General features: G+C 59.0%; 111 protein-coding genes and 1 tRNA gene (2 of these 112 only partly in view). 67 read left to right on the top strand and 45 right to left on the bottom strand.

Annotation, left to right across the window (positions count from 1 at the left end):
- Together BUB72_RS10000 and BUB72_RS09995 are read left to right on the top strand one after the other, a co-directional pair.
- On the top strand, nt 1–653 hold the 3' portion of the coding sequence (locus BUB72_RS10000) for a hypothetical protein (RefSeq protein WP_073143463.1). Its footprint begins 130 nt before the window's first position; 653 of the gene's 783 nt are visible here — the last part of the coding sequence; its start codon lies beyond the left edge, outside the window; the stop codon is at nt 651–653.
- 4 nt (nt 654–657) lie between these two features.
- Nucleotides 658–1,086 (top strand): cupin domain-containing protein, encoded by a 429-nt coding sequence (locus BUB72_RS09995; RefSeq protein ID WP_073143461.1) that lies wholly within the window; start codon nt 658–660, stop codon nt 1,084–1,086.
- On the opposite strand, the gene BUB72_RS09990 is transcribed toward BUB72_RS09995, so the two are convergent.
- Nucleotides 1,073–2,149 (bottom strand): anhydro-N-acetylmuramic acid kinase, encoded by a 1,077-nt coding sequence (locus BUB72_RS09990; RefSeq protein ID WP_425435162.1) that lies wholly within the window; start codon nt 2,147–2,149, stop codon nt 1,073–1,075. The two genes, BUB72_RS09995 and BUB72_RS09990, sit on opposite strands and share 14 nt — an antisense overlap.
- Before the next feature lie 103 nt (nt 2,150–2,252).
- Between BUB72_RS09990 and tyrS the strand changes: the two genes are divergently transcribed.
- On the top strand, nt 2,253–3,503 hold the full coding sequence (gene tyrS / locus BUB72_RS09985) for a tyrosine--tRNA ligase (RefSeq protein WP_073143458.1): 1,251 nt from the start codon (nt 2,253–2,255) through the stop codon (nt 3,501–3,503).
- Nucleotides 3,504–3,576: 73 nt separating this feature from the next.
- Here the strand turns inward: tyrS and BUB72_RS09980 are convergent, their stop codons facing one another.
- Entirely contained in the window at nt 3,577–5,871 is a 2,295-nt protein-coding gene (locus tag BUB72_RS09980) for an NADP-dependent malic enzyme (RefSeq protein ID WP_073143456.1), read from the bottom strand.
- Nucleotides 5,872–6,007: 136 nt separating this feature from the next.
- Here BUB72_RS09980 and BUB72_RS09975 point away from each other — a divergent pair, with 136 nt between their 5' ends.
- Complete coding sequence (locus BUB72_RS09975; RefSeq protein WP_073143454.1) at nt 6,008–7,084, top strand: cupin domain-containing protein; 1,077 nt, start codon at nt 6,008–6,010, stop codon at nt 7,082–7,084.
- Here the strand turns inward: BUB72_RS09975 and BUB72_RS18820 are convergent, their stop codons facing one another.
- Both BUB72_RS18820 and BUB72_RS09970 read right to left on the bottom strand, forming a co-directional pair.
- A complete protein-coding gene (locus BUB72_RS18820; protein WP_175549146.1) occupies nt 7,085–7,255 on the bottom strand; it encodes a hypothetical protein in 171 nt (56 codons plus the stop codon).
- A gap of 65 nt (nt 7,256–7,320) precedes the next feature.
- On the bottom strand, nt 7,321–8,088 hold the full coding sequence (locus BUB72_RS09970; RefSeq protein ID WP_073143451.1) for an NAD kinase: 768 nt from the start codon (nt 8,086–8,088) through the stop codon (nt 7,321–7,323).
- A gap of 184 nt (nt 8,089–8,272) precedes the next feature.
- On the opposite strand from BUB72_RS09970, the gene glyA reads away from it, so the two are divergent.
- The 5 genes from glyA to BUB72_RS09945 all read left to right on the top strand — a co-directional run bounded on the left by glyA (nt 8,273) and on the right by BUB72_RS09945 (nt 13,695).
- Nucleotides 8,273–9,568 carry a serine hydroxymethyltransferase gene (gene glyA, locus BUB72_RS09965; protein WP_073143448.1) on the top strand — a complete coding sequence of 432 codons (1,296 nt, stop codon included), beginning with the start codon at nt 8,273–8,275 and terminating at the stop codon, nt 9,566–9,568.
- A gap of 101 nt (nt 9,569–9,669) precedes the next feature.
- Nucleotides 9,670–10,578: an NAD(P)-dependent oxidoreductase gene (locus BUB72_RS09960; RefSeq protein WP_281250203.1), complete on the top strand. Its 909-nt coding sequence runs from the start codon at nt 9,670–9,672 to the stop codon at nt 10,576–10,578.
- Nucleotides 10,571–12,079 (top strand): aldehyde dehydrogenase family protein, encoded by a 1,509-nt coding sequence (locus BUB72_RS09955; protein ID WP_073143444.1) that lies wholly within the window; start codon nt 10,571–10,573, stop codon nt 12,077–12,079. The genes BUB72_RS09960 and BUB72_RS09955 overlap by 8 nt, the downstream gene beginning before the upstream one ends.
- A gap of 9 nt (nt 12,080–12,088) precedes the next feature.
- Nucleotides 12,089–12,817: a serine O-acetyltransferase gene (locus tag BUB72_RS09950; RefSeq protein WP_073143441.1), complete on the top strand. Its 729-nt coding sequence runs from the start codon at nt 12,089–12,091 to the stop codon at nt 12,815–12,817.
- A complete protein-coding gene (locus tag BUB72_RS09945) occupies nt 12,814–13,695 on the top strand; it encodes a VOC family protein (RefSeq protein WP_073143439.1) in 882 nt (293 codons plus the stop codon). The genes BUB72_RS09950 and BUB72_RS09945 overlap by 4 nt, the downstream gene beginning before the upstream one ends.
- A gap of 19 nt (nt 13,696–13,714) precedes the next feature.
- Here the strand turns inward: BUB72_RS09945 and BUB72_RS09940 are convergent, their stop codons facing one another.
- Nucleotides 13,715–14,362: a TetR/AcrR family transcriptional regulator gene (locus BUB72_RS09940; RefSeq protein ID WP_073143437.1), complete on the bottom strand. Its 648-nt coding sequence runs from the start codon at nt 14,360–14,362 to the stop codon at nt 13,715–13,717.
- 109 nt (nt 14,363–14,471) lie between these two features.
- Between BUB72_RS09940 and BUB72_RS09935 the strand changes: the two genes are divergently transcribed.
- From BUB72_RS09935 to BUB72_RS09915, 5 genes are all read left to right on the top strand, one after another.
- A complete protein-coding gene (locus BUB72_RS09935) occupies nt 14,472–14,771 on the top strand; it encodes a hypothetical protein (protein ID WP_073143435.1) in 300 nt (99 codons plus the stop codon).
- 73 nt (nt 14,772–14,844) lie between these two features.
- Nucleotides 14,845–16,128: a homoserine dehydrogenase gene (locus BUB72_RS09930; protein WP_073143433.1), complete on the top strand. Its 1,284-nt coding sequence runs from the start codon at nt 14,845–14,847 to the stop codon at nt 16,126–16,128.
- A gap of 75 nt (nt 16,129–16,203) precedes the next feature.
- Nucleotides 16,204–17,172, top strand: coding sequence for a class II fructose-bisphosphatase (gene glpX / locus BUB72_RS09925; RefSeq protein WP_073143431.1), 969 nt, complete (start codon nt 16,204–16,206; stop codon nt 17,170–17,172).
- Entirely contained in the window at nt 17,172–18,926 is a 1,755-nt protein-coding gene (gene recJ / locus BUB72_RS09920; protein WP_073143429.1) for a single-stranded-DNA-specific exonuclease RecJ, read from the top strand. Before glpX ends, recJ begins: the two co-directional genes overlap by 1 nt.
- Before the next feature lie 102 nt (nt 18,927–19,028).
- A tRNA-Glu gene (locus BUB72_RS09915) sits at nt 19,029–19,103 on the top strand.
- 56 nt (nt 19,104–19,159) lie between these two features.
- Here BUB72_RS09915 and BUB72_RS09910 read toward each other — a convergent pair.
- From BUB72_RS09910 to BUB72_RS09895, 4 genes are all read right to left on the bottom strand, one after another.
- Nucleotides 19,160–20,278, bottom strand: a complete 1,119-nt coding sequence (locus BUB72_RS09910) for a GGDEF domain-containing protein (protein WP_083588628.1) — start codon at nt 20,276–20,278, stop codon at nt 19,160–19,162.
- A complete protein-coding gene (locus tag BUB72_RS09905) occupies nt 20,275–20,877 on the bottom strand; it encodes a heme NO-binding domain-containing protein (protein WP_073143426.1) in 603 nt (200 codons plus the stop codon). Before BUB72_RS09905 ends, BUB72_RS09910 begins: the two co-directional genes overlap by 4 nt.
- Before the next feature lie 195 nt (nt 20,878–21,072).
- On the bottom strand, nt 21,073–22,629 hold the full coding sequence (locus tag BUB72_RS09900) for a trimethylamine methyltransferase family protein (protein ID WP_073143424.1): 1,557 nt from the start codon (nt 22,627–22,629) through the stop codon (nt 21,073–21,075).
- 100 nt (nt 22,630–22,729) lie between these two features.
- A complete protein-coding gene (locus BUB72_RS09895) occupies nt 22,730–23,428 on the bottom strand; it encodes an HAD family hydrolase (protein ID WP_073143422.1) in 699 nt (232 codons plus the stop codon).
- 115 nt (nt 23,429–23,543) lie between these two features.
- On the opposite strand from BUB72_RS09895, the gene BUB72_RS09890 reads away from it, so the two are divergent.
- Both BUB72_RS09890 and BUB72_RS09885 read left to right on the top strand, forming a co-directional pair.
- The gene (locus BUB72_RS09890) at nt 23,544–26,726 is read left to right on the top strand and encodes a 4Fe-4S dicluster domain-containing protein (RefSeq protein WP_073143419.1); all 3,183 of its coding nucleotides are present in this window, start codon (nt 23,544–23,546) and stop codon (nt 26,724–26,726) included.
- Entirely contained in the window at nt 26,723–27,262 is a 540-nt protein-coding gene (locus BUB72_RS09885) for an SRPBCC family protein (RefSeq protein ID WP_139250653.1), read from the top strand. The genes BUB72_RS09890 and BUB72_RS09885 overlap by 4 nt, the downstream gene beginning before the upstream one ends.
- On the opposite strand, the gene BUB72_RS09880 is transcribed toward BUB72_RS09885, so the two are convergent.
- Genes BUB72_RS09880 through BUB72_RS09870 form a run of 3 tightly spaced genes read right to left on the bottom strand, consistent with a single transcriptional unit; the run spans nt 27,249 to nt 29,265 of the window.
- Nucleotides 27,249–28,037 carry a metal ABC transporter permease gene (locus BUB72_RS09880; protein ID WP_073143737.1) on the bottom strand — a complete coding sequence of 263 codons (789 nt, stop codon included), beginning with the start codon at nt 28,035–28,037 and terminating at the stop codon, nt 27,249–27,251. The two genes, BUB72_RS09885 and BUB72_RS09880, sit on opposite strands and share 14 nt — an antisense overlap.
- Entirely contained in the window at nt 28,037–28,789 is a 753-nt protein-coding gene (locus tag BUB72_RS09875) for an ATP-binding cassette domain-containing protein (protein WP_073143414.1), read from the bottom strand. The genes BUB72_RS09880 and BUB72_RS09875 overlap by 1 nt, the downstream gene beginning before the upstream one ends.
- Nucleotides 28,786–29,265, bottom strand: a complete 480-nt coding sequence (locus BUB72_RS09870) for a Fur family transcriptional regulator (RefSeq protein WP_073143411.1) — start codon at nt 29,263–29,265, stop codon at nt 28,786–28,788. Before BUB72_RS09870 ends, BUB72_RS09875 begins: the two co-directional genes overlap by 4 nt.
- Nucleotides 29,266–29,349: 84 nt before the next feature.
- Here BUB72_RS09870 and BUB72_RS09865 point away from each other — a divergent pair, with 84 nt between their 5' ends.
- From BUB72_RS09865 to BUB72_RS09845, 5 genes are all read left to right on the top strand, one after another.
- A complete protein-coding gene (locus BUB72_RS09865) occupies nt 29,350–30,270 on the top strand; it encodes a zinc ABC transporter substrate-binding protein (RefSeq protein WP_073143408.1) in 921 nt (306 codons plus the stop codon).
- A 9-nt stretch (nt 30,271–30,279) separates the two neighbouring features.
- Entirely contained in the window at nt 30,280–31,197 is a 918-nt protein-coding gene (locus BUB72_RS09860) for a LysR family transcriptional regulator (RefSeq protein ID WP_073143405.1), read from the top strand.
- Nucleotides 31,198–31,289: 92 nt separating this feature from the next.
- Nucleotides 31,290–33,374 (top strand): hydantoinase/oxoprolinase family protein, encoded by a 2,085-nt coding sequence (locus BUB72_RS09855; protein ID WP_073143403.1) that lies wholly within the window; start codon nt 31,290–31,292, stop codon nt 33,372–33,374.
- A 5-nt stretch (nt 33,375–33,379) separates the two neighbouring features.
- The gene (locus BUB72_RS09850; protein WP_073143401.1) at nt 33,380–35,089 is read left to right on the top strand and encodes a hydantoinase B/oxoprolinase family protein; all 1,710 of its coding nucleotides are present in this window, start codon (nt 33,380–33,382) and stop codon (nt 35,087–35,089) included.
- Between the two features lie 122 nt (nt 35,090–35,211).
- Nucleotides 35,212–36,048, top strand: a complete 837-nt coding sequence (locus BUB72_RS09845; RefSeq protein ID WP_073143398.1) for a 3-oxoadipate:acetyl-CoA acetyltransferase — start codon at nt 35,212–35,214, stop codon at nt 36,046–36,048.
- A 26-nt stretch (nt 36,049–36,074) separates the two neighbouring features.
- On the opposite strand, the gene BUB72_RS09840 is transcribed toward BUB72_RS09845, so the two are convergent.
- A complete protein-coding gene (locus BUB72_RS09840) occupies nt 36,075–36,842 on the bottom strand; it encodes an SDR family NAD(P)-dependent oxidoreductase (RefSeq protein ID WP_073143395.1) in 768 nt (255 codons plus the stop codon).
- Nucleotides 36,843–37,006: 164 nt separating this feature from the next.
- Here BUB72_RS09840 and BUB72_RS09835 point away from each other — a divergent pair, with 164 nt between their 5' ends.
- Nucleotides 37,007–38,170, top strand: coding sequence for an acyl-CoA dehydrogenase family protein (locus tag BUB72_RS09835; protein WP_073143393.1), 1,164 nt, complete (start codon nt 37,007–37,009; stop codon nt 38,168–38,170).
- Nucleotides 38,170–39,276, top strand: a complete 1,107-nt coding sequence (locus BUB72_RS09830; protein WP_073143391.1) for a CaiB/BaiF CoA transferase family protein — start codon at nt 38,170–38,172, stop codon at nt 39,274–39,276. The genes BUB72_RS09835 and BUB72_RS09830 overlap by 1 nt, the downstream gene beginning before the upstream one ends.
- Nucleotides 39,277–39,302: 26 nt before the next feature.
- On the opposite strand, the gene BUB72_RS09825 is transcribed toward BUB72_RS09830, so the two are convergent.
- Nucleotides 39,303–41,576 carry an adenosylcobalamin-dependent ribonucleoside-diphosphate reductase gene (locus BUB72_RS09825; protein ID WP_073143389.1) on the bottom strand — a complete coding sequence of 758 codons (2,274 nt, stop codon included), beginning with the start codon at nt 41,574–41,576 and terminating at the stop codon, nt 39,303–39,305.
- A gap of 63 nt (nt 41,577–41,639) precedes the next feature.
- On the opposite strand from BUB72_RS09825, the gene BUB72_RS09820 reads away from it, so the two are divergent.
- Entirely contained in the window at nt 41,640–42,062 is a 423-nt protein-coding gene (locus BUB72_RS09820; protein ID WP_073143386.1) for a DUF1489 family protein, read from the top strand.
- On the opposite strand, the gene hisG is transcribed toward BUB72_RS09820, so the two are convergent.
- From hisG to hisS, 3 genes are read right to left on the bottom strand one after another with little or no spacing between them, the layout of a single operon-like run.
- Complete coding sequence (gene hisG, locus BUB72_RS09815; protein ID WP_073143383.1) at nt 42,030–42,737, bottom strand: ATP phosphoribosyltransferase; 708 nt, start codon at nt 42,735–42,737, stop codon at nt 42,030–42,032. The genes BUB72_RS09820 and hisG overlap by 33 nt on opposite strands.
- Entirely contained in the window at nt 42,734–43,765 is a 1,032-nt protein-coding gene (locus tag BUB72_RS09810) for an ATP phosphoribosyltransferase regulatory subunit (protein WP_073143381.1), read from the bottom strand. Before BUB72_RS09810 ends, hisG begins: the two co-directional genes overlap by 4 nt.
- A gap of 2 nt (nt 43,766–43,767) precedes the next feature.
- Nucleotides 43,768–45,318: a histidine--tRNA ligase gene (gene hisS, locus BUB72_RS09805; RefSeq protein ID WP_073143379.1), complete on the bottom strand. Its 1,551-nt coding sequence runs from the start codon at nt 45,316–45,318 to the stop codon at nt 43,768–43,770.
- A 102-nt stretch (nt 45,319–45,420) separates the two neighbouring features.
- Between hisS and BUB72_RS09800 the strand changes: the two genes are divergently transcribed.
- Nucleotides 45,421–45,624 carry a SlyX family protein gene (locus BUB72_RS09800; protein ID WP_073143376.1) on the top strand — a complete coding sequence of 68 codons (204 nt, stop codon included), beginning with the start codon at nt 45,421–45,423 and terminating at the stop codon, nt 45,622–45,624.
- 1 nt (nt 45,625) lies between these two features.
- Here BUB72_RS09800 and dnaE read toward each other — a convergent pair whose 3' ends face one another.
- Nucleotides 45,626–49,123 (bottom strand): DNA polymerase III subunit alpha, encoded by a 3,498-nt coding sequence (gene dnaE, locus BUB72_RS09795; RefSeq protein WP_073143374.1) that lies wholly within the window; start codon nt 49,121–49,123, stop codon nt 45,626–45,628.
- A 131-nt stretch (nt 49,124–49,254) separates the two neighbouring features.
- On the opposite strand from dnaE, the gene BUB72_RS09790 reads away from it, so the two are divergent.
- The 15 genes from BUB72_RS09790 (at nt 49,255) to BUB72_RS09720 (ending at nt 63,494) form a co-directional block, all read left to right on the top strand.
- Entirely contained in the window at nt 49,255–49,572 is a 318-nt protein-coding gene (locus BUB72_RS09790) for a hypothetical protein (RefSeq protein ID WP_083588627.1), read from the top strand.
- Nucleotides 49,573–49,641: 69 nt separating this feature from the next.
- A complete protein-coding gene (locus tag BUB72_RS09785) occupies nt 49,642–49,944 on the top strand; it encodes an ArsR/SmtB family transcription factor (protein ID WP_073143372.1) in 303 nt (100 codons plus the stop codon).
- A gap of 125 nt (nt 49,945–50,069) precedes the next feature.
- Nucleotides 50,070–51,425 carry a xanthine dehydrogenase small subunit gene (locus tag BUB72_RS09780; protein WP_073143369.1) on the top strand — a complete coding sequence of 452 codons (1,356 nt, stop codon included), beginning with the start codon at nt 50,070–50,072 and terminating at the stop codon, nt 51,423–51,425.
- Nucleotides 51,422–53,701, top strand: coding sequence for a xanthine dehydrogenase molybdopterin binding subunit (gene xdhB / locus BUB72_RS09775; RefSeq protein WP_073143367.1), 2,280 nt, complete (start codon nt 51,422–51,424; stop codon nt 53,699–53,701). Before BUB72_RS09780 ends, xdhB begins: the two co-directional genes overlap by 4 nt.
- On the top strand, nt 53,698–54,633 hold the full coding sequence (gene xdhC / locus BUB72_RS09770) for a xanthine dehydrogenase accessory protein XdhC (RefSeq protein WP_073143365.1): 936 nt from the start codon (nt 53,698–53,700) through the stop codon (nt 54,631–54,633). Before xdhB ends, xdhC begins: the two co-directional genes overlap by 4 nt.
- Nucleotides 54,630–56,189: an ABC transporter ATP-binding protein gene (locus BUB72_RS09765; protein WP_073143363.1), complete on the top strand. Its 1,560-nt coding sequence runs from the start codon at nt 54,630–54,632 to the stop codon at nt 56,187–56,189. Before xdhC ends, BUB72_RS09765 begins: the two co-directional genes overlap by 4 nt.
- Entirely contained in the window at nt 56,186–57,271 is a 1,086-nt protein-coding gene (locus BUB72_RS09760; protein ID WP_073143361.1) for an ABC transporter permease, read from the top strand. The genes BUB72_RS09765 and BUB72_RS09760 overlap by 4 nt, the downstream gene beginning before the upstream one ends.
- On the top strand, nt 57,268–57,561 hold the full coding sequence (locus BUB72_RS09755; protein WP_073143358.1) for a hypothetical protein: 294 nt from the start codon (nt 57,268–57,270) through the stop codon (nt 57,559–57,561). The genes BUB72_RS09760 and BUB72_RS09755 overlap by 4 nt, the downstream gene beginning before the upstream one ends.
- Entirely contained in the window at nt 57,552–58,496 is a 945-nt protein-coding gene (locus BUB72_RS09750) for an ABC transporter permease (protein WP_073143356.1), read from the top strand. Before BUB72_RS09755 ends, BUB72_RS09750 begins: the two co-directional genes overlap by 10 nt.
- 37 nt (nt 58,497–58,533) lie before the next feature.
- Complete coding sequence (locus BUB72_RS09745; RefSeq protein WP_073143354.1) at nt 58,534–59,613, top strand: BMP family ABC transporter substrate-binding protein; 1,080 nt, start codon at nt 58,534–58,536, stop codon at nt 59,611–59,613.
- A gap of 120 nt (nt 59,614–59,733) precedes the next feature.
- Nucleotides 59,734–60,372 carry a CDGSH iron-sulfur domain-containing protein gene (locus tag BUB72_RS09740; protein ID WP_073143352.1) on the top strand — a complete coding sequence of 213 codons (639 nt, stop codon included), beginning with the start codon at nt 59,734–59,736 and terminating at the stop codon, nt 60,370–60,372.
- Between the two features lie 101 nt (nt 60,373–60,473).
- Nucleotides 60,474–61,022, top strand: coding sequence for a hemerythrin domain-containing protein (locus BUB72_RS09735; RefSeq protein WP_245814785.1), 549 nt, complete (start codon nt 60,474–60,476; stop codon nt 61,020–61,022).
- A 110-nt stretch (nt 61,023–61,132) separates the two neighbouring features.
- The gene (locus BUB72_RS09730) at nt 61,133–62,068 is read left to right on the top strand and encodes an aldo/keto reductase (protein WP_073143348.1); all 936 of its coding nucleotides are present in this window, start codon (nt 61,133–61,135) and stop codon (nt 62,066–62,068) included.
- Nucleotides 62,065–63,141, top strand: coding sequence for an NAD(P)/FAD-dependent oxidoreductase (locus BUB72_RS09725; protein ID WP_073143346.1), 1,077 nt, complete (start codon nt 62,065–62,067; stop codon nt 63,139–63,141). Before BUB72_RS09730 ends, BUB72_RS09725 begins: the two co-directional genes overlap by 4 nt.
- Before the next feature lie 35 nt (nt 63,142–63,176).
- Nucleotides 63,177–63,494 (top strand): hypothetical protein, encoded by a 318-nt coding sequence (locus BUB72_RS09720; RefSeq protein ID WP_073143344.1) that lies wholly within the window; start codon nt 63,177–63,179, stop codon nt 63,492–63,494.
- Between the two features lie 77 nt (nt 63,495–63,571).
- Here the strand turns inward: BUB72_RS09720 and BUB72_RS09715 are convergent, their stop codons facing one another.
- Nucleotides 63,572–66,058, bottom strand: a complete 2,487-nt coding sequence (locus tag BUB72_RS09715) for a GcvT family protein (protein WP_073143342.1) — start codon at nt 66,056–66,058, stop codon at nt 63,572–63,574.
- A gap of 176 nt (nt 66,059–66,234) precedes the next feature.
- On the opposite strand from BUB72_RS09715, the gene BUB72_RS09710 reads away from it, so the two are divergent.
- Nucleotides 66,235–67,026, top strand: a complete 792-nt coding sequence (locus BUB72_RS09710) for a lytic murein transglycosylase (protein ID WP_073143339.1) — start codon at nt 66,235–66,237, stop codon at nt 67,024–67,026.
- 60 nt (nt 67,027–67,086) lie between these two features.
- Here BUB72_RS09710 and BUB72_RS09705 read toward each other — a convergent pair whose 3' ends face one another.
- The 3 genes from BUB72_RS09705 to BUB72_RS09695 form a co-directional block, all read right to left on the bottom strand.
- Nucleotides 67,087–67,596, bottom strand: coding sequence for a pyridoxamine 5'-phosphate oxidase family protein (locus BUB72_RS09705; RefSeq protein ID WP_073143337.1), 510 nt, complete (start codon nt 67,594–67,596; stop codon nt 67,087–67,089).
- Between the two features lie 3 nt (nt 67,597–67,599).
- Nucleotides 67,600–67,794, bottom strand: coding sequence for a CsbD family protein (locus BUB72_RS09700; protein WP_073143335.1), 195 nt, complete (start codon nt 67,792–67,794; stop codon nt 67,600–67,602).
- A 105-nt stretch (nt 67,795–67,899) separates the two neighbouring features.
- Nucleotides 67,900–68,886 carry a 2-hydroxyacid dehydrogenase gene (locus BUB72_RS09695; RefSeq protein ID WP_073143333.1) on the bottom strand — a complete coding sequence of 329 codons (987 nt, stop codon included), beginning with the start codon at nt 68,884–68,886 and terminating at the stop codon, nt 67,900–67,902.
- Between the two features lie 115 nt (nt 68,887–69,001).
- On the opposite strand from BUB72_RS09695, the gene BUB72_RS09690 reads away from it, so the two are divergent.
- Nucleotides 69,002–69,502 carry an SH3 domain-containing protein gene (locus BUB72_RS09690; RefSeq protein WP_073143330.1) on the top strand — a complete coding sequence of 167 codons (501 nt, stop codon included), beginning with the start codon at nt 69,002–69,004 and terminating at the stop codon, nt 69,500–69,502.
- A 21-nt stretch (nt 69,503–69,523) separates the two neighbouring features.
- On the opposite strand, the gene BUB72_RS09685 is transcribed toward BUB72_RS09690, so the two are convergent.
- Genes BUB72_RS09685 through BUB72_RS09670 form a run of 4 tightly spaced genes read right to left on the bottom strand, consistent with a single transcriptional unit; the run spans nt 69,524 to nt 74,019 of the window.
- Nucleotides 69,524–70,351, bottom strand: a complete 828-nt coding sequence (locus tag BUB72_RS09685) for an inositol monophosphatase family protein (protein WP_073143327.1) — start codon at nt 70,349–70,351, stop codon at nt 69,524–69,526.
- On the bottom strand, nt 70,348–72,375 hold the full coding sequence (locus tag BUB72_RS09680; protein ID WP_073143325.1) for a M3 family metallopeptidase: 2,028 nt from the start codon (nt 72,373–72,375) through the stop codon (nt 70,348–70,350). Before BUB72_RS09680 ends, BUB72_RS09685 begins: the two co-directional genes overlap by 4 nt.
- Before the next feature lie 50 nt (nt 72,376–72,425).
- Complete coding sequence (locus BUB72_RS09675; protein ID WP_245814784.1) at nt 72,426–73,181, bottom strand: amino acid ABC transporter permease; 756 nt, start codon at nt 73,179–73,181, stop codon at nt 72,426–72,428.
- Between the two features lie 49 nt (nt 73,182–73,230).
- Nucleotides 73,231–74,019 carry a transporter substrate-binding domain-containing protein gene (locus BUB72_RS09670; RefSeq protein ID WP_073143321.1) on the bottom strand — a complete coding sequence of 263 codons (789 nt, stop codon included), beginning with the start codon at nt 74,017–74,019 and terminating at the stop codon, nt 73,231–73,233.
- A gap of 124 nt (nt 74,020–74,143) precedes the next feature.
- Between BUB72_RS09670 and BUB72_RS09665 the strand changes: the two genes are divergently transcribed.
- Both BUB72_RS09665 and BUB72_RS09660 read left to right on the top strand, forming a co-directional pair.
- On the top strand, nt 74,144–75,304 hold the full coding sequence (locus BUB72_RS09665; protein ID WP_073143319.1) for an iron-containing alcohol dehydrogenase: 1,161 nt from the start codon (nt 74,144–74,146) through the stop codon (nt 75,302–75,304).
- A gap of 148 nt (nt 75,305–75,452) precedes the next feature.
- Nucleotides 75,453–75,995 carry a protein-methionine-sulfoxide reductase heme-binding subunit MsrQ gene (locus BUB72_RS09660; RefSeq protein ID WP_245814783.1) on the top strand — a complete coding sequence of 181 codons (543 nt, stop codon included), beginning with the start codon at nt 75,453–75,455 and terminating at the stop codon, nt 75,993–75,995.
- On the opposite strand, the gene BUB72_RS09655 is transcribed toward BUB72_RS09660, so the two are convergent.
- The gene (locus BUB72_RS09655; protein WP_073143314.1) at nt 75,992–76,255 is read right to left on the bottom strand and encodes an accessory factor UbiK family protein; all 264 of its coding nucleotides are present in this window, start codon (nt 76,253–76,255) and stop codon (nt 75,992–75,994) included. The genes BUB72_RS09660 and BUB72_RS09655 overlap by 4 nt on opposite strands.
- Before the next feature lie 92 nt (nt 76,256–76,347).
- On the opposite strand from BUB72_RS09655, the gene lgt reads away from it, so the two are divergent.
- From lgt to BUB72_RS09635, 4 genes are all read left to right on the top strand, one after another.
- A complete protein-coding gene (lgt, locus tag BUB72_RS09650; RefSeq protein ID WP_073143735.1) occupies nt 76,348–77,232 on the top strand; it encodes a prolipoprotein diacylglyceryl transferase in 885 nt (294 codons plus the stop codon).
- The gene (locus BUB72_RS09645) at nt 77,229–78,293 is read left to right on the top strand and encodes a class I SAM-dependent methyltransferase (RefSeq protein ID WP_073143311.1); all 1,065 of its coding nucleotides are present in this window, start codon (nt 77,229–77,231) and stop codon (nt 78,291–78,293) included. The genes lgt and BUB72_RS09645 overlap by 4 nt, the downstream gene beginning before the upstream one ends.
- Nucleotides 78,290–79,042, top strand: a complete 753-nt coding sequence (gene pgeF, locus BUB72_RS09640) for a peptidoglycan editing factor PgeF (protein ID WP_073143308.1) — start codon at nt 78,290–78,292, stop codon at nt 79,040–79,042. Before BUB72_RS09645 ends, pgeF begins: the two co-directional genes overlap by 4 nt.
- 327 nt (nt 79,043–79,369) lie before the next feature.
- On the top strand, nt 79,370–79,570 hold the full coding sequence (locus BUB72_RS09635) for a hypothetical protein (RefSeq protein WP_073143306.1): 201 nt from the start codon (nt 79,370–79,372) through the stop codon (nt 79,568–79,570).
- Nucleotides 79,571–79,648: 78 nt separating this feature from the next.
- Here BUB72_RS09635 and BUB72_RS09630 read toward each other — a convergent pair whose 3' ends face one another.
- The gene (locus BUB72_RS09630) at nt 79,649–81,325 is read right to left on the bottom strand and encodes a tetratricopeptide repeat-containing sulfotransferase family protein (RefSeq protein ID WP_073143304.1); all 1,677 of its coding nucleotides are present in this window, start codon (nt 81,323–81,325) and stop codon (nt 79,649–79,651) included.
- Nucleotides 81,326–81,378: 53 nt separating this feature from the next.
- The gene (locus BUB72_RS09625; RefSeq protein ID WP_139250651.1) at nt 81,379–82,233 is read right to left on the bottom strand and encodes a sulfotransferase; all 855 of its coding nucleotides are present in this window, start codon (nt 82,231–82,233) and stop codon (nt 81,379–81,381) included.
- Between the two features lie 224 nt (nt 82,234–82,457).
- Here BUB72_RS09625 and BUB72_RS09620 point away from each other — a divergent pair, with 224 nt between their 5' ends.
- Entirely contained in the window at nt 82,458–83,246 is a 789-nt protein-coding gene (locus BUB72_RS09620) for a Hint domain-containing protein (RefSeq protein WP_175549145.1), read from the top strand.
- Here BUB72_RS09620 and BUB72_RS09615 read toward each other — a convergent pair.
- Nucleotides 83,243–83,743, bottom strand: coding sequence for an Lrp/AsnC family transcriptional regulator (locus BUB72_RS09615; protein ID WP_073143300.1), 501 nt, complete (start codon nt 83,741–83,743; stop codon nt 83,243–83,245). The two genes, BUB72_RS09620 and BUB72_RS09615, sit on opposite strands and share 4 nt — an antisense overlap.
- Nucleotides 83,744–83,914: 171 nt before the next feature.
- On the opposite strand from BUB72_RS09615, the gene trxB reads away from it, so the two are divergent.
- Nucleotides 83,915–84,910 carry a thioredoxin-disulfide reductase gene (trxB, locus tag BUB72_RS09610; protein WP_073143297.1) on the top strand — a complete coding sequence of 332 codons (996 nt, stop codon included), beginning with the start codon at nt 83,915–83,917 and terminating at the stop codon, nt 84,908–84,910.
- Nucleotides 84,911–85,038: 128 nt separating this feature from the next.
- The gene (locus BUB72_RS09605; protein ID WP_073143295.1) at nt 85,039–86,751 is read left to right on the top strand and encodes a bifunctional sulfate adenylyltransferase/adenylylsulfate kinase; all 1,713 of its coding nucleotides are present in this window, start codon (nt 85,039–85,041) and stop codon (nt 86,749–86,751) included.
- 74 nt (nt 86,752–86,825) lie between these two features.
- On the opposite strand, the gene BUB72_RS09600 is transcribed toward BUB72_RS09605, so the two are convergent.
- A complete protein-coding gene (locus BUB72_RS09600; RefSeq protein ID WP_073143293.1) occupies nt 86,826–87,056 on the bottom strand; it encodes a DUF1150 family protein in 231 nt (76 codons plus the stop codon).
- A 5-nt stretch (nt 87,057–87,061) separates the two neighbouring features.
- Complete coding sequence (locus BUB72_RS09595; RefSeq protein WP_073143290.1) at nt 87,062–87,472, bottom strand: Hsp20 family protein; 411 nt, start codon at nt 87,470–87,472, stop codon at nt 87,062–87,064.
- Nucleotides 87,473–87,662: 190 nt separating this feature from the next.
- Between BUB72_RS09595 and BUB72_RS09590 the strand changes: the two genes are divergently transcribed.
- Genes BUB72_RS09590 through BUB72_RS09580 form a run of 3 tightly spaced genes read left to right on the top strand, consistent with a single transcriptional unit; the run spans nt 87,663 to nt 89,481 of the window.
- The gene (locus BUB72_RS09590) at nt 87,663–87,863 is read left to right on the top strand and encodes a YdcH family protein (protein ID WP_073143288.1); all 201 of its coding nucleotides are present in this window, start codon (nt 87,663–87,665) and stop codon (nt 87,861–87,863) included.
- 57 nt (nt 87,864–87,920) lie between these two features.
- Nucleotides 87,921–88,415: a 5-(carboxyamino)imidazole ribonucleotide mutase gene (gene purE, locus BUB72_RS09585; protein WP_073143286.1), complete on the top strand. Its 495-nt coding sequence runs from the start codon at nt 87,921–87,923 to the stop codon at nt 88,413–88,415.
- Nucleotides 88,408–89,481, top strand: coding sequence for a 5-(carboxyamino)imidazole ribonucleotide synthase (locus BUB72_RS09580; protein ID WP_073143284.1), 1,074 nt, complete (start codon nt 88,408–88,410; stop codon nt 89,479–89,481). The genes purE and BUB72_RS09580 overlap by 8 nt, the downstream gene beginning before the upstream one ends.
- On the opposite strand, the gene BUB72_RS09575 is transcribed toward BUB72_RS09580, so the two are convergent.
- On the bottom strand, nt 89,478–90,326 hold the full coding sequence (locus tag BUB72_RS09575) for an alpha/beta fold hydrolase (RefSeq protein WP_073143281.1): 849 nt from the start codon (nt 90,324–90,326) through the stop codon (nt 89,478–89,480). The genes BUB72_RS09580 and BUB72_RS09575 overlap by 4 nt on opposite strands.
- A 208-nt stretch (nt 90,327–90,534) precedes the next feature.
- On the opposite strand from BUB72_RS09575, the gene topA reads away from it, so the two are divergent.
- Genes topA through BUB72_RS09560 form a run of 4 tightly spaced genes read left to right on the top strand, consistent with a single transcriptional unit; the run spans nt 90,535 to nt 94,585 of the window.
- Nucleotides 90,535–93,135 carry a type I DNA topoisomerase gene (gene topA / locus BUB72_RS09570; RefSeq protein ID WP_073143279.1) on the top strand — a complete coding sequence of 867 codons (2,601 nt, stop codon included), beginning with the start codon at nt 90,535–90,537 and terminating at the stop codon, nt 93,133–93,135.
- Nucleotides 93,132–93,296 carry a hypothetical protein gene (locus BUB72_RS18815; RefSeq protein ID WP_175549144.1) on the top strand — a complete coding sequence of 55 codons (165 nt, stop codon included), beginning with the start codon at nt 93,132–93,134 and terminating at the stop codon, nt 93,294–93,296. The genes topA and BUB72_RS18815 overlap by 4 nt, the downstream gene beginning before the upstream one ends.
- A 27-nt stretch (nt 93,297–93,323) precedes the next feature.
- On the top strand, nt 93,324–93,902 hold the full coding sequence (locus BUB72_RS09565) for a nitroreductase family protein (RefSeq protein WP_073143278.1): 579 nt from the start codon (nt 93,324–93,326) through the stop codon (nt 93,900–93,902).
- Nucleotides 93,899–94,585 carry an EI24 domain-containing protein gene (locus BUB72_RS09560; RefSeq protein WP_073143275.1) on the top strand — a complete coding sequence of 229 codons (687 nt, stop codon included), beginning with the start codon at nt 93,899–93,901 and terminating at the stop codon, nt 94,583–94,585. The genes BUB72_RS09565 and BUB72_RS09560 overlap by 4 nt, the downstream gene beginning before the upstream one ends.
- A 7-nt stretch (nt 94,586–94,592) precedes the next feature.
- Here BUB72_RS09560 and BUB72_RS09555 read toward each other — a convergent pair whose 3' ends face one another.
- Together BUB72_RS09555 and mce are read right to left on the bottom strand one after the other, a co-directional pair.
- A complete protein-coding gene (locus BUB72_RS09555) occupies nt 94,593–94,868 on the bottom strand; it encodes a DUF1467 family protein (protein WP_073143273.1) in 276 nt (91 codons plus the stop codon).
- A complete protein-coding gene (mce, locus tag BUB72_RS09550; protein ID WP_073143270.1) occupies nt 94,868–95,272 on the bottom strand; it encodes a methylmalonyl-CoA epimerase in 405 nt (134 codons plus the stop codon). The genes BUB72_RS09555 and mce overlap by 1 nt, the downstream gene beginning before the upstream one ends.
- Nucleotides 95,273–95,441: 169 nt before the next feature.
- Here mce and BUB72_RS09545 point away from each other — a divergent pair, with 169 nt between their 5' ends.
- A complete protein-coding gene (locus BUB72_RS09545; RefSeq protein WP_073143268.1) occupies nt 95,442–96,164 on the top strand; it encodes a response regulator in 723 nt (240 codons plus the stop codon).
- Here the strand turns inward: BUB72_RS09545 and BUB72_RS09540 are convergent.
- Nucleotides 96,161–96,874, bottom strand: coding sequence for a GNAT family N-acetyltransferase (locus BUB72_RS09540; protein ID WP_073143266.1), 714 nt, complete (start codon nt 96,872–96,874; stop codon nt 96,161–96,163). The two genes, BUB72_RS09545 and BUB72_RS09540, sit on opposite strands and share 4 nt — an antisense overlap.
- A 211-nt stretch (nt 96,875–97,085) precedes the next feature.
- Here BUB72_RS09540 and BUB72_RS09535 point away from each other — a divergent pair, with 211 nt between their 5' ends.
- Complete coding sequence (locus BUB72_RS09535; protein WP_073143263.1) at nt 97,086–97,274, top strand: hypothetical protein; 189 nt, start codon at nt 97,086–97,088, stop codon at nt 97,272–97,274.
- Nucleotides 97,275–97,280: 6 nt separating this feature from the next.
- Here BUB72_RS09535 and BUB72_RS09530 read toward each other — a convergent pair whose 3' ends face one another.
- Both BUB72_RS09530 and BUB72_RS09525 read right to left on the bottom strand, forming a co-directional pair.
- The gene (locus tag BUB72_RS09530) at nt 97,281–98,510 is read right to left on the bottom strand and encodes a DUF1501 domain-containing protein (RefSeq protein ID WP_073143260.1); all 1,230 of its coding nucleotides are present in this window, start codon (nt 98,508–98,510) and stop codon (nt 97,281–97,283) included.
- A gap of 2 nt (nt 98,511–98,512) precedes the next feature.
- The gene (locus tag BUB72_RS09525) at nt 98,513–99,889 is read right to left on the bottom strand and encodes a DUF1800 domain-containing protein (RefSeq protein WP_073143258.1); all 1,377 of its coding nucleotides are present in this window, start codon (nt 99,887–99,889) and stop codon (nt 98,513–98,515) included.
- A 165-nt stretch (nt 99,890–100,054) separates the two neighbouring features.
- Here BUB72_RS09525 and BUB72_RS09520 point away from each other — a divergent pair, with 165 nt between their 5' ends.
- Entirely contained in the window at nt 100,055–100,531 is a 477-nt protein-coding gene (locus BUB72_RS09520; RefSeq protein WP_073143255.1) for a hemerythrin domain-containing protein, read from the top strand.
- Between the two features lie 37 nt (nt 100,532–100,568).
- Here the strand turns inward: BUB72_RS09520 and aspS are convergent, their stop codons facing one another.
- Nucleotides 100,569–102,584, bottom strand: coding sequence for an aspartate--tRNA ligase (gene aspS, locus BUB72_RS09515; protein ID WP_073143253.1), 2,016 nt, complete (start codon nt 102,582–102,584; stop codon nt 100,569–100,571).
- Between the two features lie 189 nt (nt 102,585–102,773).
- Between aspS and BUB72_RS09510 the strand changes: the two genes are divergently transcribed.
- The 4 genes from BUB72_RS09510 to BUB72_RS09495 all read left to right on the top strand — a co-directional run bounded on the left by BUB72_RS09510 (nt 102,774) and on the right by BUB72_RS09495 (nt 109,162).
- Nucleotides 102,774–104,027, top strand: coding sequence for an SAM-dependent methyltransferase (locus BUB72_RS09510; RefSeq protein ID WP_073143251.1), 1,254 nt, complete (start codon nt 102,774–102,776; stop codon nt 104,025–104,027).
- Nucleotides 104,028–104,257: 230 nt separating this feature from the next.
- Nucleotides 104,258–107,569: a carbamoyl-phosphate synthase large subunit gene (carB, locus tag BUB72_RS09505; RefSeq protein ID WP_073143249.1), complete on the top strand. Its 3,312-nt coding sequence runs from the start codon at nt 104,258–104,260 to the stop codon at nt 107,567–107,569.
- 5 nt (nt 107,570–107,574) lie between these two features.
- Nucleotides 107,575–108,768, top strand: coding sequence for a DUF4062 domain-containing protein (locus tag BUB72_RS09500; protein ID WP_073143247.1), 1,194 nt, complete (start codon nt 107,575–107,577; stop codon nt 108,766–108,768).
- Between the two features lie 112 nt (nt 108,769–108,880).
- Complete coding sequence (locus BUB72_RS09495) at nt 108,881–109,162, top strand: hypothetical protein (protein ID WP_073143245.1); 282 nt, start codon at nt 108,881–108,883, stop codon at nt 109,160–109,162.
- 67 nt (nt 109,163–109,229) lie between these two features.
- Here the strand turns inward: BUB72_RS09495 and BUB72_RS09490 are convergent, their stop codons facing one another.
- On the bottom strand, nt 109,230–109,682 hold the full coding sequence (locus BUB72_RS09490) for a hypothetical protein (RefSeq protein ID WP_073143242.1): 453 nt from the start codon (nt 109,680–109,682) through the stop codon (nt 109,230–109,232).
- Between the two features lie 261 nt (nt 109,683–109,943).
- Here BUB72_RS09490 and BUB72_RS09485 point away from each other — a divergent pair, with 261 nt between their 5' ends.
- Both BUB72_RS09485 and BUB72_RS09480 read left to right on the top strand, forming a co-directional pair.
- Nucleotides 109,944–110,528: a thymidine kinase gene (locus BUB72_RS09485; protein WP_073143240.1), complete on the top strand. Its 585-nt coding sequence runs from the start codon at nt 109,944–109,946 to the stop codon at nt 110,526–110,528.
- Entirely contained in the window at nt 110,525–110,881 is a 357-nt protein-coding gene (locus BUB72_RS09480; protein WP_073143238.1) for a hypothetical protein, read from the top strand. Before BUB72_RS09485 ends, BUB72_RS09480 begins: the two co-directional genes overlap by 4 nt.
- On the opposite strand, the gene BUB72_RS09475 is transcribed toward BUB72_RS09480, so the two are convergent.
- From BUB72_RS09475 to BUB72_RS09455, 5 genes are all read right to left on the bottom strand, one after another.
- Nucleotides 110,878–111,822, bottom strand: a complete 945-nt coding sequence (locus BUB72_RS09475) for a 2-hydroxyacid dehydrogenase (RefSeq protein WP_073143236.1) — start codon at nt 111,820–111,822, stop codon at nt 110,878–110,880. The genes BUB72_RS09480 and BUB72_RS09475 overlap by 4 nt on opposite strands.
- Entirely contained in the window at nt 111,823–112,161 is a 339-nt protein-coding gene (locus BUB72_RS09470; protein WP_073143234.1) for a tRNA-binding protein, read from the bottom strand.
- Between the two features lie 3 nt (nt 112,162–112,164).
- Nucleotides 112,165–112,977 carry a pyrroline-5-carboxylate reductase gene (gene proC / locus BUB72_RS09465; RefSeq protein WP_073143232.1) on the bottom strand — a complete coding sequence of 271 codons (813 nt, stop codon included), beginning with the start codon at nt 112,975–112,977 and terminating at the stop codon, nt 112,165–112,167.
- Nucleotides 112,978–113,007: 30 nt separating this feature from the next.
- Complete coding sequence (locus BUB72_RS09460; protein ID WP_073143229.1) at nt 113,008–113,511, bottom strand: type III secretion system chaperone family protein; 504 nt, start codon at nt 113,509–113,511, stop codon at nt 113,008–113,010.
- A 181-nt stretch (nt 113,512–113,692) separates the two neighbouring features.
- Nucleotides 113,693–113,977, bottom strand: partial view of a HesA/MoeB/ThiF family protein gene (locus tag BUB72_RS09455; protein WP_073143733.1) — the 3' end only. Its footprint extends 756 nt past the window's final position; 285 of the gene's 1,041 nt are visible here — the last part of the coding sequence; its start codon lies beyond the right edge, outside the window; its stop codon occupies nt 113,693–113,695.

Below are 113,977 nucleotides of genomic sequence, written 5' to 3'. Positions count from 1 at the left end.
ATGCACCCCTGCCCGAAGATAACATCAACTTTCTATGGTATTTTGCGAGCTTCATAATTTCGATTTTGGGCTGGATCTGGCTTGCCGTGGGCTGGCATAGATATGTGCTGGAGGGCGAAGAACCTTCGGGATGGTTGCCACGTTTGGATGGCGGCCGAATCGCGCGATACCTCGGCAAAGCCATTCTTACAGGGCTGCCGGTGGTTCCGATTTTGATCGTTGCTTTGATTGTGGCTGTTGGGTCAGGGGGCGATGAATTTCTTGGTGCAAACCCTGAAAATGCCTTCACGCGGAGCCGCCTTCTGTTCGGCTTCATCGTTGGCGCGCTGGTCAGCTATGTGACATTTCGATTCGGCCCTATCCTACCTGCGGCGGCAATGGATCAACCCATGAAGTTGGGCGATGCGTGGCGATTGACCGCCCCTCTTGCCGGAGTGCTGGTGAACCTCGCAATCATCACATCGCTGCTTTATCTTCCTTTCAGCAGCATTGCCGACGCGTTTGCGCAAAATAACCTGCACTATCTTGTGTTCACCGCTGCATCGGACGTGGTCTCGTTACTGACGCTCAGTATATTCACTGTGCTGTATGGCCACTTGGTACAAGGGCGGGAGGTTTCAAATCTGAGATCGCCCATTCGCCACAAAAGGTAATCAGATGAGTGACGCTGACACCCTGATCAAACACCTAAACCTTCAGCCTCACCCCGAAGGCGGCTGGTATCGCCAGACATGGGTCGCAGATGGTGACGGGCGGCCTTCCGGCACGTGCATATATTTCCTTCTCAAACAAGGTGAGCGGAGCCATTGGCATCGCGTGGATGCGGGCGAGATATGGCACTTCTACGCGGGCACGCCGCTGATTTTGTCGATATCTCCAAGTGACACGGGACCGGCCACCGAGCACATTTTAGGGCCCGATTTCGGAGCAGGACAGCGGCCACAAATCGTTGTTGAGGCTCGCGAATGGCAAGCGGCCTCTGCACCTAATGGGTGGGCCTTGGTCGGCTGCACCGTGTCGCCAGGGTTTACGTTTGACGGGTTCGAGCTGGCCGCGCCAGGCTTTGACATCCCTAGGGGTGACTGACCGTTCCACCACCAACATCTGCACCCACACCCGTGGTGCTGGGGCAACTGGTAGGCATCCCGCGCGCCACCCGTACGGCGAGGTACGCAAAAGCCTGTGCCTCCAGCATATCGCCATCGAGACCGTGATCGTCGATGTCGTCAATTTGCAGCCCTGTCAGGGCTTGAAGGCGCGCCATAATATGAGCGTTCCGCCGTCCGCCACCACAGACCAGAATTCGGTTGGGTTTCTTCGGCATATGCTCCATCGAACGAGCGACAGCGGCGGCGCAGCATTCGCTCAGCGTCGCGGCGGCATCGGCGTCAGCAAGGTCCACGACGTGATGCGACAATTGCGCGAAGTCGTCGCGGTCCAGCGACTTGGGTGGCATTTTATGGAAGTAGGCCCGATTCAGGAATTTCTCGACGACCTGCGCGTTGGCTGTGCCTTGTGCTGCAAGGCCCCCGTCGCGGTCATAAGACTTGCTCAAACGGGTTTGCATCAGGTCATTGATCGGGGCGTTGGCAGGACCCGTGTCGAAAGCCAGAAGCGCGCCCTCTGCCTGCGGTTTGTCATGGCTTGGGTCGACATAAGTCACATTGCCCACGCCACCAAGGTTCAGGAATACGGTGGGCGTATCTAGCGATAGATACTTCGCACAGGCAAAGTGGAAGAATGGCGCGAGCGGTGCGCCCTGCCCGCCCAGCTGAACATCCGCGCTGCGAAAGTCCCAAACCACAGGGCATCGCAGAATTTCAGCCAACAGCGCCCCGTCACCCGTTTGATGCGTGCGCTGGTTGTCGGGGTCATGGGCAAGGGTCTGGCCGTGGAAGCCAATCAGCACCGGCGTTTGGTCAGGCTCGGTTGTCATCATGCGTGACAGAAGGGCTGCGTGCACCGTTTCAACCGTCTCGGCCGCTTGGGCCACGCCTTCACCATCGTGCCATTGGCCAAGCGCTTGGGCGATGCTTGCACGCTCGTCATCGGAATAGGGGCGGTACGCGCTGGCACCGAACGCCGTAATGGTCTCGCCGTCGGTGCGGAGCAGCGCTGCGTCCACCCCGTCAAGGGATGTGCCGGACATCGCGCCAAGCGCCCAAATTGGACCGGTGATCTTCAATGGCTTTCCCTTCGCCGCCCTCACGCCTATAAGGCGCGAAACACTGTTTTGCAGGGACGATACCCCAATGACCTACCATGCCAAATCCGAATTTCTGACCGTGATGATAGAGCGTGGCTTTCTGGCCGACTGTACCGACTATCAAGGGCTGGACGAGGCTTTGATCAAAGGCGTGGTCCCTGCCTATATCGGCTACGACGCTACGGCGAAATCTTTGCATGTCGGCCACTTGATGAACATCATGGTGCTGCGCTGGTTCCAGAAGACCGGCGGCAAGCCAATCACGCTAATGGGCGGCGGCACCACGAAGGTTGGTGATCCCAGCTTCCGCGCGGACGAGCGCCCGTTGCTCGACGATGCCGCAATTGACGCCAATATCGACGGCATGCAGCAGGTCTTCTCCAAATACCTCTCCTACGGTGACGGCGACACCGATGCGGTTATGCTCAATAACGCCGAATGGTTGGACGGGTTGAACTACCTCGAATTTCTGCGCGACATCGGGCGGCATTTCTCGGTGAACCGGATGCTCAGCTTCGAGAGCGTCAAGTCACGGCTGGACCGCGAGCAAAGCCTGTCCTTCCTCGAATTCAACTACATGATCCTGCAAGCCTATGATTTTCTAGAGCTGAACCGCCGCTACGGCTGCCTGTTGCAAATGGGCGGATCGGACCAGTGGGGCAATATCGTCAACGGTATCGACCTGACACGGCGGGTGCTGGATCACGAGATTTACGGCCTGACGACGCCGCTCCTGACCACATCCGACGGCCGCAAAATGGGCAAGTCGCAAGGCGGGGCAATCTGGCTGAACGGCGACATGCTCAGCCCTTACGAGTTCTGGCAATTCTGGCGCAACACGACGGACGCCGACACCGGCAAGTTCCTGAAACTGTTCACTGAACTTCCAGTGTCAGAGTGCGATCGCTTGGGGGCGCTTGAAGGCTCCGACATCAACGCGGCCAAGGTCATTCTGGCGAACGCGGTCACAACATTGCTGCATGGCGAAGACGCCGCGCGGACGGCGGAAGCCACCGCGCATGATGTGTTTGAAAAAGGTGGCACTGGTGACGATTTGCCGACGCTGGCTTTAACGGCGGAAGAGTTGGGCGACGGGATTTCGATTGTTCAGCTAATCGTGCGCTCCGGTCTTGCTGGGTCGGGCAAAGAGGCAAAGCGCCTGATTTCGGAGAACGGCGCGAAGATGAATGACGAAGCGCTGAGTGACGCCGGACTGTTCATCACGGCCGACCAGTTGGCGCAGCCGATCAAGCTGTCGGCAGGCAGAAAACGCCACGCTTTGGTGACTTTAAGCTAGCATCGCAACGTGCCGGTCGGGGGCGCAACCCCCGACCCAAACAATGTCGGGCCGAAGGCTCCGTTAGGTCAACTCACCCGTAATGGGCAACGGGCGTGCCGGCGATGGCCGACATGTTCAGCAATCCCCGCGCGGTGATCGACGGGGTGACGATATGTGCCTTGTTTCCCATTCCCATCAGGATCGGGCCGACCTCAAGCCCGCCTGCCTTCATTTTCAAGATGTTACGAACCCCCGATGCCGCATCTGTATTGGCAAAGACCAACACGTTAGCCGCACCTTCAAAACGGCTCTCAGGCATGATGCGCGCGCGCAATTCCTGATCCAGCGCCGCATCGGCGTGCATCTCGCCCTCATAGGCGAAGTCACGCGGCGTGGAGTCGAGAATATCGAGCGCCCCACGCATTCGCTGGCCCGTAATGCTGTCCAGATTGCCAAATTGGGAATTGGAACAGAGCGCAATCTTTGGCGTCACACCGAAGCGGCGCACATGGCGGGCGGCGGCAATCACGGTTTCGGCAATCTGCTCTGCTGTAGGCTCGGCATGCACGTGGGTGTCGGCCACGAAAAGCGGGCCGTCCTCAAGGATCATCAACGACAACGCGCCGATCGGATGTAAATCATCCCCTCCCAAGACCTGCGTAACGTAGTTGAGATGCCACAAGAACTGCCCGAACGTGCCGCAAATCAGGCTGTCTGCCTCGCCCCGATGCACCATCACCGCGCCGATGGCGGTGGTGTTGGTGCGCATGATAGCCCGCGCCAGATCAGGAGTGACGCCACGACGCGCCATGATCGCATGATATGTCTGCCAATAGTCGCGGTAGCGCGGGTCGTCATTGGGGTTCACCAACTCGAAATCGCGACCCGGCTTGATTGATAGTCCTGCACGTTCCGCACGGCGCTCGATCACTTCAGGGCGGCCGATGAGGATCGGCTTGTCCGTCGTATCCTCCAGCATCGCATTGGCGGCGCGCAACACGCGTTCGCTCTCGCCTTCGGTAAAGACGATCTTCCGCGTCACGGTGCGGGCGGCCTCGAACACAGGGCGCATGATCATGGCGGATTTGAAGACCGAACCATCGAGCTCCGCCTTGTAGCTTTCAAGATCTTCCAACGGGCGCTTCGCCACACCGCTTTCCATCGCGGCCTTGGCCACGGCGGAAGCCACCACGCCGATCAAACGCGGGTCAAATGGCTTGGGGATCAGGTAATCTGCGCCGAAGGTCAGTTGCTCGCCCTGATAGGCGGCGGCGGCCTCGGCAGAGGTGGTGGCGCGTGCAAGAGCCGCGATGCCTTCGACGCAGCCGATTTTCATCTCGTCATTGATCGTGGTCGCACCCACATCCAGCGCCCCGCGAAAGATGAACGGGAAGCAAAGCACATTATTTACTTGGTTCGGATAGTCGCTGCGCCCCGTGGCAATGATGGCATCGGGTGCGACCTTGCGGGCGTCGTCGGGCATGATTTCCGGCGTCGGGTTGGCCAGCGCGAAGATGATCGGGCGTGACGCCATTTTCGCGACCATTTCGGGCTTCAACACCCCCGGCCCCGACAGACCAAGGAATAAGTCCGCGCCGTCAATCACGTCATCGAGGCTGCGCATATCTGATTTTTGCGCGAAGTTGGCTTTCTGCGGTGTCATCTCCTCTGTGCGGCCCTCGTAGACCAATCCGGCAATATCGCAGAGCCAAACATTCTCGCGCTTAACACCCAGCTTTAGCAGCATGTTAAGGCAGGCGATGCCCGCCGCGCCACCGCCGGTGGAGACGATCTTGATGTCCTCGAATTTCTTGCCTGCAACCCGCAAGGCGTTGGTTGCTGCCGCACCTACAACGATGGCGGTACCGTGCTGGTCGTCATGGAAGACGGGAATATCCATGCGCTCGCGGCAAATATCCTCGACGATAAAGCAGTCGGGGGCCTTGATGTCCTCAAGGTTAATCGCGCCGAAAGTCGGGCCAAGCGCACACACGATTTCGGCCAGCTTCTCGGGATCTTTCTCGTCCAGCTCGATATCGAAACAGTCGATATTGGCGAATTTCTTGAACAACACCGCCTTGCCTTCCATCACGGGCTTGGAGGCGAGCGCGCCGATATTGCCAAGACCAAGGACCGCAGTGCCGTTGGTGACCACGCCGACAAGATTGCCGCGGGAGGTATAGTCGCGGGCCGTGTCAGGTTCGGCCTTGATCTCAAGGCAGGCCTCGGCGACGCCGGGAGAATAAGCACGCGACAGGTCACGCCCGTTGGCCAACGGCTTGGTCGCGCGGATCTCCAATTTCCCGGGTTTTGGGTAGCGGTGATAGTCCAAGGCAGCCTGACGAAGCGCCTGTTGGCGGTCTTCTTCGGTACGCTCGTCTGACATGGCATTCCTCCCAGAATAAATTAGTTTAATATTAAACTACTTTTCATTTTGCCTGATTTTTGGCGCAAAACGTAGCGTAAGGCAAGTGTTGCATATTGCGTTCGCTGCGCCCACTCTGCGCTAAAACGGGGGGATCATGCCAGACATCATTGCGGAAATTCGTCTACCTACGCAGGAACTGCGTGATGACATCCCATTTTTCACCAAGGTGCTGGGTATGCGGATGGATATGATCTATCCCGCTGATGACCCGACCGTTGCGGTGTTTTCCGGCTATGGCCTGCGACTGCGTGTTGAAAAGGGTGCGCAGGAGCCTGCGGGCACGCTGCGCATCCTGACCGATGATCCTGACGGATTTGCGGACGGGCAGCGCGATCTGGTTGCGCCAAACGGCACACGGATCGAGATCGCAGAGCGTAATCCGCCCCTTATCCTGCCCGAAACGCAGCACGCATTTGTCGTGCGGCGGCTTGCCGATCAGGCACCATGGGTCATCGGGCGGGCGGGAATGCAGTATCGGGATTTGATCCCCGACCGCCTTGGCGGCTCGATCATCGCGTCGCATATCCGCATCCCGGACGGCGGGCCGGTGCCGGACATGGTACATTATCATACGGTCGGGTTTCAGTTGATATTCTGTTATCGCGGATGGGTGGATTTGGTCTACGAGGATCAGGGCGAGCCCTTCCGTCTTCACGCAGGCAACTGCGTCATCCAGCCGCCGGAAATCCGGCATCGTGTTTTATATGCATCTGATAACATTGAAGTCATCGAGATCGGCGTCCCTGCTGAGCATGTCACAACGATTGACCATGAGATGAAACCACCCAACGGTCCTGCCAATCCCGATCGCGATTTTCAGGGTCAAAAATTCGTGCACCACAAAGCCGAAGACGCAACATGGCAATCGTTCCGAATTCCCGGCTTCAACTGCCGCGATACAGCAATTGCTCAGAACACCCGCAACGTCGCGGGTGTTCAGGTTGTAAGAAAAGACGGCGTGGCGGATTGGTCCAGCCACAACGCAGATATCCTCTTCACCTTTGTGATGGACGGAACGATGGTCCTTTATGGTGAGGGCAAGGAGCCATTCGCACTGGAGGCGGGCGATGCCTTTGTTATTCCACCGGATATGAAGACCAAATACGCCGACGCGTCCGACAACCTCGAACTGTTGGAAGTGTCATTGCCGGGCGTTTTCAAAACGCATTAATCAAACTTGGTTTGGCACTTCGCGCGCGCGGAGTTCTTTCAACCGCTTTTCGGCCTCTTCCATCGTCAGATCGTCGCTAAAGGGCATTTCGTGCAGAATCGCCAATTCACGCAATTCGTAGCGCTGTGCATCGTTCATAAGGGCGGGGTCGGATGTTTTGTTCTGGGTCACGGGGAAACCTCCTGAAGGTGTTGCGTTCAGGGGTTAACGACTTTCGAAGCATGAAGTTCCCGAAATCAGGCAAATTGTTCCCGTATCAAGCGCTCTTCCAGCCCGTGGCCGGGATCGAAGAGGATGCGGTGGGTCACATTCGGCTCGGACGTGATTTCAACCGACACGACATTTCCAGCAGACCGCCCGTCGGCGTCAGCCATGACAGGGCGCTTCTTTGGCTGGAGCACATCAAAGCGCACCTTTGCCGACTTTGGCAACAACGCACCGCGCCAGCGACGAGGGCGGAATGCGGACATGGCCGTTAAGGCCAAAACCTCTGACCCGATGGGTAGAATAGGCCCGTGAGCCGAATAGTTATACGCAGTCGAACCTGCGGGGGTAGAGACCAGCGCCCCGTCGCAAACCAGCTCTTCCAGCCGCTCGCGCCCGTCAACGAAAATTCTCAGCTTGGCCGCTTGCGAGCCTGCGCGCAGTAGCGACACCTCGTTGATGGCCAATGCCTCATGGACAGTCCCGTCTTCGCGAATGGCCTTCATTCGCAGCGGATTTATGTCTTCCTCGACAGCCTCGGCCAGCCGTTCCCGCAGCTTGGGCTCATGGTATTCGTTCATCAAAAACCCGACGGTGCCACAGTTCATCCCATAGACCGGCGTATCGAGATGCTGGGTCGCATGCAGCGTTTGCAGCATGAAACCGTCACCGCCCAAGGCCACGATCACGCCAGCCTCTTCCAAAGGCGTATCGCCATAGGTGTCGACCATGGCAGCGCGGGCTTCACAGGCCACATCCGTGTCCGAAGCCAGAAAAGATATTTTGTTAACGTCGAGCATCTAAGGGCAAGTTTCCAAGTCTTTCCAAGACCTTCGCGTGGGAAAGCAGGAAACACAAGTACATCATCGGCAACAGCAGGACGCAAGAGAGTGCAAGCGTGTCGCTTTGACCGCTTCCGATCCTGATAAAATCCCCCTAAAAGGCGCACAAATCTTGCGCTGCCTCTTAGGGAAGGAACCCCCAATGAACGCTACTCACCGTGATGACGGCTTTTTCACCGAAAGTCTTGAAACCCGCGACGCCGAACTGTTCGGCGCCATCACCAAAGAGCTGGGCCGCCAGCGCGACGAGATCGAGCTGATCGCCTCCGAAAACATCGTAAGCCGCGCCGTCATGGAAGCCCAAGGCTCCGTACTGACCAACAAATACGCCGAAGGCTATCCGGGCCGCCGCTACTACGGCGGGTGCCAGTATGTTGATATTGCAGAGAACTTGGCGATTGATCGTGCGAAAGCACTGTTTGGGTGTGAGTTCGCCAATGTTCAGCCGAACTCAGGCTCGCAGGCCAACCAAGGCGTGTTTCAAGCTCTGATCAAACCGGGCGACACCATTCTGGGCATGTCGCTGGATGCAGGCGGTCACCTGACCCACGGCGCGAAGCCGAACCAATCGGGCAAGTGGTTCAACCCTATCCAGTACGGCGTTCGCGCTGACACGCTGGAACTGGACTACGACCAAGTCGAAGCGCTGGCGCTGGAGCACAAACCTCAGCTTATCATCGCCGGTGGCTCCGCTATTCCGCGCCAGATCAACTTCGCCAAAATGCGCGAGATTGCAGACAAGGTTGGCGCATTCCTTCTGGTAGATATGGCACATTTCGCGGGCCTCGTGGCTGGTGGTCAGCACCCTTCCCCGTTCCCGCATGCGCATGTGGCGACGACGACGACACACAAAACCCTGCGCGGACCACGTGGCGGTATGATCCTGACCAATGACGAGGCGATTGCGAAGAAAGTGAACTCCGCGATCTTCCCCGGCATCCAGGGCGGTCCGCTGATGCATGTGATCGCTGGCAAGGCCGTGGCCTTCGGCGAGGCGCTACGCCCCGAGTTCAAAGAGTACCAAAAGCAGGTCGTGCTTAACGCACAAGCCATGGCAGACCAGTTGATCAAAGGCGGCTTGGACATCGTCACAGGCGGGACGGATACTCATGTGATGCTGGTCGACCTGCGCCCGAAAAACGTGAAGGGCAACGCGACCGAGAAAGCCTTGGGCCGCGCCTACATCACCTGCAACAAGAACGGCATCCCGTTCGATGACGAGAAGCCGACGATCACCTCCGGCATCCGCCTCGGCTCCCCTGCGGGAACCACGCGCGGCTTCATGGAGGCCGAGTTCCGCCAGATCGCCAATCTGATTGTGGAAGTCGTCGACGGTCTCGCCGCGAATGGAGAAGAAGGCAATGCCGCCGTGGAAAATGCAGTGAAAGCGAAGGTGCTGGATTTATGCGGCAAGTTCCCGATCTATCCCGAGCTTTAAGAAACACGACGTAAGTTAAAAAGGGCCTCCGGATCGGAGGCCCTTTTTTCGGGGTGAGGCACCTCGAAACACCGTCATTTCACGCTCGCGCCGAATAGTGCATGGTTCCCGAGACTCATTTGAAGGGAAGGGTAACAACCATGCATATCGGCCTGATTGGATGCGGAAATATGGGCGGCGGCATGGGCGCGCAATTGCTTGCCAACGGGCGCAGCCTGACCTGCTATGACCCGAACCCCGACACCCTCGCCAAGATGGCGGAGCTTGGTGCAGAGCCTGCTGCCTCCCCCACCGCACTCGCCCGCGTTGCGGACATCATCATCCTGTCCCTGCCCAAAGCGTCTGTGGTTGACGCCGTCATGCGCGAAATGCTGCCCGACATTCAGGACGGGGCAATCGTTCTGGACACCTCCACGTCAGAGCCGGTCACCTCGCAGGCGATGGCCAAATTGGGCGACGCGCAGGGGTTCTCCTTCGTTGACGGCCCCGTCAGTGGCGGGCCTGCCGCGGCCAATAGCGGGACGATGACCATGCTTTTGGGCGGCTCTCTCGATGCAATCGCGCGACTGCGGCCCACTCTGGAAATTCTGACCGCCAAAACCGTGACCGTTGGCGGCTCGGGTGCCGGCCATGCCGCGAAGATCGCAAACAACATGCTCTGCGCCGCCAACCTTGTGTTGGTCGGTGAAGCCGTGCGCTTGGGCAAGGCCGCGGGCGTTGATCCGGAATACCTGCTGGAAGGGATCAACGCGGGATCAGGGCGCAGCGGTGTGAGCGAGGTGAACTTCCCGAAATGGGTCCTGAACGACGCGTTCGATTCAGGCTTCACCATGGGATTGATGCGCAAGGATGTGGGCCTTGCGCTTGATCTGGCGAAGGCGAGCGATGTCGATATCTCCGGCTTTTCCGGCATCGCTGACATTTGGCTGAATGCGTCGCGCGATGTGCCCGACAGCGCGGATTTCAACGAGATTGTTAAGTTCGACGGGAAGGAGACCCAAGATGTCTGAGCGTACACAAAAATTACTGGGAGCAATGGCGGCGCTTGGCCTCGGCGACAGACCGCAAAGCATCATCGGCGGAAAGCTCATTGATGGTGCAGGGGCGGATGTGACCTTGGTGGACCCGTTCACGGAGCAGGTTTTGCTAACCTACAAGGACGCAGATACTGCGCTGGCGATTAAGGCCTGCGACGCCGCGCAAAAGGCGCAACCGGCTTGGGCCAAGGGTATATCGGCCGCGGCGCGCGGTCAGGTGATGCAAGATATCGCTCGCGCCGTTCTTGCCAATGCTGAACCGCTGGCCATCATAGAAGCAATCGTTGCAGGCAAACCCATCCGCGACTGCCGCATAGAGGTCGCCAAAGTGGCGGAGATGTTCGCCTATTACGCGGGCTGGGCGGACAAACTGCATGGCGAGGTCATTCCCGTGCCGTCGGGCCACCTAAACTACACGCTGCGCGAACCGCTTGGGGTGGTGTTCCAGATTACGCCTTGGAACGCGCCGATCTTCACCGCAGGCTGGCAAATTGCTCCTGCCATCGCCACCGGCAATGGGGTGGTCATAAAACCCAGCGAACTGACTCCGATCACCACAGTGGCCCTAGTGAAGCTGGCCGAGGATGCGGGGCTTCCACATGGGCTTGTGAACGTGTTGTGCGGGCTTGGCCCGACGACCGGGCAAGCAGCGATTGAACATATGGCGGTGCGCAAGGTGGTCTTTGTCGGTTCCCCCGAAACGGGCCGTCGCGTTGCCATGGCCGCCGCTGCCGCCCTGAAACCAGCGGTGCTGGAACTAGGCGGCAAGTCCGCCAATATCGTGTTTGACGATGCCAATCTGGAACATGCCTGTCTTGGCGCACAGGCGGCTATCTTCTCAGGCGCGGGGCAAAGCTGCGTGGCGGGCTCACGGCTGCTGGTCCAGAGATCAATCCACGATGATCTGGTCGAAATGCTCTCGACTGGCATGAAAAACATCAAGCTAGGCGACCCGTTGGACGAAAGCACCGAGATTGGGCCGATCAGCAATGCCCGCCAATTCAAGCATGTCACCGGCATGATTGATCAGGCCGCCAGCGCGGGCGCGTCGGTATTGTCTCGCTCGGACACACTTGCGAAAGGGTATTTTGTGCCTCCAACGGTCCTGCGCGGATTGTCGAACAGCTCAAAAACCGCGCAGCAAGAGATTTTCGGACCTGTCGTCACCGCCATCCCGTTCGAGGATGAAGCGGACGCCATCGCGCTGGCCAACGACACCTCGTTCGGGCTGGCAGGGGCCGTTTGGACTTCCGACGTGGGCCGCGCCCACCGCATGGCAGAGGCCGTTCGCGCAGGCACATTCTGGATCAACAGCTACAAGGCGATCCACGTCTCGTCCCCTTTTGGCGGCTCTTTGAACTCCGGCTTCGGGCGGTCTAGCGGCACGGATGCGTTGATGGAATACACCTCCGCCAAAAGCATCTGGCTTGACAGCGCCCCGAAACCAAGGATCGCCTTTGGCTATGTGTCTTGAGGATACCCGATGAAACTGGTTGATGACGTCCGCGCCGTTCTGGAAGCCTCCCCCGAGGTGGCGGAAATCCTTGCGCTTGGCCCGTTCGAAGGGTTTCACGACTTGGCAGGCAACTTGTTGTCCAGCCTGTGCAAAGCCCCTGCGATTAGGCGAGCCGTGACGGAAGCCTACCGCGACAAGGCGCTTGCAAAGATTACGGCCTTTGACATCACCGAGACGGCCCGCCGCAATTTTGAGCCCGGCGGAGCAGCGTCCGCCTTGCTGTTCTCGCGCGGGGTGCAGGCGATCATGGGGCACCGCGTGGCACACAAGTATTGGGTCGAGGGCGACACGACCATGGCACTGGCCCTGAAAGCCGCATTCGGGCGTGCGTTTTCTACCGATATCCACCCCGCAGCGCAGATCGGCGCGGGCCTATGGCTCGACCACGGATTGGGGTTTGTGGTGGGGGAAACGTCGATCATCGAGGACGATGTCTCGATCTGGCATAACGTCACCCTTGGCAGCACATTAACCAACAGCGGCCCGCGCAGGCATCCGCATATCGGGACCGGCGCTGTCATCGGGGCGGGTGCGATATTGCTGGGCAATATCAAGATCGGGGCCCATGCAAATGTCGCCGCAGGTGCGGTTGTCGTCCAAGATGTCGCGCAAAACGCGCTCGTTGTGGGGGCCAAAGCGACCGTGCGGGGCGACGCCAAAGTAAGCTTCGTCGAACGCGAGGGGATACGAAAATGAACGAATCCTTCGGCATCGACCACCCGCTTCTGGCAACCAAGGACATCAACGCCCTGCGCGACCGGCTTATCTCACTTGGCTTCAACATGACCCCCATCGGCAAGCATCCATGGGGGACAAGCACAAGTCTGGCCATGTTCAACGGGTGTCTGGTCGAAATCATGGGCATCTATGACGACACCCTTCTAGATGAAGTGCCCGCCGGGGACTTCCGTTTCGGGCGGCATGTTTACGAACACTTACAACAACGCGAAGGTGTGGCGTTGTCGGCTTTGCACAGTACCAACTCGGTTGAAGATGCGCAGACTGCAGAACGCGTAGGCTTCACCGTCGCAGGGCATTTGGAATTCGGGCGCGATGTCACTCTTCCCGACGGAACCGCAGGGCGGACGAAAACCACCCTTGCCTTGCTACCAGATGCGCAGTTCCCAAGGCTTTCGTTCTTTTTGTGCCAGCAACACCGCCCCGATTTGATCTATGTGCCAGAATGGCTCGAACATCCAAATAGCGTGAGCGGTATTTGTGGCGTGAACATTCTGGCGGACACCTCGTTTCACGCAGAGCTGAAGGCCCGTTTCGGTGGATTGTATACAGGGCTCACGGAACTCAATGGCGGGTTCGAGTTTCAGACCGCCAACGGCACCCTGCGGGTGATGAGTGCAGATGCGTTTGAGCGGGAGATTGGGCCGTTGCCGAACGATCTGGCGCAGGAGACACTGCCTTGCATCGCCGGAATGGATTTGACGCTGCGCGATCCGGATAAGCTGCTGAAGTTCCTCAACGCATCAAACCTCGGCTATCGCACGATCCCCAACGGCTTTGCGTTAACTGACCCTGCCTTGACGGCAAATACGCTCCTGCGATTTCTGTCAAAATAAGCGCTGACAACGCCTTTAACTATTCCGCTGCCGCGGCGGCTTGCTCGGCCTCAAGCTTGCGCTGCCGTTCTTTCCAGCGCGGCATACGCACCGCCTTGCCGGCCATGTCGGAATAGATCGCCTCGACCCGCGCTAAAGACAGGCGACCATCGGGCTTGTACCAGCTGGTCACCCCGTTCAGCATGGCAATCAGCGCCAGCGTGGTCAGCTTGGTGTCGTCCACATCAAACACACCCTCGTCCTGTCCCTGCTTGAGGATGGATTCGAGCGCGTCCTCATATTGACGGCGCATATTCTCTAGCGTTTTGAAGTTGTCGGGCTCCAGATTGCGCAGCTCCATGTAGGAGATGAACACCTGTTCGGGGCGCTCCAGATGGAAGCGGATGTGGAACCGCGAAAAGGCTTCAAGGTGCTGAACCGGACCTTCCGGCTTTTCCTCGGCGCTCCACGCATCCAGAACTTCTTGCATGTGGTCGCGCAACAGATCGAATAGCAACGATTGCTTATCGGGAGTGTAAAGGTAAAGCGCACCAGCCTGAACCCCGACCTCCGCCGCGATTTGTCTCATGGAGACGGCGGCGAAGCCATGCGCGGCAAACAGCTTTAGCGCCGCCGCGCGAACGCGGGGGCCGGTGATGTCGGAGTGTGAACCGATTTTACGTGCCATAGCGCCATGCTATCTGAACACGTGTTCAGATCAACCCTATATGTGGCGCTGGACGGCCCTGCCCCTGCCCCCTATTGTGCGCCGTAGAAATCACACCGGATCGGGCCTCATGCGCTGCACCCCTCTTTTCATAGCTTTTGTGCTGCTATCTGCCTGCACGGCGAACCTGCCGGCGATTGATGACACCATCAGTCAAGAGGCGCGCAACGCTGATTACCCGGCCTTGCAGCCCCTTCCCGAACTGATTTCCCGCGCCTCCGCAGGAAGCACCATCGAAGTGCAGACCGAAGCCCTTGCCGCCCGTGTCGCCCGTCTGAAAGCCCGCGCTCGCGCATTGAAGGGCCGTAGCATCATCGACGGCGCAACACGGCTGAGGCTGCTGAACGCGGTTAAGGATCGCCCCGCATAAGTGTCCTCGCATTGCACCCTCACACGATACGCGCTAACGAGCGCGCAACACCTTATTTTGACGGAGCATCCCTATGTCTGACCCCCTTCGCATTGGCATCGCAGGACTGGGCACCGTGGGCGTGGGCGTCGTGCGCATCATCCGCCAGAAGGCGGCCCAGCTAGAGGCGCGAACAGGCCGCAAGATCGTGATCTCCGCCGTATCCGCCCGCTCGCAGAAAGACCGCGACGTGCCGCTGGACGACTACGCGTGGGAAGATGATCCGGTGAAGCTGGCAACGCGCGACGACGTGGACGTGTTCGTGGAACTCATGGGCGGCGCGGACGGCCCCGCCAAGGACGCGACCGAGGCGGCCTTGAAGGCGGGCAAGGACGTGGTGACGGCCAACAAGGCGATGCTGGCGGAACACGGGCAGGAACTTGCGCTGCTGGCCGAAGGCGAGGGCCGCGTCTTGCGGTTCGAGGCAGCGGTCGCAGGCGGCATCCCCGTGATCAAGGCATTGACCGAGGGGCTGGCCGGTAACGACATCACCCGCGTGATGGGTGTGATGAACGGCTCGTGCAACTACATCCTGACGCGCATGGAAAACGCCAACCTCACCTATGAGGAGGCTTTCGCCGAGGCTGACGGCTTGGGCTATCTGGAGGCCGACCCCGAGCTGGACGTCGGCGGCATCGACGCGGCGCACAAGCTGGCGTTGCTGGCGGCCATTTCCTTTGGCACGCAGGTCAAGTTTGACGGGGTGCAGCTTGAAGGCATCGGCCGCGTCACCATCGAAGACATCCACCAAGCCGCCGACATGGGCTATAAAATCAAACTGTTGGGCATCGCTCAGATGACAGGTCGCGGGCTGGTGCAATCCATGACGCCTTGCTTGGTCCCTGCCACGTCGCCCTTGGGCCAGTTGGAAGGCGGCACCAATATGGTTGTGCTGGAAGGCGACCATGTGGGCCAGATCGTGCTGCGCGGCGCAGGGGCTGGCGAAGGTCCGACCGCAAGCGCCGTGCTGTCCGACATTATCGACATTGCCCGCGGGCTTCGGTTGCCGACCTTCGGCCAGCCTGCCGACACGCTGAAAACCACGCCATCCGCCAATTCCGGCACCCCTGCGCCGTATTATCTGCGCATGACTTTGCACGACAAGCCGGGCGCTTTGGCCAAGGTCGCAACCTGCTTGGGCGATGCGGGCGTGTCGATCCACAGGATGCGCCAGTATGACCATCTCGACGACAAGGCCCCCGTGCTGATCGTGACCCACACCACCTCGCGCGACGCGCTGGACGCGGCGCTGGCGAAGCTGCCGAAAACCGGCGTGCTGGCCTCGGACCCTGTCGCCCTGCGTATCGAAGAGGTCTAAGGCACCGCCTGCCGTCCTTGATCCCCGAACCCGCCCCCGCTAAACGGGATGTAACTGCCATTTAAGGATTTTCCCATGACCGTCTCCACCGACCAGTTCCAAGACCGCATGCTCTCGCTCGGCCTTGCCCGTGTTTCCGAGGCTGCGGCGCTCGCATCTGCCAAACTGATCGGGCGCGGTGACGAAAAGGCGGCAGACCAAGCCGCCGTTAACGCCATGCGCGAGCAGCTCAACCTGCTCGACATCGCAGGCGTCGTGGTCATCGGTGAGGGCGAGCGTGACGAGGCCCCGATGCTGTTCATCGGCGAAGAAGTCGGCACCGGCAACGGCCCAGGCGTGGACATCGCGCTGGACCCGCTGGAAGGCACGACGCTCACCGCCAAGGATATGCCCAACGCGTTGACCGTGATTGCGATGGGCCCGCGCGGCTCGATGCTTCATGCACCTGACGTCTACATGGATAAACTGGCGATTGGTCCGGGATATCCAACCGACACGGTAACGCTGGACATGTCGGTCAAAGATCGCGTTGCGGCTTTGGCAAAGGCCAAAGGCTGCTCGGCTGAAGACATTACCGTTTGCGTTCTAGAGCGTCCGCGCCACGAGAAAACAATCGAAGACATCCGCTCCACCGGTGCCGCAATCCGCTTGATCACCGATGGCGACGTGGCTGGCGTCATGCATTGCGCCGAGGCCGCGATCACCGGTATCGACATGTATATGGGCGAAGGTGGTGCACCCGAAGGCGTTCTGGCGGCGGCGGCGCTGAAATGCATGGGCGGGCAGATGTATGGCCGCTTGCTGTTCCGCAATGATGACGAGCGTGGCCGCGCCGCCAAGGCGGGTATCACCGATCTGGACAAGATTTATAACCGTGACGAGATGGTCACCAAAGACGTGATTTTTGCCGCGACCGGCGTGACCGACGGCTCGATCCTTCAGGGCATCCGCCGCGAAGTTGGCTACCTGACCGCCGAGACGATCCTTATGCGGTCCAAGACCGGCTCAGTGCGGCGCATGACATATCGCAACCCGGTCAGCTAATGACGCAAGCTTTCCTTGGTGTAGAAACTTCCCTGACAAACCGCCGATGGGTTGGTTTGTCGGTGGAGCAAGACCGCCAAGCGGAAGCCATGGTCCAACAAACCGAACTGCCCCGCCCCCTTTGCGCGACACTTGCGCGTCTGGGCGTGCCCGTCGACGCGGCGGAGCGGTACCTCACTCCTGCCCTGCGCGACCTGTTGCCCGACCCGTCGGTGTTGAAAGATATGGACGTCGCGGCAAACCGTTTGGCCGACGCCGTGCGCAACCGCGAGAAGATCGCAGTTTTCGCGGATTATGATGTGGATGGCGGTGCGTCTGCCGCGCTGCTGATCTGCTGGCTGCGCGACATGGGGCTGACGGCGACGCTGTATATCCCCGACCGCATCGACGAGGGCTACGGCCCCAACGCACCCGCCATGGCAGGCTTGGCGGCAGATCACGACCTGATCCTCTGCGTCGATTGCGGCACGCTGTCCCACGACGCTTTGGCGGCTGCAACTGCGGCGGACGTGATCGTGCTGGACCACCACTTGGGCGGCGAAACGCTGCCCCCCGCAGTGGCCGTCGTGAACCCCAACCGGCAGGATGAGGACGGCTCGCTCGCACATCTCTGCGCCGCTGGCGTGGTTTTCCTGCTGCTGGTCGCAACCAACAGGGTCATGCGGTCCGAGCGGTCCGTGCCCGACCTGATGGCGATGCTGGATTTGGTCGCCTTGGCGACCGTCGCCGACGTCGCCCCACTGGTGGGCGTCAACCGCGCCTTGGTCCGCCAAGGCTTGAAGGTGATGGCCGCGCGGCAGCGCATCGGGTTGCGCGTGTTGTCGGACGTCGCACGCATGGAAACCGCCCCGACCTCCTATCATCTGGGGTTCCTGCTGGGGCCGCGCATCAATGCAGGTGGCCGTATCGGCGCGCCCGATTTGGGGGCGCGGCTTCTCTCGACCAATCAGGAACACGAAGCGCAGGCTTTGGCGGAGCGGCTGGATACGCTCAACACCGAACGCCGCGAAATCGAGGCGGCTGTGCGCGAAGCCGCACTGGCACAAGCCGAGGAGCGCGGACTCGACGCCCCACTGGTCTGGGCGGCGGGCGAAGGCTGGCACCCCGGCGTGGTCGGCATCGTCGCGGCGCGGCTGAAGGAAGCCAGTAACCGCCCCGCTGTTGTGATCGGGCTGGATGGCGACGAGGGTAAAGGCTCCGCCCGCTCGGTTTCCGGCATCGACCTCGGGGCGCAGATACAAAAGCTGGCGGCCGAGGGGCTGCTGATCAAAGGCGGCGGACACAAGATGGCGGCGGGTTTGACCGTAGCCCGTGACATGCTCGAACCCGCCATGGCGCGGTTGACCGAGATGATGGAAAAACAGGGCGCGGGGTTGCTAGGACCGTCGGATTTGCGGCTGGACGGACTCATGATGCCCGCAGCGGCTTCCGTCGAGCTGATCGAGTTGATCGAGCAAGCAGGCCCCTTTGGCGCAGGGGCTGCGGGGCCACGGTTTGTCTTCCCCGACCAGCGGATTTTGTTCACCAAACCGGTTGGCGAGGGGCACTTGAAAATCAGCTTTGGCGAAGGCGGGGCCGAGAAGCTGGATGCCATCGCTTTCGGCGCGTTCAACTCGGCGTTGGGGCCAACGCTGGAAGCGCATGCGGGGCGGCGATTCCATTTGGCCGGGCGGGTCGAAATCAACAGCTGGCAGGGACGACGGTCGGCTCAACTTCGTTTGGAAGATGCAGCGCTGGTCGCAGCGCCAGCCTGACAGCCTTACGCTTCGGGCTGCTAGAATTTTTCCGCTCCAACGGGGCATTTTCCTCTTGCCAGCGCGCCGCGCCTTGCCTAAATAGCCCCTCACGATCCCGGTGCTCCCTTCGTCTATCGGTTAGGACGTCAGGTTTTCAACCTGAAAAGAGGGGTTCGATTCCCCTAGGGAGTACCACTTTCGTTTCCCCAATATTGAAGCCCGCCCGTCGGTTAAGCCCACACCTGCAGGCTCTAGTTGCGCGCGTCACGTTGTTCGGGATCGAAAACCGTATGACGCGCCCGTCCTCTGTCTTTTGACTTATACAAAGCCTGATCCGCGTCATGCAGCATACGATCCGCTGCCGGAATTTGGTAAAAGCTCGACAATGTCGTCCCGATGCTCGCCGAGATTCGGCACTGGTGGCCGTTATAGGCGATCGGTTCTTCCAGACGCGTGATGATGCGCAATGCGATCCCTTCAAGTACTGCCAGATTCACGCAACCTCGAAAGACGAGCACGAATTCGTCCCCGCCGACCCGCGCAACCAGATCACTGGCGCGGGTTTCGTCTTGCAACACCGTCGAGACACGTTTCAGCACATAGTCCCCTGCGCCATGACCGAAGGTGTCGTTGACCTGTTTGAAGTAGTCCAAATCCAGATGCATTAAACCAAACGGCTCTCCGGACCGCTCCAGCTGATGCAGCAACGTATCCATGCTGCGACGGTTTTGCAGACCCGTCAGCGTGTCGGTGTAGGCCTGCGTTTCTGCCTCGACCCGCGCCCCTTCCAGACGCGCATTCAACCGCTTGGATTCCTCCAGTGCAACAGACTTGGCCTCTATCAGATACAACATATCAACGGTCGGATCAGCCGGCGCAAAATCCGCACTGCTCAAGCTGTAGCGTTGCACGGCCTCCACCACATTGACCCCGAGCGACAAGTTGATCAGCGCCCCGCTGAACGCGGGTTGCGTATCGGCCACGGTGTGCGGATTCGGAAGCAGAACGGGTCGTGCCGCCCCTGATTGGCGCCTGTCGGGAAGCAAAGGATGCTGCGCCGCGAGCGGGACGAACAGCCCCTTCAGGCCAAGCCGGTGTCCGGTACGGAATTTCGTGCGGATCAAACAACTGCCATGGTTCAGCAGATCGCCGAACTGATGAATATGCATCGGGCGCTTAACCTCGAATACCTCCAGAAAACGCTGTCCTACAAGGATTTCATCTGGCCGTAATTTGGAAAGCGTTGGTCCGACAGACAGGATATGGCCTGTGGGTGACACATGAAGATGCATCGGCATCAAAGCCCCAAGCGCGCCTGGATCAAACGGCACAGCAGTCGTTGGAGCAGACGGAGCCGCGTCATCCTTCATCTGCTGCGCTCCTCCGCCACCAAGCCAAAGCCGCGGCCAGTCGCAAAATCGGTCTCGAACAACTCGATCGTTGCGCGCTCGACATCGTCACTTCCCAGCGTGGACATTCCTAGGTCCAGCATCACAAGGGTTCCAAAATCGTCAGCCATCGCGCGCAGCATGCCAAGCAGAACTGCCCCGAACCTGTGACGTTCAGATTTGACCAAAACGCTAAACGAAGACCCCGAATGCGCCTCCACTTCAAGCTCGGGAAGGTCCAGTTCCGGCAAAGCCAGCTTCACACGGTCATGGAGTTCATCAAGGGACAGCACAAACTCCTCGAAGGTGGTGCCCCCGAAGCGCAGCAATCTGCGCACGGCCTCCATCCGCTGATGTGTGACCAGATACGCGCCAACATCTTCGGACACCTGCGCAGGTGTTTTGTCCAAATGATTGGAAAGCGCCAGTAGAACATCATCCAAGTGATGATCCGGATAGAACAGCATCGCCTCGTATTCGTGAACCTGAACGCCCGCTTCCGCGACCACCTTGTTCCACACCACGTCCCCATAGGTGTCTTGTGAAAAACACTGCAACGCGCGATGAACCAAGCCGTACATAAGATGCCTTTTGCCAAACCTAGAGACAGGTCTGCCGCAAAACGATTAAGGAAACGCCAAGGAAACCTTACGAAATCGCTAAATTCAGCGGGTTTGGATGTCCGTTTATAGACAACTTATAGCAAAAAATTTGCTTCTACCGGCTTTTCGACCTGCAAATCCAAGCGCACCAACTGGCACACCTTACGCCGAAATCTAGAAATCCGTCGGCACCCCGCCCTCGGCCTTCCGCCGCGCCACGAAATCCGCCAGCTCGTCCCGAATGGCGATGTCCAGAGGCGGGGCCTCGAACTCCTCGATGATGCCCTTATACATCTCGTGTGCCCGCTCGGCGGTCCAGACGCCGCCATTCAACTCCCAAGCCTCGTAGTTTGACCAGTCGGAAATCAGCGGCGAATAGAACGCGTCCTCGTAGCGGTCCTGCGTGTGCTGGCAGCCAAAGTAATGCCCGTTCGGGCCGACCTCGCGGATGGCATCCACCGCGATATCCTCCGGCGTGGTCGCGTAGGTGGCAGGCTCCATATAGCGCTGGACTTGCTGGATCACGTCGCAATCCATGATGAACTTCTCAGGCGACGCTATCAGCCCGCCCTCCAGCCAGCCAGCGGCGTGGTAGACCACGTTCGTGCCAGACTGCACCGCGGCCCACAGCGAATTCGACGTCTCCCACATCGCCTGCCCGTCCGGCACGTTCGCGGCACAGACACCGGACGAGCGGATCGGCAGCCCGTAGAACCGCCCCATCTGCCCCGTCATCTGCGTCGCGCGCATGTATTCCGGCGTGCCGAACGCAGGCGCGCCGGTTTTCATGTCCACGTTCGACGTAAACGTCCCGATGGCACAAGGCGCGCCGGGGTTGATGACTTGCAGCAAAACAATCGCCGCCAGCCCCTCGGCCAGCGAAAGCGTGACCGCCCCCGACATGGTGACCGGTGCCATGGCCCCCGCCAAGGTAAACGGCGTGACGATCACCGGCTGGTTGCGCCGCGCATGGATCATCGCACCTTCCAGCATCGGGAAGTCGTGTTTCAACGGCGAGACCGAGTTGATGTTGGTATACATATGCGGTTTGGCGTCGAACTCCTCACGCGTCATGCCGCCAGCGATGCGGACCATCTCCATCACGTCCTCCACCCGCTCCTTGCCCAGTGAGTAGGCATGCACGACCTTGTCCGTCAGCGTCAGCTTTTCATACAGGCAGTCGAGGTGCCGCTCGCGCGGGTGGATGTCGATGGGCTCCACCGGATAGCCGCCGGCAAAATGGATGCAGTTGAAAAACTGGGTGAGCTTGATGAACTCCTTGTATCCCTCGAAATCGCCGGTGCGTTTGCCGCGCTTCAGATCCCACATATTCGGCGGCGAGGAGACGTTTCCAAACAGGATATGCTTGCCCCCCATCGGGATCGCGCGGTCAGGGTTGCGCGGGGTGATGGTGAACTCCGCTGGCGCATGGCCCAGCATCTCCATCACGAAATCCTCGTCCATCCGCACGTTGGTGCCGTCGACTTTGCAGCCCGCGCCTTTCAGGATTTTGCACGCGTCAGGGTTCAGAAACTCGATGCCGATCTCCGACAGGATGCGCATCGCGCCCTTGTGAATGGCCTGTACGCCGTCCTCGTCCAATGGCTCGGTGGGTTTGTCTACATTGACCGGAATGCGCCATGGCATCTGCTCCGGCAGCTTGGAGGTCGTGCGTCTGGCGTTCCCCGCACGGCCACCGCCGCGCTTACGTCTGGTGGGTTCATCTGCCATGTCGCTGTGACCTCCGGTGTTAACTGCCTCCCCAGCTTGCACCGCGCCCCAAGGGCAGGTTTGGCGGTTACCGACGGGTTACGTCGCTTTTGGCGCAAGGCTAGCGCGCGGCCAACCAGTGCGGAATGTCCGCGATGCTGTCCAAAACCACATCCGCGTGCGGCTCCAGTTCAGCGCGTCTTGCGGGGCCGGTCAAAACGCCCACGCAAATCATCCCCGCGTTCCGGCCCGCATGAAGGTCATGGGTGCTGTCGCCAACCATCGCCACCTCCGACGGGGCGATTCCGCAATGGTCCGAGAACGCCAAAAGCATCTCCGGCGCGGGCTTGCCGCCAAAGCCGGAATCAAAGCCCAGGATGCGCGCGAACCGCGTCTCGACCCCCAACTTGCGCATATGTGCCTGCGCGGAGCTTTCCGCGTCGTTTGTCGCGATCCCCAACGGCAGCCCCATGGCATCGAACCGGTCGAACAGCTCTGGCAGCGCACACGGGGTCACCAATTCGGCCTGCGCCGCTTTTTCGTTGCCGTATTCCAGCAGCGCCTGCCGCTCCCAATGAGGAACGAAAGGCAGTAACAGATCAATCACCATATCTGCGGTATCGGCAATCACCGGACTGTCGGGGTGGAAGGTTCTGGTGGCTGCATCGAACCTCGCCGCATCCGCCATACGCGCGCTCAGTCCCGCGTCGCCTTGCGCCAAATCTTCAAAGAACCCGGCGGCCCATTGGCCCCAAGTCGCGTCGAAATCCAGCAAGGTGCCATCCTTGTCAAACAGCAAGCCTTTGATCTGCCCTGTCATATCCCCGCCCGTTCCTCTCTTGACCCGCTATGAATGCTCCGTGACACTGCCGATAATGAGCAATGAGAACAAGCGCTATGCGCCGCGCGCTGGCAGAACCTTGAAGCAGCCCTGAATGACAAAACTCTTCTCCTACCGCAACCGCCCCGTCCATCTGGGACCTTACCCCTTGGAAAAGCTGGAGCGGGTAGACAGCGCTGCGTTGAACGGCGTGCCCGCGATGGCGCAAGTCAGCTTCCGTCGGCCTGAAGACCCTTTGAGCATCGTCAACGCGATGCAGGAATATCAGGCCATGCTCGACGCCACCCGCGAAGGGTTGGTGAAAAAGGAAATCGCCGAAATCCCGTCAGACCTGTCAGAGCGAGCCAACCACCTCAAGGCCTTCGGCTACTACTGCGATGCCTCGATGGTCGGTACCTGCGCGATACCGTCCGAGGCGTGGTTAGACACACCGCTGGTCAACCCCGATGTGGATCGTCTCGCAGAGAAGCTGCGGACGTTGCAACCCAAGACGCTAGCCGCGGGCATCGACGTGATCATGGCGGGTCTGCGCGAAAGCATGCGCGCCCCGCCGCAGGCTTGCGAACACCATACCTACGCGCTGGTGTTCCTCTACGACATGCCCCGCGACCCCGACGCGGAGGAGGTCGGGTGCGACTGGATCACCGACGCCCAAGACCACCGCACCTGCCTGCGCGGGATGGAGACGGCGGTGACGCTGGCTTCCTACATCCGCACTCTGGGCTTCGATGCGCGGGCGCATTCCATGGCCGCGAGCGACGTACATCTGGGCAAGCTGGCCGTGGCGTCGGGCCTGAACCATGCGGACGGGACAAACCCGTTCATCGGCGACCGCTACGGATTGGCCGTGGTCACCACGACTTTGGCGATGACGGCGGACCGTCCTTTGGCCCCAAATGCCAAGCCGGGCCTGTCTTGGGCCATCGGCCTTTCCGGCCATACGAAAAGCCGACGCTTTGCCGACGCGTTTCAGACACGCAAATTTCGCGACGGCCCGCACCCGTTCGAGACCCTCAAACGGGTCGAAAACCCGACCACCTATATCGACAAACCCAACGTCGCCCGCGTCCCCAAACGCGCCAACCTGTTTGCGCGGGGACTATTTGGCGACATGGGAAAGACGGTACAGGAGGCCACAAAAAACGGCAACTACGTCCGCAAATCGGCGGCGGCATTTGCCTTCCGCCCGTCCCTAGGGGCATTCGTTTTGCTGCAAGACGGAGAGGCCGCCGAGGTCCACGAGTCCACCCACGACCCCGACCGCAACGCTGCCAACATCAAGGCCGCGCTCTATTGGCTTGGTGTCGATGCGGCAGGCCTAAGCGCTTGTCCTGATTGGGTTTATTACAGCCATGACGCGGCAGGACAGCCGATCACGCCCTACCATTCCAACGCGATTTCCATGATCATCGACCAAGGCCATGAGACCATGGAAGGTGCCTCCGGCGACGACTGGATCGCCTGCGCGCAGAGTATGCGCGCCTACCTGCGCTTCTCGCTTCTGGGTGGCGTACTGGCAGAACACCTGCGCCGCCTCGGCTACACCGCCCGCGTCCATTCGGTGATGGATGACGAGGTGCTGCACCCGCCCCTGCTGCTTTTGTCCGGCTTGGGCGAGGTCTCCCGCATCGGCGAGGTCATCCTCAACCCCTTCCTAGGCCCCCGCCTGAAGTCCGGCGTGGTGACCACCAACATGCCGCTAACCCACGATAAACCAATAGATTTCGGCCTTCAAAAGTTCTGCGAAGCCTGCAATAAATGCGCCCGCGAATGCCCCTCAGGTGCGATAACCGCAGGCCCGAAACTGATGTTCAACGGCTACGAAATCTGGAAGTCCGACAGCCAGAAATGCACCACCTACCGCGTCGCCCAAAAGAATGGCGCGATGTGCGGGCGCTGCATGAAAACCTGCCCGTGGAACCTTGAAGGCCTGTTCGCCGAAGCCCCTTTCCGCAAGCTGGCCATGACCCTGCCGCAGGCTGCCAAAGCCTTGGCAAAGCTGGATGATTTGGCAGGGCAAGGCGAAATCAACCCCGTCAAGAAATGGTGGTGGGATCTGGAAATGGTCGACGACGGGGCCTACCGCCCCTCCGCCCATCCGGTGAACGCCCGCGGGCTGCAAAAGGGGTTGGACCTGCACTACGAAGACCAGACGCTGGCCGTCTATCCCGCCCCCTTGGCCCCGCCGCCCTATGCCTACCCCTACCCGATGGACCGCGAGGCGGGCATCGCCGCCTACAAGGCGATGATCCCTGCGGCGGAACATAAATCCCGCCGTGCCAAGGGGTTAGCACCTGAGCACATCTACACCGCCGACCAGCAAGACAGCCCCGTCATGGGCGCGGTGATCTTAAAGGTCGAGCATATGACCGACACAGTGACGAAGTACGAGTTCGCCATGCCCGACGGCTCCGACATGCCCCTCGTGGAGGCAGGCGCGCATATCGACGTGGTGGTTGCTCCTGAATTCCTGCGCCAATATTCCCTGTCCGGTGACCCCGCCGACCGCTCCCGCTATCAAATAGCGGTACTGCGCGAGGATCACGGGCGCGGTGGTTCCAAACTAATGCACCGGATATTCGAGGAAGGGCGGCGGGTGCATATTTCCAAGCCGATCAACCACTTCCCGCTGCATGAGGATGCGTCATTCACCTACCTCATGGGCGGCGGCATCGGGGTGACCCCGATGATCTCCATGGCCCATAGGCTACACGCCATCGGCGCCGAGTTCGCGTTGCACTACTCCTGCTCGACGCGGGCAGGGGCAGGATTTCTTGAGGATTTATCGAAGATGCCGTGGGCGAAGAATGTCCACTATCACTTCTCCGACGAAGGCTCCCGCTGCGACCTTGCGACTACGCTGCAACACCGTGACCGCGCGCATGTCTACACCTGCGGTCCGGAGGCCTACATGGCTTCGGTCATGGACGCGGCTGAGGCGAACGACTTCCCCGAGGATACGCGGCATCTGGAATTTTTCTCGGTTCCCGAGCAGCCGGATTACGTGAACCACGATTTCGTTTTGAGATTAGCCAAGTCCGGACGCGACATCTCTGTCAGCAAAGACGAGGCCGCGACCGACGCCCTTCTGCGTGAGGGGGTGCATGTGGATGTCAAATGCTCTGACGGGCTGTGCGGCGTGTGCAAATGTGGTCTCATTACCGGAGAGGTCGAACATCGCGATTTTGTGCTTTCCAACTCGGATCGCACGACATCCTTGATCTTATGCCAATCCCGCGCGGCTCAGAAGGATGGGTTGGTGGAGATTGACCTGTGACACGTATGACAGGCGAGGTGTTTATCGCGCTGCCTCAAGAACAAGTCTACCGCCGCTATACGGATGCACGACTGAGTGCCGCCAATGCGTCCACCCGAACCGAAGTGACAATCACCAATATCGTGGATGGCGGCCCCGGGACGCAGGCGGTTTGGATGTTTATCTACCCTGAACTGAAGACCGAAATGATCGAAACCGTGATCGAAGTCGATGCGCCGCACCGCATGGCGAGCCATCTACAAATTACCCGCGTGCTTCCTTTGGCACCGCATGAGATGACGCCGGGTGTCATGCCTGCCTTGGCCTATGACATGCGCGACGATTACAGCCCGATCTTCGGCAAACTCCCCGCCGAGGGTGTTTTGGAAGCCACCTTCACCCCTGAAGGGGATGGCACGATGTTGCGCGTCACAACCGAGATGCGCCTTGGCGGATGGTCGCGCATTTCGGGATGGTTCATGAGCCGCTCGAAACGGCCTCCGTTGCAGGCGGAGCTTGAAGGTTTTCGCGACTGGATGGAAGCTAATCCCGAATAAGGCTGAGCAGGCTCGTCAGTGCAAACACCCCCGCCGCGACACAAACGATGGTCGGACCGGCAGGTGTGTCGAAAGCATAGGCCAGTTGCAGCCCCCCAAGTGCGGACACCGCACCGATGCCTGCGGCGATTGCGGCCATGCGTTCCGGTGTCTCGGACAACGGTCGCGCTGCGGCGGCCGGGATAATCAACAACGCGGCAATCAGCAGTACGCCCACGACCTTGATGGCGACAGCCACCACCACAGCCAGTGCAATCGTCAAAATCAGCTGCTCCCGTTTCGGATCAATGCCGCTGGCATGTGCCAGGTCAGGGCTGACCGTGGCGGTAAGAAGTTGCTGCCAACGCCATCCGACCAGCGCCAGAACCAGAAGCGCGCCCCCCCAGATCACGGCCAGATCGACACGACCAACTGCAAGGATATCCCCGAAAAGATAGGCCATGAGGTCGATGCGCACACCTTCGAGGAAGGACACCGCCACCAATCCGAACGCTATGGCCGAATGCGCCAAGACACCCAACAACGTGTCCATCGCATAGCCGCGTCCTGACAGGGTGGATACCGTAGTCGCCATCACCAAGGCTACGACCAGCACGCCTGCAAAAATCGACATGTTAAAGCTGAGCGCCAGCGCCACGCCTAGGATCGAGGCATGCGCCGTGGCGTCTCCAAAATACGCCATGCGCCGCCAGACGACGAAGCAACCCAAGGGGGCGGCAGCCACGGCAACGCCAAGCCCTGCAAGGGCGGCGCGAACGAGAAAGCTATCAAGCATCATTCTGCGACCTCGTGTGGATGGTCGTGGTCGCACCCGTCGCCATGGGCGTGATCATGATCGTGGCGATACAATGCCAACGCCCCGCCTGTGCCACTCCCGAACAAGGCGCGGTATTCGGGGGCAGAGGCAACCACATCGGGCTTGCCCTCGCAACAGACATGCCCGTTCAGGCAGATCACGCGGTCGGAGGCGCTCATCACAACGTGCAGCTCATGGCTGATCATCAGGACGGCGCAGTTCAACTCGTCCCGCACCTTTTCGATATGGCGGTAAAACGCGGCGGAGCCGGGTTGGTCCAGACCTTGAGTGGCTTCGTCCAGCAGCAACAATTGCGGCTTATGAAGCAAGGCGCGTGCAAGTAGCACCCTTTGAAACTGTCCGCCGGACAGGCGCGACATTTGTCGCGGACCAAGGTCGGAGACACCGGCTTGCTGCAATGCTTGCGCCGCTTCCGTATCGGAGATTTTCAATGGCAAGCTTAGGAACCGCCTCACCGTCATGGGGAGGGTCGGGTCGATATGCAGTTTTTGCGGCACGTAGCCAATGCGCAAACCCGATGCGTGATTGATTTGCCCCGACGCGGGCTTCAACGCCCCAATCAACGCACGCAGCAGCGACGACTTGCCGGAACCGTTTGGCCCCACAATGGTGACAATCTCGCCGGGTGCGATGCTCAGATTGACGTCATCGAGCACCTTTTGAGCCCCATAGCTCAGGTTCACGTTTTGGAATTCGACCAGAGCGCTCATTCAGATTTACCCTGACAATTCGGGCACACGCCTTCTGCCTCCAAAACCGTGCGTTCAATTGTGAACCCTGTCTCTTCCGCGGCCTTGCCAAGCCGACCACCTGCCGGTGCTGTAACAGTTTCTGCGACCGCATCGCAGCTCCGGCAAATCAGGAAAGCGGCAGCATGGGCGTCACCTGGATGGGAGCACGCAATGAACGCATTCAGGCGCTCGATCTTGTGGGCAAACCCGTATTTCACCAGAAAATCCAGTGCGCGGTAAGCCACGGGTGGCTGGGACCCCATACCCTCTTCGCGCAAGATATCCAGAATTTCATAGGCCCCGATCGCGCGGTGCCCTTCCAGCAGGATTTCCAACACCCGCTTGCGAACAGGGGTAAATTGCAGCCCCTCGTCAGCGCAGGTCTGCGCCACCGCTGCGACACCGCCTGAAATGCAACTGGAATGATCATGATGCTTGAAACCGAGCGATTCCATGGGGGCTCCTGAAACATGGGGTTGATGTGTTATAAAGTAACGTCTATCAAAGCGCGATATGTTATACAATCACATAGGTGACCTATGCTGCGCCCCGCTCTTGCTTCCCTTCTTCTTTCGCTCCCGCAGGTTGCTCTTGCCGAGACTCCTCGCGTCGTCACTGACATTGCCCCCATCCATTCCCTCGTCGCACAGGTCATGGGGGATTTGGGCACGCCGGAATTGCTTGTCACGGCCAATGCCTCTCCGCACAGTTTTTCGCTTCGGCCATCTCAAGCTGGTGCATTGGAGCAGGCGCAAGCCGTGTTCTGGGTCGGGGACGGGTTGACGCCTTGGCTCGAACCGCTTCTGGATCGCCTTGCACCGAATGCCAAAAATATCGAATTTCTGCACCGGTCCGAGACCGAAACTCTGGCGTTTCGAACCGACGCCGCCTTCGAGGCCGACGGGCATGACCACGGCGATCATGATGGCCATGACGATCATGACGATCATTCCGATGTTGACCCGCACGCGTGGTTAAACCCGGATAACGCGGCGGCTTGGCTTGCAATCATCGCGTCTGAACTTTCCGTCCTTGATCCAGAGAATGCAGATACATATGCAGCGAATGCGCAACGCGCCGAGGCCGACCTTCACGCGTCAACGGTCGAAATCGAGCGCATTTTGGCTCCGGCCAAAGGGAAAACATTCATCGTCTTCCACGACGCTTTTCATTACTTCGAAGCACGTTTTGATGTCGAAGCCAGCGCGGCGATTTCGCTTGGAGATGCAACTGCGCCCGGTCCGGCGCGGGTTGAACGCATCCAAGAATTGGTGCGTGAAAAGGGTGTATCCTGCGCGTTCTCGGAACCGCAGTTTTCGGAAGGGCTGGTGGCAACCGTGCTAGACGGAACCGATGCCCGCGTCGCTGTTTTGGACCCGCTGGGGTCGACGCTTCCAATCGGGCCGTCGCTTTACACCGAAATGCTGCTCGGCATGGCGAAGGCAATCGCAGGGTGCTAAACGCTGACTATGCTCGGCAACACATTCACCCTTAAACAACTCGAAGCCCTTGTCTGGGTGGCCGATTTGGGCAGTTTTCGCAAAGCTGCCCAGCATTTGAACACCACCCAGCCAAACATCTCGTCGCGCATTGCGAGCCTTGAGGCGACGCTTGGTACAATTCTGATGCAGCGCGATGCTGGGTCGGTGCGACTTACAGATAAAGGCCGCGAAATCCTGCAAGCCGCCCGTGCGGTCCTACGTCAGGCGGAAGAGCTGATCGAAGTTGCAGCCCGCCCCGACCTTGTGCAGAACCGCCTGCGGCTTGGCGTCACCGAGTTGATCGCGGCGACTTGGCTGCATGAATATCTGCGGCGCCTCAAAGCGGCCTATCCCGAGGTTTCCTTTGAGTTAACCGTAGACTTGTCCCGCACACTGGACCGCGCGTTGGCTCTTAACGAGCTAGACCTGACACTGCAAACCGCCCCCTTCGCAACCACTGTGACTGGCCAGATTGAACTTGGTGAATATCCCTATGTTTGGGTGGCCTCCCCTGCAATTTCAGCGGAGCTTCCGACCAAACTGACCGTGAAGGATTTGATCCCTCATACCTTGTTAACGCATGCCCGCCACACACAAGCCTTCACCGAATTGTCGGACCATGCAGACGCCAATGCCTTGCCAAAGGCAGGCTTTGTTCCTTCAAGTTCGATGTCCTCCTGTTTGCAAATGACGCTAGACGGAATGGGGGTGTCTTTGTTGCCGGAAGCAATGGTGGCCAAGGATATTGCCGCCGGGAAGCTGGTACATCTCTGCGTGGATTGGGCCCCCAACCCTCTACGCTTCTGCGCGCGTTACCATGCCGAGAAAGTGGCGAGGTTCGTATTACATGCCGCCCGCATTGCCGAAGAAACCGCAACAGACTTCAAGGAAAGCAACAAACACTAGATAACTAAAATCTATCACTAGAATTTATATAAATAATTGGATTATATCCTTCAACTTCACCTACTCTTCTTAAAACTCCTTGGGTGATCTGTATGAAAACTTCCTCGATTCGACTGGGTGTAGACATTGGCGGCACGTTTACCGACGTGGTGCTGGAGGTGGACGGCGCGTCGTTCTCCACCAAGGTTCTGACGACCTACATCGCGCCGGAGAACGCCATCATCGACGGGATGCAGCAGGTTTGCGCCAAGGCCGATGTGACGCCTGCCGATATCGGGCAGATCATCCATGGCACGACCCTTGCCACCAACGCTCTGATCGAGCGGCGCGGGGCGAAAACCGCGCTGATCACCACCGAAGGCTTCCGCGACGTGATCGAGATGCGCACGGAATCGCGGTTCGAGCAATACGACCTGAACCTCAACATCCCCGAGCCCTTGCTGCCCCGCCAATGCCGCTACACCGTGCCGGGGCGGATTGATGCGACTGGGTCCGAGTTGTTGCCCCTGACCGAGGCGAATATCGAGCCGGTGGTCGAGGCCATCGCAGAGGCCGGATATGACAGTGTCGCCATCGGATTGATCCACTCTTACCTCAACGACACGCACGAAAAACTGGTGCGCGACGTGCTGGCAAAGCGCTTACCGGACGTGATGATCTCGCTGTCGTCGGAAGTCAGCCCCCAGATGCGCGAATATGAACGGTTCAATACTGTCGTGGCCAACGCCTATATCAAGCCGCTGATGAAGTCCTATCTGGGGCGTCTTGAGGGGCGTTTGCGAGACGAAGGCGTCGACTGCAACATCTTCCTGATGCATTCGGGAGGCGGGATTATCTCGCTGGAGAATGCCGCTGAGTTCCCCGTGCGTCTGGTCGAATCCGGCCCTGCCGGTGGTGCGGTGTTCGCCGCCAACATCGCCGCGCGCTATGGGTTGGACAAGGTGCTGTCCTTCGACATGGGCGGCACGACGGCCAAGATATGCCTGATCAAGGATCAGACGCCGAAGACGTCGCGGGTGTTCGAGGTGGCCCGGACGTATCGCTTCAAGAAAGGCTCCGGCATGCCCATCTCGATCCCCGTGATCGACATGGTGGAAATTGGCGCGGGCGGCGGGTCGCTCGCCCATGTTGATGCGATGCGCCAAATCCGCGTCGGGCCGGAAAGTGCGGGCTCCGAGCCGGGACCGGCCTGCTACGGGCGCGGCGGCGACAAGCCTGCGGTGACGGATGCGGACCTGATGCTGGGCAAGCTGGACCCCGACAACTTCGCGGGCGGCTCGATCAAGCTGGAAACCGCCGCGTCGGAAACCGCGTTGCGCGCTGTTCTGGGTGACGTGCTGGACATGGACGCCGCGACCTCGGCCTTCGGCTTGGCCGAAGTGGTGGACGAAAACATGGCGAACGCGGCACGTGTCCATGCCGTCGAAAATGGCGAAGACCTGAGCGAATACACCATGATCGCATTCGGCGGCGCGGCCCCGCTGCACGCGGGTCGTTTGTGCGAAAAGTTGGGAGTGGACCGCCTGCTGGTACCGCCCGGAGCGGGCGTCGGCTCCGCCATCGGCTTCCTGCGTGCGCCGTTCAGCTTCGAGGCCAACCGCTCGGTCTATATGAAGCTGTCGGACTTCGACGCGGACAAGATCAAGGCGCTGTTGAGTGACCTGAAGGGCGAGGCCACCGGCTTCGTGCGCAACTGCGATGCGGAGAGCGACATTCTGTCGGAATTCAAGGTCTACATGCGCTACACGGGGCAAGGCTGGGAAATCCCCATCACCCTGACGGAAGCGCAGGCGATGAACCCCGACGCGGCGACGTTTGAGGCGCGGTTTGTCGAGGACTACACCAAGCTGTTCGGCCGCGCAGTTACAGGCATGGATATCGAAATCACCGTCTGGTCGGTCAATGCCACGACACCGCCCGAAAAAGTGGCGAAGATCGCGCCCGCCAAGCCCAGTGGTGCCGCCCCGATCCACGGCTCCCGTTCGCTATTCGATCCGGCCACTGCGGACTTCGCGCAAGCCTCCGTTGTGTTACGTGACGATATGAATGAGGGCGCAGAGGTTACAGGCCCCGCCGCCATCACCGAGGACGAGACGACGATCATCGTGCCGTCCTCGCGGAAAGCCATCCGTCAGCCCGACGGCTGCATCGACATCACCACCAAGAAGGGGGCCTGAGTCACATGGCACAGTCACAGTCCAACGTCGCCTATCAGGTCATGTGGAACCGCCTGATTTCAGTCGTCGAAGAGCAGGCGCAGGCTTTGGTGCGCACCGCGTTCTCGACCTCCGTTCGCGAAGCGGGCGACTTGTCTGCGGGGGTCTACGACACCCATGGCCGGATGCTGGCGCAGGCGGTCACCGGAACGCCTGGCCACGTGAACGCCATGGCCGACGCGGTCGCGCATTTCATCCGACGCATCGGGCGGCAGAACATCTTTGAAGGCGACGTCTACCTGACCAACGACCCTTGGGAAGGCACTGGCCACCTGCACGACATCACCATGGTGACACCGTCGTTCCATAACGGCGTGCTAGTTGGCTTCTTCGCCTGCACCGCGCATATCGTGGATATCGGCGGGCGCGGCTTCGGGGCGGATGCGGCGAGCATTTACGAGGAAGGGCTATATATCCCGATCATGAAATTCGCGGAGCGCGGCGAGGTGGACGAAACCCTCGTGCGCATCGTGCGCGGCAACGTACGCGAGCCCGACCAGCTCATCGGCGACATGTATGCGCTGGCGACCTGTAACGAGATCGGCCACCGCCGCCTGATCGAGATGATGAAGGAGTTCGGGCTGGACGATCTGGACGGCATCGCTGCGTTCATCCTTGACAATTCCCGCCGCGCCACGCTGGAGCGTATCGCCGCCCTGCCCCGCACCAGTGCGGAAGGCGAGATGACGGTGGACGGCTTTGCCACGCCGATCACCTTGAAGGTCAAACTGACCATTGAGGAAGACCGGATCGTGTCGGACTTCACTGGCACCTCGGGCGTCGACAAGAAAGGCATCAACTGCCCACTGGTCTACGCCAAGGCCTATGCCTGCTATGCGTTGAAATGCGCGATTGCGCCGGAGATCCCAAATAACGCGGCCTCATTGGCTCCGTTCGAGATTGAAGCACCGGCAAATACCATCGTGAACGCTGTGCACCCTGCCCCCGTGGCCTTGCGTCATATTGTGGGCCATTTCGTGCCCGACACCGTCTATGACGCCTTGGATAAAATTCTGCCGGGCGTCGTGCCTGCCGAAGGCGCAGGCTGTCTGTGCAACTTCCAAGTGTCCTTACGCCCGCGTACCGACGCGCCTGCCCCAGCAAGTGCCGTGCGCTCCGAGGTGCTGACCTTTAATTCCGGCGGCGCTGGCGCGCGTCCCGAGCATGACGGCCTGAACGCTACGGCCTTCCCGTCCGGCGTTATGACCATGCCGATTGAAGCCACGGAACACGCGGGGCCGGTGATCATCTGGCGCAAAGAATTGCGCCCCGATTCAGGCGGTGCCGGAAAGCAACGCGGCGGGTTGGGGCAATACATGGAGGTCGGCGCACGCGAGGGGCACGAGTTCGACTTTCAGGCCATGTTTGACCGTGTCGATCATCCCGCCCGCGGGCGTCGCGGCGGCAAGGCGGGGGCCTGCACCACCATCGCGCAAGACGACGGGTCCAAGATGTATGGCAAGGGCAAGCAGTTCGTCCCGCACGGCCGGAAGGTCATGCTCGCCCTGCCCGGCGGCGCGGGCTATGGCGATCCTGCGGAACGGTCGCTTGACCTGATCAAGAGCGATCTTTTGCGAGGCTACATCACCGCCGAGACGGCCAAACGCGATTATGCGTTAAGCAATGCGGACATCGCGGATGTGCAAGAAAAGATGCGCAAGGGCGACACGGTTTAGGCGTACCTTTAGAGGCTTTCACGGGACGTGAATTGCATCACGAGATGCCCTCCCCTATCGTTTCAGCAATCGTCCGAGGCGAGTGCATAGCCCAGCTGATCGGAGTCTAGAGGAACACCACAATGTCTAAACCCTGCATCATCTGCGTGGCCATTACGGGATCCGTCCCAACTCAAGCCGACAACCCTGCTGTGCCCGTCACAATCACCGAACAGATCGAAAGCACGCATGCGTCTTTCGAGGCAGGTGCCTCCATTGCGCATTGCCATGTTCGCGACGATCAAGGCAAACCTACCTCGGACGCGGAGCGGTTCGCGCGGCTGAAAGAAGGTATAGAAAAACACTGCCCAGGGATGATTATCCAACTCTCAACCGGCGGGCGCTCTGGCTCGGGGCGTGACCGCGGCGGGATGCTGCCCCTGGCTCCGGATATGGCATCACTATCTGTGGGGTCTAACAACTTCCCGACCCGCGTTTACGAAAACAGCCCCGATCTGGTGGACTGGCTGGCAGCCGAAATGCTGAAATATGATGTGAAACCAGAGATTGAGGCCTTCGACCTCAGCCATATCGTTCAGGCCACGCGCATGGCTGCCGACGGGCGGCTAAAAGGGCCACTATATGTGCAATTCGTGATGGGCGTGAAGAATGCCATGCCGGCGGACAAGCGTATTTTCGATTTCTACATTGAAACGCTAAACCGCCTCGCCCCTGACGCAGAGTGGTGCGCGGCAGGCGTTGGACCGGCACAAATTCAGGTCAATGAATGGTCAATCGCGCAAGGTGGGCATACGCGAACAGGCTTAGAGGACAACATCCGTTGGGACCGCGAGACCCTCGCCCCGTCAAACGCAGCCTTGGTAAAACGCGCGGTCGGGCTGTGCGAAAAATACGATCGCCCTGTCGCGACTTGGCAGCAAGCCCGTGAAATTCTAGGGCTTCGACCGGTCGGGCCTTAGACCGCTTGACGGTCGAAGATGCGCAGTTACCTAGGCCCCATACGAATTGCGCCGTCCAGCCGGATGACTTCGCCGTTCATCATCACATTTTCGCAGATGGAGCAGACGAGCGCCGCAAACTCTTCCGGATCACCCAGCCGTTGAGGAAAGGGTGTTTGCCCGCCTAAGGAGTCTTGCACGTCTTGCGGTAGCCCTTTCATCATCGGCGTCATGAACAGGCCCGGCGCGATGGCCATGACGCGAATACCGGAGCGGCTTAGATCGCGCGCCATCGGCAGGGTCATCCCGACGATACCCGCTTTTGACGCCGCATAGGCAATCTGCCCGACCTGCCCGTCAAAGGCCGCGATTGAGGCTGTGTTGATGATCACCCCCCGCTCGCCATCGTCATTCAAAGCATCTGCTTCGGACATTCCAGCGGCAGCCAAAGACGACGCCAGAAAAACGCCATACAGGTTCACATCCAACGCCGTGCGAAACAGTTGCGCGTCATGTGGCTGGCCCTTCGAGGCAGTTTTCGCCCCCGGTGCGATGCCCGCACAAGAAACCAAAACACGTTCCTGCCCATGGGCATTGCGCGCGACTTCAAACGCTGAGACCATGCTTTCATTGTCGGTGACGTCGGCGTTACAAAACAGGCCGCGAATATCGGAAGCGACGGCCTGCCCGGCCTCCGCATTGCGGTCAAAGATTGCGACCTTCAAACCCTTGGCCGCCAATGCGCGTGCCGTCGCTTCGCCCAAACCTGATCCACCACCGGTCACAACCGCTGACATGCCTGTTTTCAATTCCATGATAAATCTCCTTGTCGGTTGGATTTTATATGCCGACAGCCAATAGCGCAAAGCCATAACGCGGCGATGGTTTTATATGTTTGCAGTATCAGAATGGTGAGGGCCATAGTGATCCCCATACGCAAGCATTGCGAATTTCAGCCCCCATGTCGACGAGAGTGATCATGCTTCAACACACCACTGACGAATTTGAAGATATACGCGATGCGATACGCGCGCTTTGCGCCGAGTTTCCCGACGAATACCACCGCAAGATCGACGAACAGCGCTGCTACCCCGAAGCATTCGTCGATGCGCTGACTAAGGCTGGATGGATGGCGGCTTTGATTCCCGAACAATACGGAGGCTCGGGGCTTGGGTTGACGGAAGCCTCCGTCATCATGGAAGAAATCAACCGCGCAGGCGGCAATTCCGGCGCGTGCCATGGCCAAATGTATAATATGAACACCTTGGTGCGACATGGCTCTGAAGAGCAGCGCCAGAAATACCTGCCCCGCATCGCCTCCGGCGAATTGCGGTTGCAATCCATGGGTGTGACAGAGCCCACGACTGGAACAGATACGACGCAGCTCAAGACAACTGCTGTCAAGAAGGGCGACCGCTATGTGATCAACGGGCAGAAGGTCTGGATCAGCCGCGTGCAGCACTCGGACCTGATGATCCTGCTGGCCCGAACGACACCGTTGTCAGAGGTGAAGAAGAAATCTGAAGGCCTGTCGATCTTCCTCGTCGACATCAAAGACGCGATGCAAAACGGCATGACCGTGCGGCCCATTCTGAACATGGTAAACCACGAAACAAACGAGCTGTTCTTTGACAATCTGGAAATCCCCGAGGAGAACCTGATCGGCGAGAAAGGCAAGGGCTTCAAATATATCCTGACCGGCCTGAACGCCGAACGCACATTGATCGCAGCAGAATGCATCGGGGACGGCTACTGGTTCACCGACCGCGTGACCAAGTATGTCAGCGAACGCACCGTTTTCGGGCGCCCCATTGGCCAGAACCAAGGCGTACAATTTCCAATCGCGGAGGCGTTCATCGAAATCGAGGCGGCCAACCTGATGCGCTACGACGCCTGCCGACGTTATGATGCAGGCGAGGACTGCGGCGCGCAGGCAAACATGGCAAAATACCTCGCCGCCAAAGCATCATGGGAAGCCGCCAATGCCTGCCTTCAATTCCACGGCGGTTTCGGTTTTGCCTGCGAATATGACATCGAACGTAAATTCCGTGAAACCCGCCTGTATCAGGTCGCACCCATCTCGACCAACCTGATCTTGTCCTATGTCGCCGAGCATGTGCTTGGCCTGCCGAGGTCTTTCTGATGACGCAGGAACTACCGCTGACAGGTCTCAAAGTCATCGCGATCGAGCAAGCGGTGGCGGCCCCGTTCGCCTCTGCCCGCCTTGCAGATGCGGGGGCGGAAGTCATCAAGATTGAACGCCCCGGTGGCGATTTTGCGCGGGGATACGATACCGCCGCGGCGGGCCAGTCGAGCTATTTCGTCTGGCTCAACCGTGGCAAGACCTCGCTGGTTTGCGACTTGGCGACAGACGCAGGCAAGGCCACCTTGGAGGAACTTCTTGGTACAGCAGACATCTTGATCCAGAACCTGAAGCACAAGGCCCTGAACCGGCTGGGCTTCGGTGCGGAAAGACTGACACAGGCCTACCCCCGCCTGATTTCCTGCGCGATCAATGGCTATGGCGAAAGCGGGCCGATGGCAGAGCGCAAGGCCTACGATCTGCTCATACAGGCTGAATCGGGGCTGTGCTCCATCACTGGCGGCCCGTCAGAGCCGTCCCGCGTGGGTCTTTCCGTCGTCGATATCGCCACAGGTGCCACCGCCCATGCTGCCATCCTTGAGGCGCTGATCCAGCGAGGCATCACCGGCAAGGGCACCAGCATTTCCGTGTCGATGTTTGACGTGATCGCCGAATGGCTGACCGTCCCGTTGCTCAATCATGAAGGCGGCAACAGCCCGACGCGGCAAGGCATGATGCATCCGTCAATTGCCCCCTACGGCGTGTTTGAGACCAAAGACGGAAAGCTCGTTCTGATCTCCGTGCAAAGTGACAGGGAATGGCGACGCCTGTGTCGCGAATTCTTAGGCGACGAGCGTTTGGGCATTGATCCGCCATTTGCGACCAATGTGGCAAGGGTGCAAAACCGTACGAAAACCGATGCGCTTATAGCGGCCAAATTCTCCGAGATGACCGTTGATGAGGTGACGCAGGCCTTGCTGCGCTCGGATGTCGCCTTGGCCAACGTGAACGATATGGCGGGCCTGTCCTCGCATCCGCATTTGCGGCGGATCACTGTGCAAACACCCAACGGGCCTGTCTCGATCCCTGCTCCCGCACCAGTCATCCACGGCGCGCCCCGCACCTACGGCGGCGTTCCCGAACTTGGAGATACGTCCGCCACCTGAGCGTGGCGGGTTCGACCGTCAGCCCGTTAGCCGCATTTGGAGTGGCCGCATGATCCGCAAGTCATACACCCTTCGACCATGCGCAAATCATACTGGCCGCAGCTTGGACACGCTGGGCCACGATTGCCGCTGAGATTCACAACTTGCGCATGGGGGTCGGTTTTTAGCCCCATTCCTTCGCCCGCGATGAAGCCGGTGGCGATCATGTGTTTCTCGATCACGCCCCCAATCGCCGCCAGAATGGAGGGGATGTATTTGCCATTCATCCACGCACCACCGCGCGGGTCGAACACCGCCTTCAACTCCTCAACCACAAAGGACACGTCGCCCCCGCGCCGGAACACGGCCGAGATCATGCGGGTCAGTGCCACAGTCCACGCGAAATGCTCCATGTTCTTGGAGTTGATGAACACCTCGAAGGGGCGGCGATGGCCGTTCAAAACGATGTCGTTGATGGTGATGTAAATCGCGTGCTCGCTGTCGGGCCACTTCACCTTGTAGGTTTGGCCTTCCAATTCTGCGGGGCGGTCCAGAGGCTCGGACATGTAGATTACGTCGCCGTCCGTGGCCGTTTCAGGGTTCTCGGATGGGGTGGTATCAGCGCTCTCCGACACACTCAAAACCGATCCGGTCACTGCGTTGGGCCGATAGGTCGTGCAGCCTTTACAGCCAGTGTCCCACGCTTCCATGTAAACATCTTTGAAATCGTTAAAGCTGATATCTTCCGGGCAGTTGATGGTTTTAGAGATCGACGAATCCACCCATTTCTGCGCCGCCGCCTGCATCCGCACATGGTCCAGTGGTGCCAGCGTCTGAGCGTTCACGAAATACTCCGGCAATTCAACGTCACCGAACTTGTCGCGCCACATCTGCACGGCGTAGTCGACCACTTCTTCCTCGGTGCGAGAGCCGTCTTTCTGCAAGACCTTGCGGGTGTAGGCATAGGCAAACACCGGCTCGATCCCCGACGACACGTTGCCCGCATAAAGAGAGATGGTTCCCGTCGGCGCGATTGACGTCAGCAAAGCATTACGAATGCCGTGTTCGCGGATGGCTTCACGCACATCCTTGTCCATCGCTTGCATCGTGCCTGACGCCAAATAAGCCTCCGCATCGAACAGCGGAAACGCGCCTTTTTCCTTCGCCAAATCCACCGACGCCAGATACGCGGCGCGGGCGACCGCGTGCAGCCAGCGCTCGGTCAGACGCGCCGCTTCCTCGGAGCCATAGCGCGATCCCACCATCAACAGGGCATCGGCCAAGCCGGTGACCCCCAAACCGATGCGACGCTTCGCATGGGCTTCACGCGCCTGTTCCTCCAAAGGAAATTTGGACGCGTCCACCACGTTGTCCATCATCCGCACTGCAACAGACACCAGTTCGGTCAGCTTTGCCTCATCCAGATCTGCCCCGTCCTCAAACGGTCGATCCACCAGACGCGCCATGTTGATCGAGCCCAGAAGACACGCGCCATAGGGTGGCAAGGGTTGCTCGCCGCAAGGATTGGTCGCCGCAATCTGCTCCACGTAGGACAGGTTGTTCGCGGCGTTGATCCGGTCGATGAAGATCACGCCCGGCTCCGCGTAGTCATACGTGCCGCGCATGATCTTGTTCCACAGATCCAACGCCTGCACCGTTTTGTAGACCTTGCCGTCAAACACCAAATCCCACGGACCATCCGCTTTTACCGCTTCCATGAACGGGTCGGTGATCAGCACGGACAGGTTGAACATACGCAGTCGCGCGGCGTCCTGTTTGGCGGCGATGAACGCCTCCACATCAGGGTGGTCGCAACGCATGGTGGCCATCATCGCCCCGCGGCGCGAGCCTGCGGACATGATCGTGCGGCACATCGCGTCCCACACATCCATAAATGACAACGGGCCGGAGGCATCCGCAGCCACGCCTTTCACATCCGCACCCTTGGGCCGGATAGTGGAGAAGTCGTAGCCGATCCCGCCACCCTGCTGCATCGTCAGCGCAGCCTCTTTCAGCATCTGGAAGATTCCGCCCATGTCGTCGGGAATCGTCCCCATCACGAAGCAGTTGAACAGCGTCACCGACCGCTTGGTGCCGGCCCCCGCGATGATGCGACCGGCGGGCAGGTATTTGAAATCAGCAAGCGCGTCGTAAAATGTCTCTTCCCACTGCGCAGGGTTATCCTCGACCTTCGCCAGATCACGGGCGATCCGCCGCCACGTATCCTCGACGGTTTCATCCACCGGAGTACCGTCCGCATCCTTGAAACGGTACTTCATGTCCCAGATTTGCTCGGCAATGGGGGCGGCGAAAGCGGTCATATCGGCATCCTAGGGATTGGAATCGCATTGAAGTCGGGAGCGGGAAGCATACAATATATAGATATGATCAATCTCATCAAGCTAAGCGTTGGCACAGAATCGGTAGAAAGCCTCAAAGCGTGGCACAATTCGCCGCGGCCCAAAGGCCCTGACGGCCTGCCGCGCCACATCACTCGCATGTGGCCCAAGCGGGAGGCCGAGCTTCTGGACGGTGGCTCCATTTATTGGGTCATCAAAGGCGTCGTGCAAGCCCGCCAGAAATTGCTGCGTTTGGATGAGGTTATCGGTCAGGACGGCATCCGTCGCTGTGCGCTCGTGTTCGAGCCGGACCTGATCCGCACCGCCCCCGTCCTGAAAAAACCGTTCCAAGGCTGGCGCTACCTCAAGCCCGAGGACGCGCCGCCAGATATTTCCGCCCGCCGCGCCAAAGAAGACGCGCTGCCGCCGGAACTGTCAGCAGCACTCGCCGATATCGGGATTCTCTAGCCCAAGTACCTGCGCCAGACTGGCCAGATCGCAATCAGACCAATCAGCGACCTTGCTTGCGAACAACGTCGCCTGAGAAGCCAGTATAGGCCCGTCAGACAGCATCCGCAGATGATTGGCCTCCAAGGTCGCTCCGGTCGAGGTGATGTCCGCAATCGCTTCTGCAGTCAGGTTGGCCACGGTCCCTTCCGTCGCTCCTTGGCTGTCGACCAGTTGATAGTCAGCCACGCCCTGCTTTTGCAGATATTCCCGCACCAAGCGGTGATACTTGGTCGCGATGCGAAGACGGAAACCGTGATCTTTGCGAAAGGCCGCTGCGACAGCATCAAGGTCCCCGACCGTTTCCACATCCGACCAGAAATTGGGGACGGCAATAATCAAATCCGCATGACCAAATCCCATTTCCGCCAAGGAAGTGATTTTCTCGGACCACAGCGGAATTTTCTCACGCACCATATCCGTGCCCGTCACCCCTAGGTGAATGCGGCCAGCCGCCATCTCGCGCGGGATTTCCCCCGCCGACAACAGCACCAAGGATACGCCGTCCACGCCCGACACCTCGGCCGCATATTCGCGGTCTGATCCGGTGCGCGCCAACGTAACACCGCGCGCAGAAAACCATGCGAACGTGTCCTCCATCAGACGCCCTTTGGAGGGAATGCCAAGCTTGATCATGCCAGCGCCTCCAGCAGTTCAGGGCGAATGACACCGCCCACAGCGGGGATTTCGCGCCCCTGCCCCAGTACACGTGTCAAAGCGTCATAGCGCCCACCTGTTGCCACCGGTACCTGAGCATCCGCGTGAAATCCAAAGACGAAACCGTCGTAGTATTCCATGGTCGTGCGCCCGTAGGCACCCGAGAAATTCAACTGATCCACGTCCACGCCGCGGGACGCCAAAGCTGATAACCGGGCTTCAAGTTGATCAAGCGCGCCGGAAATGGCGGGCAGGCCGTCAGCTATTTTGCGCAAGCTTGCCAAGGCGTTCGGTGCAACGTCCGATACTTCCAAAATTGCCTGCAACGCACGCAGCTCGGTTGCATCCAGCGGTGCCGTTTGCGCATCTTCGCGCAGCGCAGCCAAGCGCGCTTCCACTTCCCCAGAGCTGCGCAACCCGATTTCAGGCAAATCGCTCACCAGCTGCGGGACCACGCGGGACGCTGGCACGCTGAAACGCTCCAATAACGCGCGAAAGCGCATGGGCCTCCATAAGTGCCGCAGCAACGCACTGCGCCGCCGCTCGGTCGTCGACAGCCCCGCAACCGCTGCAGTGAGAATGCCGATATCGCCTGTGAAAGCGTCCAGAGTCACACCCTCCAAGGCTTGGGCAAACAACGCGAAAACTTCCGCATCAGCGCCAGACGGGTCCGTGCGGTCAAACACTTCGTAACCCACTTGCGTGTATTCAGATGCACGACCTGTTCCGGCTTCCTGTTTACGAAACACCAAACCTTGATAGGTATATCGCGCGGGTTCCGCACCCTCTTCCATGTGACGCTGCACAACCGGTACCGTAAAGTCGGGGCGCAGCATTTGCTCGCCCAGAACAGGATCCGAGGTCACATAAGCCCGTGCGCGGATGTCCTCGCCATAGAGGTCCAACAAGGTATCCGCAGGTTGCAGTACCGACGTTTCCACCGGAACAGCCCCTGCATCACGAAAAAGACGCGACAGCCGCTCTGTTTGTTGGCGAACCCGGTCCATGTTCAGCCCAGCATTTTCTTGATCACAGCGACCAGCTCGCTGCGCTTCACTTCACTTTGTGCAGGCTGGCCTTTCCATTCCTCAAGCGACGCGGTCTTGGCGATCTCTGCGCCCAGCACAAGGTCCTTGACCTGCACCACGCCCCGCTCCGCCTCGTCCGAGCCTTCGATGATCGCCAATGGCGCGTTGCGCTTGTCCGCGTATTTCAACTGGTTGCCAAAGTTTTTGGGGTTGCCCAAATAGACCTCCGCACGGATACCCGCCGCGCGCAGCTCACCGACGATGCTTTGGTAATGTGCCATGCGGTCGCGATCCATGACCGTGACAATGACGGGGCCGACGGTTTCCTTGGTCATGCGGCCTTTGGCTTGCAACGCCGCCAGCAACCGGTCGACACCGATGGAGACCCCCGTTGCGGGCACCTCTTGGCCCGTGAAGCGCTTGACCAGGTCGTCATAGCGCCCACCGCCAGCGACCGAGCCGAATTGGCGCGGGCGGCCTTTCTCGTCGTTGATTTCGAAGGTGAGTTCGGCCTCGTAGACGGGGCCGGTGTAGTAACCGAGGCCACGGACGACTGATGGGTCGATGACGATACGGTCAGCTTCGTAGCCTTGGTAGGCGAGTAACTCTGAGATCATCTCAAGTTCAGCAACACCCTCACGTCCGATGGCAGATGATCCCACTGCAACCTTTAAATTCTCGAGAGTTTCAGCTGAATTGCTAGATTTGGCAGTAAGAAAGGAAATAACTCTTTCCGCCGCTTCATCGGGCAGGCCGACACCATCAATAAATGCTCCTGAATCATCTTTTCTTCCAGCGGTGAGTAGTTGCTTAACGCCTTCTCGACCAACCTTGTCAAATTTGTCGATCTGCCGGAGGACATCCAAGCGAGAAATTGACTCAATGTTCCGTTTGACCATATCGGAATAAAGCGCCAGCGCCGCTTCATCCAAGGTCATCGGCCGCGGGTTTACGATCAAGTCGTCACTAAGGCCGATGCTCTCCAAAACCCCGTTCAAAACCTTGCGGTTATTCACCCGCACAATATAGTCACCACGCGGGATGCCGACGGCTTCCAACGTATCAGCCAGCATCGCGCAAATCTCGGCATCGGCTGCGACGGAAGACGCCCCAACGGTATCCGCATCACACTGATAAAACTGCCGGAACCGCCCCGGGCCGGGCTTCTCGTTGCGCCAAACCGGACCCATCGCGTAGCGGCGGTACGGCGTCGGCAAATCGTTGCGGTATTGCGCATAAACGCGGGCCAGCGGGGCCGTCAGATCGTAGCGGAGCGCCAGCCAATCGGCGTCATCATCTTCTTGCCATGCAAACACACCCTCGTTGGGGCGATCCACGTCTGGCAAAAACTTACCAAGTGCCTCCACGGTTTCGACAGCACTGCTTTCCAGCGCCTCGAACCCGTAGAGCTGATAGACTTCAGATATCTTGTCCAGCATCGCCTTTCGCTGAGTGACCTCCGCGCCGAAGTAGTCGCGAAACCCTTTCGGGGTGACGGCCTTGGGGCGGGGCTGCTTTTTGACTTTGGCCATGACGGGACGTCCTGCTTGCGTTGTTCGGCCCAGCCTTTACCCCGCAGCCCTTGCGGGGGCAAGCAAAGCGCCATATCTGCGACATGAAAACCGGAGGCACCGATGACTGACACGACCCAGCTGGAAGAGAAGATCGCCCACCTGACCCGCACGGTCGAGGATATGTCCGACATCGTGGCTCGTCAGGAAACCGAGATCGCCACCCTCACCCGCCGTGTGGAAATGCTGATGCAACGCTCCGCCGAGCAGGAGCTGGACGTCGGTGGCAGCGCCGTTCTGGCAGACCAACGCCCGCCGCATTGGTAAGCTAGACCTCTTCCACCATCACCACGCCATTCAGCGACTTGATCGCGCCCTTGACCTGCGGGTTCACGGCAAAGCGGTCGCCGAGCGACACCTCCACCTCCCCCGGTAAATCCGGCGACATCAGGCACAGTGACACTGGCCCCCGCGCGCGGATCTTTGGATCTTGGCCAGAGCGCTCCAGCACTGATGCAATGGCTGCAATCGAACTGTCGTCCTCAACGAAAATCTTCAAGCCGATGGAGCCAGCATCCGCAACCGCTCCGTCCACGGGCTGTGCCCCGCGGCATAGCAGTTTCAGCTGCTCTGCCTCCAGCGTGGCCTCAACGGTTAACACCACGTTGGCCCCCGAAACCATATGCTCGCCGGATTTTTCCAGCGTGTCGGAGAACACCGTGACCTCGAATTGCCCTGTCGGATCTGAGCCTTGCACGAATGCGAACCGGTTGCCGCGGGCCGACTTGCGATCCTGACGCCCCGCAATATTCGCCGCAAGCTGCGCCACGAACGGCCCGCCTTGAGCGCGGTTTTCAATCTCGGTCAGCGTCATGATGCCTTTGCGTTTCAGCGACAACATGTAGTCGTCGAGCGGGTGGCCGGACAGGTAGAAACCGATTGCCTTGAACTCTTCCATCAGGCGTTCGGCCGGCAACCAGTCTTCGACTGGCGACAGGCGCGGTTCGGGTAGGTCGTCACCCGCCTCGCCAAACAACGACACTTGATTGGAGTTACGTTGCTCGTGGATCGCGGCGGAGTAATTCACCAGCCCATCCAAGGACGCGAACACGCGGTGGCGATTGGGATCGAGCTGATCAAACGCGCCGGAGCGCGCCAGCATTTCCAATGGACGCTTGCCTACGCGTTTCAAATCTACGCGCCGCGCCACGTCGTAGAGCGTGGTGAACGGACTATCGCCACGCCCCTCGGTCACGAGTTTCATCGCCTCGACGCCGACGTTTTTAAGTCCGCCAAGCGCGTAGATGACCTTGCCGTCGCCGACGGTAAACATCGCCTCGGAGCGGTTCACACAGGGCGGCACCACCTCCAAGTCCATCTTCTTCGTGATTTCATTGAAATAGTCGGCCAGCTTGTCCGTCAGGTGCAAATCGCAATTCATGACGCCTGCCATGAACTCCACCGGATGGTTCGCCTTCAACCACGCCGTTTGGTAGCTGACCACCGCATAGGCTGCCGCGTGGGACTTGTTGAAGCCGTAGTTGGCGAACTTCTCCAGAAGGTCGAACACCTCGCGGGCCTTCTTCGCGTCGACGCCGTTCTCTTTGGCCCCTTTCTCAAATTTGGGCCGCTCTGCGTCCATCGCCTCTTTGATCTTCTTACCCATGGCACGGCGCAGCAGGTCGGCACCGCCAAGCGAGTAGCCCGCCATGACCTGCGCGATCTGCATAACCTGTTCTTGGTAAACAATAATGCCTTGGGTTTCGGCCAGAATATGGTCAATCGACGGGTGGACTGACTCCAGCTCCTTGGTGCCGTTCTTCACCTCGCAATAGGTCGGGATATTTTCCATCGGGCCGGGACGATACAACGCCACCAAAGCCACGATATCCTCAATACAGGTCGGCTTCATACGCCGCAGCGCATCCATCATACCCGAGCTTTCCACCTGGAAAACGGCGACGGTCTTAGCGGCGGAATAGAGGTCGTAGGACTTCTTGTCGTCCAACGGAATCGCCCCGATGTCGTTCTCCGCACCTGCGGGCGGTTCGAACAGCGTGTTGCCCTCGGCGTCCACATGAAGGGGCCGCGACGGGATAATCAGGTCGATGGCGTTTTGGATCACCGTAAGGGTCTTCAGGCCCAGAAAGTCGAACTTCACCAGCCCAGCTTGCTCCACCCATTTCATGTTGAACTGGGTCGCGGGCATGTCGGAGCGTGGGTCTTGGTAGAGCGGCACCAACTCGTCCAGCGGGCGGTCACCGATCACCACGCCCGCCGCGTGGGTCGAGGCATTGCGCAGCAACCCTTCGACCTGTTGTCCGTAGTCCAAAAGCCGCGCCACGACCTCTTCGTTCTTCGCCTCTTCGCGCAGCTTCGGCTCGTCGGCCAAGGCTTTCTCGATCGAAACCGGCTTGACCCCTTCCACCGGGATCATCTTCGACAGCCGGTCCACCTGCCCGTAAGGCATCTGCAAAACGCGGCCCACGTCGCGCACGGCGGCCTTGGACAACAGCGCGCCAAAGGTGATGATCTGCCCCACCTTGTCGCGGCCGTATTTCTCTTGCACGTAGCGGATCACCTCTTCGCGGCGGTCCATGCAGAAGTCGATGTCGAAGTCGGGCATGGATACCCGTTCGGGGTTCAAGAACCGCTCGAACAGCAAGGAGTATCGCAGCGGGTCAAGGTCGGTCACCGTCAGCGCATAGGCCACCAGCGAGCCCGCGCCTGAGCCCCGACCGGGCCCCACCGGAATGTCGTGATCCTTGGCCCATTTGATGAAGTCCGCAACGATCAGGAAGTAGCCCGGAAAGCCCATGCCTTCGATGATGCCCAGCTCGAATTCCAGCCGCGCCTCGTACTCCTCGACCGATGCCGCATGGGGGATCACCGCCAGCCGCGCCTTCAGCCCCTCTTGGGCCTGACGGCGCAGTTCCTCCACCTCGTCATCAGCAAACTTCGGCAGGATGGGGTCACGGGTGTAGACCTTGAACGCACAGCGTCGCGCGATCTCCACGGTGTTCTCCAGCGCTTCCGGCAGGTCGGCAAAAAGCGTCGCCATTTCTTGCGGCGACTTGAAATAATGCTGCGGCGTCAGGCGGCGGCGGCCTTCCTGCTGATCCACGTAAGCACCTTCCGAAATGCAGATCAGCGCATCATGCGCCTCGTACATATCGGGCTTGGGGAAATAGGCGTCATTTGTAGCAACCAAAGGCAGGCCCATGCCATAGGCCAGTTCCACATGGCCTCGCTCGGATTTTTGCTCTGCCTCAGGTAGGCCACCATCGACGGGGTGGCGCTGTAGCTCCACATAAAGACGGTCAGGATAAATACGGGCAAGGTCGCGCATCAGCGCATCCGCTTTGGGCATCTGCCCTGCTCGCAAAAGCCGCCCGATGGGGCCATCTGGTCCGCCCGTCAAGCAGATCAGCCCTTCACTGTGAACGTCCAGCTGCGTGACCGAGACCTGCGGCAACTGACCGTCCGAGTCCAGATACAGGCACGAGTTCAGCTTCATCAGGTTTTCGTAGCCGCGCTCGCTTTGTGCCAAAAGCACGATGGGCGCAGGGGTGCGAGGGCGCTCGCCGGGGGCGGCTTGCTCGTAGGTCAGATCGACCTGGCAGCCAATGATCGGCTGGATGCCTGCGCCGGATGCGTATTCCGAAAACTCCAACGCTGCGAACATGTTGTTCGTGTCGGTCAGCGCGACCGCCGGCATACCAACCGCCGCGCACAAGCCCGGCAGTTTCTTCAGGCGTAGCGCTCCTTCCAGCAAGGAATACTCGGAATGGGTGCGCAGATGGATGAATCGGGGGGCGTTGCTCATGGCGTCACATTAGGACGCACGCGACCTCTCGAACACCCCCGAAAGTGACTGAAACCGGATTGCAAAACATCTGCTTGCCTAATTCCGACTCATTTTATAGGAAATATAATATCTGACAAAAGGACTCGGAAATGAAAACACTCCCCTTAACCGCTCTTCTGACGCTGGCAATTGCAACCACCGCGGTCGCGTCCGGCGCTGATGATTCAACTCATTCCTCGGATACCGCCTATCTTCCCAACGGCACATTCACCTATGAAACCTTTGAGGCCTCGGTTGAGCATGCCGACCTCGAAGGATGCCCTGCGCAGTTCGATACGGACGTGGTCTTCTGCCGTATTACGCTTGCAAACGATCAGGCGCATATCTTCGTGTTCTCCTATGAAGGGGACCAACCCCTGATGGCCGTTAAACCCTACGATCTGTCCGACGGGTTCCTGCCCTTCTAGGCGACGATCGAGCCCTCCACGCAACTGGGGGGCTCTTGCCCGGCAGCACTACCGATGTTAGTTAGCTGCATGGCTAACCATTCACTCGATACCCTTTTTGCGACCCTCGGCGATCCTACCCGCCGCGCCATCATCGAACGCTTGGCCCACGGGCCAGCCGCGGTCAAAGAACTGGCCGCGCCACATGACATGGCGCTTCCGTCTTTCTTGCAACATATCAAAGTTATGGAAGCTGGCGGCATCATCGCCACGCGCAAGGAAGGGCGGCAGCGCATTTGCTGGATGGAACCGAACGCGCTGATCCCGCTGCAAGGTTGGCTAGAATGGCAACGGCAAGCTTGGGAAGCGCAAACTCTTGGTCCGAAAAACTGAAACACTTGCCAAATGAACTTTCCTGCGCTTTCCTAGGCGTCAGCTAATCCCGCGCGCCTTCTACGTCGCATCGAAAGCGCGCATCTCGGGACACCCAACAGGTAACGCGGCAGGATAAATTCCATATGTTAACGTTTCTTCTGAACGGAGAGACCGTGGAGGCCGAGGTCGGCCCCACCGAGACGTTGCTTGATTTTTTGCGCGAACGGCGCGGAATGACGGGAACGAAGGAGGGTTGCAACGAAGGCGATTGCGGGGCCTGCTCCGTAATGGTCACCGGTGAGGACGGCATTATCCGCGCCATGAATGCCTGCATCCTGTTCATGCCTCAGCTTTCCGGCCGCGCGGTGCGCACGGTAGAGGGGATCGCTGGACCGAACGGTGATCTGCACCCTGTGCAACGCGCGATGGTAGAGCATCACGGCTCCCAATGCGGGTTTTGCACGCCGGGATTTATCACCACAATGGCTGCTGCGCATGCCAATGGCGCGACCGATCACGAGGATCAGCTTGCGGGCAACTTGTGCCGCTGCACCGGCTACGCGCCCATCATTCGCGCGGCGGAAGCTGCATCACGCGAGGATGTGCCTGACTGGATTGCTGACAGCCATGTTCAAGCCGAAGCCCCCTACCCGATGCCGGAAAGCTCTGACGAACTCGCCGCTTGGTACGAGGCAAACCCCGACGCTACGCTGATTGGCGGGGCAACGGATGTAGGTCTTTGGGTGACCAAGCGCCTTCAGGACTTGGGCAAGGTTGCCTTCACCGGACGCTGCTCCGATTTGCAACGGATCGAGGTCACCAAAAACGGCCTGCGCATTGGCGCTGCGTGCACAATCACGCAGTTGTTGGAGGCGGTGAAGCCATTCTACCCGTCATTTGCAGAACTACTGCGCCGCTACGGCTCCACCCAAGTACGCAACGCGGCAACGCTTGGAGGCAACATCGCCAATGGCTCCCCCATCGGGGACGGCCCGCCTGCGCTGATCGCGCTTGGGGCAACGCTGCATTTGCGCAAGGGCGACGCACGACGCGAGATGCCGATCGAAGATTTTTTTCTCGAATACGGCAAGCAAGATCGGCAGAAGGGCGAATTCGTTGAATTTATCACCATCCCCAAGCAGCGCGATACGGTGAAATGCTACAAGCTGTCCAAACGCTTTGATCAGGATATCTCGTCAGTTTGCGGATGTTTCAACATCGTGGTCGCTGGTGGCTCAGTCGCAAAGGCGCGCATTGCCTTTGGCGGCATGGCGGGAACGCCGAAACGGGCAACGCATGTTGAAGACGCGCTGATCGGCAAAGCGTGGTCCGAGGAAAATATGGAAGCCGCCTTGGCAGGCTTTGCCAAGGACTTCACCCCGATGAGCGACATGCGCGCCTCTGCGGACTACCGCATGCAAGCGGCGCAAAACATGTTGCGACGCGTCTATGTGGAAAGCCTTGGAATTCCCGCATCCGTGCTGGAGGTGCGCCCATGAGTGTAGGGAAGAACACCGCCCACGACGCAGGCCCGCTCCATGTGACAGGCGCGGCCAGATATACCGACGACATTCCAACGCCGCGGGGCACGTTGCACTTGGCCTTTGGGCTCAGCTCGATCGCTAAAGGCAGGATCATCAGTGTTGATCTGACGGATGTACGTCGCGCCGAGGGGGTTGTGGACGTGCTGACCGCATCCGACCTGCCCCATGACAATGATGTAAGCCCGTCCAACCACGACGAGCCGTTGCTGGCCGTTGAAGACGTGCATTATCTTGGCCAGCCGATATTTCTTGTTGTTGCGACGTCCCATCTTGCCGCACGCAAAGCCGCACGGTTGGCAAAGATCGACTATGACGCGCAAGAGCCAATTCTGACGATTGACGAAGCGATCGCTGCAAACGCGCGGTTTGAAGAGGGTCCTCGCGTCTACACCAAAGGAGATACCGAAGCGCATCTGGGCAAAGCCGCCAACCGTTTGCAAGGCAGTTTCGAGATCGGCGGTCAGGAGCATTTCTATCTGGAAGGCCATGCGGCCCTCGCCGTGCCGCAAGAGGGCGGCGATATGGTGGTTCATGCGTCGTCACAGCACCCTACGGAAATCCAGCACAAAGTAGCCGAGGCCCTTGGCCGCCCGATGAATGCAGTGCGTGTTGAAGTGCGCCGCATGGGTGGTGGCTTTGGTGGCAAGGAAAGTCAGGGCAACGCGCTCTGTGTGGCCTGTGCTGTGGTTGCCGACAAGCACGGCCACCCTGTCAAAATGCGCTACGACCGCGACGATGACATGATCATCACGGGGAAACGTCACGAATTTCGCATCGAGTATGATGTTGGATTTAACGCACGTGGTCGCATCGAGGCGATAGATTTCACCCATTATGCCCGCTGTGGCTGGGCGCAGGACCTGTCTTTGCCCGTCGCCGACCGCGCCATGCTGCATGCCGACAATGCGTATAATCTTGACCATGCCCGGATCACCTCGCACCGGCTGAAGACCAACACCCAGAGCAACACGGCGTTTCGTGGGTTTGGCGGACCGCAGGGCGTTGTCGGGATCGAACGTGTGATGGATCATATCGCACATCATTTACGTCTGGATCCCTTGCAGGTGAGGCGCGAGAATTTTTATGCCTCCGGCGGGAATATTTCTGCCAAGATGAAACCCCAAACCACGCCTTACGGGATGGAGGTGACCGATAGCATCATTCGCGAAATGGTGGATGCGCTGGAGATATCCTCGGACTATCAGGCGCGGCGAAAATCGGTTGCGGAATGGAATGACAAGAACCCGGTTCTGAAGCGCGGCATCGCAATCACGCCGGTTAAATTCGGAATCTCGTTCACGCTTACCCATCTCAATCAGGCGGGGGCCTTGGTGCATGTATATCAGGACGGCTCGATCCATTTGAACCATGGCGGCACCGAGATGGGTCAGGGACTGTTCACCAAAGTGGCGCAAGTTGCTGCGCATTCTTTTGGCGTGCCGCTTGACCTTGTTAAGATAACTGCGACCGACACCGGAAAAGTTCCGAACACCTCCGCGACGGCGGCCTCGTCCGGCTCGGACTTGAACGGCATGGCCGTTTTGAACGCATGCGAAACGATCAAAGGCCGGATGGCTGCGTTTTTGAGCGATGGCGAGGTTGTATTCGAGGACGGCTTGGTGCGGTTTGATGATCACGAGATGAGCTTCGCCGACGCCGCGTCGAAGGCCTACCAAAACCGCATATCTCTCTCGGCGACAGGGTTTTACGCCACCCCGGAGGTTCAATGGGACCGCATCAAGGGGCATGGTCGACCGTTTTTCTATTTCGCTTACGGCGCTGCTGTCACCGAAGTCGTCATAGATACGCTGACCGGCGAAAACCGGATACTTCGGGCGGATATTTTGCATGATTGCGGGCGCTCTCTGAACCCTGCGTTGGATATCGGGCAGATCGAAGGTGGCTACGTGCAAGGCGCAGGCTGGCTTACGACAGAAGAGCTGGTCTGGGACGCGAAAGGCTCCCTGAAAACACACGCGCCTTCGACCTACAAAATTCCCGCCGCCTCGGACCGGCCCGACATTTTCAACGTGGCCCTCTGGGATGGCGAGAATCGCGCCGAGACCGTGTTCAAATCCAAAGCCGTGGGAGAGCCGCCCTTGATGCTTGGTATTTCCGCGTGGTCAGCTCTTTCCGATGCAATTTCAGCTTGCGGCGAGGCCTTTCCAGACCTTGATGCGCCGGCCACCGCCGAGCGGGTGTTGCTGGCCTGCCAGAAATTGCGCGCGTGAGCTTCGATGTCCAAGGACTGCGTAACGCGCTGGAACAACATGGGCGTGCAGCACGTGTTGTCATTGCGTCTCATCAGGGCTCCAGCCCCCGCGAAGCGGGTGCATCCATGCTTGTCTGGGACGGTGGGCAATCAGGCACCATTGGCGGTGGCGCGCTGGAACTCGAGGCCGCGAGACGGGCGCTCGAAGCGACGGCGACCACGGTCACCCGCGTGCCGCTTGGCCCGGCTTTGAGACAATGCTGCGGTGGGTCGGTGACTTTGGTCACTGAAGTCTTTGAGCGTTTACCAGATGTCTCAAATAACTATCTGCGCCGCGTCGAAGGGAATGCGGCTGAACCCTTGGAAATCAAGCGCGCAAAATCGCAAGATCGCAACGGGTCGGGCCATGACCTAGTTTTCGATCAAGGCTGGCTGTTCGAGCCGGTGCAGCCCGCCCGTGTGCCGCTTTGGGTTTGGGGCGCGGGACATGTCGGGCGGGCGATTGTCGATGTCATCGCCCCCACGCAGGCGGTTGATATCACATGGGTGGATAGCGCGCCCGACCGCTTTCCCAACAGCCAAGGCGACAAAAATTCATTTATTATTAACGAGTTGACAGCTGTCAACATTCCCGACGCCGTGCCGCATGCGCCACGCGATGCGCATCATCTGATCCTGACCTACTCACATGTGTTCGATCTGGACCTGTGCCACCGGCTGCTGGCGCACGGCTTTGCCAGCGCGGGGCTCATCGGCTCGGCCACCAAATGGGCGCGGTTTAGATCAAGGCTTCGCACGCTTGGCCACACGGACGCACAAATTTCCCGCATTCAATGCCCGATCGGGCAACCTGTCCTGGGGAAGCACCCTCAGGCCATTGCGGTGGGCGTTGCATCTGAGCTACTGATGTCCTTGCAAACGAAGGCCTTGGGGAAGGATGTCGCGGTTTGACGGAGGAGCGTCTCAGCACAGCGGGTGAAGACCTGCTGACAATCGCCGGCCTGACCAAGGCCTATCCCGGTGTCGTCGCCAACGACCAAGTCTCATTCGCCATTCGCCCCGGCGAGGTGCACGCGCTGCTTGGTGAAAATGGTGCGGGCAAATCCACCCTTGTCAAAATGATATACGGGCTGGTGAAGCCCGACGCCGGAACGATGACCTTCAAAGGCATGCCCTACGCACCGTCCGAGCCGCGTGCGGCGCGCGCAACAGGTGTGGCGATGGTGTTTCAACACTTCTCGCTTTTCGAGGCGTTGGATGTGGCCGAGAACATTGCCCTCGGCATGGAAAATCCGCCGAAAATGCGCGACCTCGCTGCGCGTATTCGCGAGGTGTCCCAAAACTATGGCCTGCCGCTGGATCCGGACCAGCTGGTCGGCGATTTGTCCGCAGGTGAGCGCCAACGCGTCGAAATCATTCGCTGTTTGCTGCAAAACCCCAAGCTGCTGATTATGGATGAGCCGACTTCGGTTCTGACACCGCAAGAAGTCGCTATTCTGTTTCAAACCTTGGAAAAGCTCCGCGGCGAGGGATGTTCAATCCTGTATATTTCACACAAACTGGAAGAAATTCGCGCCTTGTGTGATCACGCGACGGTATTGCGACTGGGCAAGGTGGTCGGGACCTGTAATCCGCGTCAGGAAACTGCGCGCGCTATGGCTGAGATGATGGTTGGCGAGGTGCTCCATGTGCCGCTGAAAGCCCCACGTGTTCCGCAAGAAGTGGCGCTGGAGATTGAGGCGCTAGACGTGCCAGCTCGAACCGCGTTCGGCACCTCGCTGAAAGATATAAATATGGCGGTGCAAATGGGTGAAATCCTTGGCATCGGCGGCGTGGCGGGCAACGGGCAGGACGAGTTGTGTTCGGTGATTTCGGGTGAAATTCTAGTAGGCGCATCGCAGGTGCGGCTGCTGGGGAACGCTGTCGGTGACAAGGGTCCGAATGCACGTCGCGCGCTTGGCATGCTGGCCGCCCCGGAGGAGCGTTTGGGCCATGCAGCGGCCCCTGATATGTCGCTGACCGAGAACGCATTGCTTTCGGGTGCGGTGCGCGAAGGTCTGGAAACCCGTGGCATGATAGATTGGGGCAGAACACGCGAATTTGCCAAAAAGATCATTCAAGAATTCGACGTGCGCACGCCCTCGGCGAACACGGCAGCGCGGGCTCTGTCTGGTGGTAACTTGCAGAAATTCGTTATCGGGCGGGAAATTCTGCAAAACCCGTCAGTGCTGGTGGTAAATCAACCGACATGGGGCGTCGATGCCTCCGCGGCAGCAGCCATCCGGCAAGCCTTGCTGGACTTGGCGTCAGCAGGGGCCGCGATCGTTGTGATCAGTCAGGATCTGGACGAGCTAATGGAGATTTCTGACCGCTTCGCCGCCCTTAACGAAGGACGCTTGAGCCAGCCTGTCGAAGCATCCGGACTAACGGTGGATCAGATCGGTCTGATGATGGGCGGGGCGCATGATCTTGATCCTGTACCAGCATCGTCGGAGGCTCTTGCATGATCGTCCTGGAAAAACGGCCACAACCCTCGAAGCTTTGGACGGCGATCACGCCGGTCTTCGCCGTTGTGGCCACGATGATCGCCGGTGGCATCATGTTCGCCCTGCTTGGCAAGGACCCGTTCGAGGCCATCCGCACGATCTTCTGGGACCCGTTGTTCAACGAACAATTCGCGGCCTTCTCACGCCCGCAACTCTTGGTGAAGGCCGCGCCGTTGATCCTGATCGCAACCGGATTGGCGATGGGGTTTCGCGCAGGCGTCTGGAACATCGGGGCCGAGGGGCAATACATCATCGGAGCACTGTCCGGTGCCGCTGTTGGGCTCGCCTTCTATCCAACTGAAAGCTTCTTCATTTTCCCGCTTATGGTCATCGCCGGCGCGTTGGGTGGTTTTCTTTGGGCGATGATCCCGGGCCTGTTGAAGGTGAAGTTTCATACCAACGAAATTCTGGTTTCGCTTCTGCTGGTTTATGTGGCGGAGTTCATTCTGGCCTCGATGGCGCTGGGCGCGTTGCGCAACCCTGAAGGGAACGGCTTCCCGGGGTCGCGGAATTTCAAAGACTACCCGTCAGCTTTCAACGCAGAGCTTTTGCCCAACACAGGCCTTCATTGGGGTGTTGTCGCAGCGATCATCGCCGTGATCTTCGCTTACGTCTTGTTCTCGAAACACATGATGGGCTTCCACATTCGGCTGGCTGGCCAAGCCCCGAAAGCCGCACGTTTCGGCGGGGTGGATCCTGCGCGCTTGATCCTGTTCTGCCTTGGCACCTCAGGCGCGCTCGCCGGACTTGCGGGGTTGTTTGAAGTGTCCGGTCCTGCAGGTCAGGTCAGCATCGACTTCAATGTGGGCTACGGTTTTACCGCCATCATCGTGGCCTTCCTTGGTCGCCTGAACCCGTTCGGCATCTTGCTGGCGGGCTTGCTTATGGCATTGACCTATATCGGCGGCGAGCTCGCCAGCTTCATGCTGGGGGTTCCGACGGCGGCCATTCAAGCCTTCCAAGGGATGTTGTTGTTCTTTTTGCTGGCGGTGGATGTGTTGACGAACTACCGGATCAGGTTTGGCAAAAGGAAGGTCGCATGATGCAATTGCACAAAGCACCACTTTTCATGGGGGGCATGATGGGTCTCATGTTGCCATGGATGTTGCACATGGAAACCGGTGGCACCGCGGGACTTTTGTTTGTGTTTTCACATGTCGCGCTGATTTTAGCGCTCGCAGCGCTGGCACTGCTTGTGCCACGCGTGAGGCATAGGCTGCGTGCGATCAAAAGTCATGCAATTCACCTGCCTGTCATGGGCGTTGGTTTCACGGCAGGATGGGTTGCCACCTGCGCACTCTGCCTTGCGATCGGGGGTGTACATTGGACCTGAGCGCAATCTCCCCTACCCTGCTGCTAGCCTCCCTCATGGTGGCCGCGACCCCTATTTTGCTGGCTGCACTTGGTGAGTTGGTCGTTGAAAAATCCGGCGTCCTGAACCTTGGTGTCGAAGGCATGATGATCACCGGTGCGATCTGCGGCTTTGCAATCGCTGTTGAAACTGGATCGCCCGTATTCGGCTTTATCGCGGCAGCTGTTGGCGGGGCGATTTTGTCGCTGATTTTCGGCCTACTGACGCAGTATTTGCTGTCAAACCAAGTCGCCACGGGTCTGGCACTTACTCTATTCGGACTCGGACTATCCTCGCTGCTAGGTCAGGGATATGTCGGCATCCGGCCACCCGCAGTCGAGAAGCTAGACTTCGGGCCGCTCGCCGACATCCCCTTCATTGGTCGGGTTCTTTTCACCCATGACCTGATGGTTTATCTGACTTTGGCCCTTTGCGTCGGAACATGGGCCGTGCTGAAATTCACCCGTGCAGGGCTGATCTTGCGCGCGGTCGGCGAGAACCACGACGCGGCGCATGCGCTTGGCTACAAGGTCGTGAAGGTGCGGCTGCTGGCGATCATGTTTGGCGGCGCGTGTGCGGGATTGGGCGGCGCGTATCTTAGCCTCATTCGCGTTCCTCAATGGACCGAGGGAATGACGGCGGGCGCGGGCTGGATTGCGCTGGCGATTGTGGTCTTTGCGTCTTGGCGTCCCTTGCGCGTGTTGCTGGGTGCCTATCTTTTTGGCGGGGTAACCGTGTTGCAGCTGAACTTGCAGGCTGCGGGGTTGGCGATTCCAGTGGAGTACTTGTCCATGTCGCCGTATCTGATAACCATCGCTGTGCTGGTCATAATGTCGGCCCCCCGCAAGGGTGGCAAAGCCCGCGCATCACTTGCCGCGCCCGCCTGCCTCGGTCGCGCATTCCATGCCTCTCACTGAGGCCACTAACTGTTTTAAACCTGGGGAGATACCACTCATGAAACGCAGAACTATCCTTGCAGGGGCCGTTGCGGCCCTCGCACTTACCACCGGCGCATTCGCCGACGGCCACGCCAAAACCAAGGTCGGCTTCATCTTCGTCGGCCCCGTCGGCGACGGCGGCTGGACCTACGAGCACAACCAAGGCCGTTTGGCCGTGGAAGCCGAGTTCGGCGACAAGGTCGAGACCATCTTCCAAGAAAGCGTCCCTGAGGGTGCCGACGCGGAGCGCGTGATTACACAGATGGCGCTGTCGGGTGCCGACCTGATCTTCACCACCTCGTTTGGCTATATGGACCCGACCAACGCGGTCGCGGCGAAATTCCCGAACGTGAAGTTCGAGCACGCCACCGGCTACAAACGCGCCGACAACGTGTCGACATACTCTGCCCGCTTCTATGAAGGCCGCGCAGTTCAGGGCCACATCGCGGGCAAGATGACCAAGACCAACAAGGTCGGCTACATCGCGTCATTCCCGATCCCGGAAGTTATCCGTGGCATCAACGCGGCCTACATCCACGCCAAGAAAGTGAACCCTGACGTCGAATTCAGCGTTGTCTGGGCCTACACATGGTTTGACCCTGCAAAAGAAGCTGATGCAGCGACCGCGCTGATCGAACAAGGTGCTGACGTGATCTTGCAGCACACCGACTCTACCGCGCCACAGGCTGCGGCTCAGAAAGCCGGTAACGTGATCACTTTCGGTCAGGCGTCCGACATGTCGGAATATGCGCCCATGCCACGGGTGTCGTCGATCATCGACAACTGGGCGCCCTACTACATCGAACGCGTGAAAGCGGTGATGGACGGAACTTGGGAAAGCACCGACACGTGGGACGGCATCGGCCCGGGCATGGTTGGCATCGGTGAGATTTCCGATGCTGTTCCAGCTGACGTGAAAGCGGAAGCTCTGGCATTGAAAGACAGCTTGGCGGACGGCTCCTACCACCCATTCACCGGCCCGCTGAAAAAGCAGGACGGGTCCGACTGGTTGGCCGAGGGTGAGACTGCCGATGACGGCACGCTGGCTGGCATGAACTTCTACCTTGAAGGCATCACTGGCGACATTCCAAACTAAAGCCAACGAAGTTTTGGCGATCAAGGCCCGCAGCACCCAAGCTGCGGGCCTTTTTAGTTTGGTGCGCAGCGCTACATTGGGCATGCTAAAGTCGGGGAAACGAAACAGCAGGAGACGCACATGCGCCGCAAGGGATATGAAGGCAAAGACATCACGGTCAGTTTTGATCTGAAGCGATGCGTTCACGCGCGCAATTGCTTCTTGAAACTTCCAACTGTGTTTGACCCCAAGCAGCGCCCTTGGGTGCAACCTGACAACGCAACAGCTGACGACGTCGCCGCCGTGGTGCGAACCTGCCCTTCGGGTGCCTTGGCCTTCCACCGCGAAACCGGCGTTAACGAGACCCCTCCTCAGATCAACCAAATCGCTGTTCTGGAAAACGGTCCTTTGGCCGCGTCCGGAAGTTTCGAGATCGACGGGGTGGAGACAGAAAGCAGGGTCACATTGTGCCGTTGTGGTCTCTCCAAGAACAAGCCCTACTGCGACTACTCCCATGTAGAGACCGGGTTCACTGCGACGGGAGAGCCATCGCCGAAATCCCCTGCCGGGTCGGAGCAACATGGCGGGAAGGTCGCGACACTTCGCATCCCTGACGGCCCGCTCAAGATCGAGGGCAATATCGAACTGACCACAGGTACGGGACGCCAGATTGCCACCCTGCCCAAGGCATTCCTGTGCCGCTGCGGTGCATCGAAGAACAAACCCTATTGCGACGGAAGCCACAAAGACGCGGGCTTTTCGGATCCTGTAGACAGCTGACGTCGATGATGGTGCGCCAATCACCTAGCTAACCTGCGCGAACACGCAGTTGTTATCAGGCCCCGCATCCTCATTTGGCATGGATGACAACAAATCAAACTGTGAGACAGGATGCGCTGCCTGATGAAATGCGCATCCTGCTTCGGGACTACCCGCGCGAAGCTTGGCCGGGTCACCCGAACTTCGCCGCTTCTATTCAAAACTGGATGGGGGCTCATGACATGTTTCGACAACTTGGACGGGAGGTTCGCCTCAATACCCAGAGCTATCTGAACAAAGACCGTTCGGCGGAGGATTCCGCCGACAGATTGGCATATTACGGCAACCTGTTGGTCAGAAACCTGCACGGGCATCACGGATGGGAAGACCATTCTTTCTTTCCAGAATTGTCCGCCGCCGATGGCCGGTTTGATGCTGGCTTGGAAACGTTGGAGACCGATCATCTGGCTTTGGACAACGTGCTGGACCGTTTAACCCGACAAGCCAACCGCGTGGTCAAGCTCACCCAGCTTGACGAGGCACAGGCCTATGAAGAATCCGGCACGCTGCTTGAAACCGCGTCGGAGATCGAAGCCTTTCTGGCCAGGCATCTGGTAGACGAAGAGGATTTGGTCGTCCCGATCCTGCTCCATCACAAGCTGCGGGGATAGCGATCCTCTCAAGCCACAGACACAGCCCCAATGCGGGGCTGTGATCTGGCTTTTGCAAGTCGCACCCTATTCCCTTTCCACAGCAAAATCTTTCTGCCAAGTTCAAACGCATGATACATTTGACCACGGCCAACGGGGCCCCCGCATCCAAACTTTGCTTTGGCACCATGCAATTCGGCGGCAAGGCCGACATCGTCGCCAGCCAGTCGATGTATGAAGACTGCCGCACCGCTGGTATCAACTTCTTTGACACAGCTTATGTCTACACAGGCGGCCAATCCGAAACCATGCTGGGCCGTTTCGTGCAATCCGAACGCGACGACGTTCTAATCGCCACCAAAATCGCGTATGACAAACCCACGACCAAAGCCAATGTGCTGCAATCGTTCGAGGAAAGCCGATCCCGCATGAAGGTCGATATGATCGACCTCTTGTATTTGCACCGGTTCGATCCCCACACACCTTTGCAAGACAGCTTCGAGGCGCTCGCAGAATTGCGCGAAGACGGGTTGATCCGCTACATCGGGATATCCAATTTCGCAGCATGGCAGGTGATGAAGGCAGCGCAGGTCGCCCGTGATCTAGGAACCACAGTGGATGTCCTTCAACCGATGTATAATCTGGTGAAGCGTCAAGCCGAGGTCGAAATATTCCCCGCCTGTGCTGACCAAGGTATCGCTGTTGTCCCTTACTCTCCGCTGGGCGGCGGGTTGTTGACAGGGAAATACGCCAGCGATGAAGCGGCGGGACGCCTCATTGACGACACACGCTACAATGCCCGTTACAATGTCCCGTGGATGCACGAGGCCGCGGCGGCACTCCCCGCGCTCGCAGCAAAACATGGCACCGACGCCGCGACGCTTGCCGTTGCTTGGGTCGCCAAAAACGGCAAGGTCACCAGCCCGATCATCTCGGCCCGGTCGTCGGAACAACTTGCGCCGTCCTTGGCGGCACTGGATTTTGACATGAGCGACGCCTTGTATGACGAAGTCACCGCCCTGAGCCTAACGCCGCCACCGGCGACGGATCGGCTTGAAGAAGCATGATTGATTTTCTGGTGATCGGCGGCGGGATTGCCGGTGCCTCAGCCGCAGCGCGCCTGTCAGATTTGGGCAGCGTTACTTTGCTAGAGCGTGAAGAGGCTTTGGCCTATCACGCCTCCGGCCGTTCGGCGGCGATGTTTGAGGAAACCTATGGTAAGCCGTCCACGGTTGTCCTGAACCGCGCGAGCAAAGACTGGCATTTGAACGTGAACGGGTCGCGTGATCTTCCACGCGGGATGATGCTGCTTGGTCAGGAGGGGAACGAGCTGGCCTTCACGACTGACATGGTCTCGATGCAGCTGCGCCGTTTGACGCTGGGCGAAGCGGCTGAACTATTTCCAATCGTCGACCCCAATCGCGTCACCCAAGTCGGATATCACGAGGATGCCTGGGATATTGACACGGACGCCGCGATACAGCGCTTCATCCGACATATGCGCGGCAATGGTGGGACGGTCGTGACCCGTGCGGACGTCTCGACAATTGAGAAAACGCCGCAAGGGTGGCGCGTGTCTGCTGGTGAAGATTACGAGGCGCGCCAGATCATCAACGCCGCAGGGGCGTGGGCGGACCAGATCGCGCAATTGGCAGGAGTCAGCCCGCTGGGGCTACAACCGATGCGCCGCTCCATGGCGCGGGTCGCCGCGCCGGACGGCCACGATGTTGCCCGCTGGCCGATGTTGTTTGGACCGGGTGAAAACTGGTACGCAAAGCCTGATGCGGGTGCTGTGTTGATTTCACCTGCCGATGAAGAGCCCGTCGTGCCAATGGATGCATGGGCCGTCGATATGGTTCTGGCAGAGGGGATAGCCCGCTACGAGGAGCATGTCACCACGCCAGTGCAACGGATGATCGCGAATTGGGCGGGCTTGCGCACCTTCGCCCCTGATCGCTGCCTCGCGATTGGCGCGTCCGAGCGGGACGGGTTTTGGTGGTGCGCAGGACAAGGCGGATACGGTTTTCAAACGGCCCCCGCCGCATGCCAGTTGCTGGCTGATCTGGTGGCCAATCGCGTCCCTGAACTCGACAAGGACACTGTCCTGTCCCTGTCACCCCAGAGATTTTCAACCAATTGAATTGTGCGAGGGTCGGTCATAGGTGAAGACACATAATGTCACCTGATCCACATAAGCGCGCACGCGAAACTCGTCGTTTCGAGCGTCAATTCGATGCCATCGAAAGAACAATGCCTGCGCTACAGCGCCCGCTGAAAGCGATCCGCGCACGGGGATGGTGGATCCTTCGCGTGCCGATCGCTTTGATCTTCATCATTGGCGGGTTTCTGGCCATTCTGCCGGTCTTCGGCTTCTGGATGCTACCGATCGGGCTATTGCTGCTTGCTGTCGACATCACCGCTTTGCGGGGGCCATTAGTGAACTTGATCGTGCGCGCCCGCCGACGGATCGAGCTGTGGCGCATGCGCAATTAAGCTGCTCAGCCAAAACCGAGTATAACTCAAAAATATCCCCAGAAGGTGAAGGGGGGCAATGACCCCCTTCCAAACTTTCAGCCGTCCATGCGGATGGTCGCGTTTTTGGGATCGTAGGGGCTGTCCTCGACCACGGTGGCGTCCCAAAGCTGGCGTTGCATACGCACCTTGAGCTTGGTTCCAACTTCGGCCAGTTCCCGTTTGACATAGCCCATGCCGATGCTTTTTCCAAAGGCCACAGAATAACCGCCGGAGGTCAGGCGGCCCACTTTGGTTTCGCCGTCATACAGCGCCTCGCGGCCCCATGGGTCGGCGTCGTCCGGCCCGTCGATCAGCAGCGTCACGCATTTGGAGCGGATGCCGAGCGCCTGCATCGCGTCCTTGCCACGGAAGTCTTTTTCCAGATCGACGAAGCGCGGCAGATCGGCCTCCAACGGGGTCGCATCGCGGCCCAGCTCGTTGCCAAAAGCGCGGTAGGATTTTTCCTGACGCAGCCAGTTTTGCGCCCGTGCGCCGACCAGTTTCATGCCATGCGGCTCGCCTGCTTTTTCGAGTAGATCGAACAGGTAGTTCTGCATCTCGATGGGGTGGTGCAACTCCCAGCCCAACTCGCCCGTATAGGCCACGCGGATGGCGTTGACGGGGCACATGCCCAGCTCGATCTGCTTGGCCGACAGCCATGGGAAGCGCTTGTTGCTGAGCGCTGTGGAAGGGTCGGCGTCCTTGATCACGGCGTTCAGCACGTCGCGGGATTTCGGGCCTGCGATGGCGAAAACTCCCCATTGGGTGGTGACGTCCTGGCATTCGATGCGGCCGAACTGAGGTTCCATGTCCTCAATGCTTTTGCGCAGATAGTCTGCGTCATAGGCGGTCCATGCACCGGCGCTCACCAGATAGAATTCGTCTTCGGCCAGCCGCACGATGGTGTATTCCGTGCGCGTGGTGCCTGCGTCGGTCAGCGCGTAGGTCAGGTTGATGCGGCCCACGCGGGGCAGTTTGTTGGTGGTGAACCACTCGAGGAAGGCCGCCGCGCCTGCCCCTTTGACGATGTGCTTGGTGAAGGCGGTCGCGTCGACAAGGCCGACGCCCTCGCGGATGGCCTTGGCCTCCTCCACCGCGTATTGCCACCAGCCGCCGCGACGGAAAGATCGGGCGTCGTGGTCGCTGAAGCCTTCGGGGGCGTAGTAGTTGGGGCGTTCCCAGCCGTTGACCCAGCCGAATTGCGCGCCGCGTGCGGCCTGGCGGTCATAGGCGGGCGATGTGCGCAAGGGGCGTGCTGCGGGCCGTTCCTCGTCGGGGTGGTGGAGGATGTAGACGTGGTCGTAGCATTCCTCGTTCTTGCGGGCGGCGAACTCGGTGGTCATCCAAGAGCCGTAGCGTTTGGGGTCCAGCGAGGCCATGTCGATCTCCGCCTCGCCCTCTACCATCATCTGAGCAAGGTAGTAGCCGGTGCCTCCCGCCGCCGTGATGCCGAACGAGAAGCCCTCGGCGAGCCACATGTTGCGCAGGCCCGGCGCGGGGCCGACCAGCGGGTTGCCGTCGGGCGTGTAGCAGATCGGGCCGTTGAAATCGTCCTTCAGGCCACATTCCTCGCAGGACGGGATGCGGTGGATCATTTCCATATATTGCTGCTCGATCCGCTCCAGATCGAGCTGGAACAGGTCGGCGCGGAAGCTGTCGGGGACGCCGTATTCAAAACGGGCGGGGGCGCTCTTCTCGTAGACGCCCAATATCCAGCCGCCACGTTCCTCGCGGACATAGCTTTGCGCGTCGGCGTCGCGGATGACGGGGTGTTCAGGGTTGGTCTTGCGCCATTCGACCAGCGCGGGGTCCTGCTCCATCACGATGAATTGGTGCTCTACGGGGATGGCTGGGATCTTGATGCCCAGCAGCTGCGCCGTGCGCTGCGCGTGGTTGCCCGTGGCGGTGACGACGTGTTCGGCGGTGATGACCGTCTGCTCGTCGGAGGGAACCAAATTGCCGCCCTTCTCCACCATCTTGGTGACGGTCACACGCCATTCGGAGCCGGTCCACTCGTAGCCATCGACCTGCCATTTCCGCTCGATCGTGACGCCGTGCTGACGCGCGCCCTTGGCCATAGCCATAGTGACGTCGGCGGGATTAATGTAGCCATCGGTGTTGTGGTAGATCGCGCCTTTCAGATCGTCGGTGCGCAGCAATGGCCAGCGGTCTTTGATCTGGGTGGGAGTCAGCCATTCGTGTGGCACACCGACGGTTTCGGCGGTGGAGCTATAGAGCGCGTATTCATCCATACGGTCCTGTGTGCGGGCCATGCGCAGGTTGCCGCAGACCGAGAAACCCGCGTTCAGGCCGGTTTCCGCCTCAAGCTGCTTGTAGAACTTGATCGAGTAGTCGTGGATGTGCGTCGTCGCGAACGACATGTTAAAATAGGGCAAGAGCCCTGCCGCGTGCCATGTGGAGCCGGAGGTCAGCTCGTCGCGTTCCAGCAGCATGGTGTCCCAACCCGCCTTGCCCAAATGGTAGGCGATCGAGGTTCCGACGGCACCGCCGCCGACGACCAGTGCTTTGACATGCGTTTTCATTCTAACCGACTCCCGTTGGGCTTACTTGGGTTCTGTCTAGCAAGGCAGACGGCAATCCCCGAGCGCCTTTCGACGCATAATCCACCATTTCCGACAAGCGGGCGCTCCGCCAGTTGCGTACGATCCTGCTCGAAGCTAATCTGGGCAGAATTGTTTCACACAAATGGATTTATACCATGCTCCGCTCTGCTCTTGTAATCGCCGCCCTGACCTTGGCCTCCCCCGCACTGTCAGCCCAATGCGGCAACAGCTCCGGTGGCTACAACGCTTGGAAGGCCGAGTTCGCTAGAGAGGCGGCGCAAGCCGGCGTCGGGCAACGGGGCCTCGCCGCGCTGGCTTCGACACAATACGCGCAACGCACGATCAACGCGGACCGCAATCAGAAGAGTTTCAAGTATTCCTTGTCGAAATTCATGCAGGTGCGCGGGGCCGACACTATCGTCGCCCAAGGGCGTAAACGCAAGGCGCGGAACGCGGCGTTTTATAACTCACTTGAGGCAAAATACGGCGTGCCTGCGGGTGTGATTATAGCCATCCACGGCATGGAAACGGGGTTCGGCAACTTCATGGGGGACAGCAATGTGGTGTCGTCTATTTCGACACTCGCCTATGATTGCCGTCGGTCGGATTTCTTCACCGGCCATGCGCTCGCGGCGCTGAAACTGGTGGATCGGGGCATCATTTCGCCGAACTCCATCGGCGCGAAACATGGCGAGTTGGGCCACACCCAGTTCCTGCCGGGAAACGTGCTGAAATACGGGCAAGACGGGAATGGCGACGGGCGGATTGATCTGAACAATCTGGCGGATGCGATGGCGTCGACGGCAAATTTCCTAAAAGGAAAAGGCTGGAAACGCGGGGCGGGCTACCAAGAAGGGCAGACGAATTTTGCGGTGATCAAGCAATGGAATGCGGCGGGGGTTTACCAGAAGGCGATCGCCATTATGGCGGGGAAGATCGACGGGTAGGCGGCGCACGAATTTTAAGACGTGTAAAAGCCCCGCCTTAACAGGCGGGGCTTTCGTTTTTCAGGCAGCAGACGCAAAGTTGATCACCTTGTGGGTGCCGGTCTGGGCCGTTCCGTCGGTCATGTTGGCGCGGAGCACCTCTATGCCGAACGCGAACGGGTTGCCCGAAGACGACCAGATTGCCGCCTCGCGCAGGGGCATGTGCAGCAAGCACACATCCCTATCCTCGCGACCGCCCTCGAAAAAGGCGGCGGCGGCGGCGGACCAGATTTCATCCAGCTTGGCCTCGTCCTGACTTTGGCGGATCGGGCCAGACAGACAGGCATAGAAGTCCTGCGAAGTGCTTTGGACGCAGAAATGTGCCGTATTGCCTTGCCCAATGCCACGAACCAAGTCGGTGTCGCGGGACGTGATGAACCACAACTCGCCGGTATCGCGGTCAAAGTAGTGGGTCATCGGCTGCATGTGTTGCCCGGAGCCCTCGACCCCCAACATGCCCGCACGGACATCGTCGAGTTGGTCGAAAAGCTGACCCCGGGCGTCTGTTTCAGTGCGGTCAGTGTCAGCCATGGCTTAACTCGCCATGAAGCTGTCGACTTCTTTGCGCGCTTCTTCTTTGGTCTTACCGTATTTTTGCTGGATCAGGCCTTCGATTTTCTCGCGATTGCCCTCAGCTTGGTCAAGCTCATCATTGGTCAGCTCGCCCCATTTCGCTTGGGCTTTGCCCTTCCATTCTTTCCAGTTGCCTTCGATTTGGTCCCAGTTCATCTCGTATTCCTTTCATTCGGTTACGGTATGACTAGACAACCACCGAGGGCGGCAAATGTTCCGCCACATCGTGAGAAAACTAGAAAGAAATGGTCCCTGGTAGAGTTACAGCATCCCCGGCACGACTTGATCCGGCGGGCGGTGGCCGTCGGCGAAGGTTTTGATGTTCAGCAAAACCTTCTCGCCCATCTCCAGACGCCCCTCGCGGGTGGCGGAGCCCATGTGGGGCAACAGCACGACGTTGTTCAGCTCACGCAGGCGCGGGTTGATCTGGGTGCCGTGCTCGAACACGTCGAGGCCTGCGCCCGCCAACTCGCCTGCCCGAAGCATGCGGGTCAGGGCGTTTTCGTCGATCACCTCGCCGCGCGACGTATTCACGATCACCGCGTCGGGCTTCATCAGCTTTAAGCGGCGGGCGTTCATTAAGTGGTAGGTGGACGGCGTGTGCGGGCAGTTGATCGACACCACATCCATACGGGCGATCATCTGGTCGAGACTGTCCCAGTAGGTGGCTTCCAGCTCGTCAGCGATGCCTTCGTGAACCTTTTTACGGTTGTGGTAGTGAACCTGCATTCCGAACGCCCGTGCACGACGCGCGACGGCCTGCCCGATGCGCCCCATCCCGAGGATACCGAGACGACGGCCCGCGATGCGGCCCCCCATGAGGGCAGTTGGTGACCACCCTTCCCAATCGCCTGATTGCATGACCGCCAACCCTTCAGGAATTCGGCGGGTCACTGCAAGAATTAGCGCCATGGTCATGTCAGCCGTGTCTTCCGCCGCAGCACCGGGAGTGTTGGACACCAGAACGCCCCGTTGGCGGGCGGTGTGAACGTCGATGTGATCAACTCCCGCGCCGTAGTTCGCGATCAGTTTCAGCTTCTCACCGGCCTGCCCAAGCAATCCTGCATCAATTTTATCGGTCAGGGTCGGGACCAATATGTCTGTGGTTTTCACGGCATTAACCAACTCGTCACGGCTCATCGGAGTATCGTCCGAACGCAAGGTGACGTCGAACAACTCCTTCATGCGAGTCTCAACGTGTTCGGGCAACCGTCGCGTGACGACAACACTCAGCTTCTGGTTTGGCATCTGTGTTCATCCTTGAGTGGAAATTCCAATCCCATAGTGACAAGATCGTAGCCCAAGGGGCAAGGCCAGAAATGCCCCAAATAGAACAAGTGCAGCAGTGCAAGCAGGACGGTCAATGAAACGGGTTATCAAAATTGCGGCTTTGGTCGCATGCTTATTATGTTCTCCTATACTGGCCGTCGCCTCCGAACGCGGTCCTGTCACCAATTTGCCCCTGCCACGCTTTGTGTCGCTGAAAGCATCCGAGGGAAACGTGAGGCGTGGTCCGTCGCTTTCGCACCGCATCGACTGGGTTTTCAAACATCGCAATATGCCGCTTCAGATCGTGGCAGAGCACGGTCATTGGCGTCGCGTCGTTGACCGTGATGGAGCGGGCGGCTGGGTTCACTACACATTGTTGAGCGGCTCCAGATTCGGATTAATCGAGGAAGACCTGACCCCGATTTACAAACTGGCCGACACCGCATCAAACATCGTCGCCCATGCCGAAATGGGCGTCGTCGCGCGGTTGGGAAAATGCGACCAGTATTGGTGTCGCGTCACTTTGGATGGTACAAAAGGCTGGATGCCGCGAGAAAAGCTGTGGGGGTTAATGCCGGGCGAAATCCGCGAGTAAGTTATCGCCCCCGAAGCACCACTACTCTAGAAACGAAAACCGCTGTGCAAGATCTTGCCATAGCTCTTCGGACGCTGCCGCAAGCAACCTGCCCTGCCGCATGGTCGGATGATAATCGCGACCATCCATAAGCCGGACGAAGCCGCCCGCCTCTTGATAAATCAAGACACCCGCCGCGTGATCCCAAACGTTGAGCATCCCTGTCAGGTAAAACTGGGACGCGCCACCGGCAAGAAGTCGGTATTCATGACATGCGCAGCGTAGCGATTGCGTGCGTCGGAACGCCGGGAGCTGCGCCGCGATCTTCGCTTGCTGGGGTTTGTCGAACAGATACATTCCGACATAGCCGAAGCAGTCCGCTACGGCTGGTGGGCGCTCCAAAGTCAGCTGGCGGCGATTGCCAGCGGCATCGCAGAACCATGCGCCCTGCCCTTTCGTGGCAATGATCCAGTCGTCATAGCTGGGGTCATAGAGCAGACCGAAGACCGTCTCTCCATCCTCCACGACGGACAGGATCACACCATAAGAGGCAATCCCATGCGCAAAATTCCATGTGCCATCAATAGGGTCGATCACCACCACCTGCCCCTGCCCCACGCGATCCAGCACGGATTTGTCGGCGGAAACGGCTTCCTCCCCGACAATCGCGGCGTCTGGCAGCAAGTCGCGAACAGCGGCGGAGATCGCCAGCTCCGCCGCACGGTCTGCCACGGTGACCAAGTCATCCGGCGCAGATTTGCTGTCGATGTCCGAGACATCAAGTTTCCGGAAAAGTGGCCTGATTTCGTGCGCGGCCACCTCCCGGACGATCTGAATCAAGGCGTCGGACTGTTCGGGTGTGAGTCTCATGAGACCTTGTCCAATCCACGACCTTTCAACAACGCCTCGACACCGGGAAGGCGACCGCGGAATTCTGTGTAAAGCTCGTCTGCTTCGCGAAGCCCGCCGACCGAAAGGATGTGGTCTTCCAGTTTGCGCGCAGTCGCCGCGTCAAAAGCGCCTCCTGCTTCCTCAAACGCAGCGAAGGCGTCTGCATCCATCACCTCCGACCACATGTAGCTGTAATAGGCAGATGAATAGCCGTCGCCTGCAAAAACATGGGCGAAATGGGGCGTTGCGTGGCGCATGCGAATAGCGGGCGGCATCCCCATGCCTTCTAGGATTTCCGCCTGCATGGTCATCGGGTCTTCGGGGGCATCGCCGGAATGGAACTCGATATCAACCATCGCGGAGGCCACGTATTCGACCGTCGCAAACCCCTGATCATAGTTCGCCGCATCCAGCATACGTTGCAGCATATCGGCGGGCATCGGCTCGCCGGTTTCCGCGTGCGTTGCGTATTTTTGCAGGACTTCCGGCACTTCGAGCCAATGCTCGAAGAGCTGGCTGGGCAGTTCTACAAAATCACGCGCGACGGAGGTGCCGGAGATGGACTCGTAGGTCACATTTGACAGCATTTGGTGCAACGCATGGCCGAACTCGTGGAACAGCGTCCGCGCGTCGTCATAGCTGAGCAGAGCTGGGCTGCCCTTCGCCGGTTTGGCGAAGTTGCACACGTTGATCACATGCGGGCGGATGTCGCCGCGCAACTTTTGCTGGGAGCGCAACGCCGAGCACCATGCACCGGAACGTTTGCCGCCACGGGCGAAATAATCGCCGATGAACACTGCGATATGCTCTCCCTTGCGTGTCACCTCCCAAGCGCGGGCGTCGGGGTGGTGCAGTGGCACATCCAACGCTTTGAACTCCAGACTAAAAAGGCGGGTCGCGCAATCAAATGCTGCCTCAATCATGCGGTCGAGTTGCAGATAGGGCTTCAACTCGGCCTCGTCCAAATCATGCTCTTCCGCGCGACGTTTTTCGGAATAATAACGCCAGTCCCAAGGTTCCAGCGCGTCATTCACCCCGTCATTGTTCATCATCGCGGCCAGAACTTGCGCATCCAGATCGGCCTGTGCTTTGGCAGGCTCCCAAACCTCCATCAGCAGCTTGCGCACCGCATCTGGCGTCTTGGCCATCTCCGTTTCCAACTTGTAAGTGGCGAAGTCGTCATAGCCCAGAAGATGCGCCCGCTCCTCCCGAAGCGCCAGAATTTCAGCGGCGATGGAGCGGTTGTCGGTTTCGCCGCCATTGGCCCCGCGAGACGTCCAAGCCTCGTAAGCGCGTTCCCGCAGGTCGCGGCGTGCGGAGAATTGCAGAAATGGTACGATGAGGGAGCGGGACAGGGTCACGACATGGCCCTCGGTCCCTTTCTCTTCCGCCGCCGCCTTGGCCGTTGCCAAGACGAAATCGGGCAGCCCTTCCAAGTCTTCGGGGTCCAGTTCCATATACCACGCACGCTCGTCGGCGAGCAGGTTTTGCGTGAACTGTGTGCCAAGAACGGCAAGGCGTTCCTTCACCTGTTTCAGGCGGTCGAAGGCAAAACCGTCCAGCTGCGCACCCGCACGCACCAACCCGCGACGGGTCAACTCCAGCACACGCATCTGTTCGGGTGTCAGCTTTAGTTTCTCGCGGTCCTGCCAGAGGGAATCAACGCGCGCAAACAGCTCCGGATTCATCGACACCTCAGAACCCCAAGCCGCCAGCTTGGGTGAAAACTCCCGCTGCAGCGCTTCACGGGCAGGATTGCTGTCGACTCCCGCCAATGTGTAGAACGGCGACAGCACTTTGTGCATCGCCTCGCCCATCAGCTCCAACGCGTCAATTGTGTTCTCGAAGGTGGGAGGCTTAGGGTTTTCGATGATTGCAGCGAGTTCTGCACGGGCCTGCGTCAGAGATGCTTCGAACCCCGGGGCGAAGTCGTCGTCGGACATATCAGCGAAGGGTGGCAGCCCGAAAGGTGTGGTCCAATCGGCAAGTAGAGGGTTGATCATGGGATGTAGCTCCTTTGCGCCTAACCTATGCGCTTGTGAGCGGGATGCAATCAGTCCTGATCCGGTTGGCGCATATGCCGTTCAAACCGGCGCAAGGCCAAGGACAGGGTCACCGTCAAGGTCAAATAGATTAGGGCAACCACGTTGTAGGTCTCGAAGTAGCGGAAGTTACCGGCTGCCGTCACCTTGCCAAGCTGTGTAATGTCTCCAACGCCCAGAACCGACACCAGACTGGAATCCTTCACCATGGCGACGAAATCATTGCCCAGCGGCGGAAGAATTGTGCGTATCGCTTGCGGGAAGACAATGTAGCGAAAGCGCTGCCAACGATTGAGACCAAGCGTGTGACCCGCCTCGATCTGGCCGCGGTCGACGGACTCTAACCCCGCACGGAACACTTCCGCGATGAACGCGGAATAGCCGATAGCAAGCGCCATGGTCGCCCGCCACAACAGGGGAAATTGTCGGGTCCGTATCAGCTCGGCGTCAAAGGGTTGCAGCAGCCAATTTGCCAGCGCCACAAAACCCGGCGCCACCACGAAGGCCACATAGAGCAGCAGCACAATGATCGGAATTCCCCGCACCACCTCGATATAGAAACGTGCAATCTGGCGAATAATTATGCTGCGCGAGGTCGACATGAGCGCCAACCCAAGCCCCAGCGCCGAGGCGATCGAAAACCCGATCAGCGTAACGATAACGGTGATTTTGATGCCCTTGGCCAAAGTGCCCAGAACTTGGGAATACAGGTCGTCCGCCACAACCTGATAGCCGAGATAGGCAACGACGCCCCCTAGAAGAACCAACCAATAGGGGAAGTCGTCTGATTGTTTTGACGGGCCAAGCACCAGCGGTTTAGCCGCCGAGTTTGTAGTCCAAGAACCACTTCTTGTTCAGGGCTTCCAGTGTGCCATCCTTGTTCATGTCGGCGATGGCAGCATTGATCGGGGCGACCAACTCTGACCCTTTGGGGAAGATGAAACCGAAATCCTCGGTGCCGAGTTTTTCGCCAACGATCTTCAACTTGCCTTCAGACGCCGAGGCGTAGCCATAGCCTGCGGTGCTGTCGGTCAGCACCAAATCAACATCGCCAGTGCGCAAGGCTTGAACACCAGCACCGAAGGTTTCGAACTTGATGATGCGCGGATTTTCCTCGTTGCCGTCGAGCACGTCATAAACGCCGACGTAGAAGGGCGTCGTGCCGGGTTGGGCCGCCATCAGCAGGTTTTCATCCGCCGCGAAGGAAGCCGCGTCGGAGAAGCGCTCCTCGTCGCCGCGTACCAACATCAACATGGCCGAGGTCATGTATTTATCGGAGAAGTCGACCTTTTCCTTGCGGTCCTCACGAATGGTGATGCCCGTCATGCCAAGGTCATATTGTGCCTGCGACACCGCAGGGATCATCGCATCCCAGCTTGTATTCTCGTACACGACCGAAATGTTGATCCGTTTGGCAATCTCGGCCATCGCATCATATTCCCAACCGATTGCATTGCCGGTTCCCGGCTCGATAAACTGAAGTGGCGGATAGGCGTTTTCAGTTACGACGACGACTTCTTTTCCGTCCAGATCGGGCAAATGCCCGTCGGCGATGGCGGCAGTAGCGGTGAAAGCGGCGAGCGCCGCGGCAGCAAAACGAAGCATGGGTCAGGTTCCCTGTTTGGTTTGTTTGGCAGAACTTAGGTGACCCACATAGAGAATGGCAAGGCGGCTTGCATCTTTGATTTGGAGCGGACAGGCTTCGGCAAGCATTATTAAGGAGACCCGAATGAGCATCGGACGCGTACAATCCCCGCGCATCATCCGCATCGGAGGTGGCGTTGCATCGGAATCCGCAGACGTGCTGCAACAGCTTGGGCTATCGAAGCCCTTAATCGTGACTGACCAAACCTTGGTAGAGCTTGGCCACGTAAGAAGAGTAACTGATGTTCTGGACGCAGCGGGGATCGCATACGGTGTCTTCGACAGAGTCATTGAGGACCCCACCGACACTTGTTTGGACGAAGGATTGGCCGCTTTTCGTGCCAGCAACTATGACTGTGTCATCGGTTTAGGCGGCGGCTCCCCGATGGATACGGCCAAGGCAATTTCATTCATGTCAGTCAATCCCGGCCATGTGCGCGACTACAAGGCCCCGACGCAGATCGACAAATGCGGGCCGCCGACGATATTGATCCCGACGACTGGTGGAACCGGGTCAGAGCTGACCCGTTGGTGCGTGATCACCGACACGGTGAAGACTGAGAAATATAACTTGTCTGGGTTGGCGGCGGTCGCCACAGCAGCGATCATTGATTGGGAATTCACGGTCACCAAACCGTGGCGCATCACAGCGGATACCGCAGTCGATAGCCTGACCCACGCGATGGAAGCCTATGTCTCGCGCCGCGCCTTCGCTTATACCGACGCTTTTGCCCTGTCGGCGATGCCGTTGATCGCCAAGCATGTGCGGGCGGCATGTATGGACGGGTCCAACGCCGAGGCGCGCGAGGGATTGATGCTCGCGGCGTCTCAGGCGGGGATGGCGTTCTCAAACGCCTCGGTTGCGTTGGTGCACGGGATGAGCCGCCCTATCGGGGCGCATTTTCACGTGACGCACGGATTGTCCAACGCGATGCTTCTGCCGGCGGTCACGGAATTCTCCGTTGGCCACGCGCAATCGCGTTACGCTGATTGCGCACGGGTGATGGAGATGGCCACGCGAAGTGACACAGATGCAGTGGCTTGCGGCAAGCTGGTCGAAGGGTTGCGCCGGTTGAACGATGATTTGCGCGTTCCCGCCCCGTCAGCGCAAGGGCTGGACGAACAACACTACTTTGACACCTTACCGATCATGGCCGAGCAGGCTTTGGCCTCCGGCTCGCCACAAAACAACCCGCGCGTGCCGACGGCTGAGGAGATCGTTCAGTTGTATAAAGACATCTGGTAGCCCTAAAAAGTCGAACAATCAGCGACGGAATGCGTGAGTGACTTCGTGTAAGGCCAAACAACCGCGCATCGGAGCTATTATGTCCGCCTTCCTCAACCGCCTTTCGCCATATTGGCTTTGGGCCCTTCTATCTGTCCCTGCAGCTTTGATGCTAAACGGCGCCCTCACGTCTGACGATGCACGTATTCTGCATAAGCTTTTGCACCCGACGGGCGAGACGTCGGCTCGACTACTTATTATCACTATGATGGCGACCCCACTGACTTTGTTGTTCAAAGGTTGGCGCGGCCCGCTTTGGTTGAAGAAAAACCGACGCTACTTCGGAGTTGCCGCCTTCGGTTACGCCTTGTTGCACACAGTCTTCTACATAATCGACGAATCTACGTTAGCGCGCATGATTGCCGAGTTGCCGCGCCTGTATATCTGGACCGGTTGGCTGGCCTTTGCGATCTTTATTCCACTCGCGGTGACATCTATGGACTACTTCGTCCGACGCATGGGAACGGCATGGAAATCGCTGCAACGCTGGACTTATGCTGCCGCGGTTCTGACGCTTGTCCACTGGGCTGCATTACATAACTGGGAAAACCCCACGGGGGCGATTGTGCATTTCGCACCTCTGGCGGCCTTGGAGGCCTACCGCGTCTGGTACTGGTATGGCCGACAAAGCAGGCGGCCAACGGCAGCTTAGGATTCCTTGGCGGCGGGTTTCTTCTTCGCCTCAAGCGAATCTAGCCGCGCCTTCAGGGCTTCGTTCTCTTCACGGGCTTTCTGGGCCATGAGACGGACAGCCTCGAATTCGTCGCGGGTCACAAAATCACGATCCGCCAACCAACGGTCCATCATGCCTTTGATGGCATTGTCGGCCTCGCCTTTAGCACCCTGCGCCACGCCCATAGCGTTGGTCATCAGTTGCGACATGTCGTCGAAAAACTTGTTGCGGGTCTGCATCTGGTCACTCCTTCGTCACTTGCCTCTATATGGGTCGGGTTGCCGCCGCGCACAAGGTTGACTTCGTCGCAGCCTCAGCGCACCAAACGGCTATGACAATATTTGCCCTTCCCTTTCCCGAGATCGCGCCCGAAATTTTTACAATCGAATTGGGCAGCTTTGCCTTCTCGCTGCGGTGGTACGCGCTGGCCTATATCGTCGGGTTAATCATCGCTTGGCGTATCGTAGTCGGTCTGGTCAAACGCCCTGCCCTCTGGGGTGACGCCGGCCCTCCGATGACCAAAGACCAGCCGGAAGACCTGCTGACATGGATCATCCTTGGCGTGGTTCTGGGTGGTCGGCTGGGCTATGTCGCGTTCTACCAACCCGGCTATTACATCTCTAATCCCGCCGAAATTCTGAAAGTTTGGGAGGGTGGGATGTCGTTTCATGGCGGCTTCCTCGGCGTGGTGGTCGCAGGACTGGCCTATTGCTGGAAGTACAAGCTGCCCGCCTTGCGCGTCGGTGACGCTGTCGCGGTCTCCGCGCCCACCGGCCTGATGCTGGGGCGGATCGCGAATTTCATTAACGCGGAACTTTGGGGCCGCCCCACCGATGTGCCTTGGGCGTTCATCTTTCCCGGGCAAGCGGCCCAAGACTGCCCCGGCATAGAGGGCCTGTGCGCCCGCCACCCGTCACAACTTTATGAAGCGGGTCTAGAGGGGCTGCTCCTTGGCGCAGTGATGCTCTGGCTTGCCTATCGTCGCGGCTGGCTCATGCGTCCGGGGGCCATGATCGGTGTATTCCTTGCGGGATACGGGCTGGCACGCGGCTTTGTAGAATTCTTCCGCCAGCCGGACGCGCAGTTCGTCAGTGACGGCAATCCGTTGGGCTTGGCATGGCAGATCGGTGGGCATGGACTGACGATGGGGCAATTGCTCTCGATCCCGATGATCGTGCTCGGCGTCCTTCTAATCATGCGGGCAAAGCGTTCGTGACTGCGCTGCGCGACCTGCTGGCCCGCCAGATCGCGACCGACGGCCCGATGAACCTTGCCGACTACATGCAGCAATGCCTGCTGCATCCGGAACATGGCTATTACGCAACGCGTGATCCCTTTGGGGCTGCTGGCGATTTCGTCACCGCGCCGGAGATCAGTCAGATGTTTGGCGAGATGCTCGGGCTCTGCCTTGCGCAAGCTTGGATTGATCAGGGGCGACCCGACGCTTACCTTGCCGAGTTGGGACCCGGTCGCGGCACCTTGATGAAAGATGTCTTGCGGGCGACGGTCGCAATTCCAAACTTCCCGCGCAAAGTTGTTTTGGTCGAGGCCAGCCAGCACCTGCGCGATGTCCAGACAGACACCCTAAGCGACGCAGATGTAGAATGGGTAGAGCATGTCTCCGCCCTTCCTGCCGGTCCGGTTCTGCTGATTGCCAATGAATTTTTCGACGCGCTTCCTGTCCGCCAATTCGTGCGTGGCACCAAAGGCTGGAGCGAGCGGCATATCGGGCTTCAAGACGGCACATTGACACTTGGCCTCACCGAAGACACGCGTGTCGATGCGCTGTCTCACCGCCTTGCCGACACTGGTGTCGGAGACGTGGTCGAGCTGTGCCCGTCTGCTGCCCCGACAATGGGTGAAGTGGCCGACAGAGTTGCGCAGGGCGGGGCGGGAATAATCGTCGACTATGGCGATTGGCGGTCTTTGGGCGACACCTTTCAGGCGGTCGAGAACCACAGTCCCGTCGACCCGCTGGCATCTCCCGGACAAGCGGATCTAACCGCACATGTCGATTTCGAAGCGCTTTCCAAAGCCGCGACCACCTGCCAAGTCAGCCCGATGACACCACAAGGCGTGTTTTTGGAACGGCTTGGCATCACGCAACGCGCACAAGCTTTGGCTGAAAACCTGCAAGGTGCAAAGCTTGATAAACACATTGCCGCACATCGACGCTTGACGCACCCCGAAGAAATGGGGAGCCTGTTCAAAGCGATTACCCTCACGCCTCGCGGCGCGCCCGTACCCCCTGGTTTTGACCTTGCGAGTTCGACATGACACTGGAGATTCTAACTGCAGATAGCCTCGCCCCGTTGCGACATGGCTTTTTCACACGCAAAGGCGGCGCTTCGTCCGGCGTCTTTGACGGGTTGAATTGCGGGCAAGGATCATCCGATCAGACCGATATCGTCCTGACCAACCGCGCGCGTGTGGCGCAGGCCATGCAAGTGCCGCCTGACCACTTGGTCTCGGTTCATCAATGCCACTCTGCCGATGTCGTCATCGTAGACGGGCCGATCAAGGACAAACCAAAAGCAGACGGCATGGTCTGCGCCACCGAAGGGGTGGCTTTGGGCGTTTTAACCGCCGATTGCCAACCGGTGCTGTTCGCCGACGCACAAGCAGGCGTCATCGGCGCAGCCCATGCGGGCTGGGGTGGCGCAGTAGCCGGTATATTGGAAAACACGGTCGACGCCATGGTGGGTCTGGGCGCAACCCGAGAACGCATTCAGGCTGTTATTGGCCCCTGCATCAGTCAGGCCGCCTATGAGGTCGGGCCTGAGTATTTCGAGCGGTTCTATGACGAGGACCCCGAAAACGCGCGCTTCTTTGCCAATGGCAACGGCGACAAAATGCAGTTTGACTTGCCTGCCTACGGGCTACACCGTTTGCGCGCCGCAGGGGTCAACGCGGAATGGACGCGGCATTGCACCTATTCAGATGCAGCGCGCTTTTATTCGTACCGTCGCAGTGTTCACCAAAAAGAAGCGGACTATGGTCGGCTCATCGCAACAATCAGGCTCTAGTTTCCGGTTTGTTGCGCCAAAGTTGACGATGACAAGGCAGTGAGACGCCTTAATCGTGCCTTAAACTTCGCCTGTTACGACTCGCGGCATGCAGTTCATCTCGTCCATCTCCTTTGATCTACTGGCCTTCGTGCTGCTTTGCGGTGCCGTCGTATTGCGCCACAATTTTCTCCAAAGAAATTTAAGAAACTTAAAAACACGACATGCTGATGCCCCATTGGAATGTTGGATTGATCCTGTCTCGAAACGGGACACGAATTCATCGGACGGGGCCGTAAAGCAGCAAGAACGCTGCGGCGCTCCATCAAACTGAGACGGAGCAATACAATGGGCAAAAACAGCCGCTGGATGACTTGGGTGCTGGAAGAAAGCGCTCGGACCAATGTAACGATGCCTTGGGCCCGCGGGACAAGCGCCAACTGGAAAACGCGTCTTGCAGACGAAGCTCCAGGCCTGGCCAAAATCCTGCATAACGCGATATCGGACACGCCGACGCATGTCCGCCTTCCACGTCAGGCAACGTCCTAATCGAGACCGATAAAATCGGGGTCGAGACAGCTTACCGGTTGTCTCAACCCATCTGAAAGCGCCGCATCCCTTTCCGGGTTAGGTGTCGCTTGCTTCTGAGCTGGCAAACGCCGTCAGGAAGGGCTTCATGTCCGTCTCGAACTTTTTCCACGCGCCCACAGATGACGAATACATCGGCTGGCGCACTTGGGTCGCAGAGAGCGTGCGGACTTCCCGCTTGGTCTCATAGAACGACAGACACGCATCCTCCCATTCAAAACCCGTGGCCGCGATCAAGGCCCGCGACTGGGCTTCAGGCTCCGCAATCAGCTCTTCATAGCGGATTTCGTGAAATGATCCCGGTAGATGCTGCCGCCAAAATTCCACCATCTCTTCGAACTGACGCAGGAAAATCGCAATATGTTCAAGATTGTTCGCATAACGGTGCAAGCCTTCGCGAAACTGGTTTTTGTAGATTGATAACGCATTGTCTCGCGGATCACGGCGCACCACGACAAAGCGCGCATTGGGCATGGCTTTTGCAAGAAACCCCAAGATGGCGTAGCTGGAAATCGACTTGTCCGTCACGAACGGCGCGTCGGGGAACATTTTCTTCAACTCGACGCCAAACTCGTCCGCCGCCTTCACACATTGGGCCATCAATTCTTGACCATCTGCCCCCCAGTCCTTGTCAGCAGGCACAATCAAATCCGCAAATTTCGGCTGCACGAACCCGATCTCGCCACCGCCCTCAATTTGTGAGTGGGACGCCAGAATTTGCTCAACCAGCGTGGTGCCGGACCGCGGCGCGCCCGTGACGAATATCGGAGACGCATCGCTCACCGGCCCGTCAAAGTCTTTCACACGTTCGAATAGCCGGCAGATTCGCTCCGCGCTCGCGATAACCGACGGAACATCGTAGGGATAGGCTTTCGCCAATGCGCGGTTCGCCAAATTCAGGTAAGTAAATACCTTACCGAACTGGCCACTATCCTCCATCGCTTTCGCAAGTGCATACCCCAGCGCCGGAAGTTCTTTATCCCCCACACGTTTCGATTTCAGGGCGGCTTTCATCACCGGAATATTGGGATCATCCGCAGTCATCTTGGTGAGCGATGCGTAAAGCGCGTGGTGGCCGCCCACGTTCGGAGCCAGCTTGATCGCGCGTTGGATGGCATCACGCGCCTCGTCTATTCGCCCCATCGATTGAAGAAGCCCCGCTTTGCGGAACAAGACCATGTCGCTATCGGGGGCGAGCGTCAGGCCCATATCGAATTGCGACATCGCCAAGTCGAATTTCTTGAGCCCAACCAGCGCGGAGCCGTATTCCGCATAAACGCGCGCCTGACGGAATCCGGCATCTATCGCGGACTTCAAAAACTTCGCCGCTGCTTCCCAATTCTCTTCTCGAAGTGCTGCCAGGCCTTCAAAGAATGCAAATGCAGGTGTCTTTCCCAGAACGGGCCGCGCCCGCTCTCGCAGCACATCAAAGTTTTTCTGGTTTGGATGCCTGCTGGCCATGTTGAGATAGCTCACCCAAATGGCCGGCTCGTTCGGGCGCAACTTTACCGCATGTTCAAACCGCTCTGCAGCTTCGGCCACCTTACCGCGAAGGGTGAATATCTCTGCGAGGTTGAAGCTGACTTCGGCCAGTTGCGGTGCGGCTTTCAGCAGTTTTTTGTAGCCACGCTCGGCTTCGTCGAGCCTGCCTTTTTCCTGCGCCTGTCGCGACTTTGCGAAAAGGTCTTTTATCTGCTGTTTGCTTAGTGTCGCCATGGCGTCCGGCCTTCTCGCTAAATCCACTGGACTGCTAGCACCAGCCGCATCGGTTATCCAGTCTCGGGCAGCAACATGGTGGCTTCTGACCCCGAGCTGCGTCGCCAGATCGGTAGGTCAGCTTTCTGGGCGCGGCGCGATGTTGTGTCGCTTGGTGTGGTCACCCGTCGCGCCAGATGACCGGTGATCGCTTGCGGCGGCACCTCTCTTGCAGGAAGCGCACGGAAATCGTGCGTGAAATGTGGCTCGCCTACAAACGCGTAGAGTGAGTCCAGCACGCGCTCCGGATCGGTCAGCAACCGGTCATAGTCAATCAACAGCAATCGCTTGGACGCCGGACTGCTCAACGCGTCGTGAACCAATTGGATCGGTGCGCCGATGACACCGTGCTCCGACATCAACGCGTGCGGCGATGTCACGACTCCGGCCTCTTGAGCCATTTCGGCCGCGATACGTGCGGGGTCTCGGACCATGATGACGAAGCGAGACAGTGGAAACAGTTCGGCCAGTGTTGTCACATGCGACAGCCATCGGATGTTGTTGTCGAACACCACGGACGCGATTGGGCGAGCATGGTGAACCGCGTCCAATGACGCGCGCAACACCGCGCTGCGTGTGTCTGATGAGATGCCAGATAGGGGGTGGTCCTGATTTTCTCGTCCAGCACTCAGGACATTGAATACGCGCTCCGCCGGACTGTCACTCGCCGCACAAAACCGCGGGTTCTGCGCCAGTAATGCCATGAGGCACCGTGCGCCAGCCGTCGGCAACCCCGCTACAAAGTGAAACCGGGTCATCGTGACGACCTTTAGAACGTGATCCTTGCTCGTTACCTGCACCGCGTGCCTCGTTACTCGGGTCTTGTTGGTGACCGTCAGAGTGTGACAGACCGATTCGCCTCTGTCCATTGCCTGCAACACACGCACGGCTTTCGAATTGTGGCAAACCTCCCCACTCCGGCGGAAACGGTCGCTTGTCGCGCCCTAGCATTGTCCACCTAAACGCAACGACTAGGGCCGAATATTTGACTTTGATGCGTGGAACTGGCCATTGTCTGGGTATTATCAACCAGCAACTCTGCGCGCCGGTGGGGACCGACGCAGTCACGCAAAGACCTGACAAGGGACGACGCATGACCTATTCACCCGATATTCCCACACATCTATCCCCGACCCGAATTGGCCAAGGCCAGTCCCTTGCGTACCGTGCGGCTGCAAGCCCGCGCACCCGCGCAATGGCCCGTCCCTATAATATCGCTTGGCTCACGCCTGCGGGTGAGGAGCGGTATGATACTGTCGTGGCCCCCGCCCTTCCCGTGATCGAAAGTGCCTGCGCAAGCATGGCCCGTGGCGCGATCGTCGCGACCGCCAATGGCCCCGTTGCCGTCGAAGACCTTGTGCCGGGCATGCTGATCTTGACGTCCGAGTATGGCCCAATCCCGTTGCAATGGATCGGGTCCTATGAGTTGTCCCTGCGCGAAGCACAAACCGCGGACCGTGGTGCGCTGTTTCGGGTAACTGCCGATGCCTTCGGCTTGGCAAAGCCATCGCAAGATTTGCTTCTGGCCCCCCGCGCGCACATCTTGTTCCGCCACGCAAAGTGCCGGTCCCTGTTCGGGGTCGACCTGGCCTTTGCTCCGGTGCGCGCGTTTGAGGATGGAATGTCTGTCTTCTCGGTGCAACCAGCGTCGCCTATCGCGGTTTTCAATCTCGCGTTCGACCGTCAGGCCACAATCAAAGTGAACGACATCGAGATGGAAAGCTTCCACCCCGGCCCGCACACGGAAGCCTTGGTCGACGACGAGATGAAATATTCCCTACTAAGGCTCTTTCCACAGGCAAGAGGCTTGGACTTCTTCGGTCCGCAACTCATCAATAGGTTGACGACATTCGAAGTGCGGGCCTTGCGCGAAGGCAGCTAGGCGATCTGGGACAGTCGAGCCTCGACAACCTCGAACGGCACGCCGGGTTCGTCTTTTGCAACCCGAATAACCAAAGATGTTTTGACGCTGGCGACGTTGTCGGCGGAGGTCAGTTCTTCCGTCAGGAAGCTTTGAAAGCTGCTCAGGTCCGGGGCGACGCATTTCAGAACGAAGTCGACTTCCCCGTTCAGCATATGGCACTCACGCACCAACGGCCACTCGCGGCACCGTTTCTCGAATGCAGACAGGTCCGCTTCGGCTTGGCTTTGTAGCCCCACCATCGCGAAGACTTTGACTTCAAATCCCAAGGCACGCGCTTCGACATCTGCGTGATAACCCCGAATATATCCGGACTCTTCGAGCGTGCGCACACGGCGCAGGCAGGGTGGGGCGGAAATGCCGACACGCTTGGCCAACTCGACATTGGTCATTCGCCCGTCTGCTTGAAGTTCTGAAAGAATCTTGCGATCAATTTCGTCGAGCTTTGAAACGGCCATGACCGACTCCCTTGGTTTACCGTGTCTTACTCCGCAAGGGCTGCACGCGCAATAATATTTCAAGCCTGAGCAACATATCAAATGATTTGCAAATAAATAACCGCCCCCTTTCGCTCCACGCCCGCGGCAATTATATCGGGCTGACCGCAATTATTGCTGAAGGATTTCGCAATGTCCGCCACCCGCCACTCGAAAGTTTTGATCATTGGTTCCGGCCCTGCTGGTTATACGGCGGGCGTCTATGCGTCCCGTGCGATGCTGGACCCCATTTTGGTGCAAGGCATTGAGCCGGGTGGTCAACTGACCACCACCACCGAAGTCGAAAATTGGCCCGGCGACACCGAAGTGCAAGGCCCCGATCTAATGGTGCGCATGCAAGACCACGCCAAAGCGATGGGTTGCGAAATCATTGGCGACATCATCACCGACCTCGACACCACCTCGAGACCGTTCAAAGCCAAAGGGGATAGCGGGACGCTTTACACCGCAGATGCGGTGATCCTTGCGACAGGTGCGCGCGCAAAATGGCTTGGCCTCGAAAGCGAAGAGAAGTTCAAAGGCTTCGGTGTGTCCGCCTGCGCCACTTGCGACGGCTTCTTTTATCGCGGGCAGGAAATCGTGGTAATCGGCGGCGGGAACACCGCCGTGGAGGAAGCGCTCTTTCTGACCAACTTTGCCTCCAAGGTAACGCTGATCCACCGTCGCGACGAATTGCGTGCCGAAAAGATCCTGATCGACCGCCTTGAGAAGAACCCGAAGATCGAACCGATGTGGTTCCACGAGTTGGTCGAGGTGACGGGCACCGACACGCCGCTCAGCGTTGAAGGCGTCAAGGTCAAGCACACCAAGACCGGCGAGATCACCGAGATTCCATGCAAAGGCGTGTTTGTGGCCATCGGTCACGCGCCGTCGAACGAATTGGTCAAAGATGTGCTGGAAACGCATATGGGCGGTTACGTGGTGACGAAACCCGACAGCACACAGACCTCCATCCCCGGCATTTTCGCGGCAGGCGACCTGACCGACCACAAGTATCGCCAAGCCGTCACAAGCGCGGGCATGGGGTGCATGGCAGCCCTTGAAGCTGAACGCTGGCTCGCCGAACAAGGCGAGGTCGACGGCAAATACGTATCAGAGCCGCTTGGCTACGGCGCAGTCACCGAGTAACGCGGCTTTTCTGCCGCGTTTCCCCTGTAATTCAATCCGGCCCTTGCTAGTGGTCAGACTTGAACGCTAAACGCTTTTCCAACGGCGCTTGGAGGGGGCGTTAAGATATTTTGACAGAAAGATGCGACATGCAACCTACCAACTTGGCACCAATCCCTGAACTCTTTGTCTCCTATGACAGCGCTCAAAAGCTAAAGCACGAAGCGGGTGCGCTTGTGTCTTGGGACCTTACACCGCGTCAGATCTGCGATCTGGAGCTGCTGATGAATGGCGGCTTCAACCCGCTTAAGGGTTTCCTGTCCGAAGAAGACTATAACGGCGTGGTCGAAAACATGCGCCTGACGTCGGGTGAGTTGTGGCCAATGCCCATCACCTTGGATGTCGGCGACGACTTCGCCAACTCGGTTGAAGTGGGCCAAGACATCGCCTTGCGCGACCAGGAAGGCGTGATCCTTGCCATGATGTCGGTCACCGACAAATGGGAGCCGAACAAAGCCAATGAGGCCAAAAAGGTCTTTGGCGCGGATGACAGCGCCCACCCCGCCGTCAACTACCTGCACAACCAAGCCGGCAAGATTTACCTCGGCGGCCCGATCACAGGCATCCAGCAGCCGGTGCATTACGACTTCCGCGCCCGCCGCGACACACCTAACGAATTGCGCGCCTATTTCCGCAAAATGGGCTGGCGCCGCGTTGTGGCCTTCCAAACCCGCAACCCGTTGCACCGCGCCCATCAGGAACTGACCTTCCGCGCCGCGAAAGAGGCGCAGGCCAACCTGCTGATCCACCCCGTTGTTGGCCTAACCAAACCGGGCGATATCGACCACTTCACCCGCGTGCGGTGCTACGAGGCTGTGCTGGACCAATATCCGGCATCCACAACTTCGATGAGCTTGCTAAACCTTGCGATGCGTATGGGTGGCCCACGCGAGGCCGTGTGGCACGGCCTGATCCGTAAGAACCACGGCTGCACCCACTTCATCGTCGGGCGTGACCACGCAGGCCCCGGCAAGAACTCCGCAGGTGAGGACTTCTACGGCCCCTATGACGCGCAGGACCTGTTCCGCGAGCATCAAGAAGAAATGGGCATCGAAATGGTCGACTTCAAACACATGGTGTTTGTTCAGGACCGCGCCCAATACGAGCCTGCCGACGAGATTGCGGATGCGGACGACGTCACGATCCTCAACATCTCCGGCACCGAGCTGCGCCGCCGTTTGGCGGAAGGTCTGGAGATTCCGGAATGGTTCTCCTTCCCTGCTGTGGTCGAAGAGCTTCGCAAATCCCGCCCACCGCGCGCGAATCAGGGCTTCACCGTGTTCTTCACCGGCTTCTCCGGCTCCGGCAAGTCCACCATTGCGAACGCTTTGATGGTGAAACTGATGGAAATGGGCGGCCGCCCCGTCACGCTTCTTGATGGTGACATCGTGCGTAAGAATCTCAGCTCCGAATTGGGCTTCTCGAAAGAGCACCGCGATTTGAACATCCGCCGCATCGGCTACGTCGCCTCCGAGATCACCAAGAACGGTGGCATCGCAATCTGTGCGCCAATCGCACCCTATGCCACGACGCGTCGCGCGGTGCGCGAGGACGTCGAAGCGTTCGGGGCTTTCATCGAAGTCCACGTTGCGACCTCTATCGAGGAATGCGAACGCCGTGACCGCAAAGGCCTCTATAAGCTGGCGCGCGAAGGCAAGATCAAGGAATTCACCGGTATCTCTGACCCGTATGACGTTCCCGTAGATCCAGAACTAAGCGTCGAGACCGAAAACGTCGATGTCGACAACTGCGCGCATCAGGTCATCCTGAAGCTGGAATCTATGGGCCTGATCAAAGCCTAAATTTTCAAACACAAAAGACGAAAAGGGCTCCCAAGTTGGGAGCCCTTTCTATTTCTATTTTATAAACCGTCAGGTCAGTGAACCGTCACCGGCGAAAAATCGTTCTGACGCGCCAGCATAAAGGCCATTTCGCGGTCCTTAACCAAGGCAAGACGCTCGCCGTCAGGGGCGTGAACCGCGTATAGGTGATCAACGCCGACGATCTCGGACCGCACTTCTTCCGGCAGCTCCGCGACATCGACTGGGCGGACATAGACAATCCGGTCAGCACCACCCAAGGTCTTGAGGTCAACTTGTGTGTCCATGATGTTTATCCTTTATTGATCTTGATGGTTTGCACAATTGTATCAGGTACGGCCCGTTTCAGATCGACGTGAAGCAGTCCGTTCTCGGTCGTAGCACCAGCGACTTCGACGCCATCGGCCAGCACGAATGCTTTTTGAAACTGTCGCGCCGCAATACCGCGATGCAGGAAAATCCGCTCATCGCTCGCGTCAGCCTGCCTGCCCCGCACGATCAACTGGCGGTCCTCGACAGTGATCGACAGATCGTCTTCGCCGAACCCGGCGACAGCAAGCGTAATGCGGTAGGCGTTGTCCGCGGATTGTTCGATGTTGAATGGCGGGTAGCCGTTCTCGGATTTTGCGGTGCGTTCTACCAGCCGTTCCAACTGGTCAAAGCCCAGCAAAAAAGGGTGCGACCCCAAGGTCAATTTCGTCATGGCACAGTCCTAGATGTTTAAGCGACTTTGCGAAGTATGGCCCCCGAAAGCAGCCATACGAATAAAATGGGGGCTGTTTGTCGATGAATCAAGAGTGATATGCGCGAAACACTGGACAGCACGCGCGCGCACCCCCACATTGCAGATGACCTCAGCAAAGAGCACTAAGCCCGTGAAATCATCCGAAAACATGAGCAAGAACGATGTTCTTCGCGTGAAGCTCGAAGTCCTCAAACGAGAGCATCGTGATCTGGACGAGGCTATTGCAGCATTGCAGGAAAAATCGGCGCCCGATCAGCTGACACTCCGACGGTTGAAAAAACAGAAACTGTCGCTGAAGGACCGCATCGCAGTCCTCGAAGACGAGCTTACCCCAGATATTATTGCGTGAGCAGCGCCAGCCGCTATAAGGGCGGCTTCCATCCGGCATCCTGAGAGCGGTCCCATCATGACACAAGCACCCATCCCCGTTGGTATTATCATGGGCAGCCAGTCCGACTGGCCCACCATGAAAGAAGCCGCCGATATGCTTGATGCTCTGGGTATCCCCTTTGAGGCCAAAATCGTCTCCGCGCACCGCACACCTGACCGGCTTTGGGACTATGGCAAGACCGCCGTTGATCGGGGTTTGCAGGTGATCATTGCAGGCGCTGGCGGTGCCGCGCATTTGCCGGGGATGATGGCGTCCAAGACCCGTGTTCCGGTGATCGGCGTTCCTGTTCAAACCAAAGCGCTATCCGGCGTGGACAGCCTCTATTCCATCCTGCAAATGCCGCGTGGTTATCCTGTGGCGACCATGGCCATCGGCGCTGCCGGAGCTGCGAATGCGGGCCTGATGGCTGCTGGTATATTAGCTCTACATGACAGCGATCTTGCCGCGCGTTTGGACAAATGGCGCGCTGATCTGTCAGCCTCCATTCCGCAGGAGCCGAGCAATGACTAAGCCCCTACCCACTGGCGCGACCATCGGAATTCTGGGCGGTGGCCAGCTGGGCCGGATGCTGTCGGTTGCCGCGTCGCGGCTCGGGTTCAAGACCTGCATCTTTGAGCCGGGCGGCGATTGTCCCGCCTCGCATGTGGCGAACTACCATTTCCAAGCCTCCTATGATGACACCGACGCCCTCCGCAAATTTGGCGAAGCTGTCGATGTCATCACCTACGAATTCGAGAACATCCCCACCTCCGCGCTCGATCAGCTAGAGGCCCTGTGCGAAGTCCGCCCGAACCGGCGCGCGTTGACGATTAGCCAAGACCGCATGAACGAGAAGGCCTTCCTGCAAGAGATCGGCCTGAACGTCGCGCCCTTCATGGCCGTCGATACGCTTGAGGATATGCACGAGGCCGTGGCCGAAATTGGCGCGCCGTCCATCCTGAAAACCCGCACCTTGGGGTATGACGGGAAAGGTCAAGCACGCTTGGGTGATACTGGCGATGCGGACGCGGCATTCGCTGTCATGAACGGTGCCAGCGCAGTTTTGGAAGGCTTCGTAGATTTCTCCTGCGAGATTTCCGTTATCGGTGCGCGCGCAGTTGACGGCCAAGTCGCCTGTTTCGATCCCGGCCAGAACGTCCATCGCGACGGCATACTCGACACAACCACAGTTCCCGCATCCGTATCCGCTGCCTTGCGCACCGACGCGGTGTTGATGGCGGGACGCATATTGAATGCGTTGGATTACGTGGGCGTTCTGGGTGTCGAGCTATTCGTCACGCCAGCGGGCCTGATCGTCAACGAGATCGCTCCTCGCGTGCACAATTCCGGACACTGGACACAAAACGGCTGCGTCATCGACCAGTTCGAGCAGCATATCCGCGCCGTCGCGGGCTGGCCGCTGGGTGACGGAAGCAGACATGCCGATGTGGTGATGGAAAACTTGATCGGCGCGGATATGGACAAGGTGCCGGAGCTTTCCGCCGACCCTGCCGTCGCCTTGCACCTTTACGGCAAAGCCGACGCCAAGCCGGGGCGCAAGATGGGCCATATCAACCGGATTAGCCCGAAAGGCTAGTTAGAGCTGTCGGTCCCTAGGGTCTGCTCTACTGTCTCCGTCACCGCGTCGCCGACATCGCTGGCGGCGTCAGCCACAGCATCACCAACTTCTTCCGCGACCTGTGAAACGGTATCCCCGACCTCTTCGGCAACACCGGTGACGACGTCGGTCAAAGTCAGGTCTCGGTCGAACTTGCCATCTTCCAGAAACTTGATGGTTTCCGCCACAACCATCGGGGCATTCATCATGAAAGTATGTGTGACAGGGAAAACCATGTGGTCACTCATCCCCTCGATCTTGGTGCTTTCGACCGATACTTTGCCATCATCAGGCCCGTCGATCAGAACTGAATAAAACGGGTTGAGCGTTTGCGTCCCCGCAATAACGCCCAACGGGAAATCAACCGGCCCCAAAGTGTTTGGCAGCGACTCCGGCCCCGTATGAAGCTGCGCGCCCGCTGGGCCGTTCACCCATTCAAACGGCTCCCACGAGCTCAGCTGGTCCACAAGTTCGGACCCCTTGTTTGGCGGCGCAAGCATGACCACCCGCCCCAAACTGGGCAGATCGTTTTCCTTGAGCCATGCCCGAACAAGGATACCGCCCATGGAATGCGTCACAAAGTGGATCGGGGTGTTGGCGTCACATTCCGCAATCGCCGCCGGAATCGTCGCGTTGGCCAGATCCTTGATCGTTTCTGTCGTGGATGGATAGGACGGGTTAACCGTTTGGAACCCGCTTGCCTGAAGGCTTTGCTCCATCACCGACAGGGAGAAATTGCTCCGCGCAAGCCCGTGCAACAACACGACACAATCCGCCGTTGCGACAGATGGAAACGCGAAAAATATCAAGGCCAGTTTCTTCATTCTCACGACATAGTCCTTTTATCTCTACGTTTCACTAATACCTTGTCAGAAACATGCGTCATATGAGCCCTTGAAGCTGATTTTCCCCGCACAGGAAGCGTGAAACAAGGCACCACAACAGGCAATTGAACACAGCGCCTGTTGACAAGCCTTACGTCGCGACCACATGTAACCGCTGATCGAAGTAGTCGTTTAAGGAGAGGCAGATATGCCCGTAGTTGTCGTCGAGTCGCCCGCAAAGGCTAAGACAATCAACAAATATCTCGGCCCCGACTACACGGTGCTTGCCTCTTACGGCCACGTTCGGGACCTTCCCCCGAAGGACGGCTCCGTCGACCCCGACAATGATTTCGACATGTTGTGGGAGGTCGCGAGCGATTCCAAAAAGCATGTCAAAGCCATCGCCGACGCGCTGAAAGACGACAACAACCTGATCCTCGCAACCGACCCCGACCGCGAAGGCGAAGCGATCTCGTGGCACCTTGAAGAGACCCTGCGCAAACGCAAGGTGATCAAAAAGGACACCCCCGTCAGCCGCGTCGTATTCAACGCCATTACAAAAACCGCTGTCACCGAGGCGATGAAAAACCCCCGCAAGGTCGACCAGCCTTTGGTGGACGCCTATCTGGCGCGCCGCGCGCTGGATTATCTGGTGGGTTTCAAACTGTCGCCCGTATTGTGGCGCCGCCTGCCCGGTGCGAAATCCGCGGGCCGCGTGCAATCCGTCTGCTTGCGCCTGATCGTTGACCGCGAGATGGAGATCGAGAAATTCAACGCTCAGGAATACTGGACGGTGAAGGCTCTACTGGCAAACTCGCGTGGGCAAGAATACGAAGCACGACTGACGATGCTCGCAGGCAAGAAGCTCGACAAGTTCGACATCGCCAACGACACCGCCGCTGAACTGGCCGTCGCCGCCGTCAATTCGCGTGATCTAAAGGTCACTAGCGTCGAGGCCAAACCCGGCTCCCGCAATCCGTCCGCGCCGTTTATGACCTCCACCTTGCAGCAGGAAGCCAGCCGCAAGTTCGGCATGGGCGCGCGCCAAACCATGAGCGCAGCACAGCGCCTCTATGAGGCCGGTCACATCACCTATATGCGGACCGACGGCATCGATATGGCGCCCGAAGCTGTTCACGCTGCCCGCGACGCGATCAAGGACAAGTTCGGCGACAAATACGTCCCCGCAGAGCCGCGCATGTACAAAAACAAAGCCAAGAACGCGCAAGAGGCCCACGAATGTATCCGCCCGACCGTGTTGTCGGCGGATACCGAAAGCCTCAAGATCATGGATGCGGATCAGCGCAAGCTCTATGACCTGATCTACAAACGTACTATCGCGTCGCAAATGGCGGCCGCCAAGCTGGAGCGCACGACGGTTATTATCGGCTCTGGCGACCGCCAAGTCGAATTGCGCGCGTCCGGTCAGGTGATGATGTTTGACGGCTTCCTGAAGGTCTACGAAGAAGGCCGCGACGACGCTGTCATCGACGATGACGACAAGTCGCTGCCACAAATCAGCGAAGGTGAAACCGCCCCTAAAAAGTCGGTCACACCAGAGCAACACTTCACCCAGCCGCCCCCCCGCTACACCGAGGCGACCTTGGTCAAGCGCATGGAAGAACTGGGCATTGGCCGTCCGTCGACCTACGCGTCGATTGTGACCACGATCCAAGACCGCGATTACGTGATCAAAGAGAAAAACCGCCTGATCCCTGAGGATAAAGGTCGTTTGGTGACAGTCTTCCTGTCCAACTTCTTCAGCAAATATGTGGAATACGATTTTACTGCTGCGCTTGAGGAAGAACTCGATGACGTTTCCGCAGGCGAGCGTAACTACAAGAATGTGCTCGAACGCTTCTGGCGCGACTTCTCCGTCGCGATTGCCGAGGCGCTGGACCTGTCGATCACCGAGGTGTTGGAAAAGATCAACGACGTGCTGGCCCCGCACATCTTCCCACCGAACGAGGAAGGCACGGATCCGCGCCTATGCCCGAACTGCGGCGAAGGTCGTTTGTCGATGCGCACCGCGCGTTCCGGCGGCGCGTTCATCGGCTGCTCCAGATACCCCGAGTGCAAGTACACCCGCCCCTTCGGCCCGCCCAATGCGGAGCTGGAAGCCAGCGCCATTCCCCCCGAAGGTAAGCTGCTGGGCGAGGATGACGGCGACAAGATCTGGATCCACAAAGGCCGCTTTGGCCCCTACGCCCAGCGCGGCGAGGTGACCGAAGAAAACAAAAAGCCAAACCGCCAGTCGATCCCCAAGGAATGGCCACCCGAAGACATCGACCTTGCGCAAGCCGTGCGCTTGCTGTCCTTGCCGCGCCTGATCGGGCCGCACCCTGAAGACGGGGTGAATGTCTGGGCCAATATTGGCCGTTACGGGCCGTATATCAAACACGCCGAAAGCACGTCGGACCGCGGCGGCACCAACGCCAATCTCGAAAGCCTCGAAGAAGTCTTCGATGTCGGGATGAACCGCGCGGTGCAATTGCTCGCCGAAAAAGTCGCCTCTCGCGGTGGTCGCGGTGCGGCAGCGAAGACCTTGCGCGATATGGGCGAACATCCTGACGAGGGCGGTGCCATTTCCATCATGGAAGGCAAATACGGGCCTTACGTGAAATGGGAAAAAGTGAACGCCACGGTTCCCAAGGACATCGCCCCCGAAGATCTGACCGTTGATCAGGCGATCCAGTTGATCGTCGAGAAGCAGTCCAAGGGCGGCAAGAAGCGCAAGGCGCCAACCAAGAAGAAGGCGCCGGCTAAGAAGAAAGCTGCTGCGAAGAAAAAACCGGCCGCGAAGAAATGACCAAGGGGCTGCTGCTTTTGCTGGCAGTCTTTTGCGTGCTGGTCGGGTTGTTGGTTTGGGCGAAATCACGCCCTGCCCCGCGCACTGCCTTGTTAGAGCGCCCCGCGATGGACGCTATCGCCCCGCAGACCTTGAATTTGCGCCACGTGTGGCCGACATAGGGTCCAATCAACGGGGACCAATTCCATATGCCAACGCCAAACCCAGACGCTCTCGCGTTCTTGCTGACCCGCCGCTCGCGTCCGCATAAGACGCTCACCGGCCCTGCACCCGACCGCGACGCGCTGCTCCCCTTGCTAACCGCAGCGGCCCGCACGCCGGATCACGGAAAGCTGGAGCCATGGCGATTCATAGTGCTGGAGCAACCAGCCCTGCACCGGCTTGCCGCTTTGACCCGCAAGCGCGGCGCCGACTTGCAGCTGGACCCTGATCAAATCGACAAGATTGCAGGCATGTTCGAAACCGCGCCGCTGTCGGTCGCTGTTGTGGCCTCTCCTAAAGCATCCGAGAAAATTCCCGAAATTGAACAAACGCTCAGTGCCGGAGCCGTGTGCCTCGCCCTTTTGAACGCAGCACTTGCCGCAGGATGGGGCGCAAACTGGCTGACCGGTTGGACCGCCTTCGACCGTCCGTTTCTGACTGAGGGATTAAACCTCGACGCGCCGGAATATGTCGCGGGCTTCATTCACATGGGCACCGAGACATCCACACCCCCAGACCGCCCCCGTCCAGACATAACTGCCATCACAACGTGGACCAGCACATGATTTTCTCCGACTTCGTCAAAGCGTTGGGCCAAATCGGCGACGGGCGCTTCCTGAAGGTGCTGCTCACAGGCGTCGGCCTGACGCTCGCGCTGCTCTTTGCCTTCACAGTGGCCTTCGCGTGGACCGTCGGGCTCGTGGTGCCAGACAGCTTCTCGCTGCCATGGATCGGTGAGATCACATGGATCGACAATGTCCTGTCATGGGCCGTGGTGCCTGTCATGCTCGGGGCGTCGGTCTTCCTGATGGTCCCCGTGGCATCCGCGTTTACGGGTCTGTTTCTGGATCAGGTCGTCGACGCCGTCGAAGCAGAACACTATCCGAACCAACCCGCCGTATCCCCTTTGCCCTTAGGCGAGGCCCTCACCGAAAGCGCGAAGTTCCTCGGCGTCCTTATCGCGGTGAACATCGCCGCACTGGTGCTCTATGTGATCTTTCCACCCTTCGCACCGCTGATCTTTTGGGGCGTGAACGGACTACTTCTTGGCCGCGAATACGCCACGCTCGTGGCGCAACGCAGGCTGGGTACGGCTGGCGCGCGCGAATTCCGCAAACGCAATGGTTGGCAAATCTGGATGGCAGGAACACTAATGGCCATTCCTTTGACCATCCCCTTCGTCAACCTGCTGATCCCGATCTTAGGGGTGGCCAGTTTCACGCATCTGTTCCATCGGCTGTCGCGCTAAGGCGCGGTCAACTATCTGGACCGAACCGCTTGTAAAGGTTCATCGTGTCCGCATTGATGTAGCCATAAATGATCGCCAGACACAGCGGCACCCAGATCACGATCGTGATCATAGTGGTGATCGCAAATTTGCGTTTCATCCGCGGGTTCGCCGGTGCGGAGCGCGGCGTTCCGGGGGAAACCTCACCCATCTCGCTTTGGCTGGGTGTGCCGAAGGGCAGGACGCAAAACAGCACAAGAAACCAGACAACAGCGAACACCACGATGGCAGAGGTTATGGCCATCAGGCTTGCTCCAGCTCGACCAGGGTTCCGGTAAAGTCTTTCGGGTGCAGGAACAGCACCGGCTTGCCATGCGCCCCGATCTTCGGCTCGCCATTGCCCAAAACACGCGCACCGCTGTCTTTCAGGCGGTCACGCGCTTCGATGATATCGTCCACCTCGTAGCAAATATGGTGAATGCCGCCGGACGGGTTCTTGTCGAGGAAACCTTGAATGGGGCTGTTTTCACCCAGCGGATACAGAAGCTCGATCTTGGTGTTTGGCAGCTCGATAAAGACAACCGTCACACCGTGGTCAGGCTCGTCCTGAGGCGCGCCAACATTTGCGCCCAACGTGTCTTTGTACTGCGCGCAGGCCGCATCAAGGTCCGGCACTGCAATTGCCACATGGTTCAGTCTGCCGATCATCGCACTCTCCGTCAGGTTTCCGGTTTGGTTAGGGGGTTATGGCTGCGGCTCCGCGATGCTGCAAGCGGCATCAGGTGCGTAAAATCCGCGCTGTTCACCTTCTGTTAGCCACCAAGGGGCAAGCATGGACGCAGTTACCGACTCACCTTCTTGCTGCCGGAGGCCCAGAATGCCCGATGATACCGCTTTTATGACTCTTACTACCCATGCCACTGCCCAACGCCCGCTGCTGGGCCTCACCGTGCTTGTCGTGGAAGACAGCCGGTTTGCGTCCGAAGCGGTTCGACTGCTTTGTATCCGTTCAGGCGCGCGCATCCGCCGGGCCGACAGTTTGACGGCTGCACGCCGACACCTGCGTGTGTATCGACCTTCAGTCGTTGTTGTTGATCTGGGGCTGCCCGACGGCTCCGGCGTGGATCTGATCACGGAGGTTGCCCGCGACGGTAAATCCGTCAGACCTGTGATCATCGCCACAAGCGGCGCGGATGGCGACGGGTTGGCGGAGGCCGCAATCGCGGCGGGTGCTGACGAGTTCCTGCCCAAGCCGATTGCATCGGTATGTGCCTTTCAGCAAACAATCCTCAAGCACCTGCCCGAAGACATGCATCCAAACGGCCCTCGCCTGCTCAATCACGAAGTGGTCGTCCCTGATCCGATTGCGCTCAACGAAGACCTGTCTCATCTCGACGACCTGTTGGGGAGCGGCCTTGACGCGTTGCCCTATGTCGCGCCGTTCCTTCAAGGGCTTGCGCGGCTCACCAGTGACGAGAAACTGGCCGAGGTTTCCCGCAAGCTCACGCAAGCGCTTACACTCGGGGTTGGCCGCCGCGAAGCTATTCAAGCGACGCGCGATCTTATCCAGCAAAGGTTGAAGGTGCGCGAACTGGTTTAAAGGGCCGGATCGCTCGCCGCGCGCACAAGGCCGGTCAACGCGCCCAAGCGTTCGATCTGCTTGCCGTCGACGTCGAAATTTGACGGGGAAAGCCACGCGGTGAATGCCTCTTTCAATGCGGGCCACTCTGCGTCAATGCACGCGAACCACGCCGTGTCCCGATTGCGGCCTTTCACAACGGCCGCCTGCCGGAAGACGCCCTCGAAACTGAACCCGTAGCGTTGTGCCGCGCGGCGTGAACCCAGATTAGAAGCATCGCATTTCCATTCAAATCGACGGTACCCCGCATCAAATGCCCATTGCATCATCAAGAAAATCGCCTCGGTCGCAGCCACACTGCGCTGCAACTCCGGTGAAAAGTTGATATGCCCGATCTCGATTGATCCGGCCTCCGGCGAAATCCTGAGGTAACTCGCAACGCCGCTGAAATGCCCAGTGGCGCGGGGCTGGATCGCATAGAATACGGGATCATCGCCTTGCGTCACGTCGCGTGCCCATCTGTGGTAGGACGCCGCAGACGCGAAAGGGCCGTAGGGCAGATAATCCCAAATCGCATCGCTGGCCGAATTCGCCCTGTGCAAATCCGCGGCGTGCTGATCCGGCGCCAGCCGTTCAAGCCGGACATATGCCCCCTCCAGACACTCCGCATCAGGCCGCCGTGGCGCCACCCAACCGGACAGCGGTCGGGCGTCGTTGCTGCTCTTCGTCATGTCTTGGTCCCCAGCACATTTATCGACGCTATCCTAATCCGGATTGTGCGCTGTCCGAAAGGTTCAAATCTGCCTCAAACTACCGCAAATTGACCCATTTGATACCCGCTCCAAGACGCATTGATGCCATGTTTTAGGATCAAACCTGTCATCAAGCCCATCGGGCCCGAAGCTTCCTTCGGAACCCGTTTCAGGACTGGAGGAGTTTACGATGACTAAGATGTTCAAGAATTTTCTACGCACCGAAGACGGCGCTGCCGTTGTCGACATGACCATGCTGATGGCTGCACTGGTCGGTTTGGCACTTGCCGTGACAGCGTCTGTGTCCAATGGCATGGAAGACCTGACTGGCGATCTGTCCACGACCATGGTCAATCACGACGTAAATCCGGCTTTTTAAGTTGCGTTAAGCCAACAGGCCTGGATCATCTGCAAGGTTAAGCCCGGGGAACACCACCGTTCCCAGCGTCGTTTTGTCCAGCCCGTAGAGCCCGTGCATCAACCAGGCAATGTACGACCTGACATCGGAGGTCGGCATAAGGTCGCGCCGTGCGTAAAGCGCGGCTTCCTCCAGCCCCGGCCAGTCACCATAAACGCGCCCGCCGCGAATGGCTCCTCCTGCCAATATCATCGCACCACCCGTCCCGTGATCCGTCCCGCGCGTGCCATTCTCGCGTGCTGTTCTGCCGAACTCGGTGACCGCGACAACAGCGGTTTTGTCCCAGCGCGGCCCCAACTCGCTTCGCAAAGTTAGAATTGCATCCTTTAGATTTCCCAGAGCCCTAGTTATCCCGCGCGTCTGCGCGCGATGCGTGTCCCAGCCCCCCAACGAAAACGCGGCAATCCGCGCTTCCTCGTTCAACCGCCGCGCCGCAAAGCTGGCCAAAACCGACGCGTCACCCGCCGCACTCGCCGCCTTCACCGCGGCACGCATGTCGCTGCTCGACATGCCGAAACTATCGTCACTCGCCAACCCCAAGCTTTCCGCAATCGCCAGCGCATCCATGCTGGTGTCGTGAAACAGCGGGTCATCATGGTAAATCTCCTCCAACAGCAACCGCGCCTGAGGGGACATATCCAGACGCCCGTCCGGCGACCAGCTGGACACCGGCGCACGCCCGGACATCAGCTTCATTTCAGATCGCCCGATGGCAAACGCCGTCTCGGACCCCGCAGCGGGCAGCACCTGCAACATCCGGTTCAACCACCCGTCGCGGGCCTGTGCCCCGTCGACATCTGCGCCTGTCCCCGCCTCCAGCAAATCCTGCCCGTCAAAATGGCTCCGCTTGTCGCGATAAGGCGTGGATACCGCGTGCGCGACCGCAAGATCACCTTGCGCCCACAGTGGCATCAACTCGGCCAAAGCCGGGTGAAGTGCAAAAAAGCCGTCCAGTTCAGTGGCCGCGCTATCAAGCGACATCCCCAAGCCGGGGCGGTACTGCCGCAAAAGCGGGTCCCCTATCGGGCGCACAGCGTCCAAACCATCCATCGCCCCGCGCAGGATAATCACGACCAACCTGTTCTCACCCGGCGCTTGTGCAAAGGTCATGGGCGTCATCAACGGACTCGCCGCAGCGGAGCAACCCAACGCCGTTGCGCGCAACAAGAACCGCCGTCGGGACACTGCATCAGCCATCGCTATCTCCTTTGAAACGCGGGGGAGGCCAAAATCAGCCCGACCCCTTCGCGCCGTGTTTCAGCGGCGCGCGCCGCGAATGTGACCTTCTCGTCAGCCACATCCCCAAGCGCCGCCACAACGAAGCTCCGCGGATCGGGAAGGCTCCGAAATATCGCGGAGGGCGCGGCCATGGCCCATTGAATACGCGCCGCAAGCCCTTGCGGCGTGACCCATGCTTCGGCCTCCTCCGGCCAGCCATCGGGACCGCTGGGCCTGAACCATTGCTGCCCCATCGCGGTCATCGGCCCTGTCACATAAGCGCGCCGTTTCGAGCGGTTGAGTTGACGAAGCGATGCCGGTGGAACTTCCAGAACCCGCATCGCCGAGACAATGAAATCGACCGGCTGCTTTACCTTTTGACCAAAGCTCGTCCACGCAAACGGATGGTCTAGCATCGCCTCGTACACCGCCATCAACTCGCCACCTGTCGCAGCATAGGCGTCGGCCATGTCTGCAATCATGCCCTCGTCAGGCCTATCGGATGTAAAATGCACGGCCAGTTTGCGCGAAATATGCCGCACAGTGTCAGGATGCAGCGCGACATCATCCAGAAACGCCATGACGTCCTCGACCGCAGGTGGACCGCCACCATAACTCCGCCCCAACACCGTCTCGGCACCGGGCTCCACAATCTTTGGCCTGAAGACAAAACCGCGGCTGATCTCGGTCGTCATACCGGTCAGAAGCTCGGCCAATTGCCGGACATCGCCTTGCGCATATGCGCCGCCGACCCCCAACGTGTGCAATTCCAGCAACTCACGCGCAAGGTTCTCGTTCAATCCGCGACGCCCCTTGGCCCCGCGCGAGTTTGGCCCGACGGACGAGTTCTGATCCAGATAGTCCAGCATCATCGGGCTGGTCATCACCGCTTTCAGAAGGTCGGAAAACCGCCCCGTGATATGCGGGCGGATGGTCTCTTCTGTATAAGACGGCACCGCATTTCGGGTCAGGTTGTTCTTGCCCACGACGGTAAAATGATCAGCCCAGAACCGCGTCAGGCGTTCGCGAAACGGCTGCTCTGTCGTAATCGAGCGCGACAGCAAGGGGGCCAACGCGCCTTCAAGGTGCAGGTTCAACTCCCGCCGTGCTTGCTTGTAGGCCTTGCTCAATTCCTCTGCGTCAGAACCCTTTCGTCCCCGCCGCGCCACCTTTTGCAGCGTGCTGACCTTCGCAAAGGTGCCATACAAGTCGGACAGGGGTGTAATCGGAAACTCTTTTGCCGCCAGATCAGCCCCGCGCAACTGGTCCAACACGCCTTCCACAGACGCAGGCGCTGCGATCTCGGGTGCCAGACCTTCGCCAAAGCGAATGGCCGCAATGTCTGGGGTGAACGCCATCGGGCGGCTCTTTCCTCAAATTGGGTTGCTTCAGTTTAACGTATCTCTGACGCAAGTCCGTTGAAAAATAATTGACAGTTTCGTCCTGCGGCGCCTTGCCGCCGACAATCCGGGAACTTTCGTCAATGCTCCTGCGTTTTGCAGCGAACAGACAGGAGCATTCTCATGGCCGACATTTATACCCTCATCAAAAAAGACCACGACCACCACCGCAAATTGCTCGACACGATCGAAGACACCACCGGCGCGTCGGAAGACCGCAAAGCCGCGTGGGACGATTTCTATCACGACGTCAAAAGCCACGCCGCCGCCGAGGAAGAGACGTTTTATTCCAAACTCATCTCCAAGACATGGGGACAGGATGCCGCCCGCCATTCAGTCCACGAGCATCAGCAGCTTGACGATTTGATGGAAGAACTCAACGACATGGATATGTCGCAGGGCGCGTGGCTCACCAAGTTCAAAACCCTACGCCACGACTACGAACACCACATTGAAGAGGAAGAAGACGAGGTCTTCACCCGCGCCCGCGAAGTCATCCCCGAGTCAGAGATCAAGGGCTACGGCGAAAGGTTCACCTCCCGCAAAGCCGACGAGCGTAAACTGATCGACGAGAAGCGCGAAGACAGTCTGGAAGACTAAATGTCAGGCGATGCGCGAGCGTCTTCGCCCGCGCGCTCTAATCCTGTGGAATAACCCGCAGGCCCAATTCCATCAGCTGATCCGACATCGGCTCGCTTGGGGCGTTCATCATCAAATCTTCGGCGCGTTGGTTCATCGGGAACAGGATCACCTCGCGAATATTGGCCTCGTCGGCCAGCAGCATCACGATGCGGTCGATCCCCGCAGCACAGCCGCCGTGGGGCGGTGCGCCGTATTTGAACGCATTAACCATACCACCGAAGCGCTTGCGCACTTCCTCTTCGCCGTACCCTGCCAACTCGAACGCCTTGAACATGATCTCCGGCTTGTGGTTCCGGATAGCCCCCGAGATTAGCTCGTAGCCGTTGCAAGCAAGGTCATACTGGTAACCCAGCACGTCCAGCGGGTTGCCTTGCAGCGCCGCCATGCCACCTTGGGGCATCGAGAACGGGTTGTGCGAGAAGTCGATCTTGCCGGTTTCCTCGTGCGCTTCATACATCGGGAAGTCCACGATCCACGCGAAGGCAAAGCGGTCCAGATCGGTCAGTTTCAGCTCGTTGCCAATCTCGACACGCGCACGACCCGCGACGGCTTCGAACGAGGACGGCTTGCCGCCCAGGAAGAACGCCGCGTCGCCCACGCCAAGACCAAGCTGCTGGCGGATCGCTTCGGTGCGTTCCGGGCCGATGTTCTTCGCCAGCGGACCAGCGGCTTCCCATTCTCCAAAGTAAGCATCAAAAAGAAACTCTGCGCGTTCGAGATCTTCTCTTTCACGGCAGCGTTGAATTCGTTCAATTATCTCAGCTTTGTTTTCGTCGGAGATGGGCGTGGGTGGTGAAAAAGCTTCAATAACCTGCTCAAACTTTTTGAATCCTTCGTCGTCGCCTTTAATCAAAGAGTAGATTGAACCACCAAGACCGAACAGCGTCCCCATAGATTCTTCAAACTTACTTGGCTCAAAACCCTCACGCTTCCGCCAGAAGATATACCCCATCCCCGGCAACCCTTCCTTCTGCGCAAACGCATTCATCCGGTCACAGAACTTGCGCGAGCCACCTTTGGGCGCAGGAATGGCGCGGATTTCAGTTCCGTCCTGCTCCAAAATCTTGGCAAAGATCGCAAAGCCGGAGCCTTTAAAATGCTCCGACACCACCTGCATCTTGATCGGGTTGCGCAGGTCGGGCTTGTCAGTGCCGTACCAAAGTGCCGCGTCCTTGTAGGAAATCTGCTCCCATTCGCTGTCCACCTTGCGGCCGCCGCCGAACTCCTCGAACACGCCTTGGATCACCGGCTGGATCGTGTCGAACACGTCCTGCTGCTCGACAAAGCTCATCTCAAGGTCAAGCTGGTAGAAGTCCGTGGGCGAGCGGTCGGCACGCGGGTCTTCGTCACGAAAACACGGCGCGATCTGGAAATACTTGTCAAAGCCCGACACCATCAGCAGTTGCTTGAACTGCTGCGGCGCTTGCGGCAGCGCGTAGAACTTGCCCGGATGCAAGCGTGACGGCACGAGGAAGTCGCGCGCACCCTCAGGCGAGGACGCGGTGATGATCGGCGTCTGGAATTCCTTGAACTCCAGATCCCACATGCGCTTGCGCATCGACGCCACAACGTCCGAGCGCAGGATCATGTTGCGCTGCAACTTCTCGCGGCGCAGGTCCAGAAAGCGGTATTTCAGCCGCGTCTCTTCGGGGTATTCCTGATCGCCAAACACCATCAAAGGCAACTCGTCAGACGCCCCCAGAACTTCGATGTCGCGGATGAATACCTCGACCTCGCCCGTCGGCAGTTTCGAGTTCACCAGTTCCGGCGCGCGCGCCATAACATTGCCGTCAATGCGGATACACCATTCGGAGCGCACCTTCTCGACGTCCTTGAACACAGGGCTGTCAGGGTCGGCCAACACTTGCGTCACGCCATAATGGTCGCGCAGGTCGATAAAGAGGATGCCCCCGTGGTCGCGCACCCGATGCACCCAGCCCGAAAGGCGAACGTTGTCGCCCACATTGGCGGCGGTCAGGTCGGCACAGGTATGGCTGCGATATGCGTGCATGTTAGGGGCCCTCTTCGGCGTAAATCTGTATCGGCCCGATACACATGCCCGCGCCTGTAAAGTCAAGCAAACGGGGCGCAAATATGCTGTGCATGTCTATTTATTGACAACGCGGCGGGAATCCGGCCCTTTGCGCGCTAAATTGCCGGCGGCACGCGGCTTGGAACAAGAAACGGGAAAGCGACATCTATGTGGAACAGACTACTTGGCGCCTTGCTCAAGCAGCTCATCAAGCACGGCACTCTGACGGTTCAACTTAGCTCTGGCCCTACACTTAAGGCGGGCAACGGCGCGGCCCCTTCCGTGACGGTTCGCCTCACCGACGACACGCTCCCGAGGAAGCTTATCCTGAATCCGGAGCTGGCCATGGGCGAAGCCTATATGGACGGCACGCTGATCGTGGAAAACGACGACGTCCGCGGCCTGCTCACACTGGTTGTAAAAAATTTCCAAAACGGAAATTTACCATTTTCCCAGTCACTTGCGCGCAGCATCCGGATCGCGAAACGCAAATGGGACCAGTGGATTCCGCACGCGATCGCCAAGAAAAATGCCGAACACCACTACGACATTTCCACCCCGTTCTATTACCTGTTTCTGGACGAAGACCGGCAATATACCTGCGCCTACTATAAGGATCCGTCCTTTACACTCGAGCAGGCTCAGGTCGCCAAAAAGGCGCATATCGCGGGCAAGCTGCTGATCAAACCGGGTATGAAAATCCTTGATATCGGCTCTGGATGGGGTGGTCTGGCGATCACCTTGGCGAAAGAATACGGCGCACAGGTTGTCGGTGTGACGCTATCTGACGAGCAACGAAAGGCCGCGATTAAACGCGCAGAAGAGGCAGGCGTCTCGCATTTGGTCGAATTTCGGCTGCAAGATTACCGTGACGTCACGGAACAATTCGACCGCATTGTTTCCGTCGGGATGTTGGAACACGTAGGCCAGCCGCAATACCCGACCTACTTCCAACAGATCGAAAAAAACCTGAAGGAAGACGGCGTAGCACTAATCCACTTCATCGGGCGCACAGGCCCTCCCGGCAACCTATCGCCTTGGTTTCAAAAATATATCTTCCCGGGCGGCTACACCCCGTCCCTGTCGGAGGTCGTCACTGTGGTCGAGAAAACCAAACTGGAAGCCGCCGATATCGAGGTTTGGCGCACCCATTACGACCGCACACTGTATGACTGGTTGATCCGGTTTGAGGACCGCTTGGACGAGGTCCGCGCCATGGGCTACGACGAGCGTTTCATCCGCATGTGGCGCTACTACCTGATCGCGTCGGAACTCAGCCTGTCTGATATGCCACATGTTTTGTACCACGTGCAGCTGCACAAACATCAAACCACGGTGCCGATCACGCGGGACTATCTTTACGTGAACGGCGCACCAGAGCCGCATTCGGCCTTTCCGGACGGGTTTGTACCAAAAAAATAATGCGCCACGGGCAGTCAGACCTTCATGGAAAGTATGGCCCCAATTTCTCATCGAGAAATTGCCTCGCGCTGACCATATATTCCGCCGCTCCGTTCGCAGCGGGCAAAGAATCTCAAATCCCTTTCCTACATGCCCTTGCGCCCACTTGGTGGACTCCTTAAACCCACGATAATTTGTCCGCGTGGCCTTCGGGCCACGACAATTTGCGCAATGAAACTGGGGTCCGTGACATGCCGAAAAGAACCGATATCAAATCCATCATGATCATCGGCGCAGGCCCCATCGTTATCGGGCAGGCCTGCGAGTTCGACTACTCCGGCGCTCAGGCGTGTAAGGCGCTGCGCGAAGAAGGCTACCGCGTCATTCTGGTGAACTCGAACCCCGCCACGATCATGACCGACCCCGACATGGCCGACGCGACCTATATCGAGCCGATCACCCCCGAAGTTGTTGCCAAGATCATCGAGAAAGAGCGCCCCGACGCTTTGCTGCCCACCATGGGCGGCCAGACAGGCCTGAACACCTCGCTGGCGCTTGAAGAAATGGGTGTGCTGAAAAAATACAACGTCGAGATGATCGGCGCCAAGCGCGAGGCCATCGAGATGGCCGAGGACCGCAAACTGTTCCGCGAAGCCATGGACCGCCTTGGCCTCGAGAACCCGAAAGCCACCATCGCCAACACCATGCAGGAATGCATGGACGCCATCGAATATGTTGGCCTGCCCGCCATCATCCGCCCCGCCTTCACCCTCGGCGGCACCGGCGGCGGCGTGGCGTACAATCGCGACGACTACGAACATTTCTGCAAAACCGGCCTCGACGCGTCCCCCGTCAATCAAATCCTGATCGACGAGTCACTCTTGGGCTGGAAAGAGTTCGAGATGGAGGTCGTGCGCGACCACGCCGACAACGCCATCATCGTCTGCGCCATCGAAAACGTCGACCCGATGGGCGTGCATACCGGCGACAGTATCACGGTGGCCCCTGCCCTGACACTGACCGACAAAGAATACCAAGCCATGCGCAACGCCTCCATCGCCGTTCTGCGCGAGATTGGCGTCGAAACTGGCGGCTCCAACGTGCAATGGGCCGTGAACCCCGCCGATGGCCGCATGGTGGTTATCGAGATGAACCCCCGCGTCTCCCGCTCCTCCGCTTTGGCCTCCAAGGCCACCGGTTTCCCGATCGCCAAGATCGCGGCAAAACTGGCCGTAGGCTTCACGCTGGACGAATTGGACAACGACATCACTGGCGTGACACCCGCCAGCTTCGAGCCGACCATCGACTATGTCGTCACCAAAATCCCGCGCTTCGCCTTCGAGAAGTTTCCGGGCTCCGAGCCCTACCTGACAACCGCAATGAAATCCGTGGGCGAGGTCATGGCCATCGGTCGCACCATCCACGAGTCCATGCAAAAGGCGCTGGCCTCCATGGAAACCGGCCTCACCGGCTTTGACGAGCCAAAGGTCCCCGGCATGCCCACGCCCGACGCGCAGGTGCGCAAGGACCAGGACGGCACACGCATCCTTGTCGGCAAGGACGCCGCCGCGCAGGAAGCCATCGACAAGGCCCTGACCCGCGAGCTGGCCAAGCAAACCCCCGACCGCATCCGCGTCATCGCCCATTCCATGCGCTACGGCTTCTCCGACGACGAGATCAACCAGATCACCGCATATGACCCGTGGTTCCTCGCCCGTATCCGTGAAATCATCGAGGCCGAGGACGTCGTCCGCAAGGACGGCCTGCCCATGACCGAGGACGGGCTGCGCGACCTCAAAATGCTGGGCTTCTCCGACGCCCGCCTCGCCAAGTTGACCGGTCGCGACGAGCGGGACGTCCGCCGCGCCCGCCAGAACCTCGGCGTCAACGCCGTGTTCAAACGCATCGATACCTGCGCCGCCGAGTTCGAGGCGCAGACCCCCTACATGTATTCCACCTACGAATCCCCGATGATGGGCGAGGTCGAATGCGAGGCTCGGCCTTCCAATGCCAAAAAGGTCGTCATCCTCGGCGGCGGCCCCAACCGTATCGGCCAGGGCATCGAGTTCGACTATTGCTGCGTCCACGCCTGCTACGCGCTGACCGCGCAGGGCTACGAGACCATCATGATCAACTGCAACCCCGAGACGGTCTCCACCGATTACGACACCTCCGACCGCCTCTATTTCGAGCCGCTGACCTTCGAGCACGTCATGGAAATCCTCCGGGTAGAGTTGACCAACGGCACCCTGCACGGCGTCATAGTGCAATTCGGCGGCCAGACCCCGTTGAAAATCGCGCAGGCGCTGGCCGACGAGGGCATCCCGATCCTCGGCACCTCGCCCGACGCCATCGACCTCGCCGAGGACCGCGAACGCTTCCAGCAGTTGGTCCAGAAACTTGGGCTGAAACAGCCCCATAACGGCCTCGCCCATTCCGACGAGGAGGCCTTCGAGAAGGCCAAGGAAATCGGCTTCCCGCTGGTGATCCGCCCCTCCTACGTGCTGGGTGGCCGCGCCATGGAAATCGTGCGCGATCAGGCGCAACTCGAACGCTACATCTCGGAGGCCGTGGTGGTGTCCGGCGACAGCCCCGTGCTGCTCGACAGCTACCTGTCCGGCGCGGTCGAGGTCGATGTCGACGCGCTCTGCGACGGCGAATCCGTCCATGTCGCGGGCATCATGCAGCATATCGAGGAGGCCGGCGTGCATTCCGGCGACAGCGCCTGCTCCCTGCCCCCTTATTCCCTGTCCGACGACATCATCCAGCAGCTTCGCGACCAGACCAAAGCCTTGGCATTGGCCCTCAACGTGGTCGGCTTGATGAACGTCCAATTCGCCATCAAAAACAACGAGATATACCTGATCGAGGTCAACCCCCGCGCCTCGCGCACCGTGCCGTTTGTGGCCAAGGCCATCGGCTCCCCCATCGCGTCCATCGCGGCGCAGGTCATGGCCGGTGCCAAGCTGGGTGACTTCACCCTGATCGACCCGATCATCGACACTTTCGCGGTGAAAGAGGCCGTCCTCCCCTTCGCCCGCTTCCCCGGTGTCGACACGATCCTCGGCCCCGAAATGCGCTCTACCGGAGAGGTCATGGGCTCCGACAAGACCTTCCACATGGCCTTCCTCAAGGCGCAAATGGGTGCGGGCACCGACCTGCCGCTGAACGGCAAAGGCAAGGTCTTCATCTCCATCCGCAACGAGGACAAGACCCCCGACATGCTGGAGGCCGCGCGCGAGCTATCCGCCCTCGGCCACCCCCTCGTCGCCACCCGCGGCACCGCCGCGTGGCTGGTGGGTCAGGGCTTGGAATGCGAGACGGTCAACAAGGTCTATGAAGGCCGCCCAAACGTCGTCGACCAGATGAAGGACAAGATGATCTCGCTGGTCCTGAACACGACCGAGGGTTCTCAGGCCGTCGAAGACAGCCGCGAAATCCGCAGCATCGCGCTCTATGACAAAATCCCCTACTTCACCACCGCCGCCGCCGCCCACGCTTGCGCGTTGGCAATGAAGGCGCGGGTTGAGGGCGAGATTGAGGTTCGGGCGTTGCAGGGGTAGCTGACATGGTGAAAACGAAAACCGAAGTATCTGTTTTTATTTCTTCAACGTCAGAGATGGACGCTGAACGGGAAATTTGCCTTGAGGTGATTGATGACCTGAACCGTATCCGAGGACGAAATGAGTCTTTCATTCTAGCACCATTGAACTGGAAGCGGGATGTTTCCTCTGAATTCGGTGCTGCGCCGCAGCAGATTGTCAATTCTCAAATAGGTGATGAATACGACATATTTATAGGGTTCCTATGTTCACGTTTTGGTACACCAACGGAAGAATACGAATCTGGAACACAGGAAGAATTCGAACGAGCTATGCTTAGGAAGGCTTCTGAGCCCAATACGCTTGGTGTTTCGTTTTTCTTCAAAGACCCCCGAGAAGCAGAAGCACCGCCCAAGGCTCGTGAACTAGTGAAAATTGAAGATTTTCGGGAAAGTATAAGCGACCAAGGCGTTTTCAAAGACTTTCATGATGGACCAACTTTTCGACAACATGTCCAAGACGCCTTGAGCGATCATATTGACCGTATCCTCAGTTCCAAAGACAGCATCTCATCCAATTCCGCTAGGCGTTCTAATTCAGTAACTACACATACAACAGAGTTGGTAACTATTGATCAGTATGACCCTGACATTGGTGTTCTTGAACTGGTTGAGCTGACGCAAGAGTATGCGTCTTCCTTGGAAACGATTTGGACAGAAATTGGAGGTGCTACACAGCGCCTCGGGGAAAAGATCAAAGTTCGTACAGCAGAACTATCTGACCTTCCAAAAGACCTGAATGGGAATAAGGACCCTAAGAAAGTAAAACCCGTTCTGAACCGCATTGCGGCTGAGATGGATCGATATTCAGTTATTGTGGAGCGTTCGTTACCAGATCTAAGCAAACTTGCGCGTGATTTCGTCGTCGTTACGGAACGCGCTGCGCTTATGTCGAGCGAAGATGGGCTTGAAACTAAGGAAAACATCGAGGCTTTGGTTTCAACCTACGACTATCTGCGATCCACCTTGATGATTGCTATTGGTCAAGTCGAAGGGTTTCAAAATTCGATGTCATCAATCCCGAGAATGACAACTCGTTTGAATCAAGCAAGGCGCCGAGTTGAGACAACTACCAAACAACTAATTAGTAGCATGCGAGATTTTGAAACCAATCTTTCGCTAAGTTCATCATCGATTGTGGAAGAAATTGCACGTCACTAGCAAACCGTCGAGTGGGTGGTTCCGCGCCTCCGGCACGTAGTTCACCCACCCCCTCTGCACAACCTCAAATCCATGCTAAACTCCGCCTCGTCAGTCACCACAGGAGTCCCACATGCGTCATATCACCCTCGCCGCCACGGCCCTCGCCCTCGCCGCCTGCTCCCCGTTCCCCGAGACCACCCTGCCATTTTTCGGGGACGGTTACCGCGCCAAGGGGGACCTGTGCCGCCGGATTGGGGAGGACGATTTCACCAACCAGTTCCTCGACGATGCCGCCGATCTGGTGGGCTGTCCGGCAGACATGGAAAATCTCGGCGTGTTCGTGACGGAAACCGGCGCCAAAGAGGTAGCCCTGATTGACGGCTACCGGCTCTATTCGGTGCCGAGACGCTAAAGCCGCGGCCCGAAAACCTGCCATACACATTGCCGACGCTTTGCCGACAGGTTGCAGACGCCGGTTTTCAGGCGGTTTCGTCTTCCAGATGCAGTTTCATTTCGACCAGAACTTTTTGCAGCTCCAAGGTCTCCGACAGCATACGCTTGGCCTCGGTCACCGTAATCACCCCGTCCGCGATGGACTGGTTGTATTCCGACATCAACAGCGCAAACCGCTGCGCCAGCGCCACTACGTTGGAGTTCACCGAGGTCGCATTGCCCTTGCGGCCCGTGGCGACTTCCAGCGTGTTGCCGTTGATTTCGGCCAAGGCCTGCGTGACATGCGGGAAGCTGGCCGCAGCCTCAAGCGAGGCCACAGCGTCCAACGGCATATAGCGATCCGCGTGTTCGTCGGCCTCGGAATAGTACCGCCCCAGAGTCGCTTTGGAGCGGCCCGTCAACTTGCACGCGGCCTCGACGCCCACGTCTTTCACCAAAGCTTCAGTGTGTTTCTTCAGATACCGGTTCATCTTCGTCATAATCGTGTCTTCCCTTAGCCAAATGGCTTTGTCGGGGAATAGCCCAAAGCCTTTCCCCTGCGCAATTGTTTTCCCCCGCGGTAACTCTGAGATGTCCCTAGGGTATGGGGACACACGGGGGGTGTGTTGTGCTGAACACGACCTCTTAGGTGAGGGGCGTCGATGTATGCGCTGCCGGGTAATCAGCGCGTGCTTTGAATGCTTTCCCTAGCACGCCCCTCACCGCCTTGATCCTTACATACGGTTTTGTTACGGGACGTTATGGCAAAGCTCTATTTCCACTATTCCACAATGAACGCAGGTAAGTCGACGCTTCTGTTGCAAGCGGCGCATAACTATCAGGAAATGGGGATGCAGACCTATCTGCTGACCGCCGATTTCGACCACCGCGCAGGCACCGGAAAAATCGGCTCGCGGATCGGTTTGGCGCGCGAGGCGGACATCTACGGCAAACAGGACGACCTGTTCGCGATGATCTCGGACCGATTGGACCAAGGCAAGGTCGCTTGCGTCATGGTCGACGAAGCCCAGTGGTTGTCGAAAGAGCAGGTCTGGCAGCTGGCGCGCGCGGTCGACGACCTAAAGGTGCCGGTCATGTGCTACGGGTTGCGCGTCGACTTCCGTGGCGAGTTGTTTCCCGGCTCCGCCACATTGCTGGCCTTGGCGGACGAGATGCGGGAAGTCCGCACCATCTGCCATTGCGGCAAGAAGGCCACCATGGTGATCCGCAGGGGCCCTGACGGGAAAGCCTTGGTGGACGGTGATCAGGTGCAGGTTGGTGGCAACGAGACCTACGTGTCTCTGTGCCGCAAGCACTTCCGAGAGGCCATCGGGGAGCGCACGTGAAGCGGCTTGCGCTCTGGGTCATGCTGCTGGGCATAGGTGGTTTCGCGGGCTATATGACACGCGGCTTTCAAGAGATATTTGGGGATCTTAACACCGCTGGCGTGATCGAATGGCAGGACTCGCGCATGGACTTCGTCCAAGACGTAGCCGCATCAGCCTGCGCGACCACGTCGGATTTGCGCGAAGCGGCGAGCGCGCGTGGGTGGGAGGTCGGACCGCTTTTTGACCCAGGCATGGATCCCTTTGATCGGGCTGCCGAGGTGTTGTGGGTGGATGTGACGCCGGGATTGCCTTTCTCCAAATGGGACCGCGACCCGTTCGGATTTGACGCCGATGGCTGTCTGCTGAACTAAACAGGGTTCGGCAAATCCTTGCCCGCCGCGAAGGCCAGCAGATTATCCAGCGCCATCATCCCCATGCCGGTACGCACCTCCAGCGTGTTGGTGCCGAGATGGGGTAGTAGGACGACGTTTTCCATAGCGAGCAACTCGTCAGGCACTATGGGTTCGTTCTCATAGACGTCCAGACCCGCACCACCGAGAGCACCGGATTGCAGCGCCGTAATCAGCGCCGCCTCGTCCACCACATCGCCACGGGATATGTTGACGAAAATCGCGTGGGGCTGCATTGCCTCGAAAACGGATTTGCCGATCAAGTGCCGCGTCGCGGGTCCGCCCGGTGTGGCGGCAACTACCACGTCAGCAACCTGCGCGACAGCCTCCATGCTGTCCAACTGCTCCGCCCCGTCCACATCCTTGCGCGACCGGTTAGCGTAGACAATCTTGCAGCCGAACCCGTTGCGGCATCGGCTCGCAATCGCTTGGCCGATCCGCCCCATTCCGATAATTCCGACTGTCTTGCCCGTCAGGTGTAGCCCCAGCATTTGCGTGGGCTGCCAGCCTGTCCATTTGCCGGAGCGCACCATCCGCTCCCCCTCACCCGCGCGCCGTGCGGTCATCAGCATCAACGTCATGGCGATGTCGGCGGTGGCATCCGTCACAGCACCCGGCGTGTTGGTGACTTCAATGCCCTGCGCCTTTGCGGCGTCCACGTCGATATGATTGAAACCGACACCAAAATTGGCCAGCAGCTTGGTGCGGGGCGTCGCGGCAGAGATCGCAGAAGCCGTGAACTGGTCGCCCAATGTGGGCAGGATCAGGTCGTAGGTCTCTAACGCCTCGGTCACCTCTGCTTCGGTCATCGGGTCCGAGGTCTCGCGCAAAGTCACGTCGAACTCGGCACGAGCCTTGTCCATGACGGCATCCGGCAGCAAACGGGAAATCAGGAGTTTCATCTAATACAGCCTTCCGCCAATCGGCACGTCTTTGTCAGGGGCCAATAGAACGACTTCGTCGTCCTTGTCCGGCACGCCAAGAACCAGTATTTCGGACATGAACTTGCCGATCTGGCGCGGTGGGAAGTTGACGACCGCCATCACCTTTTTTCCGGGCAATTCCTCGACCGTGTAGTGTTTGGTGATCTGTGCGGAGCTTTTCCGCTCCCCGAGTTCAGGCCCGAAATCCACCCAGAGTTTGAACGCGGGCTTGCGGGCTTCGGGATAGGGTTCGGCCTTGGTGATGACACCCACGCGGATGTCGACCTTCATGAAGTCGTCGAATGAAATCTCTGCCACCGCTTACTTCCCCAACTCGCGCCCGCGCTCGGTCGCGGCCTTCACGGCATCGCCCAACAGTTTGGGGAAGCCCTTTTCCCTGTCCATCAACACGTTCAAAGCCGCCGCTGTGGTGCCATTGGGGCTGGTGACGTTGACCCGTAACTGTGCGGGGCTTTCCTCGGCGGCTTCCGCCAATGCGCCTGCACCGGCCACTGTCGCCTTTGCCAGTTGCATCGCCAGTTCAGGTGCCAACCCCTGCGCCTCGCCTGCTGCGGCCATGGTTTCAATCAAGTGAAACACATAAGCGGGGCCGGAGCCGGAGACGCCGGTCACCGCATCAATCTGCCCCTCATTTTCCAACCGCACGACCTGACCCACGGCCTTCAACAACCCTTCAGCTAAATCCAGATCTGCCGCAGTTGCGTGAGTGTTGCCAATGATCGCGGTGATACCCCGACCGACCGCGGCAGGCGTGTTCGGCATGGAGCGCACGATGGGTGTCTGCCCCCCGAGCGCTTCTTCGAAATGCGCAATCGACGTGCCGGCGGCAATAGACAGAAACAGTGTGGTTCCGTTGCCCAGAGCCGCCATGCTTGGCAGTGCGTCGCCCATCATTTGCGGCTTTACCGCCAACAGGGCGATGGCTGGATCGTCTGGCAAATCTTCGTTGATATGGACGCCCTGCGCCTTCACCCAATCCGACGGGTTCGGGTCCAGCACATAGACGGCACCTGCGTCGATGCCACCTTTCAGCCAACCTTCGAGCAGGGCCGAGCCCATCTTTCCGCAGCCCAGCAATACCAGCCCGCGCGTGTTGATCTTGGTAAAATCCATGAAGCCCCCGTCTGTCGTCAGGGGCAAATGTTAGGCGCGCCCGTAGGCTTCCGCAATGGCAACATTCATCGCATCTTGCGGGGTCCGGTCGCCCCAGCACACCAGTTGGAACGCAGGGTAGAACCGCTCCGACGCCATCACGGCCGCCGACAGCATCTTGTCAACTTGGTCCGCGCCCGCGTCACGCCCGCCTGACAGGATCAATCCGTAGCGGTAAACCATCAGCCGTTGCGCTTGCCAATATGTGAACGCACCGGTCCAACACGTATCGTTCGCACGGTTCAGCACATCGTAAAGGGCGGGCAGCTTGTCTTCTGGTGGCTCCATCTCGAAGGTTGAAACAAGCCGCAAGGTCTCGTCATGGTGAGACCATGCCAGTGTTATCGAGTAAGTGCGCCATTGCCCCTCGATCGCCATTGCGATTTGATCTTCCGCGATGCGGTCAAATTCCCATTCATGATGGGCTGCAAGGGTTTCCACCAAATCAATCGGGTGCAAATCCTCGGTTTCGAGGTAGTGATCTAAGCTGGACATGCTCGGTCCCCTATCCAGATCGCGCATTGGGTGTTACCTGTGCCCCAATAGGCTGCGTTCCATACTACAGGTCGCTTGTTATCCACGACCCTTGCCTAGATGTTGTGATGTATCAGACTCTCTGTAAAGACTTTATTTAGTCTTACCCACAACAGATTGTGGGTCCTGTGGGTCAATGCCACTATTTAGGAGGTTGTCCACAGACCGAACAAGCGGGGTCGGATTTGAGGGTGATCAGCCGTGTTTCGGAGTAGAGCGCATCATAGATCAGCATCTTGCCGATCAGTGTCGCACCCGCACCCGTCACGTGCTTTATCGCCTCGACAGCCATCATCGAGCCAACGACCCCCGGCAACGCGCCAACGACCCCCGCTTCAGAGCAGGACGGGGCCAATCCGGCGGCCGCTTCATTGGGGAAAACACACGCATAGCACGGGCCATTACTTGCCGGATGAAACAGGCTAAG

This window comes from Litoreibacter ascidiaceicola (genome assembly GCF_900129235.1).
Lineage (GTDB): Bacteria > Pseudomonadota > Alphaproteobacteria > Rhodobacterales > Rhodobacteraceae > Litoreibacter > Litoreibacter ascidiaceicola.
This window is presented reverse-complemented; position numbering and strand designations above follow the sequence as displayed.

Coding starts and splice junctions, on each gene's coding strand:
- BUB72_RS09995 (WP_073143461.1), top strand. CDS start 658: ATGAGTGACGCTGACACCCTGATCAAACACCTAAACCTTCAGCCTCAC.
- BUB72_RS09990 (WP_425435162.1), bottom strand. CDS start 2,149: ATGTCCGGCACATCCCTTGACGGGGTGGACGCAGCGCTGCTCCGCACC.
- tyrS (WP_073143458.1), top strand. CDS start 2,253: ATGACCTACCATGCCAAATCCGAATTTCTGACCGTGATGATAGAGCGT.
- BUB72_RS09980 (WP_073143456.1), bottom strand. CDS start 5,871: ATGTCAGACGAGCGTACCGAAGAAGACCGCCAACAGGCGCTTCGTCAG.
- BUB72_RS09975 (WP_073143454.1), top strand. CDS start 6,008: ATGCCAGACATCATTGCGGAAATTCGTCTACCTACGCAGGAACTGCGT.
- BUB72_RS09970 (WP_073143451.1), bottom strand. CDS start 8,088: ATGCTCGACGTTAACAAAATATCTTTTCTGGCTTCGGACACGGATGTG.
- glyA (WP_073143448.1), top strand. CDS start 8,273: ATGAACGCTACTCACCGTGATGACGGCTTTTTCACCGAAAGTCTTGAA.
- BUB72_RS09960 (WP_281250203.1), top strand. CDS start 9,670: ATGGTTCCCGAGACTCATTTGAAGGGAAGGGTAACAACCATGCATATC.
- BUB72_RS09955 (WP_073143444.1), top strand. CDS start 10,571: ATGTCTGAGCGTACACAAAAATTACTGGGAGCAATGGCGGCGCTTGGC.
- BUB72_RS09950 (WP_073143441.1), top strand. CDS start 12,089: ATGAAACTGGTTGATGACGTCCGCGCCGTTCTGGAAGCCTCCCCCGAG.
- BUB72_RS09945 (WP_073143439.1), top strand. CDS start 12,814: ATGAACGAATCCTTCGGCATCGACCACCCGCTTCTGGCAACCAAGGAC.
- BUB72_RS09940 (WP_073143437.1), bottom strand. CDS start 14,362: ATGGCACGTAAAATCGGTTCACACTCCGACATCACCGGCCCCCGCGTT.
- BUB72_RS09935 (WP_073143435.1), top strand. CDS start 14,472: ATGCGCTGCACCCCTCTTTTCATAGCTTTTGTGCTGCTATCTGCCTGC.
- BUB72_RS09930 (WP_073143433.1), top strand. CDS start 14,845: ATGTCTGACCCCCTTCGCATTGGCATCGCAGGACTGGGCACCGTGGGC.
- glpX (WP_073143431.1), top strand. CDS start 16,204: ATGACCGTCTCCACCGACCAGTTCCAAGACCGCATGCTCTCGCTCGGC.
- recJ (WP_073143429.1), top strand. CDS start 17,172: ATGACGCAAGCTTTCCTTGGTGTAGAAACTTCCCTGACAAACCGCCGA.
- BUB72_RS09910 (WP_083588628.1), bottom strand. CDS start 20,278: ATGAAGGATGACGCGGCTCCGTCTGCTCCAACGACTGCTGTGCCGTTT.
- BUB72_RS09905 (WP_073143426.1), bottom strand. CDS start 20,877: ATGTACGGCTTGGTTCATCGCGCGTTGCAGTGTTTTTCACAAGACACC.
- BUB72_RS09900 (WP_073143424.1), bottom strand. CDS start 22,629: ATGGCAGATGAACCCACCAGACGTAAGCGCGGCGGTGGCCGTGCGGGG.
- BUB72_RS09895 (WP_073143422.1), bottom strand. CDS start 23,428: ATGACAGGGCAGATCAAAGGCTTGCTGTTTGACAAGGATGGCACCTTG.
- BUB72_RS09890 (WP_073143419.1), top strand. CDS start 23,544: ATGACAAAACTCTTCTCCTACCGCAACCGCCCCGTCCATCTGGGACCT.
- BUB72_RS09880 (WP_073143737.1), bottom strand. CDS start 28,037: ATGCTTGATAGCTTTCTCGTTCGCGCCGCCCTTGCAGGGCTTGGCGTT.
- BUB72_RS09875 (WP_073143414.1), bottom strand. CDS start 28,789: ATGAGCGCTCTGGTCGAATTCCAAAACGTGAACCTGAGCTATGGGGCT.
- BUB72_RS09870 (WP_073143411.1), bottom strand. CDS start 29,265: ATGGAATCGCTCGGTTTCAAGCATCATGATCATTCCAGTTGCATTTCA.
- BUB72_RS09865 (WP_073143408.1), top strand. CDS start 29,350: ATGCTGCGCCCCGCTCTTGCTTCCCTTCTTCTTTCGCTCCCGCAGGTT.
- BUB72_RS09860 (WP_073143405.1), top strand. CDS start 30,280: ATGCTCGGCAACACATTCACCCTTAAACAACTCGAAGCCCTTGTCTGG.
- BUB72_RS09855 (WP_073143403.1), top strand. CDS start 31,290: ATGAAAACTTCCTCGATTCGACTGGGTGTAGACATTGGCGGCACGTTT.
- BUB72_RS09850 (WP_073143401.1), top strand. CDS start 33,380: ATGGCACAGTCACAGTCCAACGTCGCCTATCAGGTCATGTGGAACCGC.
- BUB72_RS09845 (WP_073143398.1), top strand. CDS start 35,212: ATGTCTAAACCCTGCATCATCTGCGTGGCCATTACGGGATCCGTCCCA.
- BUB72_RS09840 (WP_073143395.1), bottom strand. CDS start 36,842: ATGGAATTGAAAACAGGCATGTCAGCGGTTGTGACCGGTGGTGGATCA.
- BUB72_RS09835 (WP_073143393.1), top strand. CDS start 37,007: ATGCTTCAACACACCACTGACGAATTTGAAGATATACGCGATGCGATA.
- BUB72_RS09830 (WP_073143391.1), top strand. CDS start 38,170: ATGACGCAGGAACTACCGCTGACAGGTCTCAAAGTCATCGCGATCGAG.
- BUB72_RS09825 (WP_073143389.1), bottom strand. CDS start 41,576: ATGACCGCTTTCGCCGCCCCCATTGCCGAGCAAATCTGGGACATGAAG.
- BUB72_RS09820 (WP_073143386.1), top strand. CDS start 41,640: ATGATCAATCTCATCAAGCTAAGCGTTGGCACAGAATCGGTAGAAAGC.
- hisG (WP_073143383.1), bottom strand. CDS start 42,737: ATGATCAAGCTTGGCATTCCCTCCAAAGGGCGTCTGATGGAGGACACG.
- BUB72_RS09810 (WP_073143381.1), bottom strand. CDS start 43,765: ATGGACCGGGTTCGCCAACAAACAGAGCGGCTGTCGCGTCTTTTTCGT.
- hisS (WP_073143379.1), bottom strand. CDS start 45,318: ATGGCCAAAGTCAAAAAGCAGCCCCGCCCCAAGGCCGTCACCCCGAAA.
- BUB72_RS09800 (WP_073143376.1), top strand. CDS start 45,421: ATGACTGACACGACCCAGCTGGAAGAGAAGATCGCCCACCTGACCCGC.
- dnaE (WP_073143374.1), bottom strand. CDS start 49,123: ATGAGCAACGCCCCCCGATTCATCCATCTGCGCACCCATTCCGAGTAT.
- BUB72_RS09790 (WP_083588627.1), top strand. CDS start 49,255: ATGAAAACACTCCCCTTAACCGCTCTTCTGACGCTGGCAATTGCAACC.
- BUB72_RS09785 (WP_073143372.1), top strand. CDS start 49,642: ATGGCTAACCATTCACTCGATACCCTTTTTGCGACCCTCGGCGATCCT.
- BUB72_RS09780 (WP_073143369.1), top strand. CDS start 50,070: ATGTTAACGTTTCTTCTGAACGGAGAGACCGTGGAGGCCGAGGTCGGC.
- xdhB (WP_073143367.1), top strand. CDS start 51,422: ATGAGTGTAGGGAAGAACACCGCCCACGACGCAGGCCCGCTCCATGTG.
- BUB72_RS09760 (WP_073143361.1), top strand. CDS start 56,186: ATGATCGTCCTGGAAAAACGGCCACAACCCTCGAAGCTTTGGACGGCG.
- BUB72_RS09755 (WP_073143358.1), top strand. CDS start 57,268: ATGATGCAATTGCACAAAGCACCACTTTTCATGGGGGGCATGATGGGT.
- BUB72_RS09745 (WP_073143354.1), top strand. CDS start 58,534: ATGAAACGCAGAACTATCCTTGCAGGGGCCGTTGCGGCCCTCGCACTT.
- BUB72_RS09740 (WP_073143352.1), top strand. CDS start 59,734: ATGCGCCGCAAGGGATATGAAGGCAAAGACATCACGGTCAGTTTTGAT.
- BUB72_RS09730 (WP_073143348.1), top strand. CDS start 61,133: ATGATACATTTGACCACGGCCAACGGGGCCCCCGCATCCAAACTTTGC.
- BUB72_RS09725 (WP_073143346.1), top strand. CDS start 62,065: ATGATTGATTTTCTGGTGATCGGCGGCGGGATTGCCGGTGCCTCAGCC.
- BUB72_RS09720 (WP_073143344.1), top strand. CDS start 63,177: ATGTCACCTGATCCACATAAGCGCGCACGCGAAACTCGTCGTTTCGAG.
- BUB72_RS09715 (WP_073143342.1), bottom strand. CDS start 66,058: ATGAAAACGCATGTCAAAGCACTGGTCGTCGGCGGCGGTGCCGTCGGA.
- BUB72_RS09710 (WP_073143339.1), top strand. CDS start 66,235: ATGCTCCGCTCTGCTCTTGTAATCGCCGCCCTGACCTTGGCCTCCCCC.
- BUB72_RS09705 (WP_073143337.1), bottom strand. CDS start 67,596: ATGGCTGACACTGACCGCACTGAAACAGACGCCCGGGGTCAGCTTTTC.
- BUB72_RS09700 (WP_073143335.1), bottom strand. CDS start 67,794: ATGAACTGGGACCAAATCGAAGGCAACTGGAAAGAATGGAAGGGCAAA.
- BUB72_RS09695 (WP_073143333.1), bottom strand. CDS start 68,886: ATGCCAAACCAGAAGCTGAGTGTTGTCGTCACGCGACGGTTGCCCGAA.
- BUB72_RS09690 (WP_073143330.1), top strand. CDS start 69,002: ATGAAACGGGTTATCAAAATTGCGGCTTTGGTCGCATGCTTATTATGT.
- BUB72_RS09685 (WP_073143327.1), bottom strand. CDS start 70,351: ATGAGACTCACACCCGAACAGTCCGACGCCTTGATTCAGATCGTCCGG.
- BUB72_RS09680 (WP_073143325.1), bottom strand. CDS start 72,375: ATGATCAACCCTCTACTTGCCGATTGGACCACACCTTTCGGGCTGCCA.
- BUB72_RS09670 (WP_073143321.1), bottom strand. CDS start 74,019: ATGCTTCGTTTTGCTGCCGCGGCGCTCGCCGCTTTCACCGCTACTGCC.
- BUB72_RS09665 (WP_073143319.1), top strand. CDS start 74,144: ATGAGCATCGGACGCGTACAATCCCCGCGCATCATCCGCATCGGAGGT.
- BUB72_RS09660 (WP_245814783.1), top strand. CDS start 75,453: ATGCTAAACGGCGCCCTCACGTCTGACGATGCACGTATTCTGCATAAG.
- BUB72_RS09655 (WP_073143314.1), bottom strand. CDS start 76,255: ATGCAGACCCGCAACAAGTTTTTCGACGACATGTCGCAACTGATGACC.
- lgt (WP_073143735.1), top strand. CDS start 76,348: ATGACAATATTTGCCCTTCCCTTTCCCGAGATCGCGCCCGAAATTTTT.
- pgeF (WP_073143308.1), top strand. CDS start 78,290: ATGACACTGGAGATTCTAACTGCAGATAGCCTCGCCCCGTTGCGACAT.
- BUB72_RS09635 (WP_073143306.1), top strand. CDS start 79,370: ATGGGCAAAAACAGCCGCTGGATGACTTGGGTGCTGGAAGAAAGCGCT.
- BUB72_RS09630 (WP_073143304.1), bottom strand. CDS start 81,325: ATGGCGACACTAAGCAAACAGCAGATAAAAGACCTTTTCGCAAAGTCG.
- BUB72_RS09625 (WP_139250651.1), bottom strand. CDS start 82,233: ATGGACAGAGGCGAATCGGTCTGTCACACTCTGACGGTCACCAACAAG.
- BUB72_RS09620 (WP_175549145.1), top strand. CDS start 82,458: ATGACCTATTCACCCGATATTCCCACACATCTATCCCCGACCCGAATT.
- BUB72_RS09615 (WP_073143300.1), bottom strand. CDS start 83,743: ATGGCCGTTTCAAAGCTCGACGAAATTGATCGCAAGATTCTTTCAGAA.
- trxB (WP_073143297.1), top strand. CDS start 83,915: ATGTCCGCCACCCGCCACTCGAAAGTTTTGATCATTGGTTCCGGCCCT.
- BUB72_RS09605 (WP_073143295.1), top strand. CDS start 85,039: ATGCAACCTACCAACTTGGCACCAATCCCTGAACTCTTTGTCTCCTAT.
- BUB72_RS09600 (WP_073143293.1), bottom strand. CDS start 87,056: ATGGACACACAAGTTGACCTCAAGACCTTGGGTGGTGCTGACCGGATT.
- BUB72_RS09595 (WP_073143290.1), bottom strand. CDS start 87,472: ATGACGAAATTGACCTTGGGGTCGCACCCTTTTTTGCTGGGCTTTGAC.
- BUB72_RS09590 (WP_073143288.1), top strand. CDS start 87,663: ATGAGCAAGAACGATGTTCTTCGCGTGAAGCTCGAAGTCCTCAAACGA.
- purE (WP_073143286.1), top strand. CDS start 87,921: ATGACACAAGCACCCATCCCCGTTGGTATTATCATGGGCAGCCAGTCC.
- BUB72_RS09580 (WP_073143284.1), top strand. CDS start 88,408: ATGACTAAGCCCCTACCCACTGGCGCGACCATCGGAATTCTGGGCGGT.
- BUB72_RS09575 (WP_073143281.1), bottom strand. CDS start 90,326: ATGAAGAAACTGGCCTTGATATTTTTCGCGTTTCCATCTGTCGCAACG.
- topA (WP_073143279.1), top strand. CDS start 90,535: ATGCCCGTAGTTGTCGTCGAGTCGCCCGCAAAGGCTAAGACAATCAAC.
- BUB72_RS18815 (WP_175549144.1), top strand. CDS start 93,132: ATGACCAAGGGGCTGCTGCTTTTGCTGGCAGTCTTTTGCGTGCTGGTC.
- BUB72_RS09565 (WP_073143278.1), top strand. CDS start 93,324: ATGCCAACGCCAAACCCAGACGCTCTCGCGTTCTTGCTGACCCGCCGC.
- BUB72_RS09560 (WP_073143275.1), top strand. CDS start 93,899: ATGATTTTCTCCGACTTCGTCAAAGCGTTGGGCCAAATCGGCGACGGG.
- BUB72_RS09555 (WP_073143273.1), bottom strand. CDS start 94,868: ATGGCCATAACCTCTGCCATCGTGGTGTTCGCTGTTGTCTGGTTTCTT.
- mce (WP_073143270.1), bottom strand. CDS start 95,272: ATGATCGGCAGACTGAACCATGTGGCAATTGCAGTGCCGGACCTTGAT.
- BUB72_RS09545 (WP_073143268.1), top strand. CDS start 95,442: ATGCCCGATGATACCGCTTTTATGACTCTTACTACCCATGCCACTGCC.
- BUB72_RS09540 (WP_073143266.1), bottom strand. CDS start 96,874: ATGACGAAGAGCAGCAACGACGCCCGACCGCTGTCCGGTTGGGTGGCG.
- BUB72_RS09535 (WP_073143263.1), top strand. CDS start 97,086: ATGACTAAGATGTTCAAGAATTTTCTACGCACCGAAGACGGCGCTGCC.
- BUB72_RS09530 (WP_073143260.1), bottom strand. CDS start 98,510: ATGGCTGATGCAGTGTCCCGACGGCGGTTCTTGTTGCGCGCAACGGCG.
- BUB72_RS09525 (WP_073143258.1), bottom strand. CDS start 99,889: ATGGCGTTCACCCCAGACATTGCGGCCATTCGCTTTGGCGAAGGTCTG.
- BUB72_RS09520 (WP_073143255.1), top strand. CDS start 100,055: ATGGCCGACATTTATACCCTCATCAAAAAAGACCACGACCACCACCGC.
- aspS (WP_073143253.1), bottom strand. CDS start 102,584: ATGCACGCATATCGCAGCCATACCTGTGCCGACCTGACCGCCGCCAAT.
- BUB72_RS09510 (WP_073143251.1), top strand. CDS start 102,774: ATGTGGAACAGACTACTTGGCGCCTTGCTCAAGCAGCTCATCAAGCAC.
- carB (WP_073143249.1), top strand. CDS start 104,258: ATGCCGAAAAGAACCGATATCAAATCCATCATGATCATCGGCGCAGGC.
- BUB72_RS09500 (WP_073143247.1), top strand. CDS start 107,575: ATGGTGAAAACGAAAACCGAAGTATCTGTTTTTATTTCTTCAACGTCA.
- BUB72_RS09495 (WP_073143245.1), top strand. CDS start 108,881: ATGCGTCATATCACCCTCGCCGCCACGGCCCTCGCCCTCGCCGCCTGC.
- BUB72_RS09490 (WP_073143242.1), bottom strand. CDS start 109,682: ATGACGAAGATGAACCGGTATCTGAAGAAACACACTGAAGCTTTGGTG.
- BUB72_RS09485 (WP_073143240.1), top strand. CDS start 109,944: ATGGCAAAGCTCTATTTCCACTATTCCACAATGAACGCAGGTAAGTCG.
- BUB72_RS09475 (WP_073143236.1), bottom strand. CDS start 111,822: ATGAAACTCCTGATTTCCCGTTTGCTGCCGGATGCCGTCATGGACAAG.
- proC (WP_073143232.1), bottom strand. CDS start 112,977: ATGGATTTTACCAAGATCAACACGCGCGGGCTGGTATTGCTGGGCTGC.
- BUB72_RS09460 (WP_073143229.1), bottom strand. CDS start 113,511: ATGTCCAGCTTAGATCACTACCTCGAAACCGAGGATTTGCACCCGATT.